Annotated in this window: 96 protein-coding genes and 5 pseudogenes (1 of these 101 running past the window's edge); 43 read left to right on the forward strand and 58 right to left on the reverse strand. The window is 66.8% G+C overall.

Annotation, left to right across the window (positions count from 1 at the left end):
* The coding region (locus QMO14_RS04845) for an ATP-binding cassette domain-containing protein (protein ID WP_301505033.1) at positions 1-355 on the forward strand (355 nt) is incomplete at its 5' end.
* 212 nt (positions 356-567) lie between these two features.
* Here the strand turns inward: QMO14_RS04845 and QMO14_RS04850 are convergent.
* The 5 genes and pseudogenes from QMO14_RS04850 to QMO14_RS04870 all read right to left on the reverse strand — a co-directional run.
* The gene (locus tag QMO14_RS04850) at positions 568-1,530 is read right to left on the reverse strand and encodes a PD-(D/E)XK motif protein (protein ID WP_301505035.1); all 963 of its coding nucleotides are present in this window, start codon (positions 1,528-1,530) and stop codon (positions 568-570) included.
* Positions 1,530-3,785, reverse strand: a complete 2,256-nt coding sequence (locus QMO14_RS04855; protein WP_301505036.1) for a Z1 domain-containing protein — start codon at positions 3,783-3,785, stop codon at positions 1,530-1,532. The genes QMO14_RS04850 and QMO14_RS04855 overlap by 1 nt, the downstream gene beginning before the upstream one ends.
* A complete protein-coding gene (locus tag QMO14_RS04860) occupies positions 3,760-5,355 on the reverse strand; it encodes an ATP-binding protein (RefSeq protein WP_301505037.1) in 1,596 nt (531 codons plus the stop codon). The genes QMO14_RS04855 and QMO14_RS04860 overlap by 26 nt, the downstream gene beginning before the upstream one ends.
* Positions 5,356-5,379: 24 nt before the next feature.
* Positions 5,380-6,726 (reverse strand): DNA (cytosine-5-)-methyltransferase, encoded by a 1,347-nt coding sequence (gene dcm / locus QMO14_RS04865; RefSeq protein ID WP_301505039.1) that lies wholly within the window; start codon positions 6,724-6,726, stop codon positions 5,380-5,382.
* A 940-nt stretch (positions 6,727-7,666) separates the two neighbouring features.
* Positions 7,667-8,236, reverse strand: a pseudogene (locus tag QMO14_RS04870) (NAD(P)-dependent oxidoreductase); the annotation flags it as partial.
* 152 nt (positions 8,237-8,388) lie between these two features.
* Here QMO14_RS04870 and QMO14_RS04875 point away from each other — a divergent pair.
* On the forward strand, positions 8,389-9,207 hold the full coding sequence (locus QMO14_RS04875) for a class I SAM-dependent methyltransferase (RefSeq protein WP_301505041.1): 819 nt from the start codon (positions 8,389-8,391) through the stop codon (positions 9,205-9,207).
* 50 nt (positions 9,208-9,257) lie between these two features.
* Here the strand turns inward: QMO14_RS04875 and QMO14_RS04880 are convergent.
* A pseudogene (locus tag QMO14_RS04880) lies at positions 9,258-9,725 on the reverse strand (M24 family metallopeptidase); the annotation flags it as partial.
* An 87-nt stretch (positions 9,726-9,812) separates the two neighbouring features.
* On the opposite strand from QMO14_RS04880, the gene QMO14_RS04885 reads away from it, so the two are divergent.
* From QMO14_RS04885 to QMO14_RS04905, 5 genes are all read left to right on the forward strand, one after another.
* Complete coding sequence (locus tag QMO14_RS04885) at positions 9,813-10,439, forward strand: DUF938 domain-containing protein (protein ID WP_301505043.1); 627 nt, start codon at positions 9,813-9,815, stop codon at positions 10,437-10,439.
* A 151-nt stretch (positions 10,440-10,590) separates the two neighbouring features.
* A complete protein-coding gene (locus QMO14_RS04890; RefSeq protein ID WP_301505045.1) occupies positions 10,591-11,070 on the forward strand; it encodes a type VI secretion system amidase effector protein Tae4 in 480 nt (159 codons plus the stop codon).
* Positions 11,067-11,309 (forward strand): hypothetical protein, encoded by a 243-nt coding sequence (locus tag QMO14_RS04895; protein WP_301505047.1) that lies wholly within the window; start codon positions 11,067-11,069, stop codon positions 11,307-11,309. Before QMO14_RS04890 ends, QMO14_RS04895 begins: the two co-directional genes overlap by 4 nt.
* 218 nt (positions 11,310-11,527) lie before the next feature.
* Positions 11,528-11,815: an HU family DNA-binding protein gene (locus tag QMO14_RS04900; RefSeq protein ID WP_125946996.1), complete on the forward strand. Its 288-nt coding sequence runs from the start codon at positions 11,528-11,530 to the stop codon at positions 11,813-11,815.
* 142 nt (positions 11,816-11,957) lie between these two features.
* On the forward strand, positions 11,958-12,509 hold the full coding sequence (locus tag QMO14_RS04905) for a C40 family peptidase (protein ID WP_301505052.1): 552 nt from the start codon (positions 11,958-11,960) through the stop codon (positions 12,507-12,509).
* Here QMO14_RS04905 and QMO14_RS04910 read toward each other — a convergent pair.
* The 6 genes from QMO14_RS04910 to QMO14_RS04935 form a co-directional block, all read right to left on the reverse strand.
* A complete protein-coding gene (locus QMO14_RS04910; RefSeq protein WP_301505054.1) occupies positions 12,506-13,207 on the reverse strand; it encodes a DUF2894 domain-containing protein in 702 nt (233 codons plus the stop codon). The two genes, QMO14_RS04905 and QMO14_RS04910, sit on opposite strands and share 4 nt — an antisense overlap.
* A complete protein-coding gene (locus QMO14_RS04915) occupies positions 13,200-13,853 on the reverse strand; it encodes an OmpA family protein (protein WP_301505378.1) in 654 nt (217 codons plus the stop codon). Before QMO14_RS04915 ends, QMO14_RS04910 begins: the two co-directional genes overlap by 8 nt.
* Positions 13,853-16,483: a DUF802 domain-containing protein gene (locus QMO14_RS04920; RefSeq protein WP_301505056.1), complete on the reverse strand. Its 2,631-nt coding sequence runs from the start codon at positions 16,481-16,483 to the stop codon at positions 13,853-13,855. The genes QMO14_RS04915 and QMO14_RS04920 overlap by 1 nt, the downstream gene beginning before the upstream one ends.
* The gene (locus tag QMO14_RS04925) at positions 16,480-17,199 is read right to left on the reverse strand and encodes a DUF3348 domain-containing protein (RefSeq protein WP_301505057.1); all 720 of its coding nucleotides are present in this window, start codon (positions 17,197-17,199) and stop codon (positions 16,480-16,482) included. Before QMO14_RS04925 ends, QMO14_RS04920 begins: the two co-directional genes overlap by 4 nt.
* Positions 17,200-17,346: 147 nt before the next feature.
* Positions 17,347-18,627 (reverse strand): FAD-dependent oxidoreductase, encoded by a 1,281-nt coding sequence (locus tag QMO14_RS04930; RefSeq protein ID WP_301505059.1) that lies wholly within the window; start codon positions 18,625-18,627, stop codon positions 17,347-17,349.
* Between the two features lie 183 nt (positions 18,628-18,810).
* Positions 18,811-19,641 carry a DUF6502 family protein gene (locus QMO14_RS04935; protein ID WP_301505060.1) on the reverse strand — a complete coding sequence of 277 codons (831 nt, stop codon included), beginning with the start codon at positions 19,639-19,641 and terminating at the stop codon, positions 18,811-18,813.
* 375 nt (positions 19,642-20,016) lie between these two features.
* On the opposite strand from QMO14_RS04935, the gene QMO14_RS04940 reads away from it, so the two are divergent.
* From QMO14_RS04940 to QMO14_RS04955, 4 genes are all read left to right on the forward strand, one after another.
* Positions 20,017-22,092 carry a carbon starvation CstA family protein gene (locus tag QMO14_RS04940; RefSeq protein WP_301505062.1) on the forward strand — a complete coding sequence of 692 codons (2,076 nt, stop codon included), beginning with the start codon at positions 20,017-20,019 and terminating at the stop codon, positions 22,090-22,092.
* 4 nt (positions 22,093-22,096) lie between these two features.
* The gene (locus tag QMO14_RS04945; RefSeq protein WP_013542989.1) at positions 22,097-22,303 is read left to right on the forward strand and encodes a YbdD/YjiX family protein; all 207 of its coding nucleotides are present in this window, start codon (positions 22,097-22,099) and stop codon (positions 22,301-22,303) included.
* Between the two features lie 135 nt (positions 22,304-22,438).
* A complete protein-coding gene (locus QMO14_RS04950) occupies positions 22,439-22,867 on the forward strand; it encodes a sel1 repeat family protein (RefSeq protein WP_301505066.1) in 429 nt (142 codons plus the stop codon).
* A gap of 97 nt (positions 22,868-22,964) precedes the next feature.
* Complete coding sequence (locus tag QMO14_RS04955) at positions 22,965-23,549, forward strand: lipocalin family protein (RefSeq protein ID WP_367618146.1); 585 nt, start codon at positions 22,965-22,967, stop codon at positions 23,547-23,549.
* Between the two features lie 25 nt (positions 23,550-23,574).
* On the opposite strand, the gene metC is transcribed toward QMO14_RS04955, so the two are convergent.
* The 4 genes from metC to QMO14_RS04975 all read right to left on the reverse strand — a co-directional run bounded on the left by metC (position 23,575) and on the right by QMO14_RS04975 (position 28,196).
* On the reverse strand, positions 23,575-24,777 hold the full coding sequence (gene metC, locus QMO14_RS04960) for a cystathionine beta-lyase (RefSeq protein ID WP_301505068.1): 1,203 nt from the start codon (positions 24,775-24,777) through the stop codon (positions 23,575-23,577).
* A 54-nt stretch (positions 24,778-24,831) separates the two neighbouring features.
* Positions 24,832-25,842, reverse strand: coding sequence for a tripartite tricarboxylate transporter substrate binding protein (locus tag QMO14_RS04965; protein ID WP_301505070.1), 1,011 nt, complete (start codon positions 25,840-25,842; stop codon positions 24,832-24,834).
* A 67-nt stretch (positions 25,843-25,909) separates the two neighbouring features.
* On the reverse strand, positions 25,910-27,517 hold the full coding sequence (locus tag QMO14_RS04970; protein ID WP_301505072.1) for a rhodanese-like domain-containing protein: 1,608 nt from the start codon (positions 27,515-27,517) through the stop codon (positions 25,910-25,912).
* A gap of 85 nt (positions 27,518-27,602) precedes the next feature.
* Entirely contained in the window at positions 27,603-28,196 is a 594-nt protein-coding gene (locus QMO14_RS04975; RefSeq protein ID WP_301505074.1) for a cysteine dioxygenase family protein, read from the reverse strand.
* A 108-nt stretch (positions 28,197-28,304) separates the two neighbouring features.
* Here QMO14_RS04975 and QMO14_RS04980 point away from each other — a divergent pair, with 108 nt between their 5' ends.
* Entirely contained in the window at positions 28,305-29,222 is a 918-nt protein-coding gene (locus tag QMO14_RS04980; protein ID WP_301505076.1) for a LysR substrate-binding domain-containing protein, read from the forward strand.
* Here the strand turns inward: QMO14_RS04980 and QMO14_RS04985 are convergent.
* The 8 genes from QMO14_RS04985 to QMO14_RS05020 all read right to left on the reverse strand — a co-directional run bounded on the left by QMO14_RS04985 (position 29,189) and on the right by QMO14_RS05020 (position 37,295).
* Positions 29,189-30,781, reverse strand: coding sequence for a GGDEF domain-containing protein (locus QMO14_RS04985; protein ID WP_301505078.1), 1,593 nt, complete (start codon positions 30,779-30,781; stop codon positions 29,189-29,191). The two genes, QMO14_RS04980 and QMO14_RS04985, sit on opposite strands and share 34 nt — an antisense overlap.
* An 88-nt stretch (positions 30,782-30,869) precedes the next feature.
* Positions 30,870-31,688 carry a GNAT family N-acetyltransferase gene (locus QMO14_RS04990; protein ID WP_301505080.1) on the reverse strand — a complete coding sequence of 273 codons (819 nt, stop codon included), beginning with the start codon at positions 31,686-31,688 and terminating at the stop codon, positions 30,870-30,872.
* 14 nt (positions 31,689-31,702) lie between these two features.
* Entirely contained in the window at positions 31,703-32,800 is a 1,098-nt protein-coding gene (locus tag QMO14_RS04995) for a hypothetical protein (protein ID WP_301505081.1), read from the reverse strand.
* Complete coding sequence (locus QMO14_RS05000) at positions 32,800-33,747, reverse strand: class I SAM-dependent methyltransferase (RefSeq protein WP_301505083.1); 948 nt, start codon at positions 33,745-33,747, stop codon at positions 32,800-32,802. The genes QMO14_RS04995 and QMO14_RS05000 overlap by 1 nt, the downstream gene beginning before the upstream one ends.
* Positions 33,744-34,646, reverse strand: coding sequence for an iron-containing redox enzyme family protein (locus tag QMO14_RS05005; protein ID WP_301505085.1), 903 nt, complete (start codon positions 34,644-34,646; stop codon positions 33,744-33,746). Before QMO14_RS05005 ends, QMO14_RS05000 begins: the two co-directional genes overlap by 4 nt.
* A gap of 117 nt (positions 34,647-34,763) precedes the next feature.
* Positions 34,764-35,594 (reverse strand): urease accessory protein UreD, encoded by an 831-nt coding sequence (locus QMO14_RS05010; protein ID WP_301505087.1) that lies wholly within the window; start codon positions 35,592-35,594, stop codon positions 34,764-34,766.
* A 136-nt stretch (positions 35,595-35,730) separates the two neighbouring features.
* Positions 35,731-36,258, reverse strand: coding sequence for a nucleoside deaminase (locus QMO14_RS05015; RefSeq protein WP_301505088.1), 528 nt, complete (start codon positions 36,256-36,258; stop codon positions 35,731-35,733).
* Positions 36,255-37,295 carry an ABC transporter substrate-binding protein gene (locus QMO14_RS05020; RefSeq protein WP_301505091.1) on the reverse strand — a complete coding sequence of 347 codons (1,041 nt, stop codon included), beginning with the start codon at positions 37,293-37,295 and terminating at the stop codon, positions 36,255-36,257. Before QMO14_RS05020 ends, QMO14_RS05015 begins: the two co-directional genes overlap by 4 nt.
* A gap of 351 nt (positions 37,296-37,646) precedes the next feature.
* Here QMO14_RS05020 and QMO14_RS05025 point away from each other — a divergent pair, with 351 nt between their 5' ends.
* Positions 37,647-38,732, forward strand: a complete 1,086-nt coding sequence (locus QMO14_RS05025; protein WP_301505093.1) for an aromatic ring-hydroxylating dioxygenase subunit alpha — start codon at positions 37,647-37,649, stop codon at positions 38,730-38,732.
* Positions 38,733-38,757: 25 nt separating this feature from the next.
* Here QMO14_RS05025 and QMO14_RS05030 read toward each other — a convergent pair whose 3' ends face one another.
* Positions 38,758-40,062, reverse strand: a complete 1,305-nt coding sequence (locus QMO14_RS05030; protein WP_301505095.1) for a D-amino acid dehydrogenase — start codon at positions 40,060-40,062, stop codon at positions 38,758-38,760.
* Between the two features lie 128 nt (positions 40,063-40,190).
* Between QMO14_RS05030 and QMO14_RS05035 the strand changes: the two genes are divergently transcribed.
* From QMO14_RS05035 to QMO14_RS05045, 3 genes are read left to right on the forward strand one after another with little or no spacing between them, the layout of a single operon-like run.
* Complete coding sequence (locus tag QMO14_RS05035; protein ID WP_019656974.1) at positions 40,191-40,658, forward strand: winged helix-turn-helix transcriptional regulator; 468 nt, start codon at positions 40,191-40,193, stop codon at positions 40,656-40,658.
* Positions 40,659-40,667: 9 nt separating this feature from the next.
* Positions 40,668-41,195 carry a GNAT family N-acetyltransferase gene (locus QMO14_RS05040; protein ID WP_301505101.1) on the forward strand — a complete coding sequence of 176 codons (528 nt, stop codon included), beginning with the start codon at positions 40,668-40,670 and terminating at the stop codon, positions 41,193-41,195.
* Entirely contained in the window at positions 41,192-41,593 is a 402-nt protein-coding gene (locus QMO14_RS05045) for an OsmC family protein (RefSeq protein WP_301505103.1), read from the forward strand. Before QMO14_RS05040 ends, QMO14_RS05045 begins: the two co-directional genes overlap by 4 nt.
* A 15-nt stretch (positions 41,594-41,608) precedes the next feature.
* Here the strand turns inward: QMO14_RS05045 and QMO14_RS05050 are convergent, their stop codons facing one another.
* The 3 genes from QMO14_RS05050 to QMO14_RS05060 form a co-directional block, all read right to left on the reverse strand.
* Positions 41,609-42,796, reverse strand: a complete 1,188-nt coding sequence (locus tag QMO14_RS05050) for a serine hydrolase (protein ID WP_301505104.1) — start codon at positions 42,794-42,796, stop codon at positions 41,609-41,611.
* Positions 42,793-43,146, reverse strand: a complete 354-nt coding sequence (locus tag QMO14_RS05055) for a helix-turn-helix domain-containing protein (protein WP_301505106.1) — start codon at positions 43,144-43,146, stop codon at positions 42,793-42,795. The genes QMO14_RS05050 and QMO14_RS05055 overlap by 4 nt, the downstream gene beginning before the upstream one ends.
* Before the next feature lie 68 nt (positions 43,147-43,214).
* Complete coding sequence (locus QMO14_RS05060; protein WP_301505108.1) at positions 43,215-44,465, reverse strand: alpha/beta fold hydrolase; 1,251 nt, start codon at positions 44,463-44,465, stop codon at positions 43,215-43,217.
* 165 nt (positions 44,466-44,630) lie between these two features.
* Here QMO14_RS05060 and QMO14_RS05065 point away from each other — a divergent pair, with 165 nt between their 5' ends.
* The 3 genes from QMO14_RS05065 (at position 44,631) to lpxO (ending at position 47,737) form a co-directional block, all read left to right on the forward strand.
* Entirely contained in the window at positions 44,631-45,314 is a 684-nt protein-coding gene (locus QMO14_RS05065; RefSeq protein ID WP_301505110.1) for a response regulator, read from the forward strand.
* Positions 45,311-46,738, forward strand: coding sequence for a HAMP domain-containing sensor histidine kinase (locus QMO14_RS05070; RefSeq protein WP_301505112.1), 1,428 nt, complete (start codon positions 45,311-45,313; stop codon positions 46,736-46,738). Before QMO14_RS05065 ends, QMO14_RS05070 begins: the two co-directional genes overlap by 4 nt.
* A 102-nt stretch (positions 46,739-46,840) precedes the next feature.
* Positions 46,841-47,737, forward strand: a complete 897-nt coding sequence (gene lpxO / locus QMO14_RS05075; protein WP_301505114.1) for a lipid A hydroxylase LpxO — start codon at positions 46,841-46,843, stop codon at positions 47,735-47,737.
* A 4-nt stretch (positions 47,738-47,741) separates the two neighbouring features.
* Here lpxO and QMO14_RS05080 read toward each other — a convergent pair whose 3' ends face one another.
* Positions 47,742-48,374 carry a phosphatase PAP2 family protein gene (locus tag QMO14_RS05080; protein WP_301505116.1) on the reverse strand — a complete coding sequence of 211 codons (633 nt, stop codon included), beginning with the start codon at positions 48,372-48,374 and terminating at the stop codon, positions 47,742-47,744.
* A gap of 182 nt (positions 48,375-48,556) precedes the next feature.
* Here QMO14_RS05080 and QMO14_RS05085 point away from each other — a divergent pair, with 182 nt between their 5' ends.
* Genes QMO14_RS05085 through QMO14_RS05095 form a run of 3 tightly spaced genes read left to right on the forward strand, consistent with a single transcriptional unit; the run spans position 48,557 to position 50,835 of the window.
* Positions 48,557-49,240, forward strand: a complete 684-nt coding sequence (locus QMO14_RS05085; protein WP_301505118.1) for a response regulator transcription factor — start codon at positions 48,557-48,559, stop codon at positions 49,238-49,240.
* A 7-nt stretch (positions 49,241-49,247) separates the two neighbouring features.
* Positions 49,248-50,600, forward strand: a complete 1,353-nt coding sequence (locus QMO14_RS05090; protein ID WP_301505120.1) for a HAMP domain-containing sensor histidine kinase — start codon at positions 49,248-49,250, stop codon at positions 50,598-50,600.
* A 13-nt stretch (positions 50,601-50,613) separates the two neighbouring features.
* Positions 50,614-50,835, forward strand: a complete 222-nt coding sequence (locus QMO14_RS05095; protein ID WP_301505122.1) for an oxidoreductase-like domain-containing protein — start codon at positions 50,614-50,616, stop codon at positions 50,833-50,835.
* Between the two features lie 130 nt (positions 50,836-50,965).
* Here the strand turns inward: QMO14_RS05095 and QMO14_RS05100 are convergent, their stop codons facing one another.
* The 4 genes from QMO14_RS05100 to QMO14_RS05115 all read right to left on the reverse strand — a co-directional run bounded on the left by QMO14_RS05100 (position 50,966) and on the right by QMO14_RS05115 (position 56,172).
* On the reverse strand, positions 50,966-51,736 hold the full coding sequence (locus QMO14_RS05100; protein ID WP_301505123.1) for an ABC transporter permease: 771 nt from the start codon (positions 51,734-51,736) through the stop codon (positions 50,966-50,968).
* A gap of 13 nt (positions 51,737-51,749) precedes the next feature.
* Positions 51,750-52,622, reverse strand: coding sequence for an ABC transporter ATP-binding protein (locus tag QMO14_RS05105; RefSeq protein ID WP_301505125.1), 873 nt, complete (start codon positions 52,620-52,622; stop codon positions 51,750-51,752).
* On the reverse strand, positions 52,622-53,653 hold the full coding sequence (locus QMO14_RS05110; protein ID WP_301505127.1) for an ABC transporter substrate-binding protein: 1,032 nt from the start codon (positions 53,651-53,653) through the stop codon (positions 52,622-52,624). The genes QMO14_RS05105 and QMO14_RS05110 overlap by 1 nt, the downstream gene beginning before the upstream one ends.
* 218 nt (positions 53,654-53,871) lie before the next feature.
* Entirely contained in the window at positions 53,872-56,172 is a 2,301-nt protein-coding gene (locus tag QMO14_RS05115) for an NADP-dependent malic enzyme (protein WP_301505129.1), read from the reverse strand.
* A gap of 252 nt (positions 56,173-56,424) precedes the next feature.
* Here QMO14_RS05115 and QMO14_RS05120 point away from each other — a divergent pair, with 252 nt between their 5' ends.
* A complete protein-coding gene (locus QMO14_RS05120) occupies positions 56,425-57,762 on the forward strand; it encodes an NAD(P)/FAD-dependent oxidoreductase (protein ID WP_301505131.1) in 1,338 nt (445 codons plus the stop codon).
* 109 nt (positions 57,763-57,871) lie between these two features.
* Here the strand turns inward: QMO14_RS05120 and QMO14_RS05125 are convergent, their stop codons facing one another.
* Genes QMO14_RS05125 through gcl form a run of 3 tightly spaced genes read right to left on the reverse strand, consistent with a single transcriptional unit; the run spans position 57,872 to position 61,419 of the window.
* Positions 57,872-58,783 (reverse strand): 2-hydroxy-3-oxopropionate reductase, encoded by a 912-nt coding sequence (locus tag QMO14_RS05125; RefSeq protein WP_301505133.1) that lies wholly within the window; start codon positions 58,781-58,783, stop codon positions 57,872-57,874.
* A 39-nt stretch (positions 58,784-58,822) separates the two neighbouring features.
* A complete protein-coding gene (gene hyi / locus QMO14_RS05130) occupies positions 58,823-59,608 on the reverse strand; it encodes a hydroxypyruvate isomerase (protein WP_301505135.1) in 786 nt (261 codons plus the stop codon).
* Between the two features lie 20 nt (positions 59,609-59,628).
* Positions 59,629-61,419, reverse strand: a complete 1,791-nt coding sequence (gene gcl / locus QMO14_RS05135) for a glyoxylate carboligase (RefSeq protein WP_301505136.1) — start codon at positions 61,417-61,419, stop codon at positions 59,629-59,631.
* 113 nt (positions 61,420-61,532) lie between these two features.
* Between gcl and QMO14_RS05140 the strand changes: the two genes are divergently transcribed.
* Positions 61,533-62,435 (forward strand): LysR family transcriptional regulator, encoded by a 903-nt coding sequence (locus QMO14_RS05140; RefSeq protein WP_301505138.1) that lies wholly within the window; start codon positions 61,533-61,535, stop codon positions 62,433-62,435.
* A 19-nt stretch (positions 62,436-62,454) separates the two neighbouring features.
* Here QMO14_RS05140 and QMO14_RS05145 read toward each other — a convergent pair whose 3' ends face one another.
* From QMO14_RS05145 to QMO14_RS05155, 3 genes are all read right to left on the reverse strand, one after another.
* Positions 62,455-63,954 (reverse strand): carotenoid oxygenase family protein, encoded by a 1,500-nt coding sequence (locus QMO14_RS05145; protein WP_301505140.1) that lies wholly within the window; start codon positions 63,952-63,954, stop codon positions 62,455-62,457.
* Between the two features lie 18 nt (positions 63,955-63,972).
* Positions 63,973-64,410 carry a DUF2141 domain-containing protein gene (locus QMO14_RS05150; RefSeq protein ID WP_301505142.1) on the reverse strand — a complete coding sequence of 146 codons (438 nt, stop codon included), beginning with the start codon at positions 64,408-64,410 and terminating at the stop codon, positions 63,973-63,975.
* Positions 64,411-64,535: 125 nt separating this feature from the next.
* Positions 64,536-65,651, reverse strand: a complete 1,116-nt coding sequence (locus QMO14_RS05155) for an AI-2E family transporter (protein WP_301505144.1) — start codon at positions 65,649-65,651, stop codon at positions 64,536-64,538.
* Positions 65,652-66,137: 486 nt separating this feature from the next.
* On the opposite strand from QMO14_RS05155, the gene QMO14_RS05160 reads away from it, so the two are divergent.
* The 3 genes from QMO14_RS05160 (at position 66,138) to QMO14_RS05170 (ending at position 72,231) form a co-directional block, all read left to right on the forward strand.
* Complete coding sequence (locus QMO14_RS05160; RefSeq protein ID WP_301505146.1) at positions 66,138-70,958, forward strand: RHS repeat-associated core domain-containing protein; 4,821 nt, start codon at positions 66,138-66,140, stop codon at positions 70,956-70,958.
* Positions 70,955-71,461 (forward strand): hypothetical protein, encoded by a 507-nt coding sequence (locus tag QMO14_RS05165; protein WP_301505148.1) that lies wholly within the window; start codon positions 70,955-70,957, stop codon positions 71,459-71,461. Before QMO14_RS05160 ends, QMO14_RS05165 begins: the two co-directional genes overlap by 4 nt.
* A gap of 446 nt (positions 71,462-71,907) precedes the next feature.
* Positions 71,908-72,231 carry a hypothetical protein gene (locus tag QMO14_RS05170; RefSeq protein ID WP_301505150.1) on the forward strand — a complete coding sequence of 108 codons (324 nt, stop codon included), beginning with the start codon at positions 71,908-71,910 and terminating at the stop codon, positions 72,229-72,231.
* A gap of 311 nt (positions 72,232-72,542) precedes the next feature.
* Here the strand turns inward: QMO14_RS05170 and QMO14_RS05175 are convergent, their stop codons facing one another.
* The 4 genes from QMO14_RS05175 to QMO14_RS05190 form a co-directional block, all read right to left on the reverse strand.
* Complete coding sequence (locus QMO14_RS05175) at positions 72,543-73,250, reverse strand: GntR family transcriptional regulator (RefSeq protein ID WP_019657009.1); 708 nt, start codon at positions 73,248-73,250, stop codon at positions 72,543-72,545.
* 32 nt (positions 73,251-73,282) lie between these two features.
* On the reverse strand, positions 73,283-74,608 hold the full coding sequence (locus tag QMO14_RS05180; RefSeq protein WP_301505153.1) for a C4-dicarboxylate transporter DctA: 1,326 nt from the start codon (positions 74,606-74,608) through the stop codon (positions 73,283-73,285).
* Positions 74,609-74,900: 292 nt separating this feature from the next.
* Positions 74,901-75,782 carry an OmpA family protein gene (locus QMO14_RS05185; protein ID WP_301505155.1) on the reverse strand — a complete coding sequence of 294 codons (882 nt, stop codon included), beginning with the start codon at positions 75,780-75,782 and terminating at the stop codon, positions 74,901-74,903.
* Positions 75,783-75,819: 37 nt separating this feature from the next.
* Complete coding sequence (locus tag QMO14_RS05190) at positions 75,820-80,076, reverse strand: ESPR-type extended signal peptide-containing protein (protein WP_367618147.1); 4,257 nt, start codon at positions 80,074-80,076, stop codon at positions 75,820-75,822.
* 459 nt (positions 80,077-80,535) lie between these two features.
* Between QMO14_RS05190 and QMO14_RS05195 the strand changes: the two genes are divergently transcribed.
* The 7 genes and pseudogenes from QMO14_RS05195 to QMO14_RS05225 all read left to right on the forward strand — a co-directional run bounded on the left by QMO14_RS05195 (position 80,536) and on the right by QMO14_RS05225 (position 86,413).
* Positions 80,536-81,381: a Stk1 family PASTA domain-containing Ser/Thr kinase gene (locus QMO14_RS05195; RefSeq protein WP_301505158.1), complete on the forward strand. Its 846-nt coding sequence runs from the start codon at positions 80,536-80,538 to the stop codon at positions 81,379-81,381.
* 217 nt (positions 81,382-81,598) lie between these two features.
* Positions 81,599-81,736, forward strand: a pseudogene (locus QMO14_RS05200) (DUF72 domain-containing protein); the annotation flags it as partial.
* 230 nt (positions 81,737-81,966) lie between these two features.
* Entirely contained in the window at positions 81,967-82,461 is a 495-nt protein-coding gene (locus QMO14_RS05205; protein ID WP_301505160.1) for a hypothetical protein, read from the forward strand.
* Positions 82,440-82,925, forward strand: coding sequence for a hypothetical protein (locus tag QMO14_RS05210; protein ID WP_301505162.1), 486 nt, complete (start codon positions 82,440-82,442; stop codon positions 82,923-82,925). The genes QMO14_RS05205 and QMO14_RS05210 overlap by 22 nt, the downstream gene beginning before the upstream one ends.
* Positions 82,897-84,201: pseudogene (locus QMO14_RS05215) on the forward strand (TCR/Tet family MFS transporter); the annotation flags it as partial. The gene QMO14_RS05210 and the pseudogene QMO14_RS05215, both read left to right, overlap by 29 nt.
* Positions 84,202-84,447: 246 nt before the next feature.
* Entirely contained in the window at positions 84,448-84,870 is a 423-nt protein-coding gene (locus QMO14_RS05220) for a tripartite tricarboxylate transporter TctB family protein (RefSeq protein ID WP_367618148.1), read from the forward strand.
* A gap of 16 nt (positions 84,871-84,886) precedes the next feature.
* On the forward strand, positions 84,887-86,413 hold the full coding sequence (locus QMO14_RS05225) for a tripartite tricarboxylate transporter permease (protein ID WP_301505164.1): 1,527 nt from the start codon (positions 84,887-84,889) through the stop codon (positions 86,411-86,413).
* 121 nt (positions 86,414-86,534) lie between these two features.
* Here QMO14_RS05225 and QMO14_RS05230 read toward each other — a convergent pair whose 3' ends face one another.
* Complete coding sequence (locus QMO14_RS05230; protein ID WP_301505166.1) at positions 86,535-87,440, reverse strand: AraC family transcriptional regulator; 906 nt, start codon at positions 87,438-87,440, stop codon at positions 86,535-86,537.
* 115 nt (positions 87,441-87,555) lie between these two features.
* On the opposite strand from QMO14_RS05230, the gene QMO14_RS05235 reads away from it, so the two are divergent.
* Together QMO14_RS05235 and QMO14_RS05240 are read left to right on the forward strand one after the other, a co-directional pair.
* Positions 87,556-88,305, forward strand: coding sequence for an SDR family oxidoreductase (locus QMO14_RS05235; protein WP_301505168.1), 750 nt, complete (start codon positions 87,556-87,558; stop codon positions 88,303-88,305).
* 121 nt (positions 88,306-88,426) lie between these two features.
* Complete coding sequence (locus tag QMO14_RS05240; protein WP_301505170.1) at positions 88,427-90,556, forward strand: DNA/RNA non-specific endonuclease; 2,130 nt, start codon at positions 88,427-88,429, stop codon at positions 90,554-90,556.
* 9 nt (positions 90,557-90,565) lie between these two features.
* Here the strand turns inward: QMO14_RS05240 and QMO14_RS05245 are convergent, their stop codons facing one another.
* From QMO14_RS05245 to QMO14_RS05265, 5 genes and pseudogenes are all read right to left on the reverse strand, one after another.
* Positions 90,566-90,709 carry a hypothetical protein gene (locus QMO14_RS05245; RefSeq protein ID WP_301505172.1) on the reverse strand — a complete coding sequence of 48 codons (144 nt, stop codon included), beginning with the start codon at positions 90,707-90,709 and terminating at the stop codon, positions 90,566-90,568.
* Between the two features lie 167 nt (positions 90,710-90,876).
* Positions 90,877-92,229: an MFS family transporter gene (locus QMO14_RS05250; protein ID WP_301505174.1), complete on the reverse strand. Its 1,353-nt coding sequence runs from the start codon at positions 92,227-92,229 to the stop codon at positions 90,877-90,879.
* A gap of 49 nt (positions 92,230-92,278) precedes the next feature.
* Positions 92,279-93,379 (reverse strand): annotated as a pseudogene (locus tag QMO14_RS05255) (ABC transporter substrate-binding protein); the annotation flags it as partial.
* A 52-nt stretch (positions 93,380-93,431) separates the two neighbouring features.
* Positions 93,432-94,883, reverse strand: a complete 1,452-nt coding sequence (locus tag QMO14_RS05260) for a M81 family metallopeptidase (RefSeq protein WP_301505176.1) — start codon at positions 94,881-94,883, stop codon at positions 93,432-93,434.
* 51 nt (positions 94,884-94,934) lie between these two features.
* A complete protein-coding gene (locus QMO14_RS05265) occupies positions 94,935-96,092 on the reverse strand; it encodes an FAD-binding oxidoreductase (protein ID WP_301505178.1) in 1,158 nt (385 codons plus the stop codon).
* Positions 96,093-96,294: 202 nt separating this feature from the next.
* Between QMO14_RS05265 and QMO14_RS05270 the strand changes: the two genes are divergently transcribed.
* The 3 genes from QMO14_RS05270 (at position 96,295) to QMO14_RS05280 (ending at position 99,004) form a co-directional block, all read left to right on the forward strand.
* Positions 96,295-97,002: a helix-turn-helix domain-containing protein gene (locus tag QMO14_RS05270; protein ID WP_301505180.1), complete on the forward strand. Its 708-nt coding sequence runs from the start codon at positions 96,295-96,297 to the stop codon at positions 97,000-97,002.
* Positions 96,999-97,643 carry a bifunctional 2-polyprenyl-6-hydroxyphenol methylase/3-demethylubiquinol 3-O-methyltransferase UbiG gene (locus QMO14_RS05275; RefSeq protein WP_301505182.1) on the forward strand — a complete coding sequence of 215 codons (645 nt, stop codon included), beginning with the start codon at positions 96,999-97,001 and terminating at the stop codon, positions 97,641-97,643. The genes QMO14_RS05270 and QMO14_RS05275 overlap by 4 nt, the downstream gene beginning before the upstream one ends.
* Positions 97,644-97,729: 86 nt before the next feature.
* Positions 97,730-99,004: a glutamate carboxypeptidase gene (locus QMO14_RS05280; RefSeq protein ID WP_301505184.1), complete on the forward strand. Its 1,275-nt coding sequence runs from the start codon at positions 97,730-97,732 to the stop codon at positions 99,002-99,004.
* Between the two features lie 42 nt (positions 99,005-99,046).
* Here the strand turns inward: QMO14_RS05280 and QMO14_RS05285 are convergent, their stop codons facing one another.
* The 8 genes from QMO14_RS05285 to QMO14_RS05320 form a co-directional block, all read right to left on the reverse strand.
* Entirely contained in the window at positions 99,047-101,047 is a 2,001-nt protein-coding gene (locus tag QMO14_RS05285; RefSeq protein ID WP_301505185.1) for a DUF3300 domain-containing protein, read from the reverse strand.
* A gap of 187 nt (positions 101,048-101,234) precedes the next feature.
* On the reverse strand, positions 101,235-101,876 hold the full coding sequence (locus QMO14_RS05290) for a DUF3299 domain-containing protein (protein WP_301505186.1): 642 nt from the start codon (positions 101,874-101,876) through the stop codon (positions 101,235-101,237).
* Positions 101,877-101,879: 3 nt separating this feature from the next.
* Positions 101,880-103,142 carry an ABC transporter permease gene (locus QMO14_RS05295; RefSeq protein ID WP_301505188.1) on the reverse strand — a complete coding sequence of 421 codons (1,263 nt, stop codon included), beginning with the start codon at positions 103,140-103,142 and terminating at the stop codon, positions 101,880-101,882.
* A complete protein-coding gene (locus QMO14_RS05300; protein ID WP_301505190.1) occupies positions 103,139-103,888 on the reverse strand; it encodes an ABC transporter ATP-binding protein in 750 nt (249 codons plus the stop codon). The genes QMO14_RS05295 and QMO14_RS05300 overlap by 4 nt, the downstream gene beginning before the upstream one ends.
* Before the next feature lie 4 nt (positions 103,889-103,892).
* The gene (locus tag QMO14_RS05305; RefSeq protein WP_301505192.1) at positions 103,893-104,471 is read right to left on the reverse strand and encodes a DUF2796 domain-containing protein; all 579 of its coding nucleotides are present in this window, start codon (positions 104,469-104,471) and stop codon (positions 103,893-103,895) included.
* Positions 104,468-105,376 (reverse strand): sulfurtransferase, encoded by a 909-nt coding sequence (locus QMO14_RS05310; RefSeq protein ID WP_301505194.1) that lies wholly within the window; start codon positions 105,374-105,376, stop codon positions 104,468-104,470. The genes QMO14_RS05305 and QMO14_RS05310 overlap by 4 nt, the downstream gene beginning before the upstream one ends.
* Positions 105,377-105,429: 53 nt before the next feature.
* Positions 105,430-106,347, reverse strand: coding sequence for a DMT family transporter (locus QMO14_RS05315; protein ID WP_301505384.1), 918 nt, complete (start codon positions 106,345-106,347; stop codon positions 105,430-105,432).
* Positions 106,348-106,497: 150 nt separating this feature from the next.
* The gene (locus QMO14_RS05320; protein WP_301505195.1) at positions 106,498-107,637 is read right to left on the reverse strand and encodes an aromatic ring-hydroxylating dioxygenase subunit alpha; all 1,140 of its coding nucleotides are present in this window, start codon (positions 107,635-107,637) and stop codon (positions 106,498-106,500) included.
* A 306-nt stretch (positions 107,638-107,943) separates the two neighbouring features.
* On the opposite strand from QMO14_RS05320, the gene xseB reads away from it, so the two are divergent.
* The 4 genes from xseB to QMO14_RS05340 all read left to right on the forward strand — a co-directional run bounded on the left by xseB (position 107,944) and on the right by QMO14_RS05340 (position 112,378).
* Positions 107,944-108,210 (forward strand): exodeoxyribonuclease VII small subunit, encoded by a 267-nt coding sequence (gene xseB, locus QMO14_RS05325; protein WP_007829283.1) that lies wholly within the window; start codon positions 107,944-107,946, stop codon positions 108,208-108,210.
* Positions 108,207-109,139: a polyprenyl synthetase family protein gene (locus QMO14_RS05330; RefSeq protein ID WP_301505210.1), complete on the forward strand. Its 933-nt coding sequence runs from the start codon at positions 108,207-108,209 to the stop codon at positions 109,137-109,139. The genes xseB and QMO14_RS05330 overlap by 4 nt, the downstream gene beginning before the upstream one ends.
* 171 nt (positions 109,140-109,310) lie before the next feature.
* The gene (gene dxs, locus QMO14_RS05335) at positions 109,311-111,182 is read left to right on the forward strand and encodes a 1-deoxy-D-xylulose-5-phosphate synthase (protein ID WP_301505386.1); all 1,872 of its coding nucleotides are present in this window, start codon (positions 109,311-109,313) and stop codon (positions 111,180-111,182) included.
* A gap of 113 nt (positions 111,183-111,295) precedes the next feature.
* Complete coding sequence (locus tag QMO14_RS05340; protein ID WP_301505212.1) at positions 111,296-112,378, forward strand: TRAP transporter substrate-binding protein; 1,083 nt, start codon at positions 111,296-111,298, stop codon at positions 112,376-112,378.
* Between the two features lie 91 nt (positions 112,379-112,469).
* Here QMO14_RS05340 and QMO14_RS05345 read toward each other — a convergent pair whose 3' ends face one another.
* Positions 112,470-113,903: the 3' portion of a TRAP transporter large permease subunit gene (locus tag QMO14_RS05345; RefSeq protein WP_301505214.1), read on the reverse strand. The gene runs 417 nt beyond the window's last position; 1,434 of the gene's 1,851 nt are visible here — the last part of the coding sequence; its start codon lies off the right edge, out of view; its stop codon occupies positions 112,470-112,472.

Here is a 113,903-nt window from a genome sequence, read left to right on the forward strand (position 1 = left end):
CGGCAACTACGGCAACCAGCTCTCGGGCGGCGAGCAGCAGATCGGCAACTACGGCAACCAGCTCTCGGGCGGCGAGCAGCAGATGCTCGCCATCGGCCGCGCGCTCATGACCAACCCGAAGCTTCTGCTGCTCGACGAGCCCATGGAAGGCCTGGCGCCGATCATCGTGGAGGAGCTGGCATTGGCGATCCACCCGATCGAATGTGCAGCCACTGCTGCCGACGGCCACAACTGCGTGGCCATGCTCGTTCGTCGGGAAGGTGAAACGCTCAAAGCGCTACTCAAGCGGCTTGATCAAGCCATCGCACAGTTCTATGCCGATGGGGAAACCATCGACGAGATCAACGGCGCCTGACTCGATAGCTGTGGGTGTCAAGATGACATGCCCGAACGCTTACGCGTCAATGAGAGAACTTGACCCACCTCGTACTCGGTGAGCCTTGGCCGAAGAGCACAACTTGCCCAGCCCTTGGCACCGCTAGGGGAGCGTACGAAGATCGGTCGTCGCGGCGCCCGAGTTCAATATTCGGCACCCTATCAACCATTTGGTTCGACGCTGCATCGGCCTTAGAACAGTTTGCGCAAGGCAGTCATGCCGTACCCTCCGAGTGAGGACTGCACTGATGAAAGGTCCGTTCTAAATCTGACGGATGACACGCGAGCGTCGAGAGGGGGTGGCACGCTGGGCACGTCTTCCATCCTATACAGCAACAGTTGCTTAGCTGCCAATTCGGTGTCGAACCGTCGGTCCAATGCTTCCGAGAAATCGGCTCCAAGTGACTGGACCAACTGTGCCCAAAGCTTCGCTTGAAGCTGAAGGTCTCCGTTCAGCTGACCTTCGACCTTCTTGGCTAGGTCGAGGACCCCGTCACCACCGTTGGCAGCCCTGAGTACTAACGAGGCCACATAGCCAGAGCCACCGCTCGGCGGCCGTAGTTGGTCCAACGAAAAGTCGTGGATGCGGAAGGCTCCGACCGTGGATTTGACTTCGAGCCGTCCCTGGCCCCACGAGAAGTCGAAAGCCTCAGTGTTGTCGGTGTGCCAGCGGTCCACTGCGACGGGCACGTTGCCGCTCGCGGTAATGCAGAACAATTCCGCCCACACACCAGAAATCTCGCGCCCGGCAGGGCGAGCCAGTGCACGAAACAACCCGAGCAGTCGGTTGACGCGTGTCTCGATGGCCTGCGTCTCCGATGACGCGGGGAGGTCGGCGATTGCTGCCCGGACACATCGGATAAAGAGTTCGTGAAGTTCCGACGCGCTGCCCTCGAATCTGATAAGCGCGAACTTGCCGACAATTTCAGCCCCATCGACGTTGAGGCGGCACAACATGCAGAACGCGGCGCTCAGATGTCGATGCTGTACTACTGGCCGATATACCGACTCGCCTTCATCGGCGACAAGGAAGACGGGCGCGCCATGCAGGTCCTTGCCCAAGTAGTCCTGCCGAATGCCTGGCAACCGAATTGCGTTGAACGAACTAGCGCTCGTCGCCGGCTCAAGTTGGGCGAAGTTTGCGAGGATGTGCACTACTTACGCTTCTCGATGAGGAGTGGCTGTCTTAAGTTCTTCGGTACGTGCAAAGCGAACCACGGCACGTCGGTGATGTCCGCTCGACTGTTGTCGCGCTTGACCGAGCCCACCGAAAGGTTCCGAACATGAAGTGTGATGCGCTCGCGGGAGAAGTGGCTCTTGTCGTTCACCGACCCAGCTGTATTACTGAAATACTGGTTAATGGGGGCCCGCAAGTCAGACTCTGGAAATCCCCGTCCAGCCACGCGTGACCGGTAGGTCTTTGGCATCACGAACACATCGGCAACGAGGCTAGGGTCCTTTGCAAGCATCGATGCCAACGCGATCAGCATGGCGCTGTGCTCCTCGGCGTCCACAAGGTCCTTCACCTCCACCTTGAGCAGAAGGTCCTGCAGTACCGCCTTCAGCGACACGCCTTCAATAACAGGCACGGGCGACGTTAGGCCAGCCTTGACGAACTGGGGCAAGTCTGATGCGGATATCACCGGGCCATGTGCCCGCTTCCACCCGTCAGTGGCAGTCTCGAATGTGCTGCGGTTCGCCCTGACAGCGTCAAGGTCGCAGTGAAGTGCGCTAGGCACGATCCATCCATCCACTGGTATACGCCGGATGTCCAAGCCCACGACGTTGGGACGCGTGGGGCTCAGCAAGTCAGTCAGGATGAAGTCTCTGCGCCACTCCGAAAGAGGTCTCCCTCGGTGAGAATTGAGCGCACCTCGGATGAACTCTTCGTGCTCGACATAGTCGCGGAACGCGTCTTCGACATCGCTCTGCACATAGACGCGACAAAGGCCCAGGTAGTCCTTCTTGTAGCCGAAGAAGCGAGCACGCTGTTGGAGGTTGTCTGCGGCAGCGGAGGTGCCGAGCGGGCGAGGCATGTAAGTAACGCAGAGACCCTCGACGGTATACCCACGGTCAAGCTTCGCAGCGCCCACGAGTACCCAATACTTTGTCTCCTTCCACTTCACTCTTTTCTCAGCCTGCTGGGTCCCGTTAATTTCGACCACGCGGAAATCGTCGAAGACCTCGTCGACCATCGCATCAATGAGAGCAGGAAGAGTGCGGATGTTCGGAAACGTCGCCTTCAAAGCCGCATACTCGTCGGCGAACAGCTTGGCGGCAGCTGTCGGGTCTGCCTTTTGAAGGCGTTTGACCGCAGCAAACGTCGTTCGCTGGGCCGTCTCCACCCAACTCTTGTACATCGTGTGCGAAGTGGTCAAGACAGCCGGATGTACCATCATCGTCCGGTTCCGGTCCTTGCCTGCCGTTCGCGTTAACTGATGATGAGCGGCAGCAAGGAGAAACGTCCTAAAGGCTTGAAGGAGTGTCTTTGGCGCGCCTGCCAGCCGAACAGTAGCCGACGGTACTTGAGCCGTCGGGATGACCTTTACTAGGTCAGCGTTCTGTTTGAAGAACGCCTTGCCTCCCGTGTACGCATCGCCCGGCGTCACAAGCTCTGAGAACTCCGGGTTCAGCAGGTCGGCTTGTGCAAGCAGCAGATTGGCTTGGGGCGTTGCCGTGTACTGAAGGTACGAGTGATGCGGTAGCGCGTTGCGAACCTGCAAGATGGATGAATAGGTCTGGCTGGCGGTGCTAGTCCCCGCCCGTGACCGGCGCACAGCTGCAGCGCGTGTGTTCAGGCCGGCCTGGTCGCTCTCGTCGTCGATGACTAGAGCGGGGACCTCAGCGAGCGGCAACTTTTGGAGCAGGGCGGCAAGGTTCGCCAGATGCCCGCTGTGTTTCAGGACGGTAATCAGGACTGCTCGCTTGCGAGTCGGGTTGCCTCGCCACGAGGCCAACCGGTCACTGAGATGGCTCTTCCTCGCTATGGTCGGGTTGTTCTCGTGAAACCATCCACCGTCGCCGTCGTCGATGCCAAGGTCCTTGATCAATCGGTCTTCTGACTGGTCAAGAAGGATGTTCTTCGTACCGGCCAACAGGATGACCAGTCCATAACCGTTGTCCCGAGCCAAAGCGATGACCGTCTCGAACGACATGGTCTTGCCGCTCTGCACATAGCCAACCACCAAGCCTGTGCGCTTACCAGCAGGGCTGGCGGGCGGATGGCACCGACCAAGAATCCGCTGCGCAATGAGCAGGACGGAATCTTCTCCTTCGGTAAGTTCTTGGTAGGTTGGCCCGTTGGGGTCTCGGGACTTCAATGTCAGGAATGCGGTGGTGAACTCCTTCTCCATTGGATACCAAAGGAGTTTCGGTCTCACGCCCTCAAGCACGGTCACTGATGTTGCCATGGGTGGTCACGGGGGCGCTGGTCAGCGCGCCTCGAAGTAGGTAGTTGAGGTGGTGGAGGACGCTGTCGGGGCTCTCGCCCGTCATGTCTTGAGATAGCAGCAGCGACACGCACACCGCCGTAGCCATCTTGAGCAGCAACTCCACGTTCTCATTGTTCGCACCGAGGTACTCGGAAGAGAACGGGTGGGCCAGCGATAACTCGATTTCTACGTTCCGGACGTTGTCGCCGCCGTCGACGTGCTCGTGGTTGCTAATGGACAGCCATCGCTCGCGACTAGGGTCCACAGAAGTGCGGATGGTGACGATCCATTCCCAGTCGCCGTCGTTGATGGTGACCTGCTTCTCGGACGACAGAAGCTGGTCCACAGGCAGCTGCTGCGGTATGGCAGTGGGTTTGCTGGGCGAACTCTTGGCCGCTTCGATGAGCGGCGCGACCTCGGTCTGGAAGTGCTTGGCAACGGCGTTGGTTGCAACCTGGGCGCGCTCAGCGATGCTCTTACGGGTGGGGAGCGCGCGGTAGTTTTCGGCCTGCGAGATCAAGTCCAGCGGCTCAGCCTCGATGGCTTCTTTCAGGTGCTCGAGGAAAATGTCTTCGTACTCTTCCCAGCGGAAGCCGTCCTTGGTGTGACTGACGGCGAAGCCTTCGATGTGCAACTCGCCAAACAAGCGCTGGTAGGTGAAGCTGTTCGCCTTCTTAAAAATGAATGTCGGCCGGTAGGTCTCATCGCAACTGCCTTCAATCAGGCGCCCGCGCCTGAATAGCGAAAAGCCTGCTGAGGTCGTTGAGCCAACTTCCCGCAGAGCGGCGAAGCCCGTGACCCGTTGACCGCCGCCGAAGTCGAAGTCGATGTTCTTGATCCAGTTGACAGGCGTCTTCTCGATCGGCGAGGGCACACCGGGTGCGGTGTACGGCACTGAGGACAGGACCATCGGCGCCTCGTACTTCAAAACGTCGCCGTTGAACTTTAGCTCCAGCGTCCCGCCTGCGATGAAGACGCGATAGATGCTCGCGAGATGCTCCCTAATCTTCGTTACCGTGCGGCTCGCTGGAGGATGGTGAAGACCTCGGAGCTTGACGACGGTGTAGTGCCTCTCGGCCTTCTCGGAGCGGCTGCTAGGGGCTAGGCTTTCGATTCGGTTGTCTACAATTTTCTGCACGTCGAATGCGACCGTGCGCTCGACGTGTTCTCCCAAGGCCTTCGTCCGAACCGACCAGTTCTCGCAAAACCAGCATGCCGCGCTCTTCATGCCCATACCGAACTCGGAAAGTCCAGAGCGGTCGGTAGGTACTTGAGCAGCTCGGAAGGCACGGGGAAAGTCCGCGGCGGAGATGCCTGCGGCGTTGTCCGTTACGGTGATCTCGCCACTACCGGCCGCGCTCAGTTCAATCTCCACCTTTAGACGAAAGTCGGTGCCTTCGACGGACTGCAGCGCCTCCATATGCGAAAGGTAGCTCTGCAGCGAGTTGTCAACGAACTCTGCGATGGCAAACCACGGCTTGTAGTTGAGGTGCCGCAAAACCCCGAGCATCGTGACCTCGGGACGAATCTCTATTTTGTCGCTATCCATGCAGCCTACCCCCCTCTCTATTTACTAGGCCGACGCGTAATACTTTTTCTGTGAAGCAGCCTTTTTAACATTCGGGACCGACTGTAAAAGCGCGGAAGCAACTCTTTCCACGACCTCAGTGTTGACAGCATTCCCAAGTGCCTGAAATGCCTGGACCTGGCTGCTTGGCAGTTGCTTAAGCGACTGCATGCTTTGAAGCCTTGCGCACTCTCTCGGGGTCATGTAGCGCTCTTCCCACGCAATGATAGGAACTTGGGTGTCGGTCATTGCGATCAGGCTCGGAGCGGTATTCCGGCGCTTGACTCGCACCCCTGATGCACGGAACTGAATCACATAGTCCCACAGGTCCTGATGACCACCTTGAATGTTCCATTCCAACTTCTGCAAGCTTGAAGGGAACTTAAGGATTTTTGGTCGCCAGGGCGCGATCCAGTCGCGGTTCTTCGCGTAAAACTCTCTGTTCTGTCGAATGAAGTCTTGCTTCCACTTGGGAAACACGAACTGCTCTGTTCGAGCATGACTGGGGAGCGCAGCCCAGCGCTCCTCCAGCGTTGGCTTCTGTCCAAGCTTGACCCCATGACTCCCGGAGAACCCAGCCAACCCGTCAGCCCCGCGAAGAAGCTTGCGTGCAAACGGCGTCTCGGTTTCATACGGATAGGTCGCGCCCCACTCCATTGACCAAAGTGGAAACGACGGGAGATTGAGCCCCTCAGGGCAAGCCTCCAAGAACTCGCTCCAAACGTCCAAGCACTCCCGTACCTGCGGGGACAGTTTTTTCGCGTCTACAGGGTTTTTGTCGAGGACTGTTTCAATAGAGGTCTCACTATCGGAGCGCTCCGGCCACTTGAATGCGGTCAGTGGATTCAACGAGCCAACGATGTAAACGCGCTCGCGAATCTGCGGTACGCCAAAATTGTGAGGCGAGTACTTTTGAGCGTCAATGTGATATCCGAGTCCTTCCGCCCCAAGAATCTTCTGAATCTTCGTCCAGGTCTTTCCGTCGTCATGCTTGAGCAGGTTGGGTACGTTCTCGAGAATAAATAGGGACGGCTTTCGAGCAGCAAGAATTTTGGCCACGTCAAAGAACAAACCACCTTGCTTGGTGCACTCGAATCCGAGTTGTTCGCCTGCCTTTGAGAAGGGTTGGCAGGGGAATCCTGCTGTGAGCACATCGTGCTCGGGCACTTCATTCAGGTCCACCTTAGTGATGTCGCCTGCTGGACGAATGCCGTGATTGAACTCGTAGAGGTCGCGCAGGTGCTCCTTCCACTCCGCAGCGAAGACGCATGTCCCGCCCAGTCGCCCCAGCGCAATGTGGAAGCCTCCGAGACCGGCAAACAGGTCGATAAATCTAAAATCTGACTTCTTCATTTTTGATATAGACCGTCCAACATCCCACTCGGGCACCACCGAGCGAACAAAAAGCCCGGCACCTTTACCGGCGTCCAGGTCCTTGCCGCCTGTGAGAGTACGCAGCGCCCCGATCCCTTCCCAGGAGGCCTCGGGGAACTACAAAGTGACACGATGTTGCTATTGAACCCTAAAGCTGGGTTTAGGTACAGCATTTTAGGGTTTCAGGCGAGCTGATTGGACCATGAGGGCGGCATTAAGGATCCGTTGTCGAGGCGTGACGCGGAGCCTTTGAGTTCCAAATGACGAAGACCGAGGGCAAACCCTCGGTTTGGTCAATCAGCTATCGGTTTTGTCGGACCAAGAGCGGGCTCCGATGCCATACACCTCGACCTAGTTGCCGGCCACATCGATTCAGATGGCCCCCAAAACGTGCCCCTGCACGTCCTCGGGAAGTCCCCTGTATAGCAGCACGATGGCGTCGCGTTTCAAGTCGTAGCTCCGGGCCGGCATCTCAGTACAGAATTGCTGGGCAGTCTCGAACGTTTGGCCACTCGGATGCGGCGACGACCATGATCTACGCCAGCGTGTTGCGGGTGGGCGGCGGCTCGATGCGCTTCCCTTTGGGACTCGTTGTCCAGCAATGGGGTGCCGAAAATCACTCGTTGCTGAGCTTCAGCAATTAGTCTGAAGCAGCTATTCGGTCAAAAGCCTCGGAGGTCTCCACCACGACCGAAACCTCCACCAGCCAGGCATCGAGATCATCGAAATGTCCGGCCGCAGGTATGTATTCCCGACGGACTTGCGCGTGCTGCACACCCCATCAGTCAATTTGACGAAGAACGTGCGAATGATAGCCACAACGCGCTTCTTCTTCTTCGATGGGCCTTCGCGCTAGGCTCTTCCAAGTCACGACGCTGCACAGGGCACGCCAACTGCGCCTGCCCCCTCAACCCAAATCTCAATACCCCCGCCCCGGATCAACCACATCCCTCGGCTCTTCCCCCTCCGCCACACGCAAGATATTCGCCGCAATCTGCCGCGCAGACGAGGAGGGAATGGCAACCGAAGCCAGATGCGGCGTGATCAGCACCTGCGGCATGCCCCACAGCGGATCATCGGAAGGCAGCGGCTCACGCTCGAACACATCAAGCGTCGCGCTGACGATATGCCCACTCTGCAGCAGCGCAGTCAGCGCCGCCTGATCGACCAGCGCCCCACGAGCCACGTTCACGAAGGCGGCGCCGGGCCGCAGGCGCTCCAGCTGCGCGCGATCGAAAAGGCCTTTGGTCGGCGGAGTGAGCGGCAGCATCAGCACGACGATGTCGGCCTGGCCGAGCACGGTGTCCAGCGTCCCCATGCCACAGAAGCATTCCACCCCTTCGATCAGCCGCTGGCTGCGCGACCAGCCCAGCGTTCTGAAGCCCTGGCGCTGCACTTCGGTCGCAGCCATGGCGCCGAGATGGCCCAGGCCGAGCACGGCCGCCGTGATTTCCTCGGGCGAACTCGGGTGGCGGTATGCCCATTCGCCGCGCCGTTGACGAGGCCTTCAGAGAGGGCCACCATCGCACAACGCAGCCGATGCTCGATCAGGCGGTGCACCAGTCGAGGCCGCCTGCCCCGCACTGGAGCTGGGTAACTCGAACAGGGCGCCCGCAGTCCCACTTTCCAAGGAGCCACGCCATGACCGAAAGCGACAAGCTCTTCGCAGGCTCGATCCCCAGGCTCTACGACACGCTCATGGTCCCGTTGATCTTCGAGGCCTATGCCGCCGATACGGCCGAGCTGGTCGCCGGGTTCGCCCCCGGCGCGGTGCTCGAAACAGCTGCCGGCAGCGGCGTGGTCACGCGGGCGCTTGCGCCCAGGCTACGCGCTGGCACGCGCTACGTGGTGACCGACCTCAACCAGCCCATGCTCGACTACGCCGCCACCCGTCAGGGCAGCAGCAGCGGCATCAACATCGAATGGCAGCAGGCCGACGCGCTCAAGCTGCCGTTCGAAGACGCCTCGTTCGATGTCGTCTTCTGCCAGTTCGGCGCGATGTTCTTCCCCGACCGCACAGCCGGCCATGCCGAGGCGCGCCGGGTGCTGAGGCCGGGCGGGCGTTTCGTGTTCACCGTGTGGGACCGCATCGAGGACAACGCCTTTGCCGACGAGGTCACTAGCGCCGTCGCGGAGATCTTTCCGCAAGACCCTCCGCGCTTCCTGGCCCGCACGCCGCACGGCTATCACGACATCGCGCTGATCCGCAGCGACCTGAGCCGCGCGGGCTTCACCAGCATCGAGATCGAGACGCGCGAGAAGACGAGCCGCTCACCCTCGGCGCGCGACGTTGCCACCGCCTATTGCCAGGGAACGCCGCTGCGCAACGAGATCGAGGCGCGCGATGCCGATGCGCTCCAGGCGGCGACGGACCGGGCGGCGCAGGTCATTGCGAGCCGCCATGGCGAAGGCCCTGTGGCCGGCAAGATCCAGGCGCATGTGATCGTGGCGGCGGGGTAGCGAGGCCAGGCGGAGGGTGGGGGCGCTGTCTTCGGCGCCCGGCACAGGCGGGTGTTCTGCGGGGTGGTCGGCGGCACCACGGTGGTTACGCCGGTGTCGGCGAAGTAGCCGCCGAGTTCGGCAGACACGTCGACGTTCAGCACGTCGCCAGCGCGAATGATGCGGTCACCGGGAATGCCGTGCGTGGCCCCTTCGTTAATGCCGATGCAGGTCGAGCCCGGAAAGTTGTACGTGAGCTTCGGCGCAGACCGCGCACCGTGCTCCTCCAGCAGCCGCTGGCCGATCAGGTCGAGCTCGCGCGTGGTCATGCCGGGTTCCGCTGCATCGAGCATCCGCTGCAGCGTCAGCGAAACGATGCGGCCGATTCGCTTGAGTGCCACGACGTCGTCTTGTGTTTCGATGGTCATGTCTGTCGGGTCCTTGTGAAAGATGGGCGCGGGCTGGTGGATGGCCCGCCGGGCAGGGGCCCGTCGATGCGATGGAGCGGGGCGGCCGGAGTGCATTGTTATATGCCGCATCGAATTTCCGGGCACCTTCGCCAGTCATTCGAATATTCTTGCTGTGGCGTACTCGCTCCCATCCACCCCGTTCAGGTGCCTTCCCAAATGCCCGACCTTCCCCACAGCCCCGCCGCCGAACGCAACAAGCAGCCCATCCTCGATGCACTGAGCGGCATCCTCGGCGAGCAGGGCGCCATGCTGGAGATTGCATCCGGCACGGGCCAGCATGCTGTCTGGTTCGCCACGGCGTTGAGTGGATGGACATGGCAGCCTACGGATGCCGATGCGCGCGCGCTGCCTGGGATTGCCGCTCGAGTCGAACAAGCCGCGCTGCCCAACCTTCGCGCGCCGCTTCTGCTCGATGTGACGGCATCCCGATGGCCATCGCAGGGTTTCGCCTTCGCTGAAGGAGAGGAGAAGTTCGATGCGATCTACTGCGCCAACATGATCCACATTGCGCCCTGGGCCGCGTGCGTCGGCCTGATGCAAGGGGCTGCGCGGCATCTGCGTCCTGGTGGGGTGCTTGTCACGTATGGGCCCTACTTCGAGGATGGAGTGGCGACGGCGCCGAGCAATCTGGCGTTCGATGAGGACTTGCGTGAGCGGAATCCTGCGTGGGGGATACGGCGTATCGAGGACGTGGCTGCACAGGCGCAGCGGGTGGGGCTTGTGTTGCGGGAGAGGTATGTGATGCCTGCGAACAATCTATTGCTGGTCTTTGGCTCGCCCTGATTTTTCACTGCATGTAGCCGATGCTTGCAAGCTGGATTTAGGTTTTCTGATGTCCCTGATTTCACTGGATGTTCTTTGAGATCAGGTACCCTGCCCCGCTCACTCTTCAATATCGGAGGGTGAGACCAAGAAGAACCAACAGGGGGAATCAATGCCGACGTTTGCAACGCTTTGGGCCAATCATCCAAAAATCAGGGGCGACGATACGTTGCTGGATGAAAAGGTCTATACGGATCAGTGCGCGATCGATGTGGGAGCAGCCTTCATTCGGTCTGCCATGGATATGCGGTCTTTCAAGGGAGTCTATTCATGGCAGAAGGACAAGCCCAGATACCCGATCCGCGCGCAGGAACTTGCAAGCTGGCTCGACTCGCCAGCAGCGGGGCTGTTGTATCGAACCGAAAAATACTCAGGTAAGGAAGGATTCGAGAAGATCGCAGGCCGCACCGGAATCATCTTCATCCAGAACTACTGGGGTGAAGGGCGGCAAGGAGACCACATCGATCTGTGGAACGGCTCGCGCTTGACCAAGTTTTCTTCCTGGTTTCGTATCCATTGGCATTTGTCGATTGAAGGATGGGCAACTGACATGAGAAAGGCAGAAGCCATCTGGTTCTGGTACATCCCATGAGTCTCGTCGTTCGAATTCTTTTCATCGCTGCAGGCGCATTGCTGCTCGGCCTCGTCTCCAACTTCATCCTGGTCGCCATCGGCCATTGGTACGAGATGAACATGGCGCGCAGCGAGTACGACCTCTCCGATTCCTTCATGATCGCCTTGCTGGTGCAGGCTCTTTGTGTCGTCGCCGGCGGAGTCTTCGGCAACTGGCTGTATCGGCGCTCGCGCACCAAGAAGGGTGCGCAGCGCTGAAGGGCATTTGGCGCGATGCGCGCGGCGGGCAATGTCTTCGCGTTGCTCGCCCTGATGCCCGATTCCTTGGCACCCCCGTGCATCGATCACGATGTTTCACTTTTGAAACGCATCGGTGCCCCGCCGCTTCGGGCGAGCGCGATTACATTCAAGCCCGGTGCGCATTCGCGCCACCGTTTTTTTCCACCGTTTGATCCAAGCAAGAAAGAACATTCGTTTTGAACAAGACCGACCTCATCGCCGCCATCGCCACGGACACCAACCTCAGCAAGGCCGATGCCGCTCGCGCGCTCGACTCCGCCATCGACAACCTGTCGCGTGCCCTGGCAAAGGGCGACACGGTGCAACTGATCGGCTTCGGCACCTTCGCCGTGGCCAGCCGCCCCGAACGTGAAGGGCGCAACCCCTCGACGGGCGAGAAGATGACCATCAAGGCCAGCAAGGCTCCCAAGTTCACCGCCGGCAAGGCGCTGAAGGACGCGGTCAACGCGCCCGCGGCCGAGTAAGCCTTCCGTCTTCTTTCCCTCTTTCCCTATTCCCCTCCGTGGCGCCCGCGCAGCAGTGCGGGCCGCGGAGGGCCGGCATCTTCAGGAAACCGCGGCATTCCGCGCTAGAGTTTGTGCACGTTCACAAGCCCAGCCCTCCGACATGCACGACCACGCGCCTGCTGTGCCGACAACGCCGACCTCTTCTTCTTCCCCCGCATTGCAGCGCTGGCTGCTGCGTCTTCTCTCTTCCATCGGGTTCTGTCTTCTGATCGTGGGCTGCGCTGGCCCATCGGGGCCACGGCAGGGTGGCACGACAGGGCCCGCCGTCAGCAGCTCGCTGACGCCCGAGCAATCGAACAGCATCGCGATCCACGCGCTGGGCCTCGTCGGCACGCCGTACCGCTATGGCGGCAACACGCCCGACGGCGGCTTCGACTGCAGCGGCCTCATCGGCTACGTGTATCTCAACAGCGTGGGCGAATCGCCGCCCAGGACGGTGGCGCGCATGACGGGCTTCGGCAGCCCGGTGCCGGTGTCGGAGCTTCGCACTGGCGACCTCGTGCTCTTCGGCTCGTCCATGCCCTCGCATGCGGGCATCTATGTGGGCGGCGGCCGCTTCGTGCATGCGCCTTCGACGGGCGGCGTGGTGCGGCTGGACCGGCTCGACGGTGTGTACTGGTCGCGCCAGACGGTGCAGGCGCGCAGGCCCTAGCTCGATTTGCTTCTGCTGCTCTTCTTCGCAGGCTCGGCGCGTGAGCCTGCCGCGCTCGACGGTGCGGCCGCAGCAGCGCCACCACCAGCGTTCAGCTGATCGACCCACGACAGCGCATCGACATACGCCATGAACCGGTTGAGGTACTCCGGCGACAGGTTGTGCATCAGCGTGAGCGACCGGTGCACGAGGTGGTGCGAGTTGAGCGGGCCCGCGTTCTCGGGCACCTTCGACAGCGATTGCGTCAGGCGCCGGTCGGCGCTGAGCCTGGACCAGGTGCTCTGGAAGTAGCGGATCGATTTGAGTTCGGGCGCGGGAGGCGCAGCAGAGGCCTTGGTGGCGGCTCCGGCCTTTGCTGCTGCTGCCGGTGCAGCCGAGGCATTGCCGAGCATCGGTGCATGGCGCGCGATGTGCTCGGCGAGTTCCGCGAGCGGACTTGGCCCTGCTGCGGTCTCCTGCTCCACCGTGCTTGTGGGCTGCGCCTTCGCACGATCCTCGTCGTATGCCGCAAGAAGCGTCGCAACCTTGTCGTCCAGCATGCGCCGCGCCTCGCCGCCATGCGCGGTGGCACGCTTTGCCATTGCTTCGATGAAGCGGAAGCGCACGGGGTCGAAGCGCTGCTCGCCGCGCGAGAGGGCGGCGGCGACCATCGCGCCGATGTCGCGTGCGGCTTCGCTGCCTTCGGCCTTTTCAGTCACGGGGCTTCGCGTTCGCGCTGCTGGAAGGGCGCGGCGTGGGCGCCATCTCCACGCGCCGGTTCTTCGACCGGCCGTCGGCATCGGCATTCGACGCGACGGGCTGCTCGGAGCCGAACGCAGCCGCGAAGATCGACGACGACGGCACGCCGGATTCGATCAGCGCGCGCGTCACGGTCAGCGCGCGTTGTGCGGAGAGCTCCCAGTTGTCGGCGAACTGGCGCGCGTTGTCGCGCATCTGCCGGTCGTCGGTGAAGCCGCTCACCATCAGGATCTCGTCGCGCGACTTGAGGTAGCTGATCAGCGGGGCGGCAAGGCTCTTCAGCAGTTGCCGGCCTTCGGGCTGCAGCTCGGCGGAGTTGAAGGCGAAGAGCACGTTGCCGCTGATGCCGATGCGGCCGTTGGTCAGCGTCACTCGGCCGGCCGCGAGCGGCGCAGCCAGGGCCTGTTCGAGCGTCTGCAGTCGCTTGGCTTCGGCCTGCCGTTGCTTGACCTCGGTTTCCAGCTTCGACGCGAGTTCGAGCTGCATGCCGATCGCGCACACGAGGATCAGCACGAAGGCGCCGAGCAGGCCGGCCATGAGGTCGCCGAACACGGCCCATACGGGCACGCCCGGTTCGTCGAAGCCGGCCTCGATGTCGTCGCGGATCATGCTTCGCTGTCCGCGGGCGCCTGCTGCGGCAGCTGCCGCTGCCGCTCGGCGATCTGCTGCATGTCTTCGACGATCTGCTTCTGCGACATGATGCTCAGGTCGATCACCTCGCGCGCCTGCGCGACGTAGTAGGCCAGCTGCTCGTCGCTGCGCGCGATGGATTTGCCCAGCGCGCCTTCGATGCGCTGCAGGTGGCCCGCGAGCTTGTCGTTCGACTGGCTGAAGAGCTGCACCGCAAGGCCGAAGGCCTCGCCCAGGCTGGCCACTTCGACGGCGCTGCCGGTGATCTGCGCGGCGACCGAGGCCATCTTTTCGGACTCGGCGTCGGCCCGCTCGGTGAAGCGGTTGCCCACGCGCTCCAGCATCTCGGCCGACGCCGACACCAGCGTGTCGATGGCGGTGCGCTGTTCGGTGGAAGCGTGGTTCACCGCGTCGAGCAGGGTGGAGAGCGTTTCGAGGATGCGGCTGCGCTCTTCCAGCATCGTGTTGTCACGCGCCATGCCGTCGGCGAGCTTCTGGCGCAGCTCGGTGATCACTTCGGCTGCGGCGCGTGGTGCTTCCGCCGCTGCCTGCAGCAGCTGGGCGATTTCGGCAACGGTGCTCTTCGCGTGCGCCTCGGTCTGCGCTGACATGTCGCGCGCGGTCTGCGCCATGGTGTCGAGCAGCTGCTTCTGCTGGCTGGCGCTGTGCTCGCCGGCCTGCTGCCATTCCTCGCGCAGCGATGCGGCCATGTCGGTGAGCGACTGCGTCCATGCCGAGAGGCGTTGTTCGTCGCGCGAGGTCATCTGCGACACGATCTCGGCTGCGGCGCGCGGTGCTTCCGACGCGGCCTGCAGCAGTTTCGCGATCTCGGCGATGGTGTTCTTCGCGTGCGCTTCGTGCTGGGTCGACATGTCGCGCGCGGTCTGCGCCATGGTGTCGAGCAGCTGCTTCTGCTGGCTGGTGTTGTGCTCGCCGGTCTGCTGCCATTCCTGGCGCAGCGAGGTTGCCATGTCGGTGAGCGACTGCGTCCAGGCCGAGAGGCGTTGTTCGTCGCGCGAGGTCATCTGCGACACGATCTCGGCTGCGGCGCGCGGCGCTTCCGACGCGGCCTGCAGCAGCTTCTCGATCTCGGCGATGGTGTTTGTTGCGTGCGCCTCGGTCTGGGCCAGCATTTCGCGCGCGGTCTGCGCCATGGTGTCGAGCAGCTGTTGCTGCTGGCTCGCGTTGTGCGTGCCGGCCTGTTGCCATTCCTGCTGCAGCGATGCGGCCATGGCGGTGAGCGATTGCGTCCAGGCCGAGAGGCGCTGTTCGTCGCGCGATGCCAGCTCGGTCTGCAACTTCGCGTGCGATTGGTCGACGGATTGGAGCAGCGATGCGGAGTGTTGCTCGAAGGCTGCCGCAGCGGTCGACAGGGCCTGATGCGCATCGCCGGAGAGCTTTTCGCTCACGCGCTGGTGCTGCGCGAGTGCGCTGCTCCAGCTCTCCGACACGTTGCCGACGGCGCTTTCGAGGCGGGTGGAGACACTGTCCACCAGCGCGGCGGAGCGTTGCTCGAAGGTCTGGGCGAACTGGTCGTGCGAGCCGCGCATGTCGCCGGCCAGCGTTTCGCTGGTGCGCTGATGCTCCGCGAGCGCGCTCTTCCATGTGTCGGCCACGCGAGTGGTGGTGGCCTCGAAGCGGCCCGAGAGGCCGTCGAGCTGCTGCTGGACCGTCTTCGAAATGGTGTCGTGCAGAGCGACGGTTTCGCGTGCGATGCCGGCCATGGTGGCTTCGACCACGGGCTGGATCGCCGCGCCCGCGACGCGCGCGCTTTCGGTCAGACTGTGCTTCAGCGACTGGTCGACGGAAGCGGCGAGGTTGCCGTAGACGGTTTCGGCCTTGCTGTGGAAGCTGTCCTGGCTGGCGACGAGGCGTTCGTTCAGCGCCTGGCTCTGCCGTTCCATCGTGAGCATCATGGCCTGCAACTGGCCGACCAGCTCGGGCATGGCGTGGGCCTGCTGCTGCAGCAGCTTGAAGGATTCGTCGCGCTGGTGCGTCTGCGAGAAAACGCGCAGCACGGTGGCGATCTTCGTGTCGAGCAGTTGCGCGGCCTGAAGCCTCTCGCGGCGGCTCAGGGCAGAGGCCAGGCCCAGCATGGCGGAAGCGGCCACGCCGGCCACCGAGGTGCCGAAGGCCAGTCCGAGGCCCTTGACGGGGGCCGAGAGCGAATCGCGGATGGTCTGCAGGTCGGTCGAGCTTTCGAGCGCGACGCCGGTGCCCCTGAGGGTGACCACCATGCCGACGAAGGTGCCCAGCATGCCCAGCAGCACCAGGAAGCCGGCGAGGTAGGGCGTCAGCGCCGGGCCGGGCAGGCCCACGCGCTCGCCCTCGATGCGCAGGCGCACGGCGTTGCGCAGCGAAGGATGAAGGCGGTCGAGCCATGCGCCGAGGTTTTCCGGCGGGGCGGACAGGTCGGACACGGCCTGGGTCAGCGTGGCGGTCGCCTGCTGGAAGCGGTGCAGTTCCAGCGCGCCCATGATGTAGAAGGCGCCGACGATCAGGGTGACGGCCAGCGCCAGCGAGTTGGTGCCGACGTAGCCGGCGCCCACCCAGCCGACGACGGCCAGGCCGGCGGCAAAGACAGCGTATTGAAGGAATCGGGTCATGGGGTCCTGGTGGCCTGGGTGCGAAGGGCATCGAGCAGCCCTTCGACCGGTTGAAATCGAAAATCAAGTTCGGCGAGCAGCACGTCCTGCGCGTCCTTGCGGAACACGTCCAGCCATGCGTCGGAGGGCGGGGCGGCAGGCTGCGCTTCGTCTTCCTCGGGCGCTGCCTCGGCGGCCGCCGCCTTGCGCAGTCGCTCGAAATGCCGCTCCAGCAGCCCCGGCACGGCCGACAGCAGGCTGTGCTCGCGTGCTTCCAGCACCTGCGCCATCACCACGTCGACCGATGCCAGCCGCGCCATTGCGGGCGACCGGCCGGCCATGGCGGAGCGCAGCCTGCTGCGCAGCGAGCCAACGCCGGCTTCCATGGCCTGCTGCCGGGCGAGGTAGCGGCGGCGGTAAGGGGCGAAGTCCGAAGTTGCGTCCTTGCCGGCGCCGAAGGTGTTGTCTTCGACGATGGCATTGGCCAGTGCGGTGCGCACGCGGCTGCATTCGCTTTCTTCGGTGTTGCGGGGAGCTCGGATGCCTGCCTGCTGCGCCACCGCGGGCGCGCCGTCGAGCGCGGCCGACAGCGAGATCGCGTCGGTCCAGCCGAACCATTGGCTCAGCCTGTCGGCGGTGGGGTTCGTGGGTTCGCGGACATCAGCCTCGGCCAGTCGGGAAAGCAAGCGAATGAGCGCCGAGCCGTTGAAACTTGTGCGCCTGAAAACTTGCCCCATAACCTCCTGGACGCGTCTGACAGCGCCTGCCCGAAAAACCCGGCAGTCTACAACAGCACCCTCAGTCCGAGGCTCTCCGGGTGCCTGCGCGGGACGCCGGCTGTGTAACGAAATGCCTGTTTTCCATCGCCGACGTCATCGCCGGCCTCATTGCCGGACATCCGGCGACCGGACGTGCTCCGGCCGCGCGCCCAGTCCCACGGCGCGGGCGGGCAGCCTGCGCAGCAGCGGCCAGCGCGCCAGCATCCTCAGGGCCAAGGGCAGGGGCGCCTGGCGGGCCGGCTGCTCGCGGTCGAGCACCGCCATGAGCACGTTGTCCTGGATGAAGCGCTGAACGGCCTGGGTGACCTGCACGGGCCACTCGCGGCGGCGCTGCAGCTGGGGCAGCAGGGCGTCGATCTCCTTGTCGCCTGCGTTGCCGGCCAGCGCGGCTGACAGCAGGTTGGCGGCGGCCACCGCGYCCTGCACCGCGAGGTTGATGCCGACACCGCCCACCGGCGACATCGCATGCGCGGCATCGCCGATGCACAGCAGGCCGCGGCACGACCAGCTCTCGAGCCGGTCGACCGTCACCTCGAGCAGCTTGACCGAGTCCCAGTCGGGCAGCGCCGCGGGCAGCCTGTCGGCCAGGAAGGGCGCGATGCGGCCGATTTCGCGGTGGAAGGCTCCGATGCCCCGCGCCTTCAGCGCATCGTGGCCGCCCTTGGGTATGACGAAGGCGCACTGCCAGTAGTCGCCCCGGTTCAGCGTCACCAGGATGCGGCCTCCCGCGATGTGGCCGCCGGTGGCCGACGGGTCTTCCTTGCGGCGCGGAATGGCCATCCACAGCACGTCGATGGGCGCGCCGTAGCTGATGTGCGGCAGCGCCGCGGCGTCGCGCAGCGCCGAGTGCCGGCCGTCGGCGGCCACCACCAGCGAGGCGTGCAGCTCGACCTCGCGCGGCTGGCCGGCACGGCCGTCGCGCCGCACCCTCACGCCATTGACGCGGCCTTTTTCCTGCAGCAGGCCGATGGCTTCGGCGTCGGTCCAGAGCTCGAAGCCCGGATAGCGCCGGGCCTCGTCGCACATGAAGTCCAGGAACTCCCACTGCGGCATCAGCACGAGGAACCTGCTGTGCGAGGGCAGGTGGGTGAAGTCGGCCACCGGCACGGTGCGGCCTTCGAAGGTGGCGCGCAGCTCGTCGACGCGGTCGTGCGGGCGCTGAAGGAAGGCGTCGAGCAGGCCCAGCTCGTACAGGATTTCGAGCGTGGACGGGTGCACCGTGTCGCCGCGGAAGTCGCGCAGGAAATCGAGGTGTTTCTCCAGCACGACCACCGGCACGCCGGCGCGGGCCAGCAGCAGGCCCAGCACCATGCCGGCAGGGCCGCCGCCTGCGATGCAGCAGCGCGGCGTCGGGGATTCGCTCGCTTGGGCGGTTGGCGTTTCCATGGCTCCGATCGATCGATCCGGTCGCGCCGCGGACGACGTGGCCTGTGTGGGGTTCGGGCCCCAATGGCGGTCAGCTGCCATTTGTCTGCTGGTCGCGGCCGCTCGGTTCGGGAAGATGGTATCGGAGCCGGCTGCATCATGCGTTGCCCGTGCACGATGAACCCGGGCCTCCGAGCGGTTCCCCTATGGCTGGGGCGGCCCGCTCCCGCTCTTCTTCGGCGCGGCTTCGTCGTCTTCGTAGTAGGCGTAGATGCCGACGCGTATGCGGGCCTTGCTGTCGGCGGGCGCGCGATCGACGGCCTCGGTCATCTCGCGGGCCAGTTCGTGGTGCAGGCCGGCCCAGCGCTCGCGCGCAAGAAGCTGGATCTTCTCGCAGTCTTCCAGCGTGAGGCCGCGCGCGTACACCGAGCGCTCCAGCATGCGGGGCGTTTCGCCCAGGGTGTTGGAGACGGCGGCCAGCAGGTGGTCGCGGCCGTTGTCGCCCAGGAAGGCGAGCATCGACTGGAGGTCTTCGACCGGCACGAAGCCGTCTGCCATGAGTTCGGCCGTGCCGTTGTCCTCGGCGACCATGTTCAGGCGCACCAGCTCATCCAGGATGGTGCGATGGTGGATGTTGCCGCGGCTGGCCAGCTTTGCCACGCGCTCGAAGGAGGGCTCCTCGTCCTCGGTGGTGACCGGAATGCGGCGCAGGTCTTCGTTCTCGACCGTCATCTGCAGCCAGAGCGTGAAGGTCTTGGCGGCGGCCGACAGCTCGGTGTGCGGCAGCGGGTCGACGGTGGCGCGGACTTTGGCGGTGACGGCCTTGCGGTTCAGGCCGGTGGTGACCGAGATCTGGCTGAGGTTGGGCCGCTTCACGCCCTGCTGGCGCCAGGAGCGCTGCGCCTCCTCGATGAGCAGGTCGCGCAGCAGCTCCTCGAGGTGCGGGTGCTTCACGCCCATGGCGAGCGCCAGCCGGACCACCGGACGGAGGATGCGAGCGCAGGCGGCGAGGGCCCAATCCAGCCGTTGTTCCATGGGTGCGGTCGTTGCTCCTGGTTCTTTGCGTGCGAGGCGGGAAGGAAAAGGGGACAAGCTTGCAGCCGGTCCACTGCGAAGCAAAGCATTGTCGTCCGTCGGCGGGGCGGGCCTGCCGATGTGCCCGCCCACGCCGTCCTTTCCCTTGGCGGAAATGTCGCCAGTGGACTCGTCAATCCGAGGTGCGGCAACGCGCCCGAGCTTGCAGGCCCGGACCGCACGGGACCGGCACGCGGCAGCCATCGTGGATGCGGCAACGCCTCAGTCCAGGGTTTTCCATTACGCAAAGCCACGCGCTTGCCCCGCGCGGTCCGACGGATGCGCCCGCGCCCCGGCCCGGCAAAACTCCCGGGTTCAATCTGAGGAGACATCCGCATGCACAGCATCCGCCGCCATCTGGTGTGGCTGGTCGTGGCCGTGGTCGGCGCGTTCGCGCTCGCCACCGTGGCACTGACCCGCGGCGAAAGCGTCAACGCCCTCTGGGTGGTGGCCGCCGCGATCTGCACCTACCTGATCGCCTACCGCTACTACAGCCTCTTCATCGCCGACAAGGTGCTGGGCCTGGACGGCAACCGCAAGACGCCGGCGCACCGCCACAACGACGGCCTGGACTACGTGCCGACCGACAAGAACGTGCTGTTCGGCCACCACTTCGCGGCCATCGCGGGCGCGGGCCCGCTGGTGGGGCCGGTGCTGGCGGCGCAGATGGGCTACCTGCCCGGCCTGCTGTGGATCCTGGCCGGCGTGGTGTTCGCCGGTGCGGTGCAGGACTTCATCGTGCTGTTCATCTCCACGCGGCGCGACGGCCGCTCGCTGGGCGACCTCGTCAAGCAGGAGATGGGGCCGGTGCCCGGCATGATCGCGCTGTTCGGCACCTTCATGATCATGATCATCATCCTGGCGGTGCTGGCGCTGATCGTGGTGAAGGCGCTGGCCGAATCGCCCTGGGGCACCTTCACGGTGGCCGCGACGATTCCGGTGGCGCTCTTCATGGGGGTGTACCTGCGCTACATCCGCCCGGGACGCATCGGCGAGGTCTCGCTGATCGGCTTCGTGCTGCTGATGCTCGCCATCTTCGGCGGCCAGGCCGTGAGCCAGAGCGCCGAATGGGCGCCGCTCTTCACCTTCGACGGCAAGGCGCTCACCTGGATGCTGGTGGGCTACGGCTTCGTCGCCGCCAGCCTGCCGGTGTGGCTGCTGCTCGCGCCGCGCGACTACCTTTCCACCTTCCTGAAGATCGGCACCATCATCGCGCTGGCCATCGGCATCGTGTTCGTGATGCCGACGCTGCAGATGCCGGCCATCACGCAGTTCGCGCAGGGCAACGGCCCGGTGTGGTCGGGCAGCCTGTTCCCGTTCCTGTTCATCACCATCGCCTGCGGTGCCGTCTCGGGCTTCCACGCGCTCATCTCCTCGGGCACCACACCCAAGATGCTCGACAACGAACGCCATGCGCGCTTCATCGGCTACGGCGGAATGCTGGCCGAGTCCTTCGTCGCGGTGATGGCGCTGGTGGCGGCCTCGTGCATCGAGCCCGGCATCTACTTCGCGATGAACAGCCCCGGCGCGCTGGTCGGCACCACCGCGCAGCAGGTGGCGGCCACGGTGTCGGGCTGGGGCTTCGTGATCACGCCCGAGATGCTGGTGCAGACCGCCAGGGACGTGGGCGAGACCACCATCCTCGGCCGCGCAGGCGGCGCGCCGACCCTGGCCGTGGGCATGGCGCACATCCTGCACCAGGTGATCGGCGGGCAGGCCATGATGGCCTTCTGGTACCACTTCGCGATCCTGTTCGAGGCGCTCTTCATCCTCACGGCGGTCGACGCCGGCACCCGCGCGGGCCGCTTCATGCTGCAGGACCTGCTGGGCAGCTTCGTGCCCGCGCTCAAGCGCACCGATTCGCTGCCGGCCAACCTCGTCGCCACCGCGCTGTGCGTCGCGGCCTGGGGCTACTTCCTGTACCAGGGCGTGGTCGATCCGCTGGGCGGCATCAACACGCTGTGGCCGCTGTTCGGCATCTCCAACCAGATGCTCGCCGCGGTGGCGCTGATGCTGGGCGTGGTCGTGCTCTTCCGCATGAAGCGCGAGCGCTACGCCTGGGTAGCCATTGCGCCCGCCGCGTGGCTGCTGGCCTGCACGCTCACGGCGGGCTGGCAGAAGATATTCTCGGCCGACCCGAAGATCGGTTTCCTCTCGCACGCGGCCAAGTACACCGAAGGCATCGCCAACGGCGTGCTGGTGGCGCCGGCCAAGACGCCCGAGGCCATGTTGCGCATCGTCTTCAACGACCGCCTCGACGCCGCGCTGTGCGCGCTCTTCATCTTCGTGGTGCTGAGCGTGCTGGTGTACAGCATCAAGGCCTGCATCGCGGCGCGCGCGGCCAACCGCCCGACCACGCAGGAAACGCCCTTTGAGCCGGTCGGCGCCGCCACCGCGACGGCGGCCCACTGACGCCATGGCCCTCGCATTGCCGGAAGCCGGGCGCTACTTCGCGCGCTCGCTCAAGCAGTCGCTGCGGCTCATGGTCGGGCTGCCCGACTACGACGCCTACCTGACGCACATGGCGGCCACCCATCCCGACCGGCCGCCCATGAGTTACGAGGCCTTCTTCCGCGAGCGGCTGGAGGCTCGCTACGGGGCGGGCAAGGGGCGCTGCTGCTGAAGACGGCCCCCGACTCCTTGCGCGGGGGAGCCGGCTCAGCCTGCGCCTGAGGCCGCCTGCGCGAATTCCAGCTTTTCCGATCGGCACGGCAGCGCGACGATGCCTCCACGACAACAACATCCGTGGAGCGCATCGATGCCATCCGAACAACTCGACCTCGGCCGGATGACCGGCCTTTCGCTTCGCCTGCGTGTGGTGCTCTCGGGCGTGCTGATGCTGGCGGCCGCGGTCAGCGCTGCGCGTCCCTCGGGCGCGGACATCGACCTGCAGGCCGAGCAGCGCTTCCAACTCGCGCTGGAGGCCCAGGCCGCGCGCGACTACCGTGCCATGCTCCAGCACCTGCGCGACGCCGCGACCGACGGCCACGCCGAGGCGCAGGAGATGCTGGGCATGGTGCTGATGACCGGCCCGGCGCTCTACGGCAGCGCGGTGAGGGCCGATCGCTGCGAGGCCGGCGAATGGATGCGCCGCGCGGCGGTGCGGGGCAGCGAGACGGCGAAAGTGCAACTGACCTTCCTGAACCGCCTGCGCAGTTCGCCCGACGGGCGGCGCGCCTGCGGCTGAAGGGCCGTGCGCCCGATCACGGGCAAAGGCGCCGTCCGACGCCGGCCTGCCGGGGAGGCCGTTAGGCTGGGGCTCTTCCATCGGAGGCACGAGCAAGATGAAGCGACACCAGAAATATCCACTGGCCGGCCCGGCCCTTCTCATCGCGGCAGGCGTGGCGGCGATGTTCCTCGTCGCCGGGTGCGCGGTGTCGCCGCCCACCATTCCCACGGCGAAGCAGGTCGACCTGCAGCGCTTCATGGGCGACTGGTACGTGATCGGCAACATCCCGACGCGGCCCGAGCGCGATGCCTACAACGCGGTGGAGTCGTACACGCTGCAGCCCGACGGCCGCATCGACACGCGCTTCCGCTACCGCGAGGGCGGCTTCGACGGCCCCCTGAAGACGATGAACCCTGTTGGCCGCGTGGTCCCCGGCAGCGGCAACGCGGTATGGGGCATGCAGTTCGTGTGGCCGGTGAAGGCGGAGTACGTGATCGTCGACGTTGACAAGGACTACGGCCTGACGATCATCGGCCGCAGCAAGCGCGACTACGCCTGGATCATGGCGCGCACCCCGAGCATTCCCGAGCCGGCCTACGAGGCGGCGGTCTCACGCCTGAAGGCGCTGGGCTACTCGGTCGAGAACCTGCGCCGCGTGCCGCAGCGCTGGCCGGAAGAACAGGCCGGCGCGGCGAAGTAGCCGCCGGCAGGCCTCAAGCTGCGGCTCAGGGCGAGGCCATCGCCTCGAAGCCGCGCGCCAGGTCCGCCGTCAGGTCCTGAGGCGACTCCAGCCCGACGTGCAGCCGCACCACCGCGCCGCGCCGGCTCCAGTCCGTCACGCTGCGCGCGGCACGCATGTTGGTCCACGCGACGAGGCTTTCGTAGCCGCCCCAGGAAGAGCCGCGTCCGAAGAGGCCGAGGGCGTCGACGAAGCGCTCGACCGCCGGGTTCGCGGTGCCGGGTTTCAGTTCGATGGAGATCAGCCCGTTCGTGCCCCTGCAGTCGCGCTTCCAGAGCTCATGGCCCGGATGCTGCGGGAGCGCGGGGCAGAACACGGTCTCGACCTCCGGACGCTGCTGGAGCCATCGCGCCACTTCGAGCGCATGCCGCTCGTGCACCTGCAGCCTTGCCGACAGGGTACGCATGCCGCGCAGCACCAGCCATGCGTCGTCGGGGCTCACCGTCATGCCGAAGGCGTCGCAGCGCTCGTTGAGCGGGCGCCATGCGGCTTCGGTGGTGGCTACGGTGCCCATCATCACGTCGGAGTGGCCCGAGAGGTACTTGGTCGCGGCCATGGTCGAGATGTCGGCGCCCAGCGCGAGCGGGCGGTACTGCACGCCGGAGCCCCAGGTGTTGTCGGCCGCGAGCAGTGCGCCGCGCGAGTGAGCCAGCGCGGCGAGCTTCGGCAGGTCGCACATCTCGTAGACCAGCGAGCCGGGGCATTCGGCGTACACCAGCCGCGTGTTCGGCTCGAACAGTTCCTCGATGCCGCTGCCGTCCGCCGCGAAGAAGCTGCTGCAGATGCCGTACGGCTCCAGGAAGGAATGCACGAGGTTGCGCGTGGGCTCGTACACGCTGTCGGACATCAGCACGTGGTCGCCCGGCTTCAGGTACGACAGCAGCACCATGCCGATGGCCGCGAGGCCGGTCGGGAAGAGCCGCGTGCGCCAGGCGCCTTCGAGCTCGCTCACCGCGTCTTCCAGCGCGAAGGTGGTGGGCGTGCCGCGCGCGCCGTAGCTGAAGATGCGCTCCTCGTCGCGGCGCATGCGTGCGTCGCGCATCGCGCCCACGCTGTCGAAGAGCACGGTGCTGGCGCGCACCAGCGGCGTGTTGACGGGCACGCCTCCGGCGTGGGACGGGGCCTTGCCGGTGCGAGTCAGCCGGGTGTCCAGCGTCAGGCCGGAGGAAGCGTGGTGCGAGTCGGGCATCGTGTTCTGCTGGAGAGGGGAGGCGAGGGAGCCGGGGCCGCCATGTTGCTTCAATCAGTCGGCGCGCGCACCCGAAAGCTTGACGATGCGCGACCAGCGCTCGATGTCCTGCTTCAGCTGCGCCGCGAAGGCCTCGGGGGTGCTGGCCACCACTTCGCTGCCGCCGTCGGTGACGAGCTTGGTCACTTCGGGCAGGCGCAGGGTTCGCACGATGGCTTCGTTCAGGAAGGCCACGCGCTCGGGCGGGGTGCCGGCCGGTGCGAAGAAGCCGTACCAGTCCTCGAAGCGCGCGCCGGAGTAGCCCAGCTCTTCCAGCGTCGGCACCTTGGCGAACACGCCGATGCGGCGCGGACTGGTCACGGCCAGCACCCGCAGCTTGCCGTTCTGCACGAAGCCGGCCACGGATGCGGTGGAGGTGACCATCACGTCGACCTGGCCGCCGATCAGGTCGGTCAGGGCCGGGCCGGCGCCCTTGTAGGGCACGTGCGTCATCTCCACGCCGTTGTCCTTGGCGAGCACCACGCCGACGAGGTGCGAGAGCGTGCCGTTGCCCGGTGTCGCGTAGGTCACCTTGCCGGGGTTGGCCTTGGCCTTGGCGGCGAGGTCGGCGAAGCTCTTGATGGGCGAATTCGCTTCCACCACCAGCGCGAGCGGCGCGGCGTTGATCTGCGTGATGGGCACGAAGTTCTTGACCGGGTCGAAGCCCGGCGAGGCGTACAGCGAGGGGTTCACGGCCATGATCGACACCTGCGAGGTGAGCACGGTGTAGCCGTCGGGCTTGGCGTCGGCCACGGCCTTGGCGCCGATGTTGCCGCCCGCGCCGCCGCGGTTGTCGACCAGCGCGGGCTGTCCCATGATCTCCGGCAGCTTGGTGGTGACCAGGCGCGCGGTCCCGTCGTTGCCACCCCCCGGCGGGAAGGGCGAGATGAACTTCACCGTCTGCGACGGAAAGCCGTTGCGCGGCGCGAGCGGCTCGGCGGTGGCTGGCTGCAGTGCGAGGGCCGCGAGCCATGTGGCGGCGACGGCAAGACGGGCGATGTGCGGGATGCGGCTGGCGAACGGCATGACGGAACTCCTGGGGCTGGGAACTGACAAGGACGAACGGAAAGCGGGGTCGGGGGCTGACGGCGGCTCAGGCGTGAGACGCCGCAGCCGGCAGGCGGAAGGCGGCGCGCTCCTGCGCGTCGAGCTGCGCGACGAGGCCGGTCTCCCATGCGAGGTAGCGGCGCGCGGCCTCCTTGTTGCCGTCGTGCCGGTCGTGCACGAAGAACAGGTAGTCGATGCAGTCCGCGTCGGCGGGCAGCGCGGGCGTGGCCTCCACGGGCAGGCCCGCGGCGCTCCATGCGGCCATGCCGCCGGACAGCAGCAGCGCAGCGGGCGAGGCGCCCGCGAGTTCGGAGGCGGCGTTCCATGCGGCGAGCGCGGCGTCGTCCGCCACCAGCACGATCTGGCGTGTCTCGCCCTTCAGGTCGGCGGCCAGGCGCGGGCGGATCGACCAGCGCGCCTGCGCGATGTGGCCGGCGCGAAACTGCATGCTGCCGCGCAGGTCGATCACCGCCACGTCGTTGCGCTCGATGCGCGCGGCGAGCGCCTGCGCTTCGATGGTGCCGAGCGCAGGTACGACGGGCGCTGCTTCCGGCGCGAGCGAAAGCCCGCTCGCCAGCCCGCCCGCCAGCCCGCCCTCCAGCCCGTCTTCGAGCACGCAAGCGTCGTGCCCCATCTGCCGCAGCCAGCTCCCGATGGTGGGCGCGCGCACGCCATCGCTGTCGAACAGCACCAGCCGGGCACCTCGCACGCCGAAATACTGGTCGCCGGCCTGCATCAGCTGGCCGCCCGGCGTGTGCTGCGCGCCGGGCAGGCTGCCGGCGGCGAATTCCTCCGGCGTGCGCACGTCGCACAGGAAGAGGCTGCGGCCTGCGTCGTCGGCCCACTGGCGCACCGTCTGCGCGTCGACGCTCGGCACGTCGAAGCGCGCCGCGAGCGCCTTGGCGGCGGGGCGCAGGTCGGTGTTGCCGCTGTCGTCGGCATAGCGCTGCGTGCCGCCGTGCTCCAGCGTGTGGTCGTTGAGATACCAGCCCTGCGTGCCGTTCTCCAGCGCATACACCGGGTTGGGCAGCCCGAGGTTGATGAGCGTCTGCGCGCCGATGATGCTGCGCGTGCGGCCCGCGCAGTTGATGACGATGGGCGTGGTGGTGTCGGGCACCAGGCGGCGCACGCGGTAGGCCAGCTCGCCGTTGGGGCAGCAGGTGGCGCCGGGAATGTTCATCTTGCGGAACTCGCCGGTGGGGCGGCCGTCGAGCACCACCACCTTGTCCTTGCGCGCCAGCATGTCGGCCAGCTGGTCGGCGCTGACGCGGGGCGTGTGATAGACCTCCTCGACCAGCTCGCCGAAGGTCTTCGAGGGCAGGTTGACGCCCGCGAAGAGCACGTAGCCCGCGGCCTTCCATGCGCGGGCGCCGCCCCGCAGCACGTGCACGTCGGTGTAGCCCAGCGCGGCGAGCCGCGCGGCCGCGCGTTCGGCGACCTCGCCGCCGTCGCCCCCGTCGTACACCACCGTGCGCGCGCCGCGTCGCGGCACGAGGCGCGGCGCGTCGATCTCCAGCCGGCTGAAGGGCAGGGGAATGCCGTAGAACAGATGGGCCTCGCCGTACTGGCCGTGCTCGCGCACGTCGAGCAGCGCGATCTCGCCGCCGTCATGCAGCCAGGATTTGAGGGTCTTCGGGTCGATGGTGGTGGTCATGGAGGCAGGTGTCGGGACGAGTGAGGTCCTGCGAGGCCGCCGGGGCGGCCCGCATGAAGAACGGGGGAGGGGTGGAAGGAGAGGGCTAGCGGCGCGTCTGTACGCCGATGCCCATGGTCTGGTACGTGCCGGCCGCCAGGTCGTAGGCGGTGCGGCTGTTCAGTGTTTCGAGGGCGCGGCCGTACATGTGAAGGTGACGGATGACCTGCTCGCCCTGGATCTCCACCGAGTGGATGTCCTCGGGCATCAGCGCGATGCCCTTGCCCGGCGCCACGACGACCAGCTCGGTCTGCTTGAGCTTGCCCACGCCCGGTACGCTGCCGTCGTCGGTGCGCTCGTACACGCGGTTGTGCTCGGTGCCTTCCACCGCCGCGATGCAGGCCCAGGTGGTGTGGTTGTGCGGAACGATCTTCTTGCCAGGGCGCATGACGTTCAGGTACAGCGCGTAGCTCTGGTCCGGGTCTTCGGCGATCAGGTAGCGGGCCTGGTGCTCGCCCGCCTCGGGCGGCGGGAAGTCGGCGGCGCCCCAGTATTCGGTGTGCGCGGCCAGGCCCTGCAGTGAATCGAGCACCACGTCGAGTTTTTCCCGGGTGGGTTCAGCGCCGCCCATGGCCTTCTTCATGGCGGCGATGGACGCCTCGACGGCCTGGCTGCGTTGCTCGGACGGGGTGCTGCTCATTCGGTCTTTCTCCAGTGGGGTTGCCTGTTCGATGTGCGTCCACTGTATTGACGCAGGCATGACGCAACAATCCAGCTCGCGCAGGAAACACTTCAATAAAATTAATACATGCCCACGCTCGATCTCGAACTGCTGCGCTCCTTCGCGGCCGTCGTCAGCCATCACAGCTTCGCGGCGGCGGCGGTGCACCTGGGGCGCACGCAGTCGGCGATCACGCAGCAGATGCAGCGGCTGGAGGAGCAGATCGGCCACCCGCTCTTCGCCAAGCAGGGCCGGCAGAAGCGGCTGACGGAGCACGGCGAGAAGCTGCTGACCTACGCGCACCACATGCTGGCGCTCAACGACGAGGCGCTGCGCAGCCTGCGGCAGGGGCAGCTCGAAGGCAACCTGCGCATCGGCGCGCCGCACGACGTGGCCGAGACCATGCTGCCGCTGCTGCTGGCCGAGGTGGCGCGCACTTCGCCGCTGCTTCAGCTCGACATCCACATCGGCCGCAGCCCCTACCTGATGACCTCGCTCAAGAGCGGCGAGGTCGACATGATCATCTCCAACCGCGCCGACGCGCAGTCGCAGTTCGAAGGCGTGGTGCTGCGCAACTCGCCCACCGTGTGGCTGTGCGCCGCGAGCTACGTGCACGACCCGGCCAAGCCGGTGCCGCTCATCATGGCCGACGGGCCCAGCATCTTCCGCCGCATCGGCCACGAGGCGCTCGACACCGCGGGCGTGGCCTGGACGCCGCGCTACACCTCGTCGAGCCTGATCGGCATCAAGGCCGCGCTGCGCGCCGGGCTGGGTGTGACGGCGCGCGGCGTGGAGCAACTGGACGCCGGCCTGCGCGTGCTCGGCGCGGGCGATGGCATGCCGAGGCTGCCCGACCTGGCCTACTACCTCTACGTGCGCAGCCACGTGGTGAACCCGGTCACGCGCCAGGTGTTCGAGACGCTGAAGAAGCACCTGCGGCTGCCGCGCCCGGACATGCCGGCGCAGCTCGTTCAGCTCGCGGAAGCCGGCCCCGTCATCGAATAGCTGCCGCGCCCGCCCTGCTTGGCCCGGTACATGGCCTTGTCCGCCGCGGCGAGCAGGTCGCGCGGCGTCTCGCTGCCATCGCCCAGGGCGATGCCGATCGACACGCCGATCGCCTTGCTTGCCCGCTCCAGCGGCTGCGGCTCGGCGATCGCCTCGATGCACCGCTGCGCCAGCACCTGAGCACCCTCGTCGGCGGGCTCCTTCAGGCCCGTGGCGAGCAGCACGAATTCGTCGCCGCCGATGCGCGCCACCGTGTCCGTCTGCCGCACCAGCGCCTGCAGGCGGCGCGCGATTTCCTGCAGGGCCTTGTCGCCGGCCTCGTGGCCGAAGCTGTCGTTGAGGCTCTTGAATCCGTCGAGGTCGAGGTACAGCACCGCCACCCTGTGGCCCTGCCGGCTGGCGTGGGCCAGCGCCAGCTGCAGCCGGTCGTCCAGCAGCTTGCGGTTGGGCAGGCCGGTGAGCGTGTCGTGGTGGGCGAGGCGTTCCAGCGCCTCCTGGTTGTCGACCAGCTTGGCCAGCAGCCGGTTGAAGGCCTGCGTGAGGTGGCCGATCTCGTCGTCGCGCACCACCTTCAGCGGGGCGAGCGGGAGTTCGCCGCGGGTCATGCGGTCGGCCTGGTCGGCGGCGCGGAACAGCGGCCGCAGCAGCCATGTCATCACCAGGCCGAGGGCGATGAGAACCGCCGACACCGCGGGCCCGCGCTGCCGCAGGATGAAGGACTGCATGCGCCCCACCGGCGCCAGCGCCTCCGCGACGGGCAGCCGCGCCACCACGAACCAGCCGCTCGTCGGCACCGAGGCGATGGCGGAGATCTCGTCGACGCCCTTGGCGTTGCGCGTGGTCCCGCTGCCGCGAAAGCCCGCCATGGCGCGGTCGTGCAGCGGGTTCACGCCGTCGCGCGGCGTCGGCGTGAGGGACATCGCGACGTCCGTGGAGGCAACGAACAGCCGGTCGCGCGGCGAGATCACCAGGATGCCGCCTGACTGGCCCACCCGGCCGTCCTGCAGATGGTTGAGCAGGCCGTCGGCCGTGAGGTCTGCGGTGCCCATCAGCACCGCGGCCACCTGCCCGGCGCGGTTGCGCAGGGGCACGGCCATGGGCAGGGCCGAATGACCCGAGGGCGTGGCGTGGGGACGGCCCACCGCGCGCTGCCCGGCGAGCGCGGCGGTGAATTCCGGACTGTCCGTGACCGGCTCTCCGGCATCGTCGAGCCGGTTGCCGCCGGTGTCGGCAACGCTCAGGCCCAGCGGAAACAGGTCGCTGAGCGCGCCTCGCTCGGCGAGCCAGGCCCGCAACTGCCGGGGCTGTGCCAGCAACTCCGGCGGCACGGCGCCCGCCAGGCGTTCCAGGAAGGACAGCCGCTCGCCCAGGTAGTTGTCGACGTCGCGGGCCACGTAGGCGGCCAGGGCCGTCTGTTGCGTCGCCACCGACCTGGTGAGGTCCTCGCGCAGGAAGCGCGTGAGCTGGATGTAGCTGGCGGCGGTGCCGACGACCGCCATGACCAGACCCATGAAGAGCAGACGGAAAACCAGGCTGCTTGCGGATTTTCGGAGGGTCACTCTGGCGTCGGGTCTGGAGGCGGTAGGTGCGGGACTTTATCCGATGCCTTCCCACGGCCCTTCTTCGGGCCCCGTCCGCCGCCCGGCTTCAGCCCGCGGCCCCGAAGAAATGCTGCCTGTAGCGCGGCGCCACGTCGTCCACCCGCAGCATCATCGGCAGGTCGGCCGTGTTGAATGCGGCATCGAGCGCGGGCGGGCCGAGCAGCCGCGCGCCGCAGCGCAGATAGCCCTTGATGAGCGGCGGGGCGGCTGGCGGCGGTGTGTCGCTGTAGGCATCGGTGTCGGGCTCGGCGTCCAGCGGCAGCGCGATGTGCGGCTCCACGCGCCAGCGCTTTTCCACCAGGTGGGTGCGGCACAGCCGGTGCCACAGCCGCGCGGCCGTCGCGCCCTGGTCGTCCAGGCCGATGCTGGCGCAGCCGATCATGGTGTCGAGCGCATGGTCGACCATGTACTGCCCCAGCGCCGTCCACAGCGCCATGACGACGCTGCCCGAGCGCCAGTCGGCGTCCACGCAGGATCGGCCCAGCTCCAGCGCGTTGCCGCGCAGCGGGGCCAGCGGGGAGAGGTCGAACTCGGTGTCGGTGTAGAAGCCGCCCGCCCTGCGCGCCGCTTCCGGCGTGAGCACGCGGTAGGTGCCGATCAGCGGGCCGGGGCCGTTCACCGGGTCGACCGCGCGCACCAGCAGGTGGTCGCAGTAGCTGTCGAAGCGGTCGGCATCCAGGCCGGGCGGGGTGCCTTCAGGCGGCGTGAGGTGCGCGCCCATCTCCAGTGCGAACACGCGAAAGCGCAGGCGCTGGGCGTCGCGCAGGTCTTCCTCGCAATCGGCCCAGCGGGTTTCCAGCGCGGGCGTGGCGCTGCAAGAGGTGAACGGACGATGGGGCAGGGCTTGCGAAGAGGCGATGTCCATGTGCGCGCGGCCACTCAGTTGGAGGGTGGATAGCGGCCGACCAGGCGGTTCTGCCGCCGGTTGAGCCGTGCGAGCGCGAGCAGGCCGATGGGCCGCACGCCGGCCCTGCGCTGCGCCGCGCCGATGGCGAACAGCAGGCGCTGCTTGGCGAAGACCATGCGGAAGCCCTGGATCACGCCGATGTCCGGGTCCCAGGCCTCGATGGCCTCGGAGCCCGCGCCGTTGACTTCCATGATCGTGAAGTCGCGCCCGGCGGCGAGCTCGCGCAGGCTCTCGTAGCGCACGTCGAAGCGCCCGAAGCGGAAGTCGGGCATGTCGCGCGCGACGGCGTCGACGGCGCGCACCAGCTCGGCCGTGACGAGCGACGCGCCATCGCGGTAGAGCCCGCCCACGCGGGTGGAGCCGATGATGGCCAGCCGCACCTGTTGCCCGGGCGCCGGCACGCTGTCGGGCGGCACGCTGCATTCATGGCGCGGCGAGCGCGCGATGCGGCGCGCCCGTACGTCCGCAGCCACGAGCTGGGCCACCGTGCTGCGGCCGTCGCCCGTCACGCGCGGGAAATAGCGCAGCGCAAGCCCGACGATGCGGCCCTCGCCGCTGACCGGATCGCGCGCGTAGAAGATGCCGGCCTCGCCTTCCTGCGGCAGGTAGCGTTGCAGCACGACTGTCTCGCCTTGGGGAAAGACAGCCAGGTAGGCCCGCAGCGCCGCCATGTCGGGCAGCAGGCGCACGCCGTAGCCGCACAGGCCGAGGTCGGGCTTGGCGACCAGCGGGAAGTCGAGGCCCGCCGCGGCGATGGTTTGCCGCAGCGATTCCTCGGTCGCCGTGCCGTCGTTGAACACCGCGCAGTAGTCGGCCGTGACCGAGCGCGCCAGCGGCCCCATGCCCCGGAAGTATTCGAGCTTGCCTTCGCCTACCAGCCCACCCGAGGTGATGTACGGATTGGCGGCGCAGGGCACGGTGGCGCCGCCGTGGCGCAGCGAGAGCCACAGCCACTGCACCACCAGCGGCACGCAGATGAGCCACTTGGGCATGCGCTCCAGCACGCTGCATTCGCGCACCACGGCCAGCCGCGAGGTGTCGGCGCCGCCGAGCTCCAGTTCCGCGGCCATCACCCGGCCTCCGGCCTGCGCGTGGCGACGAGGCCCACGGCGGCGATGCGGTCGATGTGCGCGTACACCGGCCGCTCCAGCTCCTCGCCGAACACGTCGGGGTCGATCTCGGCGTAAGACCATTCGAAGGCGGGCGCCGCCAGCAGCGGCCGCATCTCGGCGAGGAAGGGATCTTCGCCGTCGACCATCGCCACGCCCGTGTAGAGCAGCAACTGCCCGCCCGGTGCCAGCCGCTTCAGCGACTCGGCCGCGATTCGTGCGCTCAGCGCCCGCCCGAGCCGGGCGCCGCCGTGGCGGTAGGCGCGCTGGGCGGCGTCGTCGAGGTAGGGCGGGTTCGACACGATGAGGTCGAAATCGCCCTCGACGGCCGACAGCGCATCGCCCTGCGCGAGCGTGACTGCGACGCCGGCGACCTCCGCGTTGACGGCCGTGTACTGCAGCGCGAGCGGGTTGATGTCGTTCATCACGACCGTCGCGGGCGTGCCCGTGGCGGCCAGAGCGCGCGCCACCGCGATGCCGCCCGCGCCGCTGCCGCAGCCCACGTCGAGCACGCGCATCGGCTTGCGTCGCTCCTGATGCTGGTCCAGCGCATGCCGGATGAAGCGTGCGAAGCGGCTGGTGTCGGGGCCGAAGAACACGGCGTTCTCCTCGACCGTGGGGTAGGCCGAGTGAAGGAACAGGTCGTCCTCCAGGCTGGAGATGCGCACCGTGCTGCGCAGCAGCGACCCGGTGCGGCGCACGATGCCGGCATGCTCCATGGCGGCCAGCAGTTCCGGCGGCACCGCGCGGGGCTCGAACGACAGGTTCCAGCCGAAGATGTCGCGCAGCGTGGTGCCCGGTTCGCGCCCGCGCCGCGCGAGCACGCGCTGGTGGGTGAGCGGCGTGACGGTGGTGAAGCGATAGCCCGCGCCAGCCACCCGCCGCAGCACATCGGCCGCGTCCATCATGCGGCCAGCTCCTCGGCCTCGCGCAGTTCGGCGGTGTAGCGTTCGAAGCAGCGCTCTCCGCAGGCCAGCCGCATCAGCGCGCCTTCGGCTATGAACTGCCCGCAGGCCGGGTTGGCATCGACCAGCGGCCGGATCACTTCGCGCAGCCACGCGCGCGAGTGCGACACGTCGAGCGCCGCATGCAGGTCGAAGTAGGCGCGCGCGCGGCCGCTCAGCCCCAGGCGGCGCATGCCGGCCGCCACATGCTTCACGCGCCCGGGGGCGGTGAGCTCGATGACGCCGAGCGCTCCTATCGAGTGGTAGGCATAGCGCCGCGTGGTCGCCAACGCGACCATGGTGTTGGCGAGCGCGAGCGATTCCCACACGGTGGTGTCGATGGCAGGGTGCAGGTCGAGTTCGCGCACCATCTGCTCCAGCATCTGGCCGTGCATGGCGCTCTGCTTGCCGTGCCCCATCTCGTCCCAGAAATTGCGCGCGCATTCCAGCTTGGGCTGCGGCGGCAGCCTGACCTGGGTGCAGGCCAGCAGGTCCTCGAAGCCCGCTTCGCCCGCGGCTTCCTGCGTGAGGAACCAGCGCATCTGAGGCAGCGTGGCTTCGCTGGCCAGCCAGTCGAAGAGCGCATGGTGCTGGCCCGGCCCGATCTGCTCCAGCGACTCGAACCAGGCGACGAAGTGGGCCGCGTTGCCGGTGGAAGCCGATGCCGCCGCCTGCACGGCGGCGCGCAGCGCTTCGAGATGCTCGCCCTCCAGCAGGCGGCAGGCGTGCTCGTCGGCGAGTTCGTCCTTCCACCACGGCGAAGGGATGCCGGGCCTCAGCCGCACGGCGTTGAACCGCGCCAGCCGGCGGTGAAGCTGCGTGCTGGTGTCTGCGCTGGCGTCCGGGGTGTCGTCAGTGGACATGGCCGATCCTCGTCATCCGCTGGGCAAAGGGGCAGAGTGCGCCTTTGCGCGGCGGCTGTCCGTCAGACGGCGCCTACAGATTCGGCCCCGATGCCTGGGGCGCGTGGAGAAACTGCTTCAGGTCGACCAGATGCGCGGCGTGGCCGCAGGCAGCTGCCACAGCTCGCCACGCCAGGCCTGCCAGACCTGCCGCAGMAGCTGCATCGCGGGCTCGACCACGGGGGCCAGCACGCGAAGCACCACCACCTCGGCATGCGGGCTGGTGGCGCCGGCGCTTTCGGCCAGGGGGCTTGCCTCGAGCAGCATGCGTGCATGCGCGAGCAGGGCATCGCGCCGGGCGCGCGCCACCGGCGAGCCCGCCACGAAGAAGAGCGATGCCATGCAGCGGTGGCCGCCGAGGCCGATGGGGCTCTGCAGAAGCCGGTGGTCGGCCGCGTCGATGCGCCCGCGCTCCAGCCAGGTGCCGGGCACTTCGATGTGCTGCAGGAAAGAGCCTCGCTCGAAGGGCTGGCCGGCGTTGGGCAGGCCCAGCGCGGTCACGTCCCAGCCGATCAGCTCGGCGCCGGGCTCGGCCTCGATGCTCAGCCGGTTCTCGGCCTGGCAGCCGCTGTAGCAGATGGCTTCGAGCGGCAGCCATTCGAGCCGCGCGCCGGCCGCGAGCCGGATGCGGGTGCGCTGCAGTGCCAGCTCGCCCTCGCTGCGGTAGAAGCGCGAGGCGCCGGGCGTGGTGATGAGCCCGTGGCTGCCGTCGGCGCCCTCGATGTCGATGTCGAGCGTGTCGCCGCCCACCAGCCCGCCGGGCGGATGCACCAGCACGTTGTGGCAGACGGCATCGCCCTCGGGATAAAGGCTCTGCAGGATGCGCAGCGGGCCGTCATGGCGGAAGCGGGCGACGGTGCGGGCGGATTCCTGCTGGTAGGAGAGATGGAGACGGGCGTGCCAGGGCATTGAGAGAGTCTAGAGCGTGCCAGCCGAGCGGATTTTTCGTGGAACACCGCGGAACCGGCTTTGCCGGGCCGCAGGTGTTGCCCCCGGTAGGGGGTTGGCGAAGCGACACGAAGTGCGCGCAGCCTGGGGGCGAGTCCTATTTCCAGGCACCGTCGTGCGCGGCGCTGGCCTCGTCGATGAGAGCCGGGCCGATGCACTCGATGGGATGCGGCGAGGCGCGGAACACGTCGCGGCACGACAGCTCCGCATCGCGCTGGTCCTGCCGCTCGCCACGGAACACGCGCAGCCGTTCGGCGTCGATGCCGAACACCACGCGGCCGATGTTCGACCAGAAGATCGCGCCCGCGCACATCACGCAGGGCTCGCCCGAGGCGTAGAGCGTGGCGCTGGCGAGTTCCTCGCGCGAGAGCCCGCGCCCGGCCAGCGCGCGCAGCGCGTTGACCTCGGCGTGGGCGGTGCAGTCGCCGGTCTCGGTGTTGCTGTTGCCGGCCTCGGAGAGCACTTCTCCGGCGGCAGACACGATGACGCAGCCGAAGGGCCGGTTGCCCCTGCGCCGCGCCGCGTGCGACCACACGATGGCCTTGCGCAGGTAGCGGCCGTCGCGCTCGTCGAGGGCTGTCTCCTGTGGATAGAGGGGGCTGTTGTTTTCGCTGTTGTCGTTCATGCCTTGGAGAGCTTTGGAAGGGTGCGTTCGCTGCGCGATGGAAGCATCGAAGTGTTGAATATGGCGTCGGCCGCGGGCTTGACCTTCAGGCCGAAGACCTCGGCCACCTCGTCGACCTGCTGCTCCAGCGTGAGCTTCTTGATGTCGCCGAGGCCATGGCCCTGCGTATCGGCCGCGCCTACGTACTGCGCGGTGATGCCCCAGCGCTCGAGCTCGATTTTCTCATCGAGGATGGGCTCGCGCTGCCGCATGGCCGCGATGCTCGGCGCCGGGTTGGCGAAGGTCTCGACGATGGCGCGGTTGCTCGCGCGCAGGAAGGCGGCCACCACCTTCGGGTTCTGCGCGATGAGGTTGCTGCTCGCGAGGATGGCGTTGCCGTACAGGTTCACGCCCGCGTCGGCGTACTTGAGTACCGAGAGCTCCTCGGGCTTCATGCGCGCGAAGAGCGACACGGCCGAGTCGTGGAAGTAGGTGGCCGCATCGACGTCGCCGCGCACCATCACGTTGTCGCGCGCGCTGAAGTCTGTGGTCTGCCACTGGAAGGCGTCGGCGCGCATGCCCTGCTTGCGCGCCACCATGGGCCACGCGCGGCGGGTCGATTCGACGGCGGCGGCCGCGACCTTCTTGCCCGCGAGGCTCTTGAAGTCGCCGGTCACGCCGCGGTCCTTGCGGCCGATGATCGCGAACGGTGCGCGGTTGTAGTACTGGTAGACGGCCTGCACCACCGGCGTGCCGGGGTTCTGCGCATTGAACTCGACCAGCGAGCTGATGTCGCCCAGCCCCAGCTGGTAGACGCCGCTGGCGATGCGCGTGATGGAGGCGACCGAGCCGGCGCCGGTGTCGATGCTCACGTCCAGGCCCTCGTCCTTGTAGTAGCCCTTGGCCAGCGCGAGGAAGAAGGGCGCGGTCTGCCCGTTGATGCGGAAGTCGAGGGTGAACTTCAGCGGAGTGAGCTTGCCGCCCTGCGCAAGCACGGCGGGAGCGGCGATGGCGGCAATGGTTGCGGTAGTGGCCGCGAGAAAGGATCGACGTTGCATGTGGGGCCTCGGAAGCTTCGTTTCTTGAATCCGTTCGCCCCTCCTGACGAAGATCGGGAAGAGGGCGGCGGTCGGTTCAAGAGCAATTTCCGGGCGGGCGCACAGTCGTGGTGCGTGCGCTGCTGAACGCTTCTACTCTTGCGGGCGGTGATGCACGAGGCATGCCAAGGGCTTTTGCTCGGGATTGGGCCTGGGGCTTGGAGACATGGCCGGCCACGCGCACAATCCGGGCGCGCAACTTGCAAGGCAGCTTGCGCAGAGTAGAAGCGTTCAGCCTGCGGCACTCGCCGGGTCCAGGCAGGAAATTGCTCTTTCAGTTCGTCCCCCCACGACCACAGAAGGAGTCCGCGCATGCTCGTCACCCGTCAACCCGTCTTCCGCAAGTTCTGGCATGCCGTCATGCCGCTCACCGAACTGGCCAACGGCCCCAAGCCCTTCAGGCTGCTGGGCGAAGACATCGTCCTCTTCATCGATGCCGACGGCCAGCCCGCCGCCTTGCGCGACCGCTGCTGCCACCGCACCGCGAAGCTCTCCAAGGGCTGGTGCGTGGACAGCGAAGGCCAGGCCTGCGGCACCGGAGCGATCCAGTGCGGCTACCACGGCTGGACTTACGACCGCAGCGGCCAGGTCATCCGCATCCCGCAGTACGAAGCCGACCGCAAGATCTCGCCCGAATACCGCACCACCGCCTACCGCTGCGCCGCGCGCTACGGCTATGCATGGGTGGCGCTGGAGGAGCCCATCGCCGACATTCCGGCGATTCCGGAGTTCGACGACCCGGGCTACCGCACCATCTTCCAGTTCTACGAGGAGTGGCAGACCAGCCCTATGCGCGCGCTGGAGAACTCCTTCGACAACTCGCACTTCAGCTTCGTGCACCGCGCCACCTTCGGCGTGGCCGCGAGCCCGAAGCCGAGCAAGTACGAGCTGGTGGAGAACGACTCAGGCTTCTACGCCGAGACGGTCATCGAGGCGACGAACCCGGTGAAGTTCCACGCGATCAGCGGAGTGACCGACCCCATCACCACGCGCCACATGCGCAACGCGTACTTCCTGCCGTTCTCGCGCCGGCTCGACATCGAGTATCCGAGCGGCGTGCGCCACATCATCATCAACTGCTTCACGCCCATCGACGACGGGCGCATGCAGCTGTGCCAGTGGCTGTTCCGCAACGACACCGAGGCAGACTGCACCGCGCAGATGCTGATCGACTTCGACGAAGCGGTGACGCGCGAGGACAAGGACATCCTCGAATCGACCGACCCCGACGCGCTGGTCGACACGCGTCGGCGCGGGGTGGAGTATTCGATGGAGTCGGACCGGCCCGGCATGCTGATCCGCAAGCACCTGATGCAGCTGCTGGCGAAGCATGGCGAGGCGGAGGTCTATCGCGGGATGGACGAGAACGCCGTGATTCCCATCGCAAAGGCCGCCTGAGCGGCGGCCTCTGGATCTCCGACTGTCAGGCCGGCGAGGCCGCGGGCGTCGGGCGCGATGCGCCGCGCGAGGAACCTTGCTCGTAGCGGTCCATCGCCAGGCCATCGGTGCGGATCTCGGGGCGCTGGCCCATCACCATGTCGGAGATGAGCTTGCCCGAGCCGCAGGCCATGGTCCAGCCCAGGGTGCCGTGGCCGGTGTTGAGGAACAGGTTCGCATAGCGCGTGCCGCCGACGATGGGGGTGCTGTCGGGAGTCATCGGGCGCAGGCCGGTCCAGAAGGTGGCGCTCGGAACGTCGCCGCCGGGGAACAGGTCGGTGACGACCTTCTCGAGCGTGGCCCGGCGGGCCGGGTTCAGGCGCAGGTCGAAGCCGCCGAGTTCGGCCATGCCGCCCACGCGGATGCGGTTGTCGAAGCGCGTGACGGCGACCTTGTAGGTCTCGTCGAGCACGGTGGATTGGGGCGCGAGCGACTCGTCGAGCAGCGGCACGGTCAGCGAGTAGCCCTTGACCGGGTAGACCGGAATGTCCAGGCCCAGCGAGGCGATGGCGGCGCGCGAGTAGCTGCCGAAGGCCATCACGTAGCGGTCGGCCGTGAGGATCTTGCCGGTGCTGGTGCGCACGCCGGTGATGCGGCCGCCATCGGTCTCGAGTGCGGCGATGGTCTGGCCGAAGCGGAAGTCCACGCCCAGGCCGCGCGCGATCTCGGCGAGGCCGCGGGTGAAGAGGTGGCAGTCGCCGGTTTCGTCGTTGGGCAGCCGCAGGCCGCCGGTGAGCCGGTCGCGCGCGCCGGCCAGCGCGGGCTCGACGCGGGCGAGGCCATCGCGGTCGAGCAGTTCATAGGGCACGCCGCATTCCTCGAGAACGGCGATGTCGCGCTGCACCGCGTCGAGCTGGGCCTGGGTGCGGAACAGCTGCAGCGTGCCGCCGGTGCGCTGCTCGTACTGCAGGCCTGTGTCGGCGCGCAGCTGCTGCAGGCAGCCGCGGCTGTATTCGGCGACGCGCATCATGCGCTCCTTGTTCACCGCGTAGGCCTCGGGCGAGCAGTTGCGCAGCATGGCGGCCATCCAGCGCAACTGGAACAGCGTGCCGTCGGGACGGATCGACAGCGGCGCGTGCTTCTTGAACATCCACTTGATCGCCTTCAGCGGAATGCCCGGCGCGGCCCACGGCGTGGAGTAGCCGGGAGACACCTGGCCGGCGTTGCCGAAGCTGGTTTCCTCGGCGGGACCGGCCTGCCGGTCGAGCAGGGTGACTTCGGCACCCGAGCGGGCGAGATAGTAGGCCGTGGTGGTGCCGATCACGCCGCCGCCGAGAACGATGACTTTCATGGTGTATTCGCCGATTCAGATGGAATGAATGGAATCTAAAGTCCTTGAGGCAGTGGATTCCACTGATTTGGCAGATTTGGCAGTGGAATACACTGCGGCAAACCTTCCAAGGCCACCTCCGAAGTGAAATGCCCGAACTCGACCGCATAGACCGCAAGATCCTCGACGTCCTGCAGCGCCAGGGGCGCATGTCGATGACCGAACTGGCCGAGCACATCGGCCTGTCGGCCTCGCCCTGCGCCGAGCGCGTGAAGCGCATGGAGCGCGACGGCGTCATCACCGGCTACCACGCCCATGTCTCGCCCGAGGCGCTGGGGCGCACGCTGCTGGTGTTCGTGGAAATCAAGCTCTCGGCCAAGTCGGGCGACGTGTTCGACAAGGTGCGCAAGGAGCTGCTGCACATGCCCGAGGTGCTCGAATGCCACCTGGTGTCGGGCAGCTTCGACTACCTCGTGAAGGCGCGGCTGAGCGGCATGAGCGAATACCGGCACCTGCTGGGCGACATCCTCAAGAAGCTGCCGGTGGCGGCCGAGTCGCACAGCTACGTGGTGATGGAAGAAATCAAGGAAACGCTGATGCTGGCGGTGGACCGCTGAGCTGAACCCATGAGCACGAACAACGACGTACCCGACATCACCATCCGGCCCTGGCGCCTCGACGACTTCGACGCGGTGAAGGCCATCCTCGACGACACCTTCGCCGGTACCTGGCTGCCGCAGCTCACGCCCGATGCGGCCAGGGCCTACCGCGAGAGCGGCGAGCCCGTGGGCTACATCGACGAGAAGGGGCCGGACTTCTTCGTGGCCGAGATCGACGCGGAGGTGGTCGGCATGGTGCACTGGGAGCACGACTTCGTGCATGCCCTGCACGTGCCGGCCGTGCACCAGCGCAAGGGCATCGCTCGCGCCCTGATGGCCTTCGCCGAAGACGGCATGCGCGCCGATGGCGTGGTGCTGGCGCGGCTGGAAACCGACACCTTCAACACGCAGAGCCAGGGCTTCTATCTCGCGCTCGGCTATCGCGAGGCCGACCGCTACCCCGATCTCGAATGGCACAGCGGCTTCACCACCATCCTTTACGTGAAGACGCTTTCTCCCCGAACCGCAACCCCTTCCCCGAGGACACACGCATGAGCATCTCGATCCGCCGCGACGGCATCAACGGCACGCGCCATATCCTGAAGATCCGCAACCACGAGATTCCGGTCGATGCATCGCCCGCCGGCGGCGGCAGCGACGCGGGCCCGGAGCCGCACGACCTGTACGACGCGTCGCTCGCGGCCTGCAAGGCGCTCACCGTGCTGATCTATGCGCGCCGAAAAGGCATTCCGGTGGAAGACATCGAGGTCGTGGTCGACCGCGATGACAGCGAGGAGCGCAAGGGCGTCTACCGCCTCAAGTCGGGCCTGCGCGTGAGCGGCAACCTCAGCGAGGCGCAGCGTGACGAGCTGCTGCGCGTGGCCGGCAAGTGCCCGGTGCACAAGCTCATGACCGAGGTGAAGACCGAGATCGAGACCGGCTGGGCGGACTGATCCTGCTCCCTGCGGTCACCGCAGCGCGCGATAGGTGCGCACCGCGCGCAGCAGCGCCCACAGGCCGGCCTCCGCCGGCACCTTCTGCTCGTTGAAGGCGACGGCGATGTACACGTCGTCGGCCGGCACGTAGGCGACGATGCTCGTGAAGCCCTCGATGCCGCCGCTGTGCCCGAGCATCAGCCCGGGGCCGTCGGGTACGTCGTAGAGCTGCACGCCCATGCCGTAGAACGAGTTGCTGCCGGCGTACGGGCCCGTCATTGCCGGCATGCCGGTGAACATGCGGTGTACCGATTGGCCCGGCAGCACCTTGCCCGCGAGCAGGGCGTGCCAGAACACCGCGAGATCGCCGGCCGTCGATGCCAGCGCGCCGGCTGCAAAAGGGGTGGCGTACTGGTCGGGTGGCTCGACCGGCCGTCCGGCCGCGTGACCGGTGGCAACGGGCAGCTCGACGCCCGGCATGCGCATGACCGTGTGGCTCAATGCCAGCGGCTTGATGAGGCGTTTCGAAAGGACCTCCGCGAACGGCGCGCCCTCCACCTTTTCGACGATCACGCCGAGCATCGCGTAGCCGGTGTTGGTGTAGCTCCAGTTCGCGCCGGGGCAGAACTGCGGCTTCCGCGACGTACCGAGCGCGATGATTTCGGCGGGCGTGCGGTAGGCCGTGCCCAGCGAGGGCAGCGCGTTGAAGCTCACGAGGCCGCTGGTGTGGCGCAGCAGCTGCTCGATGGTGGTGAGCTTCGCGTTCGGCGCGTCGGGAAACCAGCGGTCGATGGTGTCGTCGAGCCTCAGCCTGCCCTCCTCGACCAGTTGCAGCACGACGGCGGCCGTCAGCGTCTTGACTGTGCTCGCGACCTGGAAGGGCTGGTCGGGCACCACGGACCGCGGCGGTTCCTTGCGTGCCAGTCCGCGCGTGTCGGACCAGGTGCCTTCGCCGGGAATCGCGACCGCGACGCTGGCGGCGGGCACGTGCTGGAGCATCCTGTCGAGCGCATCGCCGAGCGCCTTCTGGAGCGCGACGGGCAGTTCGCCGTCGATGGAGCGCTTGAAGTCCTTCTGCCAGACCGCCTCCGGGGCGGTGCGCATCGGCGGGCCGGCCCACGCCGGAGAGGGCGTGCACGCCGTCTGCGCATGTCCCGGCGGGGCAAGCAGCGCCGCGCACAGTGCGAAGAGTGCGGCAGCGGCGTTCGCCAGTTTCGTCACCTGGCTGCTCCTGCTCGCGCTCGGGCGGCCTCCACGCGCCGGGCATGGCGGTCGCCCCATTCGGCCAGCGCGGCGAGCGCCGCATCGAGCGTGGCCCCCAGCCTGGTCTGCGAATACTCGACGCGCGGCGGCACCTCGTGGAACACCTCGCGATGGACGATGCCGTCGGTTTCCATCTCGCGCAGCTGCTGGATCAGCATCTTCTCGCTGATGCCGGGCAGCGCCCGCTTCAGCTCGCCGAAGCGCAGTGCCTGTTCCCGCAGCTCTCGAAGGATGACTGCCTTCCACTTGCCGCCGATCACGTCGAAGGCACAGCCGATGCCGCTGCTGGAGGTTTTCCTGGATTTCATCTCGATCGGTCAATGAATGCCTGCGCTCGCGTCAGGCGGGAGGACACGCGTTTGCCACCGATCATGGCTCAGGCCCATGTCATGAACTGTATGGCGCGCAGTACTTCGGCTTCGCGCTCCACGATGAAGTCGCCGTGATTGGCGTTGTCCAGCGTCAGGCGGTTCGGCGTGTCGAGCGCCGCCACGAGCTGGTTCGAGTTCGTGATGGCCGCCCGGCGGACGATGCGCACGTAAGCTGCGGCATCCTTCTGCGTCTTGGCGTCGAGCGGCAGTTCCAGCCACGGAAACATGTCGCGAGGCTCCGCGGGCAAGGCTGTCACGACCAGCGAAGGCGCGCGCACGGTCTTGTAGTCGGGCGAATAGGAATGGGCGGCTGTTTCCATTGCATCGTTCACTTCGGAAGGGGTGTTGGGACTCACGCTGCCATCCGCGTGAACGTCGAGGCTGTCGCGCAGGCTCGCGTCCTGCACCGGCCCCCAAGACTTCGAACTGCGGCGGAAGAATGCGACGGCTGCCTGCAGCGACCTCGCGTCCTCCGGTGTCGGCTTGGGTTCTTCGAGCAGAGGATTCGTCGGGGGCTCTTCGCCGCCGCTGTCCGGGGTAGCCGTGTAGTCGAAGGTCGTGTCCAGGTAGATCAGGCCCTGCGTCCGCTCGGGATACAGGCCCGCGAAGCGGGTGAGTTCGTTGCCCGCGATCGAATGGCCGCCGAGCACCGCCCGCTGTACGCCAAGCGCATCGAGCACAGCCTTCAGGTCGGCGACGAGCGTATCGACGTCGTAGTACTGCGTGGCGGTCTTCAACGGCAGCGGCTTGTCCGAGAGGCCATAGCCACGGCGGCTGATCGCGATCACGCGCGACTTGGCCGCCAGCCCGGCCGCCAGGCCGTCGAAGCTGCGTGCGTTGGCGCCCAGGCCGGGCAGAAACACGAACACCAGGCCGCTGCTGCGCGGTGGCTGCCAGTCGCGCACCTGCAGCGAGACTTCGGGAGAGTCCGATACCTTGAGGCGGCGGTCGACGACCGGCGCCTTGATTTCGCCGCCATCGCTCTGCGGGCTCGTGCCGGCAGCGGTCGCAGGGGCAGCCGGGGCAGCGTTCGGCTGGGTGCCGGGGGTGCCGGGGGTGCCGGGCTGGGGCGAGGCAGTGCCCTCGTCGAAGCCGGCCCCGATCCCGGGGCCGATACCGCCGCCGTGGCCGCCGCCTCCACAGGCCGAAAGACCGGCAGCGCCGCCCAGCGCGATGAGATGAAGAATTTCCCTTCGACGCGGACGGCTGCGATCCTGGCAGTCGCGAGGGAGGGGGAGAGCGTGCGGTGGATTCACTTCGGTACTCCGTTCCGTAGGTGTGTGGGTGATCGCCGCAGTGTCCCGGCCGCACCTGAAGACCAGCTTCGGTGTTCATGAAGATTTCCTGAAGTGCGGCTGCATCGCTTGGCAGATACTTCCGCCACATTCCGGAGACGGAGTGGTCAGTTCACGTGGAGGCTCATGAATCTCTTGCTTGTTGAGGACGACCTTGACCTCGGCAACGGCGTGCGCATCGCGCTGGCCAATCAAGGCATGGACGTGGTGTGGGTGCGCAGGCTCGAGGATGCGCTGCGTACGCTCGAAGGCGGTACCTTCGACATGGTGCTGCTCGACCTCGGCCTGCCGGACGGCGACGGGCTCGACCTGCTGTTCCGCCTGCGCCGCGACCGCCACATGCTGCCGGTGCTGGTGCTCAGCGCGCGCGATGCGCTCAACGACCGACTGCGCAGCCTGGACGACGGTGCCGACGACTACCTGGTCAAGCCCTTCGCGCTGGCAGAACTGCTGTCGCGCGTTCGCGCGCTCGCACGCCGCAGCTATGGCTTCAACGACGAAACCATCCGCATGCGCGGGCTGGCGCTGCATGAGCCCACGCGCGGCGTGATCGTCGACGGCGAGCCGGTCGAGCTGTCGCGCTGCGAGTTCGACCTGCTGGCGCTGCTGCTCAAGCGCACCGGCCGCGTGGTCACGCGCAGGGTGATGGAAGAACAGGTGCTGCCTGGCGGACAGGCCAACGGCAGCAACTCGCTCGAAGTGCACATCTCCAACCTGCGCAAGAAGATCGGCCAGGGCTACATCCGCACGGTGCGCGGCATCGGCTACGTGATCGACGTGCAATCGCTGGCGCGGAGCACACAGAAATGATGCGGGCGCTGGCGAGGCGCTGGAAGAACTGGACGCGACCTTCCCTGATGCGGCGCCTGCTGCTTGCGCAGATGGGCGTGGTCGCATTGCTGTGGACCATGGCCACCGGGCTGCTGCTCTACGACTCCTACGAAGACCCCGAGCTGCTGAAGTTCGACAAGATTTTCCAGACGGTGATGGCGATCGCGCAGAACACGGCCGACCAGCCCGGAAAGCAGCAGCAGACCCTGGCGGCCTTCGATGCCGCGCTGCTTGAGGCCATGGGCGACGGCGACGCTTCCTCGGACGCCTCGGCGGTCATGCAGGTGTGGCAGGGCGACAGGCTCATCTATCGCTCGACGGCGGCCGTGCCCGTGATACTCAACAACGCGCTCAATCGCATCGAGACCGTGAAGGCGGGGGGGCGCGAGTGGCGCGCGCGCACGCTGGCCTCGACCACCTCGGACGTGCGCGTGATGCTGGCCGAACCCAGCGTCTGGCGGCTGACCGTCACCATCATGAATCGCGGCTACTACCTGCTGCCGCTGGTCATCAGCCTGCCTTTCCTGGTGTTTCCCGCGTGGCTTTCGGTGCGCCTCGCGCTGCGGCCGTGGCGGCGGGTGAGCCAGGAGACCGCGGAGCGCGGGCCGGCCGACCTCACGCCCCTGTCGTACATGCCGCCGCACAAGGAACTGAAGCCGCTGGTGCAGAGTATCAACAGCCTGCTGCAGCGGGTGCGCGACAGCACTTCGCGCGAGCGCAGCCTGATCGCCGACGCCGCGCACGAGTTGCGCACGCCGCTGGCCGCCATGCGCGTGAACGTGGAGGCGCTGAAGGAGCAGAGCACCGACGAGCGCCAGCGCGAGCTCATGGGCAACCTGTTGCGCAGCAACGACCGCGCGGCGCGTCTCGTGGGGCAGCTGCTGCAGCTGATGCGCAGCGACGCGGTCCCGGACAACACCCTGCCCGTGATGCTGTCGCTCGACGCCCTGGTGCAGGACCGCCTGGCCATGATCGAAAGCCTGGCGAGTTCACACCGCATCGAACTGGAACTGGTCTGCGAAGACCTTGTGCCTGTGCTCGGCGAGCGTGAGAGCCTGGTCTCGATGATCGACAACCTCATCAACAACGCCATCAAGTACAGCCCGCCTGGCGGCGCGGTGGTCGTGCACGTGTCGCGCGACGGCGCGCAGGCCCTGCTGACGGTGGCGGACCAGGGCCCCGGCGTGCCGTCCGCGCTGCGCGAGCGGGTGTTCGACCGCTTCTTCCGCAACCCCGACCAGAGCCAGAGCGGCAGCGGGCTCGGGCTGGCCATCGTCAAGTCGGTGGTCGACCGGCATGGCGGCGAGGTGACGCTGGGCGCAACCGCGAGCGGCGGCCTGCTGGCCACCGTGCGGCTGCCGCTGGCCATGGCCGACGCGCCGCAGCCCCTGCTGTGCAGCTGAAACCTTCCCCGGTGCACGGCCAAAGGGCACAAAAGGGCCTGGTCAGGCCCAAATTGGGGCGAGGAATTACACTATCCGGCGCTGTTTACAGGACACTTTCCCATGAAGTGGGTCATTCTTGCCATCTTCGCGCTCAGCGCGCTCTACGTTCATTTCCGCGGCCAGGTGCGGCATCGTTTCTTCAGGCAGCTCTCTGATCACTCGACCTTCCTCGCCCCGCTGAACGTCTTCATGTACCTTTTCTCGAAGGTGCCGGGCACGCCCTACCTGTCGCCTGCCGAGTTCCCCGAGATGCGCGTGCTCGAGGAAAACTGGGAAGTGATCCGCGAGGAAGCGCTGGCCATGCGCAACGGCGGCAGCATCAAGGCCTCGAGCCAGTTCAACGACGTGGGCTTCAACTCCTTCTTCAAGAGCGGCTGGAAGCGCTTCTACCTGAAGTGGTACGACGATGCGCACCCCTCGGCCGCCGTGCTGTGCCCGCGCACCACCGAACTGCTCAAGGGCATCGGCACCATCAAGGCCGCCATGTTCGCCGAACTGCCGCCTGGCAGCCGCCTCGTGCGCCACCGCGACCCCTTCGCGGGTTCGCTGCGCTACCACCTCGGCCTGTGGACGCCGGGCGTCGAGGGCTGCTACATCGACGTCGACGGCCAGCGCTACCACTGGCGCGACGGCGAGGCCGTGGTGTTCGACGAGACCTACATCCACTATGCCGAGAACACGACCGACCACGACCGCGTGATCCTGTTCTGCGACATCGAGCGCCCGCTGAAGTACCGCTGGGCCAGCGCGGTGAACCGCTGGTTCGCGAAGAATCTGCTGGCCGCCGCGGCGTCGCCCAACGATGCCAGTGACAAGACCGGCGGCCTCAACCGCGCGTTCAAGTACATCTATCAGATCCGCGTGGTCGGCAAGCGCCTCAAGGCCTGGGACAAGCGGGTGTACTACCTCGTGAAGTGGGCCATCTTCGGCGGCCTGGCGCTCTGGATCTTCTGGTAAGGATTCAGGCCTCGTTCCAGGCCAGCCGGGCGCGAGCGGTGCCCGCCCCGCTCACGACGGCGGCGAGCAGCGTGCCGCCGATCACGTCGAGCAGCACATGCTGGCGCGTAGCCAGCGTCGAATAGACGATGCCCAACGCCCACAGCACGTTGAACACGCGCAGCCACGCCGGAGCCCGCACCTCGCGAAGCTGGCGCTCCAGCAGCATGGCGGCGAACACCGCAAAGGCCACGTGCAGCGACGGAAAGGCATTGCCGCCGGCGTCGGCGTTCTTGAGGAACATCAGCGACGGGTATTGCGCCCAGTCGACCGCGAATGCCGGCACCGTCGTCGGGAAGAGCCAGAACACCGCGAGGCCCATGCCCGCCATCACCGCGGCGTCGCGCGCACAGGCCCGGAGTTCGGCCTTGTCTTTCGCGAAGGCGGGCGCCAGCGAGATGTAGAACCACAGCGAACCATAGAGAACCATGGCGTCGTTGCTCAGGCCGACCCAGCGGTCGAGTGCGGTGAGCGGCATCACCGTGGGTTCGGCTGGCGGGTTGTGCATCACCCAGAAGTACAGGACGAAGAAACCGGCGATGCCGACAGTGGTGCCGATCATCTTCACCACCCAGAGCGTGGCGAACCGTCGTCCCAATTCCGCGTACCAGGGAGTGAAACAGGCAGGGGAGGAGGGCGCGGGGCGGGAGGTCATCGGCATCGCAGCTTATGCAACTGCATTGCGTGAACATTGCGCGAGCCGCCTGAGGGCCTCTCCTAGAATGGCCGGCCTCGGGCTCCCCGTGGCCTTTCGCTGGCCTCTCTTTCCTCCGTACCTCCATGAGAATCCTGCTCGTCGAAGACGAAGTCGACCTCGCCCAGGCCCTGGCTTCTGCATTGCGGCAGAACCAGGCAGTGGTCGATGTGGCCGGCTCGCTGCGCGAGGCCGAAGATGCGGCTCTGTCCGCGCAGCACGACGTGATCGTGCTCGACCGCGGCCTGCCCGACGGCGACGGCCTTTCGCTGGTGGCCTTCCTGCGCCAGAACGGGATTCCCGCAGCCGTGCTGGTGCTCACCGCCATGACCGACGTGGCCGAGCGCGTGCTGAGCCTCGATGGCGGCGCCGACGACTATCTCGCCAAGCCCTTCTCGATGGACGAACTCATGGCGCGCGTGCGCGCGCTGGCACGGCGACCTGCGGTTCGAGCGAACCTCGTCATGACGCTCGGACAGCTTCGCTTCGACCATCACACGCGGCAGGTTCACGTGGGCGACGAGTGCCTCACGCTGCCACGGCGCGAACTGCTCGTGCTGGAGGCGCTGCTGGAGCACCGCGGCCGTACCGTGCTGCGCGAGGCCATGCAGGACCGCGTGTACGGCCACGCCGACGACATCCAGTCGAACGCGCTCGACACGCACATCTCGCGGCTGCGCTCCAAGCTCGACAAGGCCGGGGCGCAAGTCGAGATCCATGCCATCCGCGGTGTGGGCTACCTGATCTGCGCGGCGCGTCCGGCGGCATGACCGGCGCATGAGACAAGGCCTGCTCTCGCTGCGCTGGCGGCTCATCTGGAGCCTGATCCTGCTGCAGGTGGTGGTTGGCGTGCTCGTGATGGGCGGCTTTCTCGGCCTCGCCTGGGCGCTGGGGCGCGTGGTCGACGAGACCGGGCAGGAAACCATCAAGGCCATCCAGCGCGCGCTGGTGAAGGCGCCCGACGGCAAGCTGGCGATAGAGCCCACGCCCGATGTGCAGCGCCTGCGCGAGGCCGATCCGCCCTTCTGGTTCATCGCGCGCGACAGCCGCGGATCGGAACTGCGCAACGGCGAGGTGCCGCCCGTCTACGCCAGGCTCTTCGATTCGCTCGACGGCATGGAGCGCATGGCCATCGATCCCGAGGGCGACAACACGCGCCCCAAGGCCCGCTTCGAGCGCGTGGAGACGCGCGCGGGCCCGGTGGCCGTGATGACGCAGACCGGCAGTCCGCTGACGGTGAGGAACACGCTCAAGGGCACCGCCATTGCCTTCCTGTTCCTGGTGGCGCCGATGGCGCTGGTGACCTGTCTGGGTGTGATCCTGGCCACGCCCTTCGTCGTGAAGCGCGGCCTCAAGGGGGTGGTGGCCACGGCCGAGCATGCCGAGGGCATCGACGTTCACGAGCGCACCACGCGGCTGCCGCTGGCCGGCGTGGCGAGCGAGATCCGGCCGTTGGTCAACGCGGTGAACCGCGCCTTCGACCGGCTCAACGAAGGCTATGACAGGCAGGAGCGCTTCCTGGCCGATGCCGCGCACGAGCTGCGCACGCCCATCACCACGCTGCAGATCCATCTCGAAGGCTTGCAGGACGGGCCGCTCAAGGTCAAGCTCCTGCAGGCCTCGGCGCGCCTCGCAACGCTGGCCGAGCAACTGCTCGACCTGCAGCGGCTGGACCATGTCGCGGCGCACGACCGGCAGCAGGTCGACCTCAAGGCACTGTGCGAGCGCGTGGCGGGCGACATCGCGCCGCTGGCCATCATGAACCGCTGCACGCTGTCGGTCGATGCGCCCGGGTCGCTGTGGGTGCGCGGCGATGCGCCTTCGCTGGAGCGTGCGCTGAGCAACCTCATTCAGAACGCCATCGAGCACGGCGGGCAGGGCTGCGACATCCAGGTGCGGCTGTGGGAGCCCTCGGGCTTCGAGGTGCTCGACTCCGGGCCCGGCATTCCCGAGGCCGACCGCGAGCGCGTGGTGGCGCCTTTCCACCGGCTGGTGCCACGCGGACGCGGCGCGGGGCTTGGCCTGCATCTGGTGGCCGAAGTGGCGCGCCTGCACGGCGGCCAGCTCACGATCGGGTCGAGCGAATCGGGCGGAGCGAAGATGCGGCTGGAGCTGAACCTGCTGGCCTGAGGACCTTTGCGCCATGAACCCCATCGACCAGCTTCCGGAACCCACCAACCTCGCGGGCGCGCAGGCGCTGATCGCACGCGTGCAGGCGCTGCTCGACGCCCAGGGTCTCACGCTGCGCCCGCCGCCGCCCGAGCCCACCACCTGCTGCGGCCGCGGCTGCAATGGCTGTGTGTGGGAAGGGTGGCTGGCCGCGGTGAACTACTGGCGGGACGAGGCTTCGCTGTTGCTTGGTTGAGGTGCCGCGCGGGCACCTCCCGGAGGAGGGTTCGGCGATCCGCCGGACCGATCCGGGGGCTCGAAGTTCGCGAACGTCTTCGAGGGCAGGGTTCGTGGGGTGCCCCCGGATTCCTTCTTCGCGGTGCAGCCTACTGGTTCTGCGACCCCCGGTGCGCCCACCCCGTGGTGTGCTTCTCGACCACGCTGAAGAGCTCGTACATCAGCATCGCCATGGCCCCCACCACCATCAGCCCCGCGAAGGCCAGGCCCATCTGCATGGCCGAGCCGGCCGAGATCAGCAGGTAGCCGATGCCTTCGTTCGCCGCCGTCATCTCGCTGACGGTGGTGCCCACGAAGGCCAGCGTAATGGCCACCTTGAGCGAGCCGAAGAAGTAGGGCATGGAGCGCGGCAGGCCGATCTTCATGAGCACGTCCCAGCGCTTGGCACCGAGCACGCGCAGCACGTCTTCCAGCTCGGGCTCCAGCGTGGCGAGGCCGGTCGCGATGTTGACCATGATCGGGAAGAAGCTGATCAGGAATGCCGTGAGGATCGCCGGCCCGATGCCGATGCCGAACCACACGACCAGGATCGGCACGAAGGCCGCCTTGGGCAGCGCGTTGAAGGCCGTCATCAGCGGGTAGATCGCCGCGTACGCGATGCGCGAGCTGCCGATGACGAAGCCCAGCAGCACGCCCACCACGATCGCAAGGCCGAAGCCTGCCATCGTGACCCAGAAGGTGCGCCAGGCATGGCCGGCGATGACTTCCTTGAATTCCCAGAACTGCGTCCAGATGCGCCACGGGCTCGGGAAGATGAAGTCCGAGACCTCGAAGGCCGAGCAGATCACCTGCCACAGCAGGAGCACCGCCACGAGCAGCAGCCAGGGCGACCAGCGTTCGATCTGTTTTGTGTTCTTCATGTGCGCGCCGCCCTCAGTGAGACACCGCCGCGGCGGACTGGGCGGCGCTCGCGCCGGTGTTGCGGATGGCGCCGATGTGGCCGCGCAGCTCCAGCACGATGTCGGTGAACTCCTTGGTGTAGGTGAGTTCGAGCTCGCGCGGGCGCGGCAGGTCGATCTCGCGCTTCACCACGAAGCGGCCCGGGCTCTTGCTCATCACGTACACCGTGTCGGCGAGGAACACCGACTCGCGCAGGTCGTGCGTCACCAGGATCACGTTGAACTGCTGCTCGGTCCAGAGGTCGCGCAGGATGCACCACAGCTCCTCGCGCGTGAACGCGTCGAGCGCGCCGAAGGGCTCGTCGAGCAGCAGCATCTTGGGCTCGTGGATGAGCGCGCGGCAGATGCTCGCGCGCTGCTGCATGCCGCCCGAGAGCTGCCAGGGGAACTTGTCCTCGTAGCCGCCCAGGCCCACCTTCTGCAGAAGGCGGCGGGCGCGCTCCTCGTACTCCTTGCGCTTCGCCTTGAAGCTGGAGCGGTAGGGCTCGACGATCTCCAGCGGCAGCAGCACGTTGTCGACCGTGGTGCGCCATGGCAGCAGCGAGGGCGCCTGGAAGGCCATGCCCGAGATCTTCAGCGGGCCGGTCACCGGCTGGCCGTCGATGCGGATCCTGCCCATCGACGGCATCTTCAGCCCGGTGGTGAGCTTCATGAAGGTCGACTTGCCGCAGCCCGAGGGCCCGACGATGGCGATGAACTCGCCGCGCTTCACCTTCAGGTCGATGGCCTCGACCGCGAAGTGGTTGGCGCGCAGCAGCTCCTCGTTGTAGGCGAGCCAGACGTCCTGGAAATCGACGAAGGGAGCGACGAAGGGGGCTGCGGCCGCGTCCTGCGATGCGGCTGCCATCACTTCTTCAGGATGTTCAGTTCGGCCGCGGGCGGCAGCAGCGCGGCGGTCCACACCGCGTCGGGGCTCACGCGCGTCTTGGTGTTGAAGGCGTCCGACACCTGCGAGGCCATGAGCGACAGGCGGCCCGCATTGACCGCGCCGAAGCCTTCGGCGCGCGCGTCAGGGCTGTTGATGACGGTGTCGATGGCCAGCTGCAGGCGGCGCGTCTCGAGCTTGCTGTCGATGATGCCGTCGCGCGCCTTCACCGACTCGATGGCCACGGCCGGGTTGGCGATGACTTCCTTGGCGCCCTTGGCGAAGGCCGAGAGGAATTTCTTCACCGCCGCCGGGTTCTCCTTGATGAGCTTGGGCGAGGCGATGATGACGTTGCCATACAGCTTCACGCCGTAGTCGGGGTAGGGCAGGATCACCACGTCGGCGGCCTTTGCGCCGCGCGCCTCGAGGTTGAGCAGCGAGGTGAAGGTGAAGCCGGTGATGGCGTCGATGTCGCCGCGCATCAGCATGGTCTCGCGCAGCGTCGGGTCCATCGCGGTCCAGTTGACGGCGCCGATGTTGTTGGCCTTGGCGAAGATCGGGAAGGCGCGGCGGCCCGCGTCGAACACCGGCGCGCCGAGTTTCTTGCCCGTGAGGTCCGACGGCTTGGTGATGCCGCTCTTCTTGAGCGCCATGACCGAGGCCGGCGTGTTGTTGTAGACCATCATCACCGCGACAGGCTTGTTGGGGCTGTCGGGGTTGTTGGCGTGGAACTCCATCAGCGCCGCGAGGTCGGCGAAGCCCATGTCGTAGGCACCCGAGGCCACGCGCGTGACGGTGCCGCCCGAGCCGTTGCCCGCGTCGATCGTCACGTCGAGGCCGGCGGCCTTGAAGTAGCCCTTGGCGGCGGGGTGCAGGAACAGCGCCGCCGGTCCCTCGAAGCGCCAGTCGAGCTGGAACTTGATCGGCGTCGGGCTCTGTGCAAAGGCCGGTGCGAGGCCGAAGCTGATGGCCGAGGCGGCGAGGAAGGACTGGAGCAGTTGGCGCTTGTTCATGCGGAGATCGATCCGTTGGATGAAAGGGGATTGAATGCTTCTGCATTCAAGCAAAAACGGTGCCCGCACGTGATTGGTGCGAACCCTTCCTCGTGGATCGAAGCGGTGCGCCGAAGACGCCATCCGCACCGCGCCAATGCAAAAACGCGGCCGAAGCCGCGTTTCGAGCACTAAAAGCGGGCGCCAAGCCCACTTCTTTCCTGCTTCTTTCCCGCTTCTTACTTGTCGACCGTGACCTTCGCCACAGCCAGCGCCGTCATGTTGATGATGCGGCGCACCGTCGACGAGGGCGTGAGCACGTGCGCCGAGCTCGCGGCGCCCAGCAGCACCGGGCCCACCGTGATGCCGTTGGCGCCGGTCATCTTCAGCACGTTGTAGAGGATGTGGGCCGAGTCGAGGTTCGGGCACACCAGCAGGTTGGCTTCGCCGCTCAGCGTGGTCTCGGGCAGGGCGGTGCGGCGCACTTCTTCCGACAGCGCCGCGTCGCCGTGCATCTCGCCGTCGCATTCGATGTCGGGCGCCATCTGCGCGAACAGGTCGCGCGCCAGCCGCATCTTGCGGGCCGAAGAGCGGCTGGAGGTGCCGTAGTTCGAGTGCGAGAGGAAGGCAACCTTCGGCGGCAGGCCGAAGCGGCGCACTTCCTCGGCGGCCATCACCGCGATGCTGGCGAGCAGCTCGGCGCTGGGGTCTTCGTTCACGTTGGTGTCGGTGATGAACACCGTGCGCTTGTCGAGCGTGAGCGCGTTCAGCGTGGCGAAGCCCGGCGCGCCGCGCTTCAGGCCGATCAGGTTGCGGATGTGCTCCAGGTGCACGTCGAAACGCCCGACCAGGCCGCAGATCATGGCGTCGGCGTCGCCCAGGTGCATCATCAGCGCGGCGATGGTGGTGTTGGAGCGGCGCACCATGGTCTTGGCGGCTTCGGGCGTCACGCCGCGGCGACCCATGATCTTGTGGAAGCTCTCCCAGTAGGTGCGGAAGCGCGGGTCGTCCTCGGGGTTGACGATCTCGAAGTCGACGTCGGCGCGGATGTGCAGCCCGGCCTTCTTGATGCGCGCGTCGATCACGGCGGGGCGGCCCACCAGGATCGGCTTGGCCAGGCCCTCGTCGACGGCCCACTGGGCGGCGCGCAGCACGCGCTCGTCCTCGCCTTCGGCGTAGGCCACGCGCTTGGCGGTGGCGATCTTGGCGGCGCTGAACACAGGGCGCATGAACATGCCCGTCTGGTAGACGAAGCGCGTCAGGTGCTGGCGGTAGGCGTCCATGTCCTCGATCGGGCGCGTGGCCACGCCCGAGGCGGCCGCGGCCTTGGCCACGGCCGGCGCGATGCGCAGGATCAGGCGCGAGTCGAAGGGCTTGGGAATGATGTAGTCGGGCCCGAAGGACAGCTCCTGGCCGGCGTAGGCGGTGGCCACCTCTTCGCTGATGTCGGCCTTGGTGAGCTCGGCGATCTCGCGCACGCAGGCCAGCTTCATCTCTTCCGTGATCTTGCTGGCGCCGCAGTCCAGCGCGCCGCGGAAGATGTAGGGGAAGCACAGCACGTTGTTGACCTGGTTCGGGTAGTCCGAACGGCCGGTGGCGATGATGCAGTCCGGCCGCACGGCCTTGGCCAGTTCGGGGCGGATCTCGGGCTCGGGGTTGGCCAGCGCCAGGATGATGGGCTGCGTGCCCATCGTCTTGACCATCTCGGCCGTCATCACGCCCGGGGCCGAGCAGCCCAGGAACACATCGGCGTCCTTCACCACGTCGGCCAGGGTGCGGGCGCCGGTGTCTTTCTGGGCGTAGCGTGCCTTGGACTCGTCGAAGCCGCCTGCGCGGCCCATGTAGATCAGGCCCTTGGAGTCGCACGCGTGGATGTTGGCGGGCTTGGCGCCCAGGCCGACCATCACGTCCAGGCAGGCGATGGCCGCGGCGCCGGCACCCGAGACGGCGATCTTCACGTCCTCGATCTTCTTGCCGACCAGTTCCAGCCCGTTGATGAGCGCGGCGGCCGAGATGATGGCCGTGCCGTGCTGGTCGTCATGGAACACCGGGATGTTCATGCGCTCGCGCAGCTTCTTTTCGATGTAGAAGCACTCGGGCGCCTTGATGTCTTCCAGGTTGATGCCGCCCAGCGTGGGCTCCAGCGCCGCGATGATGTCGACCAGCTTGTCGGGGTCGCGCTCGGCCAGCTCGATGTCGAACACGTCGATGCCGGCGAATTTCTTGAACAGGCAGCCCTTGCCTTCCATCACGGGCTTGGCGGCCAGGGGGCCGATGTCGCCCAGGCCGAGCACGGCGGTGCCGTTGGTGATGACGCCCACCAGATTGCCGCGCGCGGTGTATTCGGAGGCCGTGGCCGGGTCGGCGGCGATGTCGAGACAGGGATAGGCCACGCCCGGCGAGTACGCCAGCGACAGGTCGCGCTGGTTCAGCAGAGGCTTGGTCGGGGTGATCGAGATCTTGCCCTTGACGGGCGAGCGGTGGTATTCGCGCGCTGCCTCGCGAAGTGCTTCTTCTGCGGGGGAAAGGGGTGCAGCCATGAAAGTCTCCTTGTTTCTGACGGGCAATGAGGCTACCGCAAAAGCGGGGCCTCTTATTACTGGGGAAATGCCGAAAACGCCTGGATCCATAGCTTCCTTCTGATCAGGCGGGTTCCAGCGGATCGAGGCGGTCTCGCGGGTTCGCTAAACTGCAGATCGTTACCAACTGGTTAACAGACCGGCTCTCCAGCCGGGGATCGAGCCGGGGTATCGCCGAGAACGACAACACCACGACAAGAGGGGCAACAACGCATGGCATCCGGACCTTTCACCAGCAACGATCCCGACGTCGTCGTCGTCGGAGGCGGCCCTTCGGGCTCCACGGTGGCCGCGCTGCTCGCGGACAAGGGGCACGACGTGGTGCTCATCGAGAAGGCGCAGCACCCGCGCTTTCACATCGGCGAGTCGCTGCTGCCGATGAACATGCCGCTGTTCGACCGCCTGGGCGTGCGCACCGAGGTCGAGGCCATCGGCATCCGCAAGCACGGGGCCGAGTTCGTCTCGCCCTGGCACGACCACTCCAGCCATTTCCACTTCGCGGAGGCGATGGACAAGAGCTTTCCCTATGCGGTGCACGTGCGCCGCTCGGAGTTCGACGAACTGCTGTTCCGCCACGCCGGCAAGCGCGGCGCGCGCACTTTCGAGGGCCAGCGCGTCACCGGCGTGGACATGGAGGCCGGCAAGGGCACGCCCGACAACAGGCCGGCGGTGAAGGTCAAGGGCGACGATGGCACCGAGACCACCTGGCGCCCGCGCTTCGTGATCGATGCCAGCGGGCGAGACACCCTGCTGTCGAACCAGTTCGACGCCAAGCGCCGCAACCGCAAGCACGCCAGCGCGGCGCTGTTCGGCCACTTCGCCAACGCCGAGCGGCGGCCGGGCCGCTTCGAGGGCAACATCACGCTGTTCTGGTTCGACCATGGCTGGTTCTGGTACATCCCGCTGAAAGACGGCACCGTGAGCGTCGGCGCGGTGGCTTCGCCCGCGTACTTCAAGAACCGCAAGGGCACGCTCGAAGAGTTCCTGATGGAAACCATCGCGCTCGCGCCCAAGCTCGCCGACCGGCTGAAGAACGMCACGCTGATGGAAGGCGCCACCTCCACCGGCAACTACGCCTACGACTCGGCCTTCTGCCGCGGCGACCGCTTCATGATGGTGGGCGACGCCTACGCCTTCGTCGATCCGATGTTCTCCTCGGGCGTGTACCTGGCGATGAACAGCGGCTTCGAGGCCGCGACCTGCGCCGACCATTGGCTCAAGGGCGAGATGAAGGAGGCCGAAAAGGCCTTCCGCCACTACGAGAAGGTGATGAAGCACGGACCGAAGATGTTCTCGTGGTTCATCTACCGCATCACATCGCCGGCCATCCGGCGCCTGTTCATGAACCCGCGCAACATCTGGCGCATGCAGGAAGCGCTGCTGTCCATCCTGGCCGGCGACCTGTTCCGCAACACGCCCATCGGCCCGCGCTTCTGGGGCTTCAAGGTGACGTACTACGCCTCTTGCCTGGGCATCTTGCCGCAGGCCATCAAGACCTGGGCCTGGCGCCGGCGCAACCTCAAGGAGTCGCTGGAAGCCGCAAAAACCTGATTCTTTCCAGGAACACCGCGGACCCGGCTTTGCCGGGCCGCAGGTGTTGCCCCCGGCGAGGGGGTTGGCGAAGCGACACGAAGTGCGCGAAGCCTGGGGGAGTGCCTGTTCAGTCAGGAGTGACGGTGTGCTGGGCGAGCGCCTCGAGCGCGCGCACCAGCGCCGAGTGGTCGAGCTGGCCGTAGCCCAGTGCCGCGCAGGCGTTCATGAGCTGCGCCGCGCCGGCCGTCTGCGGCAGCGACACGCCCAGCGAACGGGCGCTCTGCATCGCGAGGTTCAGGTCCTTCTGGTGCAGTGCGATGCGAAAGCCCGGCGCGAAGGTGCGCTTGATCATGCGCTCGCCGTGCACTTCGAGGATGCGCGAGCTGGCGAAGCCGCCCATCAGCGCCTGGCGCACCTTGGCCGGGTCGGCGCCCGCCTTCGAGGCGAACACCAGCGCCTCGCCCACCGCCGCGATGTTCAGCGCCACGATGATCTGGTTGGCCACCTTGCAGACCTGGCCGTCGCCGGCGCCGCCCACGAGCGTGACGTTCTTGCCCATCCTGTCGAGCAGCGGCTTCACGCGGCCGAAGGTGCCTTCGTCGCCGCCGCACATGATCGTGAGGCTGGCGGCCTTGGCGCCCACTTCGCCGCCGGAGACCGGCGCGTCGATGTAGCCGGCGCCCAGCGCGGTGATGCGTCGCGCGAAGTCCTTGGTGGCGATCGGGTCGATGGAGCTGCAGTCCACCACGATCTTGCCGCTGGAGCCCTTCAGGCCGTCGGCCACGCCTTCGGTACCGGGCGCGCCGAACAGCACCTTCTCCACGTCGGGCGTGTCCGGCACCATGATGAAGACCACGTCGGCCTGGCGCGTCACTTCGGCCGCCGAGGCGCAGATGGTCGCCTTCGACACGAAGGGCTCGGGCGTGTTGCCGTGCGTGTTCACGAACAGCTGGTAGCCCGCCTCGAGCAGGTGGCCCGCCATGGGCGCGCCCATGATGCCGAGGCCGATGAATCCGATCTTCTGTTGCTGGGTCGTCATGTCTCTTTTTCCTTGTCCGATGTCATTCATTCATTCATTTCATTGCTGCTGCGTGAGCGCATGCCGCCATCCGAGGCCCTCGACCGTGGTGGCGCGCGGCTTGTATTCGCAGCCGATCCAGCCGTCGTAGCCCAGCGAGTCGATGTGCCTGAAGAGCCACGGGTAGTTGATCTCGCCCGTGCCCGGCTCGCCGCGCCCAGGGTTGTCGGCCAGCTGGATGTGGCCGATCCGTGCGAGGTGCTTCGAGAGCGTGTTCCCCAGCTCGCCTTCCATGCGCTGCGCGTGGTAGATGTCGTACTGCACACGCAGGTTGGACGAGCCGACTTCGTCGACAAGCGCCAGCGCCTGGTCGGTGCGCGTGAGGAAGAAGCCCGGAATGTCGAAGGTGTTGATGGGCTCGATCAGCAGGCGCAGGCCCGCCGCTTCGAGCTCGCGCGCGGCGAGGCGCAGGTTGGCTACCACCGTCTTGTGCGCCGCGTCCCTGTCGACGCCCGCGGGCACCTTGCCCACGAGGCAGTTGACCTGCGGGCAACCCAGCGCGGTCGCGTAGTCGATCGCCACGCCGATGCCTTCGGCGAACTCGCCGGTGCGGTCGGGATGGCAGGCGATGCCGCGCTCGCCCTTGTCCCAGTCGCCGGCCGGCAGGTTGTGCAGCACCTGCTCCAGGCCGTTGGCGCGCAGGGCGGCGGCGAGTTCCTTCTTCTCGAAGGGGTAGGGGAAGAGGTACTCCACCCCCTTGAAGCCGGCCTTGGCGGCGGCCTCGAAGCGCTGCATGAAGGGCAGCTCGGTGAAGAGCATCGTGAGGTTGGCTGCGAACTTGGGCATGTCTTTTCTCTTCCTTCTTTTCAATCGAGCAGCGCGGCAACCGCGGTCGGCGCGTCGGCCGGCGTCTCGGCCAGCGGCTCGAACTCGGTGATGTTGTCGATCTCGGTGCCCATCGCGATGTTGGTCACGCGCTCCAGCATCACCTCGATCACCACCGGCACGCTGAACTCGGCCATCAGCGCCTCCGCGCGGCGGATGGCCGGCGCGATCTCTTCCTGGCGGTTCACGCGGATCGCCTTGCAGCCCAGGCCCTCGACCACCTTCATGTGGTCCACGCCGTAGCTGCTCTCGATGCCCGCGTCGGGCGCCGCGTTGATGTTGTCGAACGCGAGCTGCACGCAGTAGTCCATCTCGAAGCCGCGCTGCGCCTGGCGGATCAGGCCGAGGTAGGAGTTGTTGACCACGATGTGGATGTACGGCAGCTTGAACTGCGCGCCCACGGCCAGCTCCTCGATCATGAACTGGAAGTCGTAGTCGCCCGACAGCGCGACGATCTTGCGCGCGGGGTCGGCGGCGCGCACGCCCAGCGCGGCGGGAATGGTCCAGCCCAGCGGGCCGGCCTGGCCGCAGTTGATCCAGTGGCGCGGGTTGTACACGTGCAGGAACTGCGCGGCCGCGATCTGCGAGAGCCCGATGGTGCTCACGTAGCAGGTGTCGTTGCCGAAGTTGTTGTTCATGCACTGGTACACGCGCTGCGGCTTCATCGGCACTTCGTCGAAGTTGGTCTTGCGCAGCATCGTCTTCTTGCGCTCGATGCACGCCCTGGCCCAGTCGCGGCGATCAGTCAGGCGGCCCGCAGCCTTCATTTCCTCGGCCACTTCGACGAAGAGTTCGAGCGCGGCCTTGGCGTCGGACACGATGCCGAAATCGGGCGTGAAGACGCGGCCGATCTGCGTGGGTTCGATGTCCACGTGCACGAAGGTCCGGCCCTTGGTGTAGACGTCGACCGAGCCCGTGTGGCGGTTGGCCCAGCGGTTGCCGATGCCCAGCACGAAGTCGCTGGCCAGCATCGTGGCGTTGCCGTAGCGGTGGCTGGTCTGCAGGCCGCACATGCCGGCCATCAGCGGATGGTCGTCGGGAATGGCGCCCCAGCCCATGAGCGTGGGAATCACCGGCACGCCGGTCGCTTCGGCAAAGCGCACCAGCAGGTCGGATGCATCGGCGTTGATGACGCCGCCGCCGGCCACGATCAGCGGGCGTTCGGCCGCGTTGAGCATGCCGATGGCCTTCTCGATCTGGGCACGCGTGGCGGCCGGCTTGTAGGGCTTGAGCGGCTCGTAGCTGTCGATGTCGAACTCGATCTGCGCCATCTGCACGTCGAAGGGCAGGTCGATCAGCACCGGGCCCGGGCGGCCCGAGCGCATCAGGTGGAAGGCCTGCTGGAACACCTGCGGCACCTGGCCCGGCTCGCGCACCGTGACCGACCACTTGGTGACGGGCTTGGAGATCGACTCGATGTCCACCGCCTGGAAGTCTTCCTTGTAGAGCCGCGCGCGCGGCGCCTGGCCGGTGATGCAGAGGATCGGAATCGAATCAGCCCAGGCCGAGTACAGGCCCGTGATCATGTCCGTGCCCGCCGGGCCCGAGGTGCCGATGCACACGCCGATGTTGCCGGCCACCGCGCGGGTGTAGCCCTCGGCCATGTGCGAGGCGCCTTCGACGTGGCGCGCCAGGATGTGCGCGATGCTGCCGCGCTGGCGCAGCGCCGAGTACATCGGGTTGATCGCCGCGCCCGGCACGCCGAAGGCCTGCGTCACGCCTTCCTTTTCCATCACCAGAACCGCGGCCTGGACCGCTGTCATCTTTGCCATTGTGAAGTCTCCTTTGGGATGGGCTCACTGTAGGAATCCGGGCGGATTCCAAGAAGACGGCTGCGGACCATAAAACCTATTCCAGGCTGGAATAAGTGACTACCATCCGGCCCATGGACAGATTGCTTGCAATGGAAATGTTCGTTCGAGTGGTCGAGACGGGCAGCTTCTCGAAGGCCGCGCGCGAGTTCAACACCACGCAGCCCACGGTGACCAAGCAGATCGCCGCCACCGAGGAGCGGCTGAAGGTGCGGCTGCTCAACCGCAACACGCGCGGCGTGAGCCTCACCGAACCGGGCGCGCTCTACTACGAGAAGTGCAAGACCATCGTGCGCGAGGCAGAGGAGGCCGACAGCATCGTGCAGCTGCGGCAGAACCAGGCGCAGGGGCTGTTGCGCGTGGGCACCTCGGTGGCCTTCGGGCGGCGCGTGGTGGTGCCGCTGGCGCTCGAATACATGAGCCGGCATCCGCAGGTGCAGCTCGACCTGAGCTTCGAGGACCGCTACGTGGACCTCATCGCGCAGGGCATCGACGTGGCCATCCGCATGGGCAAGCTGGCCGATTCGTCACTGGGCGCGCGCTACCTGGGCGTCAACCCGTGGGTGATGGTCGCTTCGCCCGCCTACCTGAAGAAGCACGGCACGCCGAAGCGCGCGCAGGACCTGAGCGCGCACGTGGCGCTGATCTACAGCAGCGTGGTGGGCGACGAGTTCTGGCGCATGCACACGCCCAAGGGCGAGCCGGTCACGGTGCCCGTGTCGGGCCGCTTCCGCTCGAACAACCTCTCGGCCGTGCTGGCGGCGGCGCGCGACGGCCTCGGCATTGCGCTCATGCCGCGCTACGTGGCCAGCGATTCGCTGGCAGCCGGCAAGGTGCGCGAGGTGCTGGGCGACCATGCGCTGCCCGAGCAGGAGATCCACGCCGTCTTCCCTTCGCCCAAGCTGGTGCCGGGCAAGGTGTCGGGCTTCGTCGCCTTCCTGCAGGGGCGTTTCGCCGAAGGCTGGTGGGAGGCCTGAGCGCCTCCTCGCCACGGCTTCAGGCCGGCACGAAGGCGCCGTGAAGGCCCAGCGGCAGGGCGTAGGGCAGCGTGGCCCGCGCCACCGGACCCGCCGCGAGATTGTCGGCCGCGAAGCATGAGAGCACCGTCTTCTGCCGCCCGAAGTCGAACGCCGTGCCCAGCACCCAGCCGGGCCTGGAGCCGTCGGGCACGAAGACATGTTCTTCCACCATGGTCTGCTGGCCGTAGACGAAGCGCTGGCTGCGGCCGGTCTCGACGTCGGTGCGCGCGATCGCGCCGAAGCCGGGCAGGTCGCGCCGGATCTGCGTGGCGTGCACCACCTGGCGATGCCGCAGGCCGACTCTGCGCGGATCGATGCGCGGGAATTCGGCCTCCTGTGCCAGCGCCGTCTGCGTGGCCCGGCCGGTGGCCAGGTTCAGCGTGGCGACAGTCAGGTGCGGCTCGGTGGTCTTCACGCGGCGGGCGCGCATCACTTCGCGGTTGCTGATGAACACTGAATCGGCGTTCTCCGAGCGGACGTAGTCGACGTGGATCCGCGTGCCGCGCGGCGTGTCTTCCTCCCAGGCATTGCCGACGTGGAACAGGAAGCCGGCCGGCAGCGCGAGCATCTGGCGGCGCTCCCAGTTCTGCTTGTCGACCACCAGCGCGCGCATGCCGAGCTCGGGCCGCCATACGTGAGCGTCGAGAAAACTCGTGCCGTCCGTCTTGCGCTTGCCGTCGTAGACCAGCGGCGGCAGCAGGAAAACCAGGTGCCGCGCGGTCACGGCGAAGTCGTGGACCATCGGCATGTCGGCCACCGGCACCACGGCCGCGCGCCGCAGCGTGCCTTCGGGTGCTATCTCGTACAGCGCCAGCAGGCCCTGGCCGGAACTGACGCCGAAGTTCCACACCGTGCCGTCCGGGTCGATCTTGGGGTGGGCCGAGAACGGCATGCCCGCGAGGTCGGTGCGCCAGGTCTTCACGCCCAGCGTGTCCAGCGTGTCCGCGTCGACGCGCGTGGCCGAGCCGCCTTCCCACAGGGCCAGCACCTCGCCACGCATCGGCAGCACGCTGGTGTTGGCGACGTTGATGCTGTCTGCCGAGGTCGGGGGCTCCACACCCGGCGGCATGGTGCCGAAGGCCTCGAACAGGCGGTGGCCGGCCTTCACTTCGGCTACTCGCTTGGGCGTGGCGACATAGCGGCCCTGGTGCCGCACGTCGGTGCCCTCGATCACGAAGCGGTGCACCATGCCGTCGCCGTCGAACCAGTGGTGGTAGCGTTGGCCGCCCATGTCGTGGCCGGCCGGGCCGATGCGAAACAGCGTGCCCGCCACCGCATCGGGAAAGCGCCCGCGCACCGTGGCGCGGGTCAGCGGGAAGTCGCCGGGCGGCGTGGCGAAGCCCGTCTTCCAGGGGGCGGTGGAAGCCTCGAATTGGGCCTGCCAGTCGTCCGCCGTGCCGGCTGCGCGCGCCAGCGGTGCCAGCAGGGGGAGGGCGCCGGCCGAAGCCAGCAGGCGAAGGAGTTCGCGTCGTTCCATGGCAGTCTTCCTTCGTCTTCAGTGCAGGTGGATGACGGTCTGCATATCGGCTTCGACGCTGATCGCCGCCGCATCGAAGCCGGGCGCGGCGCGGTTGCCCTTGGCGTCGTTCGAGAAGCCGTAGCGCTCGGTGGGCATGCCCATGAGGTTGGTGTCGAGCTTGCCGTTGCCGTTCTCGTCGGCGAACACGCGCAGCGCGTAGCGGCCGGGTGCCAGCCCCGTGAACACCAGGCGGGCCTTGCCCTCGCGCATCGGCGCGGTCTGCGAGGCCACCGGCTTGCCGTCGGCGTAGCTGGCGGCGTCGCCATACACGGCGACGTAGAGGGTGGCGTCGGCGGCCGGGCCGTCGGCGACGCTCAGGCTCAGGTCGGCGGCGAGGGCGCCCAGGGGGGCCAGGATCGCGGCCGCGCACAGGGCGCGCGCGGCGGGGCGGAAGCGGAGAAAGCTGGGGTGCATGACGGGCCTCGTTGTTGGTTGGAGGCCCGACGATCCCGCAGGCCGGGCGCGGCGCCCAGCCTCATGCGACGGAATGCGGAATTGCGCGCGCGAAATGCGCGCGTGGGGGGTGGACGGCGCCGGTTTCAGGCCTTGTCTTCAGGGGCGCCCTGCTTGCCCGGCTGTGCGCCATCGGGCAGCTCGTGCCCGGGGCCCACGTGGCCGGAATCGGCAAAGAGACTCCAGGCCGCCATGAACAGCGCCGCGATCACCGGCCCGATCACGAAGCCGTTGATGCCGAAGATCGCCATGCCGCCGATGGTCGACATCAGCACGATGTAGTCGGGCATCTGCGTGTCCTTGCCCACCAGCACGGGGCGCAGGATGTTGTCGACCAGGCCGATCACGAACACGCCCACGAAGATCAGCACGCCGCCCTGCCAGAAATGCCCCGTGGCCAGGAAGTAGATGGCCACAGGCCCCCAGATCAACGCCGCGCCCACGGCAGGCAGCAGCGACAGGAAGGCCATCAGCACCGCCCACAGCAGCGCGCCCTGCACGCCGAGGAACCAGAACGCCAGCCCGCCGATCGAGCCCTGCGCGACCGCCACGGCCACGTTGCCCTTGACGGTGGCGCGGATCACGGTGGTGAACTTGTTCAGCAGGTAGTGGGCGTGCGGCTTGGCCAGCGGCACTGCGTCGCGCATCGTCTTCGACAGCGTCGAGCCGTCGCGCACCAGGAAGTAAAGCAGGTACAGCATCACGAAGAAGCTGACGATGAAGTCGAAGGTGTTCTGCCCGATGGTCAGCGCCTGGCTCGCGATGACCTGGCTGGCCTGCCCGGCGGCCGCCGAGATGCGCGCCTGCCAGGCCGCCATGTCGCCGAGGTTGAAGCGCTCGACCAGGTTCAGCAGCCACTGCGGCGAGGCGTCGAGGATCTGCTGGAAGTAGGCCGCGAAGTTGATCTGCCCCGAACGGATGTTCTGCGTGACCAGTGCGACCTCCTGCACCAGCGACACCCCCACCATGGCCAGCGGCAGGATCACGATGAACAGGCAGATCGCCAGCGTCGACAGCGCAGCCGCGTTGGGCTTGCCGCGCATTCTCCTCAGCAGCTTCTTGTAGAGCGGCGTGAACAGGATCGCCAGCGCCACGCCCCAGAGCACCGCGCCGAAGAACGGCATCAGCACCCAGAGGAAGGCGACGGTCACGGCGGCGAGAAGGGCGAGGAACACGCCGCGCTGGAGTTGGGGTGAGTTCATAAGTGTCTCGGACTGTAGCCGAGCGCAGCGACGGTGGAAGCCGTCCGCCGGACGCGGCTCGTTCGATCGATCGATGACCGGCCGTCCTGGGTTGGGAATATCGAGATAAATCGCACCAAAGCTTGCTCGTTTATTTCGGATGACCGAATTCGCGTCGGCCTGCGTCCTAGGATTTGCTGCAAGAAATAAAAGAGGGAGGTGAGCGTGAGCTCAATTTGCAATTGTTATTCGTGCGTAGCGATCTGCTCGTGGATTTCCTCGTGGATCCGCCCTCGGGCATGCCCGCGGGCTTCTCACCGCATCTGCATTTGTTTGCCCCCTGATGGTCCGCCACGCCGGACTCGAATCCCGTCGGCAGAGGCGCCGTAATTCCGCAAGCCGGAAGCCCGGCATCGCAACCGGTTGCGCGCGCATGCGCGACCGGGCCTCTTTTCTTTTCCGATCGATTTTCAAGACGCGAACAAACGCAGTCAGGGAGACTGGACAATGCAATCAGGCACGCCCCAGCGGCCACCATCGGGCACACATCAAGCCAAGCCCGCACCGACACCGATCGCCGAGCGCGAGCCCCAGACGGCAGTCGCGCCGCTGAACACCATCGCTAAAGAAGACATCGCCGCCGCGAGCAAGGTGGTGGACGAATGGCTGCGGTCCTTCACCGGCGGCTACGTCACGCTCGACCGGCTGACCACGGTGCTGGGCAGCATCCCCATCGTGGGCAACATCATGGCGCTGGTGGACGTGTTTCTCGACATCGTCACCATCCTCGAGAAGAAGTCGAACGATGCCGTCACCAGGTTCCTGAACTGGGCCAGCCTCGGCATCAATCTCATCGGCCTGATTCCCGCGCCGCCCACCATGGCCGCAGCGCGCATGAGCCTGCGGCCCACGCTGCATCTGGTCAAGCAGGAGCTCATTCATGGAGCAAGGAATCTCGGCGGGACCATCGTCACCATGCTGGTGGGGCACCTGAATGCATCCATCGTCGGTGAACTGGAGACCTTCATCGAGGGCGCCATCGCAAGGCTCTCGGGCATTCTGGAAGATTGCGCGAGGCTCTCCGACAGCATCCTGGACAACCTGATCGGCATCCTGCAGCGCGTGCTCGGCGGGCAGGACCTCTTCACCGTCGCCAGGCCGGGTGCCGCGGAGGCCAACGACTACGACCCCAAGACCCAAAGCACATGGAGCGGCATGTGGCGCCGGGCGCTGAAGTACTCCGCGGGCACTGCCAAACGGGCCGCCAACTACGCTGCCAGAAAGGCCGCCGCCTACCTGCCCGAAAGCGTACGGGCCAGGGTCAGCGAGGTGATCGAGAGCCTGATCGCCTTGAAGTCGGACTTCCGCCACCAACTGAGCGACCTCGCCAATCAGGAACTGCAGGGCAGCATCATGTGGCTGCTGCGCCAACTGCTGTTGGCCATGGCACAGAAGAAGAGCCCGCGCGCGGCCATGGTGCAGCCCGGCGCGGGGGGCGAAGCAAGAAGAAGCAGGCCCGACACCCAGGTCGAGCACCTCCGCGTACAGGCGCCGGCCAAGGGGGATCCCGGTTGCAAGAACTGTCCGCTTTCCGGCGCACAGGTTCCCTCCTCAAGCAAGTTCGCCATCAGCCTGGCGACCGGCTGCGAAAGCTTCACCCACGTCGACTTCACGCTGGTTGCGCCGCTGCCCATCACCTGGGCGCGCACATATCGCAGCAATCTCGGCGCTTTCGACGAGGGCAGCCTCGGCGCGAGATGGCTCACGCCCTACAGCACGCGCGTGGACATCGCCGCGCCGGCCCAGGGTCCGCGCTCCGGCGAGCCCAGTCTGATCTATCACGGTGCGGACGGCCGCAGCCATGCCTACCCGCTGCTGGCCGTGGGCCAGAGCTACCGCGATGCCATCGAAGAAGCGACGCTCACACGGCTGAGCGAGACCCTTCTGGCCGTGGATTTCGGCAAGGCCATGGCGGTGGGCGAGGCCGGCGACTGGCGCGAGGTCTACGAGCTGGTGGACACCGCTGCCAGCAAGGTCTCGACGCAGGGCAGGCAGCACTTCCGGCTCGTCGCGCTGCATGCCGGCAAGGAAGCCAGCGTCGGCCTGCGCTACGACCATGTGATCGCAGCCACCGGCGAACAGGTCTTGAGCGACATCATCAGCAAGCAAGGCGACGTCACGATCGCCCATGTGGGCACCCGCCCCGATGCGCGAAGCGGACTGATCACCAGCCTGTGGGAGATCAAGGGCGGCCAGGTGGTGCGCCAGCTCGCCGCCTATGTCCACGATGCCGAGGGCGACCTCGTCTCGGCGCAGGACGAAAACGGCGAAGCCTGGAACTACAGCTACAGCCACCACCTCGTGACCCGGTACACCGACCGCACGAGCCGCGGCATCAACCTTGAATACGACGGCACCGGCGTCGATGCCAGGGCGGTTCGCGAGTGGAGCGATGACGGGAGCTTCGCCCTCAGGCTCGAGTGGGACAGGAACATCCGCCTGACCTATGTGACCGACGCGCTCGGTGGAGAGACCTGGTACTACTACGACATCCTCGGCTACACCTACCGGATCATCCATCCCGACAAGCGCCAGGAGTGGTTCTTTCGCGATGAGGCGAAGAACATCACCCGCCATGTCCACACCGACGGCAGCACCGACGACTTCAACTACGACGCCGACGGCAACCTGCGGACCCGCACGCGGGCCGATGGCACTCAGGTGCACTTTGCGCACGACAAGCGCGGACGCATGACGGGCCTGCGCGACGCCGAGGGCGGTGTCTGGAAGCGCGACTACGACGCCGACGGCAATCTCGTCGAAGAGATCGACCCCCTGGGGCACAAGACCGAATACGCCTACGACAAGGCCGGCCGGCCCGTGCGCATCACCGATGCGAAGGGTGGAATCAAGTTGCTGACTTACACGCGCGCTGGTCAACTTGCCAGCCACACCGATTGCTCGGGCAAGACCACGCGGTGGGAATACGACGAGCAGGGACGCCTGGTCAAGGCGACCGATGCCATGGGCCAGAGCACGCGGTATCGCTACACGACGGCGGACGAACCCGGGAAGGCCTCCGCCGCAGCGAACGCCAACCGACCGGGCCGGCTCGAGGAAATCACCCTGCCGGACAACACCAGCGAGCATTTCGTGCACGACGGCGAGGGACGCCTGCTTGCGCACACCGATGCGCTGGGGCGCAGGACGAGCTACGACTACACGCGCTGCGGCCTCGTGTCCCGGCGCACCGACGCGGCGGGCCACACGCTCAAATACCGCTGGGACTTGCTGGGACGCTTGAGCGAACTGCACAACGAGAACGGCAGCCGTTACGACTTCCGCTATGACCCGGTAGGCCGATTGCTGGAAGAAGTCGGCTTCGACCGGAAGGCCACTCGGTATTGCTATGAAGACTCCACCGGTGTGCTTTCGGAAGTGGTCGAGGGCGGTCACGTCATGCAGCTGCAGTTCGACCCCAACGGGCGCTTGATCGAGCGCACGGCCGGCGGCGTTGCCGAGAGCTTCGCCTACGACCGCAACGGCCGGCTGGTCGAAGCCGGCAACAGCGACGCCAAGCTGCAATGGTTCTACGACCCCGCGGGCAACCTCACGCGCGAGCATCAGCACTACCTGCAAGGCGCCCGCACGGCAGTCTGGCAGCACTGCTACGACGAACTCAACCAGCGCGTCGCGACCATCCGCCCAGACGGTCACGTCACTCGATGGCTCACCTATGGCTCTGGCCATGTGCACGGATTGCTCGTCGACGGGCAGGACATCCTGGGCTTCGAGCGCGACGACCTGCATCGCGAGATTGCGCGCGCGCAGGGCAACGGACTCACACAGGAGCAGCACTACGATCCGGCCGGCCGATTGCTGGAGCAGCAGATCTCCCAGACCAGGCGCGGCGCCCTCGGAGCCACCGGCATTCGCCGCAGCTACCAATACGACAAGGCTGGCCAGTTGATCGCCATCGGCGACAGCCGGCGCGGCAACCTGAGCTACCGCTACGACCCTGTAGGGAGGCTGCTCGAAGCCAACAGCCGACTGGGACGGGAGACGTTCGCGTTCGATCCAGCGGGCAACATCGCCAACCCCGGCGATGCCGGCCCGAACGCCAAAGCACCGACGGACGGCAGCAGCATGGTCGGCAAGCTGATGGACAACCTGCTGAAGGACTACGCCGGCACCCGCTACAAGTGGGATGAGCGCGGCAACCTGATCGAGCGCGTCCGCAACGGCGAAAAGACGGCGTTCACCTGGGACGGCTACAACCGCATGCGCAGCGCCGAGACCTTCGGCGAAACCACGACCTTCAGCTACGACCCGCTGGGCCGGCGCATCGCCAAGCGCACGCGGCATGCGTGCACCTTGTTCGGCTGGGACGGGGACGCGCTGGCGTTCGAGAGCACGCAAAGCATCGAGGGCCAGCAGGAACAGGCATGGCGCGGCGACAGCGTCCACTACATCCACGAACCCGGCTCGTTCGTGCCGCTGGTCCAGATCCGGCAGGCCCAGGCAGTCGTGTTGAGCCAGACGACAGATGTGAAGGCACTGATGGCCGACAACGGCGGTCGCTACGACATCGAACTTGATCCGCTATGGAACGGTGAACAAAGTCGAACGCCTGCGTCATTCGGCAAGGAAGAAATCGCCTTCTACCAGTGCGACCATCTGGGCACACCGCAGGAGCTGACGGATCATGAGGGGCGTGTGGCGTGGTCGGCGAGCTACAAGGCTTGGGGGGAGGCTAGGCAGGCGATCAGTGAGGCGGGGAGGAAAGCGGGGTTTCGGAATCCGATTCGTTTCCAGGGGCAGTATTGGGATGAAGAGACGGGGCTGCACTACAACCGGTATCGGTACTTTGATCCGCAAAGCGGCCGCTACATCAGCCATGACCCCATCCGTTTGGCTGGTGGGATCAATCTGCAAGAGTATGCATTTAATCCGCTGGAATGGATCGACCCACTGGGTTTGGCAAAAACCGGAAAGGCCGGGCGCTATCACGGACCAACGCCTACATATACGAATCCGGGACACCATGACACGACGTCGCCAGATTTTCGTGGAGGCAGAAAAACATCTCGACTTCCTTGCCACCATGAAGCTTTGGCGTCCCGTGCTGTGCCCGATGCTGAGGGACGGCACTGGTATGCAGTCGATAACGAAGGAGTTTTTCATCGATTTGGCAATGGCAACGATGGAACCATGCATTGGAATGGCGACTCGACTCAAAATGGTGGTTTTCCTGTGCCTCCTGGCGTAAAAAAGAGGTTGGACAGCATCTTCAAAGATGGAAAAGCGGTTGAATCAAATTGCCCATGATCATGAAAAGCGTTATTGATATCTGTACTCGAAAATCCAGTGACGGGCGGCGAATTTTCGTGGATCGAATGCTGATATCCATAGATGATGTGATTTTGGGAAGCGAAGATGCGACTTGCCTTTCAGATTTGTTGGTGGGTGAAATAGATCGTCTGATGTTAAATATCGAAAAACAAAAAGATAATATTAATTTTGCAAGAAGCATCTTTGATCAAAGAATGCCCCCCGAATATTTTTTTCAACTTCTGCACAATGCGTGCTGGGTGGAAGGTGATTGGCCAGGAAGTTTAGGCGCAAGTGCGGTCGAGCCTTCTGTATACATCGGCCTCCCAGGTGGCAATGAAATATTTGATGCGGATGAGGTCTATTTTGTTGTTGTCGATTCGATGGACGGTATTTTGCTATGCCGCAAAAGAGGCGGCGGAGAGCTGGTCATGTTGAAAGTTAATGTGCATGACTATGTCGATATTTGGAGGCGTGCGAAATCTGAAATCATTTCCTGAAATCTGGACAAAACACCGCGCAAACGATCGTATGTCGAAGCCGGAATTGCCGATAGCATGACTCCGCGGCCAGCAGTTGATGATGTTGGAAAGGGAGGGCGATTGCCTGGCCTTTGTGCCGCTACAACAATCGATGGGTGGGAGCTGGGTAAGTAAAGACGCCGAGCTGGGCGTAGTGCATGATAAGCCTGATGGGCCCGTCACTGTACAGTCAGCAAAGGATCAAAATGATGAAAAGCTCAAATCTTGGTCCGCCACTCGCAGTGTCGGAAAGCCGAACCTATATACCGACGGTCTGCTTGGGAGTATTCGATTAAGGACAAAAAATAATCTTTTGTGAAGAAGTTCTTGAGAGAAATATTTTGAAGAAACTAGGGCTTTCCTCGTTGGCGTTGGTGCCGTAGTTGGAGGCGGAATCTGATTGTTCGCGGGAGGGCGCATGGCTCATGAGCTATGAATATAGATTGGTTTTTGATGATCCATCGCTGATGCAGAATGTGGTGCGTACGTTGAAATCAAGCGACTCTTTAGTTGAAGATGAAGAGCGGGAGATTTTCCTAAAAGATCAGTTGCTGCAATCGAGCGCTAAATATGATGCTAGACTGATTTTGGAAAACAATTCTTCCATATGGTTGGAAGTGAAATCCAAAGCGGTTGGTCTGTATAGATTAATGATGAGTGCCCTCGAAGGTGGCGTTGTAAGATGCTATGAAGATGGAGATTTGCATGATGAGGTGAGTTTGAGGGAGGTTTTTCGCATTAAGGCATGAAGACTGGCGATCATTGCGATCGGGCTCTGCGCTTTTAAAAGTCGATCCCGGGTAGGCGCGAGATTAAAAAATTGATTCCAGTAAGTTGACTGGCGACCTGCTGCATGAAATCAAAGGAAACGGTGTGTCGTTTATTTAGCGAAATTAGCGGCGCTAGGCAATATACGAGTCGCGAATTGAGTTCCTGGGTGACCTCTGGGTGGTCCGCTCACGGGGAACCGACGAATCGCTCCGGGCGCATTGCTCGGTCGATCCCAGAACAGTCAGGATGCCGGCCGCACTCGCGGTCCAAGTGCACGTTCCCTATGCACTCACCGCCGCGCCCGCGGCAACGCCACCGGCGCCAACGTAGCCCTCAGCCTGCTCGTCGCATCCGGCTCCGCCGCAGCATCCACCTCCAGCGCCCGCTCGACATTGCCGATGTGCTCCAGCATCAGTCGCCGCGCCCCGGCCGTATCCCCGGCCTCCAGCGCCGCGACGATCGCCCCGTGCTCTGCACAGGACTGCCCGGCCTCGTGCTTCGACTGGTAGAGCGTGGCCGCCAGGGTGGTGCGCGCCGTAAGGTCGCGCAACACGTCGACCAGCAGCTGGTGCCCCATCTGCTCGGCGAGGCAGACGTGGAAATCGGCCAGCAGGAAGGCGCGGGTGGCCGCGTCGGCGCCTTCGATGGCGCGCTGCTCGTCGGCGATGTGGTCGCGCAGCTTGCGGATAACCTTCGCGAGCGGCCGGCCTTCGCTGGCCTCCAGGATGCCGGCCTCGACGATCCGCCGGGCCGAGAAGGCGTCTCGTGCCTCTTCGGCCGAAGGCTCCACCACGTACCAGCCGCGGCGCGACTGCACTTCGACAAAACCGCGCGCCTGCAGCTGCATCAGCGCCTCGCGCACCATGGTGCGGCTCACCGAGAAGTTCTCGGCCAGCGCCTGCTCGCCCAGCCGTTCACCCGGCGCGAGCTTCTGCGCGAGGATGGCCTCGACGACGCGTTCGGCGATGACGGTGGGGCTGACGTCGGGGGCGGGCATGTCGGTGGTCCTGGTCTTTCTCGTTTTCTCTTTCAGTGGCTCGCGGTGTGTACCACGGGCGCCGGCTCTGCTTCGGCCAGCGGCTCGTCGTCGGGCGAATAGTTGCCGTCGAGCACCGCATGGGCGCGTTCGCGGTCGATGTCGCCTTCCCAGGCTGCAATGGCCACGGTCGCCACGCAGTTGCCGATCAGGTTGCCGAGCGCGCGGGCAATGCCCATGAACCAGTCGACCGACAGCACCAGCACCAGGCCGATGGCGGGAATCGCCGGAATCGCGTGCAGCGTGGCCGCCAGCACCACGATGGCCGAGCCCGGCACGCCGTGCGCGCCCTTGGAGGTGACCAGCGCGATCGCCAGAATGGTCAGCAGGTCTGCCATCGAGATCGGCGTGTTGGTGGCCTGCGCGATGAACACGGCCGCCAGCGTGATGTAGATCGAGAAGGCGTCGAGGTTGAACGAGTAGCCGGTGGGAATCACCAGGCCCACCGTCGAATCGCGGATGCCCATGCGGCGCAGCTTGGCCATGACCTGCGGCAGCACGCTGTCCGACGAGGTGGTCGCAAAGACGATGGTGAGCTCCTCGCGCAGGTAGCGCAGCAGCTTGATCAGGCTGAAGCCCGACATGCGCATCACCAGCCCCAGCACCACGAACACGAAGATCAGCACCGCGCCGTAGAAGAGGGCCACCAGCATGCCCAGCTGCTTGAGCGAGCCGATGCCGTACTGCCCCACCGTGAACGCGATGGCGCCCAGCACGCCCAGCGGCGCCAGCTTGATGATGATGCCCATGATCTTGAAGAGCACCAGCGAGGTTGCGTCGATCACCGCCGCCACCGGCTTGCCGCGCTCGCCCAGCAGCGTGAGCGCGCAGCCGAAGAGGACCGCGAACAGCAGCACCTGCAGCACGTCGCCGGTGGCGAATGCGTTCACCACCGTGGTCGGGATGAGCTTCATGAGGAACTCGACGGTGCCGCCGCTCGTGAGCTTGTCGGCGTTCGAGGCATAGGCGCTCATCGCGGCCGGGTCGAGCTTGGACGGATCGACGTTCATGCCCGTGCCCGGGTGGAACACGAAGGCCAGCACCAGGCCCATGGCCAGCGCGATGGTCGTCAGCACCTCGAAGTAGATGAGCGACTTCACGCCCACCCGGCCCACGCGCCGGAGATCTCCCGCGCCGGCGATGCCGTGCACCACCACGCAGAACACCAGCACCGGGATGATCATCTTGATCAGCTTGATGAAACCGTCACCGAGCGGCTTGAGCTTGACGGCGTACTCGGGAGCCAGAAGCCCCGCGAGCACGCCGAGCACCAGCGCGATGACCACCTGACCGAAAAGCGACTTGGCGAAGCGGGGCATGAGGTCTCCTGTCTGTCTTGCCTGGGTTTTGCATGCAAGCAATGACACTTCTTGCATGCAAGAAATGTAGGCAAGAAGACTCGGAGGGCGTCAGAGGGTATTCCCGGGCACAGGCCGGCCGGGCGGAGGTCCTGGCGTTCGCCCCTCGGTCCCGCGTCCTGCCGGGTCGTTCTCACGCGAACGCGCCGCGTTTCCCAAGCGGACGCGGCTGTGCAGTTCCTTCCGTCACAGCCGAGGGTGCGGGGGGCGATTCCGGGGCAGCGATGTCACCCCCGCCCGCTCCGCGCGCCCGTCATCGCCGCACGAACACCTCGATCTCCACGCGGCGGTTCGGAGCAAGGCAGCCGATCAGCTCGGCCCGCTTCGCCGTCTGCGCGCACTGCACCTTCGGCTCCGACTCGCCCTTGCCCTGCACGTGGATGGCCTGCGCAGGCACGCCCGCCTGCGCCAGGTAGTCGCGAACGGTCTCGGCGCGCGCCAGCGAGAGCGCCTGGTTGTAGGCGGTGGTGCCGAGCCGGTCGGTGTGGCCCGTGATCCGGATCGACTCCACCGCTGCGCTGCTGCTCCTGATGTCGCTCGCCAGCGCTTCCAGCCTGCGTCGTCCTTCGGGCAGCAGGTCGGAGAGCGAGCGTCCGTCGAAGCGGAAGAGGCCATCGGCGCCGAGGGTGGTCCTCGCGGCAGGAGCCGCCGGCTGGGCGGTGGCGACGGGCGTGGCCGCCGTGCGCGGCGGGCGCAGCAGGTCGGCGCAGCCCGGGCCCTTCCAGTACATGCCGTTGGTCAGCACGTCCGCGTTGAAGCGCACCATGTATTGGCAGGTGAGGTACTCGGGACCCGCGCCGGTGCGGAAATGGAAGATGTAGTTCCACTCGCGCACGCCGCCGAGTCCTTCGCTGAAGTGCGGAAAGCCCAGCAGCTCGCGCACCTGGTCCTTGCCCATGCCGGTGCGCATGGTGCGCAGGGCGTCGAGGCTGGGGAAGGCGCCTTGCTGCCACTTGGCCGAGCCCGGGGCGGGGAAGTCGTCGTCCTTTGGTGGCGCCGGGTTTTCCGATGCGGCGCGGGCCTGCATTTCCGGCGTGACGGTGTAGCTCGGGCTGGCGCAGCCGCCGGCCAGCAGTGCAGCGAAGCAGAGCGCGGAAACAACGGAAGGGGTCCTGGAGGGAAGGAGCTTGTTCATGATGGGGTTCGTCCGGTTCATCTGTATCGCCTTCCCTTCAGTTGAAGACCCATTCCGCGCCGACGGTGGCGCCCACGCCGGCGCGGCTGGTGGCCACGCCGCCGGTGATGCTCCAGGCGTTGTTCTCCGAGGTGCGGCGGAAGCTCACGCCCACCGCGCTCTGGCCCTTGAAGGAACCCGCGCCGATGCGCATGACCGTCTTGCCCGGCACGTAGCTGCCGGGCATCTGCAGCGCCATGGCGGCGGCGACGCCGGCGTACGCGTTTTTCTCGACGCCGTCGAGGCGGTCGCCCAGGGCGTTGATGCGGTTGTTCAGGCCGGCGCTGGTCGCGTTGAGCTGGTTGACGTTGACGGCGTCGGTGCCCGCCACGCCCGGCGCCACGTTGTGCACCGTGACCGGCGCAGTGGCGTTGCTGCCGCCCATGGTCACGCTGTTGTAGTTGGTCGTGCCGTCCGCGTTGGTGTCGTACTTGACCGTCGACTGATCGATCACCGCCACCTGGCCCTGCACGCCCCGAAGCTGCGACACGTTGACTGCGTCGCTGTCGGCCGTGCCCGCCGCCACGCCGGTGATCTGGCGGAACTGGCCGCTGGCGGCATTGCCCACCGACACGGCCGCCAGCGTGCTGGTGGTCGCGCCGATGGCGATGCGCTGCGCGTCGGTCGCGGTGGGCGGCACGTAGCCGGCCACGCCCGCTGCGGTGGACGCCACCGAGCCCGCGCCCAGCGCCACGCCGCCCGCCTGCGTCACGCTTGTGCCCGCGCCCAGCGCCACGCCCTGCACCGCGGCGGCGGAAGACTGCGTGCCCAGCGCGATCGAGTCGGCCAGGTGCGAGGTCGAGCCCTGGCCGATCGCGATGCCGCCGGGCGCGCTCTGCTGCACCACGGCGCCGTTGCCGATGCCCACGCCGTTGTCGCCGTTGACCACCGTCTGCGGGCCGACCGCGACGGATTCCGCGCCGATGGCCAGCGAGTCGGCCGCCGTGGAGTTGGCGTGGAAGTACTGGATCGGCGTGACAGCGAAGGACTGCAGCGCGCCGCTGAGCTGGCGCACCGTCACGGCATCCTGCGCCTGCGTGCCGTCGGCGACGTTGGTGATCTGGCGGTAAGTGGTGGCGCTGCCGACGGAGAGGGCGCCCAGCAGCGTGCGGTCGGTCGTGTTGAATGGGATCAGCGAACTGCCCGCGGGGATGTTGCCGGTGCCGGCGGCGATGGCGCGGTCGGACACGGAGCCCGAGCCGATGGCGACGGAGCCGTCGATCGTCGCGCTGGCATCCTTGCCCGAGGCGATGGCGTCGGCACCTGTCGCGCCATTGTTGTCTTCGTTGCCGCCCCCTGTGGAGTTGACGCTGTAGTACCTGATCTTGTTCGCGGTGACCGTGCTGCTCAGGTTCTCGATCGACTGATTGGTGGCGAACAGCTGCGAGCCGTTGATCGCATCGGTCGAGTTGCCGGAGATCCGGCCGGCCGCCACGTTGGTGATCGTGCGTTCGCCGTTGAACGTGCCGACACTGACCGTGCCCACCGGTGCGATGCCCTGGAAGTTGTAGACCGTGCCGTTGATCGTCGTGCTCGGCGTCGCCACTGCCGTCGCCGTGACCGAGCCCGCGCCCAGCGCCACGCTGTTGGCGGTGCCGGCCGTGGCGCCCAAACCCATGGCCACGCTCGATGCACCCGCGGCCGTTGCGTTCTTGCCCGATGCGATGGCGTCGGCACCGGTCGCGCCGTCGTTGGCTTCATTGCCCCCGCCGGTGGAGTTGACGTGGTAGTACCTGGTCTTGCTGCCGGCCACCGTGGAGGTCAACTGGTCGATGTTTACGGCATCGGTGCCTGCCACGCCGGGCGCCACATTGGTGATCACCTTGCTGCCGGCGTTGATGCCGGTCAGCGTCACGCTCGGACCGCCCACGATGGTCAGGCCGTTGTTGTCGATCTTCGTGTTGCCGGTGGTCACGGAATTGAAGGTCGGATCCGCCACCACATCGACCCTGATCTGGTTGCCCGTGCGCGTGACGGTCGTGTTGCTGCCGTTGGCGAAATCCGCGGTCCCGCCCGGCGCGATATTTTGCGGCGCCCCGCCGTTGGCGCTCAGGTTCCACCCCTTGCCCGCCGTCGTTGCCACGTCGGCGATCGCCGAGTTGGTGGCGGACAACTGCGAGCCATTGATCGCATCGGTCGACGTGCCGGAAATCCTGCCGGCCGCCACGTTGGTGATCGTGCGTTCGGAGCCCACCGCGCCGACACTGACCGTGCTCGTTGGCGTAGTGCCCTGGAAGACATACGGCGTGCCGTTGATCGTTATGCCTGGTGTTCCCACCGCAGTCGCCGTTACCGAGCCCGAGCCCAGCGCCACGTCGCCGGCATTGTTCGCCACCGCCGTGTCGCCGAACGCGACCGCGCCCGCTGCCAGCGCCTTGCTGGTGCTGCCGATGGCCACGCTGCCCTGGCCGACTACGGTGTTCTGGTAGCCGATGCCGACCGCGCCCTGTGCCGGCGTGCCAGGCACGCTCACATCCTGGCCGCCGCCGCCGACTTTGTTGGTATTACCCATCGCCACGGAGCCGTTGCCGGTGGCGGTGTTGTCCAGGCCGTTCGCGATCGCGCCGTTGCCGGTGGCGGTGTTCGGGTCGCCGATTGCAACGGCGCCATTGCCGCTGGCAACATTGCCGGAGCCGATGGCCACCGCCTTGCCGCCGGTGGCCCTGGAACTGTTGCCGATCGCGACTGCATCGGCCGAATCGGCGACGGTGCTGTTGCCCATCGCGATTGCGTTGATTGCCGAGGCCTTGGCGCTGTTACCGATTGCGACTGCCTGGTCGGCGGACGCAGCGGCGAGTGCGCCCAGAGCGGTGGCGTTCTGGCCGCTTGCCGCCGAGCCAAATCCGATGGAAGTTGCACGGGTTAGGGTTGCGGCGGCGTTGTTGCCCATCGCCACGGCACCATCGGCGGCGGCGCTGGCTCCCGACCCCGCCGCAACCGAGCCGATTCCGGCCGACACGGCCTGATTGCCCATGGCCAGCGAGAAGTCCGCCGAAGCGTTGGCGAGATTGCCGAGCGCCGCCGAGCTGGTTCCTGCCGCGTTGGCGAGCGTGCCTACGGCGACGGCATTCTCGGCTGCCGCGTGGGCCTGATAGCCGCCGGCGAACGCGAAGTTCGCGCTGGAGTTGGCGCCGACACCGACCGCGGTGGCATTCCCTCCCGTAACCGTGGCGAAAGTACCGAGTGCGGTGGCTCCGGCCGCAGTGGCCTGGGAGGCAGCGCCAAGCGCAACTGCATTGACATTGCTTGCGATCGTGCCGGACCCCAGTGCCATCGCGCCGCCGGCGCCCGAGGTCGCTGCATTGGGGCCGAGCGCCACCGAGGTTGCCGCATCTGCCTTGCTCTGGAAGCCGATCGCGGTCGCGTTGTCCTTGGATGCCGTCACGTCCGTGCCGATGGCAATGGCCCCCACCGCTGTGGCCCCTGTTCCCGCAGCGGTGCGCGAGCCGATGTAGACCGAATTCAATTGGGTCGCGACCGACTGGAAGCCAACGGCGATGGCATTCTGGGCCGTCGCGGTGGCAGTGGTACCTTGAGCGACGGCATCCAATGCGGCCGCATTCGCTTGGTATCCCTGGGCGACGCTGCGCAGTCCGGTCGCTTTTGAGCTGGCGCCCAAAGAGATGGCGTTGTCCCCGCTGGCAATGGCGAGCAAGCCCGTTGCAACGGCATTGGCGCCGCTGGCAATGGCAACCGAGCCCGTTGCAATGGCATTGGCGCCGCTGGCGGTGACGTCCGTGCCGATCCCGATGGCACCGCCTGCCGTAGCGCCTGTCGTGGGGGCGGTACGAGCGCCCAGATAGATAGAGTTGATGGCCGAGGAATAGGCTTGGAAGCCCAGGGAGATGGAATTCTGTCCGGCGCTCAGGGAGGCATATCCCACTGAGAGTCCGCCGAGCAATTGGGCTTGTGCGCTAGCCCCGAGCGCGGTGGCCCCGATGCCTGACGCTGCGGAGCCAAGGCCCATGCAGGAGGCTGTGCTGTCGTAAGCGTTGTAGGGCGCCGGAGCACAAGTTACTGACTGTGCTTGCGCCAGCGAAGACCACCCGAGTCCACTCATCGCCAACAGTGCGGTCACGATCCCGTTGCGCAGATGCCCCGACGGAGGCGGGATGAGCGCGCTCCCTGCAGCTGCCACCCGGGTTCCGCTGCGTTTTCCTCCGGCGGAAGTGATTTCGGACGCCGCGACCCACGCGCCGAGGGATTCGTTCCACAACGAACGATAAGTCTTGTTCATGAGCCCCGTCCCATCCATTCAAAGGCCATTGAATAGCCAAAAACCATTCAGGCTCCCTGTGCAATTTTTGAAATATTTTTTTGCAAACAAATCTTATGAAACGGGATGGAGGTTGCAGCCTTTGTTGTCTCATTTTGGAGTCATTTTGTTGAATTTATTTGAAATTTAAATCAAGCCAAATGTCCAAATAGTAATGCAAAGATACTCGGTGAATTGAAATTTACAATATTAATTATTTTGATTTACTAGATATAAGTTGTAATCAGTTTCCCAATATGGGTGATTTTTTGGGAGAACATTGATTTTTCATTGAAAAGACGATATCCCGGGCTGCGGCGGCCCGTCACGGGTACGAGCGGGTACCGGAAAAAGACAAAACTCGGTGGACGCCGCGGCTCGTCGCGATAATCCCGGCCGATTCGAAACGGCGATGCCGTGCCAGGCCCTTTTCACCCATTCCTTTCCCGATCGCCCGTCATGTCTTCCCTCCTTTGCCTTCCTGCATTCAGCGCATATGCCGCTCTCTCGTTCAGCCTGGCGCTGGCCTTGCCCGCCACGGCTCAAATCGGTGCATCGGCGCCGCGCGTGCAGTCCGACCTGAAAGACATCCGCATGAAAGCGATCGCCAGCCTGCCCAAGGCCGGCGGAAGCGCCAGCGACCGCGACGGCTGCCCCTGGCGGGTGGCAAAGCCGAAGTCGGCGACGGCGAAACTGGTGGCCGCGCAGGGCTGGGCGGTGATGGCCGACGTGCCGCTGGGCGCCTATCGCGCCGTCGGCTTCGCTGGCCGGATGGAGCCCGGCACCAGCGGCACCTGCAACATCACCCAGGGCAACGTGGCGCTGTTCGACGGCGACAGGCTCTTCGCGCTGGCCTACGGCAAGTCGGCCGAAGACACCTCCATCGGCAACCTGAGCCTGCTGGAAGGCGGCACCGTGCGCGTATGGGACGGCGATATCGTCGGCGCTCCGGTGGGCGATCTGCGCATCGACGCCGACGGCACCGTACGGCTGGGCAAGCTGGCCGACGAGGAGTCGGTATGCAATGGCCGCGCCAAGGTGCCGAACATCTACGGCATGCCTATCGACAAGGCGCGCCAAGCTCTGGCCGGAAAGGGCTGGAAACCCGTGCGCATCAAGCCGGACGGCGAATCGCGCCAGGCCGGGCTCATCAGGCGCGGCATCGTCGAGGCCGAGTCCTGCGCGGGAACGGGCCTTGCCTATTGCAGCTTCAGCTACACAGGGGTGGCGGGAACACTTTCGCTGATCACGGCGGGCGAAAAGGGCCTTCCCGACGCCGTCGGCTACGACGTGAAGTGCCGTTGATCAAAATGAAAACAGCCGCCATGCATGCCGCCTGCATTGGCCTGCGCGTGGCCATCGCGGGCTCAGCCCATGCGATCGACCGCAGCGCCGCGAAGCCGGGCGCGGTGCGCTGAAGTCGGGTGGAGCAGGGCGCTTCACGGCAGGCAATGCCGGCGCGCCCACACGGGCTGTTTTGCCCTTCGCACATCCGCCGGCGCCGCAGCGCAAAAGCATCGGCTCCGGATCGGATTTCGTCTACATCCGGCTGCACGGAGACAAGGAACTCCACGCAAGCGGATATGGCGACGCGGCACTCGAGCGCCGGGCTGAGCGCATCCAAGCATGGAGCCAGGGCCGGCAGGTGGGCGATGCGCGACCGGCTTCGGGCGTCGGTGCGCGGCGGGGCGGGCCGGGGCTGCCCGCGGGCTTGAAGGCCGACTGGAACGCAGCCACCAATGCGGACTAGAACTTTCGCAGTGCCGCTCGCGTTGTTCTTTCGCAATACCCGTATTTCGCCGTGCCGGATGGCGGATCGGCACGCATTCCGATACCTAGAATCGCGCCGTTCCGGGCATCCGCCCGGCTCCATCAACCGGAGAAACCGCGATGTCCTTTTCGTTCGGTGCCGTCGTCGTCACGTACTTCCCCACCGACGGGCAACTGACGAATCTCCATGCGCTTTCGAACTCGTGCCCGCGCCTGTGCGTGGTCGACAACACGCCGGAGCCGGGCGACTGGCACGGCGCGCTCGTCGATGCGGGAATCACCGTGCTGCACAACGGCAACCGCGGCGGCATCGCGGGCGCCTTCAACTGCGGCATCACCGAACTCGAAGCGCAAGGCGCTGAGCTCTTCTTCCTGCTCGATCAGGATTCGGTGCTGCCCGCAGGTTACTTCGACGCAATGCGCCAAGCGGCGGAGACGGCACAGGGAAAGGCTTCCGGTGAAGGCAAGCAAGACGCCGCCTTCCTTATCGGCCCGCTCGTCCACGACACCAACCTCGACGCGCTGATCCCCCAATTCGGCCTGCAGGGCAGCGCGTCTACCAGTTCGACCTGCGCAAGCAATTCCCCGAGCCATTGGCGCGCTGCGCCTTCATGATCTCGTCGGGTTCGCTGATCTCGCGTGGGGCCAGGATCGGCCGCTTCGACGAGCGCTACGTGATCGACCACGTCGACACCGACTACTGCATGCGCGCCCTGCGCAGCGAGGTGCCGCTCTATCTCAACACGCAGGTGGTGCTGCGGCACCAGATCGGCGACCTCGAGGCGAAGTCGCTGTTCGGCTGGAAGATCCACGTCATCAACTATCCGGCCGTGCGGCGCTACTACATCTCGCGCAATGCGCTCGACCTCTCGCTGGCGCACATGCGTGCCTTTCCGGCGATCCTGTTCATCAACGTCTACACGCTCAAGCAGATCCTGCCCATGCTGATCTTCGAGCGCGACCGGCTCAGGAAGAGCATCGCGCTGCTGGTCGGCTGCTTCGACGGCCTGCTCGGCCGGCTCGGCGGCATCCGCGAGGCGCGTCCGCGCGTGGGCAAGTACCTTAGCCGCAGCGGTTGAGGTTGCCGCGATGAGTCCGACCCTCCAGGCACCGCGCGTGCGCCGCGCAGCGCTCGCCTTCATCTTCGTCACGGTGCTGATCGACTTCCTCGCGTTCGGCCTGATCCTTCCGGGTCTGCCGCATCTGGTGGAGCGGCTGGCCGGCGGCAGCACCGCGACGGCGGCGTACTGGATCGCGGTGTTCGGCACCGCGTTCGCGGCCATTCAGTTCGTCTGCTCGCCGGTCCTGGGGGCCCTGTCCGATCGCTTCGGACGGCGGCCTGTGATCCTGCTGTCGTGCCTCGGGCTGGCCATCGACTTCGTGTTCATGGCCCTGGCCGACAGCCTGCCGTGGCTCTTCATCGGCCGCGTGGTGTCGGGCGTGTTCTCCGCCAGCCTCACCACCGCCAATGCCTACATCGCCGACGTGACGGCACCCGAAGACAGAGCCAGGAGCTACGGCATCGTGGGAGCGGCCTTCGGCGTCGGGCTGGTGCTCGGGCCGGTGCTCGGCGGGCAGCTGAGCCACATCGATGCGCGCCTGCCGTTCTGGTTCGCGGCCGGCCTGACGATGCTCAACTTCTGCTACGGGTGCTTCGTGCTGCCCGAATCGCTGCCGCCCGAGCGGCGCAGCCGGAAGCTCGACTGGTCGCATGCCAATCCGGTCGGATCGCTGATGCTGCTCAAGCGCTATCCGCAGGTGTTCGGCCTGGCGGCGGTGATCTTCCTTGTCAACCTCGCGCAGTACGTCTACCCCAGCGTGTTCGTGCTGTTCGCCGACTACCAGTTCCAGTGGAAGGAAGACACCGTGGGCTGGGTGCTCGGCCTGGTGGGCGTGCTCAGCGTGGTGGTCAACGCGCTGCTCATCGGGCCGGGCGTGAAGCGTTTCGGCGAGCGCGTGGCCCTGCTGTTCGGGCTGGGCTGCGGCGCACTCGGCTTCGCCATCTACGGTGTGGCCGAAGCCGCCTGGATCTTCATGCTCGCGCTGCCTTTCGGCACCTTGCTCGCTTTCGCCGGACCGGCCGCGCAGGCGCTGGTCACCCGGCAGGTCGATGCAGCGGAGCAGGGGCGCATCCAGGGTGCGCTGACGAGCCTGGTGTCGGTGGCCGGCATCGTCGGCCCCGCGATGTTCGCCGGCAGCTTCGGCTACTTCATCGGCGCGGACGCGCCGGTGCGTCTGCCGGGTGCGCCGTTCTTCATTGCCGCGCTGTGCCTGTGCATCGGCGCGCTTGTCGCCTGGCGCTGCACGCGGCCGGCGGTGGCGGCCGCAGGCGAAGCGGTGGCCGAGCCAACCTGACCAACCGACGGCGCGCCGGCTGCCGTCTCTTCGGGTCGGGGACCGGTGCAGGCGGCCGCTCCCTCTTACGACTGTGCGATCAAGGTGTACTCGCCGGCCTGCCCGTACGTAATTCCCCTTACGGCTGCGTCAGATTGCAATCAGTTTGGCGCCAGAGCATCGATGGGTCCGGATTCCGTCCGGATGGAGACGATCAGCCCCGGTTTGCCGGTGCCGGTGATTTCGAAACCCATCGCACAAGAAGAGATGAAAAACAGAACCCTTGTCAGAGGCTTGTTCCTCATGGCGATAGCGCTGGCCTTCGGCCTGACCTCGCTTCGCTACCCCATCGGAGACTTGAGCCGCGCAGGCCCCGGTTTGTTCCCCGCCATGATCAGCGCGATGCTGCTGGTGATCGCGGTGTCGACCGTGATCCGGTCGTTCTTCGTGGAGCGCTTGGCACTGGAGTTCAACTTCAGGAACATCTCGCTGATCCTCGGCAGCCTCTGCGGCCTGGCGGTGATCTCCATGTACGTGAACATGATCGCCGGGATCATCTTCATGGTCTTCTGCTCGGGCTTCGCCGCGTCGTCCTATTCCGTGGTGCGCAACGTGAAGATCTCCGCCGGGCTGATCCTCATGGCGCTGGCCCTGCAGAAGCTGCTCGGCCTGAACCTGCCGCTGTATTGAGGAAAGACACGAGATCATGGAAGTCCTCAACAACCTCGCGTTCGGGTTCTCGCATGCCCTGACCATGCAGAACCTGCTGTTCTGCGCCATCGGCTGCACGGTGGGCACGCTCGTCGGCCTGTTGCCCGGCCTCGGCCCGCTGGCCACCATCAGCCTGCTGCTGCCGCTGACCTATTCAATTCCCACCACCGGCGCGCTCATCATGCTGGCCGGCATCTACTACGGCGCGCAGTACGGCGACAGCGTCAGCGCCATCACGATGAAGATCCCGCATGCGAGCAGCATCGTGGCCTGCATCGACGGCTATGCGATGACGCTCAAGGGCCAGACCGGCCTTGCGCTTTTCACCGCGGGCTTCTCCAGCTTCATAGGCGGCACGGTCGCCATCCTGGTGCTGTCGTTCCTCGCGCCCGTGCTCGGCGAAGTGGCCTTCCTGTTCGGCCCCGCCGACTACGTCGCGATGATGCTCGTGGGCTTCGTGTGCGTGAGCTTCGTGACCACCGGCAGCCTGCTCAACGGCCTGGCGATGTGCATGATCGGCGTGCTGCTCGGCACCATCGGCACCGACGTGAACAGCGGCATGCAGCGCTTCACGCTCGACCTGCCGTTCCTGGTCGACGGCGTGGGCATCGTGAGCATCGCGCTGGGCTGCTTCGGCATTGCAGAGATCACCAAGAACCTCGACTCGCGCGAGGAGCGCTCGCCCTTCAACGGCAAGATCAACCTGATCCCGACCTGGGCCGAGTTCAAGCGGATCATTCCTAGCGCCCTGCGCGGCAGCGTTGTCGGCTCCTTCCTGGGCATCCTGCCCGGCGGCGGCCCGACCATCGCCCAGTTCGCCGCCTACGCGATCGACAAGAAGGTCAGCAAGTACAAGCACGAGATCGGCACCGGCTGCATCGAAGGCGTGGCCGGCCAGGCCGCGGCCGACGAGGCCGCCGCGCGCACCAGCTTCATTCCGCTGATGAGCATCGGCATTCCCGAGAACGCCGTCATGGCGCTGATGCTGGCCGCCTTCATCATCAAGGGCATCCAGCCCGGCCCGAACATGATCGCCAGCCACCCCGAACTCTTCTGGGGCCTGGTGGCCAGCATGTGGATCGGCAACGTGTTCCTGCTGGTGCTGAACGTGCCGCTGGTGCGCTACTGGCTGTCGGTGTTCAAGATCCCGTATGCGGTGCTGTTCCCATCGATCCTGTTCTTCTGCTGCATCGGCACCTACAGCGTGAACAACAGCATGGAAGACATCTTCATCACCGCTGCCTTCGGCTTCATGGGCTACATGTTCATGCGGCTGGAGCTCGACGCGGCGCCGTTGATGCTGGGCTTCATCCTCGGCCCGATGCTGGAGGAGAACTTCCGCCGCGCGATGCTGCTGAGCCGCGGCAGCTTCGGCATCTTCGCCACCCGCCCGATCAGCGCCACGCTGCTGAGCCTGGTCGGCGTGTTCATCGTGTGGCAGGTGGCTTCGTTCCTGATCAAGGTGCGCAAGAGCAAGGGCGTGGCCCTGCCGCCGCAGCCCGTGGCGGCGATGGAGGAATAAACAAGCCGAGCCAAGCCTGGTTGCCGCTTCGGCGGCAAGCAATGAGAGACCGTGTTCGCCGCGTTGCCCACCCAGGGTCACGCGGCGAACTGCTTTTGGACGGCCTCGCTGGCGCGCGCCGTCAGTGCATGCGAGCGAACTTCCCCGGCGGCTGCCCCACATGACGGCTGAACGCCGTGCTGAAGGTGCTGGCCGAGCCGTAGCCCACCCGCTCGGCCACTTCCGCGATCGCCAGCTCGTCGCCGCGCAGAAGCTGCTTGGCCAGGGCCATGCGCCACGAGAGCAGGTATTCCATCGGAGGCATGCCGACGGCGCGGTTGAAGCGATCGAAGAAGGCCGAGCGCGACAGCGCGCTCTTGCGCGCCAGTTGTTCCACCGTCCAGCCGCGCGCGGGGTCGCCATGCATGTGGCGGAACGCGGCAGCGAGCCGCTTGTCCGCCAGGCCGCGCAGCAGACCGGGCGGCGCCTCTTCGCCGGAGGTGGTGCGCAGGGCTTCCACCAGCAGCACTTCCACGAGCCGGGTGAGCACTAGCCCGCGACCCGGCTTGCGTTCCAGCGATTCCTCGCGCACCAGCTGGGTCAGCAGCGGCAGCTTCTGCGAACCCCGCACGTGCAGCACGGCGGGAAGCAGCGACACCAGCATCGCCGAATCGGGCGAGTCGAACTCGAAGTAGCCGCCCAGCATCCGCACCTCGGGCCGCCCGCCGCGCGTGCCGTGGCGTATCTCGCTGCCGCTCGTGTCAAGGGCCGCCTCGCGCGCGTCGATGGGCACCGGCGTGCCCGGCTCCAGGCTCGTCATCGTGAAGCCGGGCGTGGTGGGCAGCAGCACGAAGTCTCCCGCGGCGAGCGTCAGCGTTTCCTCTCCATCGACCGACAGCAGGCAGCTGCCTTCGAGCAGCGCGCAGAAGCTCGGCAGGCCGAACTGCGTGTAGCGCACGCCCCAGCGTCCGGCCCCGCTGATCACCTTGGAGAACACCGCCCGGGGCTTGAGCAGCGCGATTACCTGCGACAGCGGGTCGATGGCCATGGCTGGACTTTCGCAAACAAATGATGGACTGATGATTGTAGTTAGTCCGGCAGATCGAGCCTATCGTACGGGCTCCTTCCAACCGTTCATTCACTCATCCACGCAGAGGACCCCCATGAAGACTGTTCTGATCACCGGCTGCTCGTCCGGCTACGGCCTTGCCACCGCGCGCCATTTCCATGCCCAGGGCTGGAACGTCATCGCGACCATGCGCAAGCCGCAAGACGGGCTGTTCGAAGACTCCTCGCGCATGCGCGTGCTGGCGCTCGACGTGACCCGGCCCGAGAGCATCGCGGCCACGCTCGACGCGGCAGGCCCTGTCGACGTGCTGGTCAACAACGCCGGCATCGGCCTGTTCGGCGCCTTCGAGGCCACGCCGATGGCAACCACGCGCGAACTCTTCGAGACCAACACCTTCGGCGTGATGGCCATGACGCAGGCCGTGCTACCCAGCTTCCGCGAGCGCCGCAAGGGCGTGATCGTCAACGTGACCTCGAGCGCGACCCTCGCGCCCATGCCGCTGGTTGCCGTCTACACGGCCAGCAAGACCGCAATCGAAGGTTTCACCGCCTCGCTGGCTCACGAACTCGAGGCATTCGATGTCGCCGTGAAACTCGTCGAACCCGGCTACGCCCCCACGACGCGATTCACCGAAAACGGTGGCGAGCGCATGCAAGGCCTCATCACCGAGCCGTATGCGCCCCTTGCGCAGTCGATCTTCGGCATGTTGACCCAGACCACCCAGCTGACGAAGGAATCCGATGTCGCCGAGGCAGTCTGGCGCGCGGCCAACGATACGACGGGGCAACTGCGCTTCCCGGCGGGCGCCGATGCGGTCGCGCTGGCCAGGCAGGCTGCGGGCTGAAGTAGCCATTCATCGCGGCCAGGCTGTCATCCGGCTGACGCTGTCCGCCGGTTCAATGGCCCGCAGCCGCGCGCTTCGTCCGGACCGCGCATCCTGCTTTTCCACAGCAAGGGGGACCGCCGTGAACGAAGATGCGATCGACGCCTTCAAGGCCAGCCTGGAGCGCACCGCCGCCGAGCGCGAACAGGTGAGGAAACTGGTGGCCGAAGGCCGCTGGCGCGATGCGGAGCCCGACATCGACCGCTCGCGCGCCTATGCGGCGCGGCATCGCACGCTCATGTCGCGCAGCGGCGCGGAGTCCATCACCGGCGACACCGAGGACTTCCAGCGCGCCAGTTTCCTGTCGCAGGGCGCGATCACAGCCCGGGCCGTCGGCTACGTCGAGGTCAACTACGGCACCAAGGCGGAAGTCGGTACGGGCTTCATGGTCAGCCCCGGTCTCTTCATCACCAACCGCCACGTCATCGAAGACGAAGCTGCGGCGCGCGGCGCACAGGTGACCTTCTTCCGCGAGCTCGACGAGCGCGGCGTGCCCCGGCCCACCACGACCTTCCTGCTCGACCCCGACCGCTTCGCGCTGTTCTCGCCCGACGACCAGCTCGACTACGCGCTCGTCGCGCTGGGCCGCCGGCAGTCGGGGCTGGCCGAGGCGGCAGATCTCGGCTTCTGCGCGCTCTCGGACCAGCCCGACAAGCATGTGCTCGGGATGAACACGAACATCGTCCAGCACCCTTCCGGCTGGCCCAAGATGATCTCGGTGCGCAACAACATCCTGACGGCGCGTACCGACCGCACCTTGCTGTACGAGACCGACACGGAGCAGGGCTCCTCGGGCTCCCCGGTGTTCAACGACGACTGGCAGCTGGTGGCCCTGCATCACTGGGGAGAGCCCTTCATCGACCGCAGCGCGCTCGGCGACAAGGTGCCGCAGAACGTGAACGAGGGCGTGCGCATCAGCGCCATCTACAGGGACCTTGCCAGCCGCATGGGCGCGCTGCCAGCCGAATGGCAGGCCTTGCTGCGCCAGGCGCTCGCGGCGGCGGCCAACGCCCCGGCCACGGGGAGCGACCGCCGGCTCTCGCCGCCCCGGCCCTCGGCACGGGAAGCCAGGGCCATAGCCATCACGAACCCAACCACGGAGCAACAGACCATGGCCACCTCGAGCAGCGCTTTGCCTTCCAACTCCATCCGGCTTACCGTGCCCATCGAGCTGACGATCAGCATCGGGCAGGCGGTGCAGGCGCAGCCGGTGGTCGTCGTCGCGCAGTCTTCCGCGCTCGACACCGATGCCGGGCAGCCGAAGGTGCTGGCCCGCGGCGCCGAGGCCGTGCAGGTCGACCAGGACTACGCCAACCGCAACGGCTACGACTCGGGCTTCATTCCCGGGCTGGAGTTGCCGCTGCCCGAGCCTTCCCGCACGCTGGCTCGGCAGATCGCCCCGCTGCGGGCGGAAGAGCCCGACGCCGCCGCCGGCGAGCTGAAATACGAGCACTTCAGCCTGAAGATCAACAAGTCCAGGCGCATCGCCGTCTTCACCGCGACCAACATCGATGGCGAAACCTACCTGGAAATCGACCGCAAGACCGGCCAGCCCAATGCCTCCGAAGGCGAGGTGTGGTTCAAGGACCCGCGCGTGAGCGCGAGCTTCGTGCTCGACCAGACCTTCTACTCGGCATGGTCGACCTACTTCGACCGTGGCCATCTGACGCGGCGTACCGACCCGACCTGGGGCCCCGTCGAAGACGCCTCGCGCGCCAATGCAGACACCTTCCACTTCACCAACTGCTCGCCGCAGCATTTCAGGTTCAACCAGAGCGCGCGCTACTGGCAGGGGCTGGAGCGCTACGTGCTGGAAAACGGCACGCTTGCCGGCGACGTGAGGCGCAGGCTGGCCGTGTTCCAGGGGCCGATCTTCGACGACAAGATCGACCTGTGGGCCGACGACGTGCAGATCCCGTCGTCGTTCTTCAAGATCGTGGTGTGGATGGGGCAGGCTGGCCCCAAGGCCGTGGGGCTGGTGGCCGATCAGTCGAAGCTGCTGTCGGAACCCCGGCGCAGCCTCGGCACGCCGCAGGCGTTGGCTTCGGTGGACGTGAACCAGTGGCGCGTGCCCGTCACCAGGATCGAGGCGCAGACGGGGCTGGACTTCGGCGAGCTGATCCGCTCGGCCGACACCATCGCCAGCGCCGATCAGCCGCGCGTGGGCGAGGGGCTGGTGCTCGTCACGAGCTTCGAGAGCATCAAGCTCTGACGGCCGGCTTCAGCCCGCCGCAGCCGCAGTGGCGGGCGAGGTCTTGTAGCCGTCACCCGAGCGCACGAACAGAAAACCCTGCCGTGCGTTGCCCTCCGCGTCGACCGGAACACCGGCGGCTCGCAGGGCCGAAACTCTCGCGCCGGTTTCCATGTCTCACGGCAGCTTCAAGGCAATGGTTGCGTTGTGGACCATCCGCCTCGCCAAGTTCGTACCCTCATGCTCTCTTGCGGCTCGCTGACCCGAAAAGCTTTCCAGGGGCCCGCGTTTTTATTAATGAGGGAGGCGCGGGCCTCCCGGAAACGTCGTTGCGCTGCTTCCTACTTGTCGTGATGCAGGTAGCTCGCCTGCTTCGGCAGCAGCAGGCTCACGCTGAAGGCCACGACCATCATGGCCGTCACGTACCAGTAGAAGTACGACTCGTGCCCGATCGACTTCAGGCCCAGCGCCACGTACTCGGCGCTGCCGCCGAAGATCGCGTTGCCCACCGCGTAGGACAGGCCCACGCCCAGCGCGCGGATCTCGGGCGGGAACATCTCCGCCTTCACGATGCCGCTGATCGAGGTGTAGAAGCTCACCACCGCCAGCGCGAGGGTGATCAGCGCTCCGGCCACCAGCGGGCTGCCGACGTTCTGCAGGTTGCTCAGCACCGGCACTGTCATCAGCGCACCCAGCGCGCCGAACAGCAGCATGTTGCTGCGGCGGCCGATGCGGTCCGACAGGGCGCCGAACAGCGGCTGCATGCACATGTAGATGAACAGGCAGGCCGTCATCACGTTGCTGGCGGTCTTGATCGACATGCCGGCCGAGTTCACCAGGTACTTCTGCATGTACGTGGTGAAGGTGTAGAAGATCAGCGAGCCGCCGGCCGTGTAGCCCAGCACCACGAAGAAGGCGCGCTTGTGGTGGGTGAACAGCTCGCGCATCGAGCCCGCGCCCTTGGCGGCGCGGGTCTTGTTGCTGGCGGTCTCGGTCAGCGTGCGGCGCAGCATGAGTGCCACCACGGCCGCCACGGCGCCGAGCACGAAGGGAATGCGCCAGCCCCAGGCCTTGAGCTCGGCTTCGTCGAGCACCTGCTGCAGCACCACCACGACCACCACCGCGAGCAGCTGGCCGCCGATCAGCGTGACGTACTGGAACGACGAGAAGAAGCCGCGCTGGCCGCGCATGGCGACTTCGCTCATGTAGGTGGCGGTGGTGCCGTATTCACCACCCACCGACAGGCCCTGCAGCAGCCGCGCGGCCAGCAGCAGCGCCGGAGCTGCCGCGCCGATCTGCGCATAGGTGGGCAGGCAGGCGATGACCAGCGAGCCCACGCACATCATGACCACCGAGGTGACCATCGAGGTCTTGCGGCCCTTGCGGTCGGCGATGCGGCCGAACAGCCAGCCGCCGATCGGGCGCATCAGGAAGCCGGCGGCGAATACGCCGGCCGTGTTCAGCAGCTGCACCGTCGGGTCAGACTTCGGGAAGAAGGCCGGCGCGAAGTAGATGGCGCAGAAGGCATAGACGTAGAAGTCGAACCACTCCACCAGGTTGCCGGACGAGGCGGCGAAGATGGCGAAGATGCGCTTGCGCTTTTCCTCGAAGGTATAGGGCGTGTTGTTGTTGGCGGTGGCGGTTGCCGCGTCGGGGCTGGAAGCGCCGGCGGCCGCGCTTGCGGTGGCGGTCATGAAAGGGATCCTTGTCTCTGGCTGCGGCCCGCGGCGTCAGGAAGAAAATGCCCTTGTAGCCGGCGTCGGCGAGCATCTTCTTGGCCTTGGCGACGTCGGCCTTGCGGTAGGGCTCGGCGCCGGCCGCGGTGTCGTTGGGGCTGCCGCAGATGAAGTAAGTGGCGCAGTAGGCCATGCGCATGTCGAGCGGGAAGCCCATGGCCGCCATGAAGCGCTCCTGGCTCACGGCCTGCAGCAGCGCCTGTCGCACCTTCGGGTTGTTGAAGGGCGGATGCAGCTGGTTCATCACCAGGAAGCCCTGGTAGGCGCCGCCCGAACCGATCTTCACGCCAGGGTCGGTGCGCAACGGCGCGATGTAGTCGGGCGGAAGCTGCTCGATGATGTCGACCTCGCCGCGCTTGAGGGCAGCCACCGCGCTGTTGGCGTCGGGCAGGTAGAGCCATTCGACGCGGTCGAAGCTGCTCTTCTTGCTGCCGGCCAGGCCGCTCGGCGGTTCGCTGCGCGCCACGTAGTTGGGGTTGCGCACGAACACCGCCTTGTTGCCCGGCACCCATTCGTCGCGCTTGAAGACGTAGGGGCCGGAGCCCAGCACTTCGGTCAGCGGCGCGGTGGCGGGCATCTTCGCCAGCCGCTCGGGCAAGACCACCGGCGGAAAGCCCGAGGGCTTGGCCAGCGCGTCGAGCACCATGCCGAAGGGTTCTTTGAGCGTGAGCGTGAAGCTGCGCGCGTCGGTGGCCTTCCACTCGGCGCCGCTGGCCGTCATGGCGCGGCCCAGGCTGTCGCGCGCGGCCCAGCGCTGCAGCGATGCGACCGCGTCGGCCGAGGTGACGGCGCTGCCGTCGGAGAACTTGAGGTTGGGGCGCAGCGTGAAGCTCCACTGCTTGCCGTCCTTCGAGGTGGTGTACTTCTCCACCATCTGCGGCTGCGGCTTGCCGTTCGCGTCCTGCGCGAAGAGCGTGTCGTACACCATGTAGCCGAAGTTGCGCGAGATGTAGGCGGTGGTGAAGGTCGGGTCGAGAATCTTCAGGTCGGCATGCGCCACCACCTTCAGCGTCTTGGGCTGCGGCGTCTGGGCATGCGCGGGAAGGCTCGCCGCGAAGGCGGTGGAAAGGGCCAGGGCGGCGAGAGCGCCAAGCGTCCGTCGTTTCATCGTCGGTTCTCCAGTGTGTGCAGGCAGCAAAAAGAAGGAAGGAAAGAAAGGCTCAGGCCGCGACGCCGATCGGCCATTTGGGCAGGCGGGCCTTGCGATAGGGCAGCGTGTTCAGGTCGAGCGTGACGGCGCCCGGCGCGCCCGCGTAGATGACGTGCTTCGCCACCTTGGAGTACGACGCGTAGAAGTGCTGCGACGACTTCACGACGACGATCTTCTTCGCCGCGAGGTCGCAGCCCAGCTGCGTGAAGAGGTCGGTGCCCATCGCCTGGTTGCGCAGCGTGATCAGCACGATCTCGATGCCGTTGGCTTCGACCAGCGCGCTGTCGCCCATCAGCGTGGGCGTGCCGGCCAGACCGGTCATCACCAGGTCGTGCTTCAGCGCCTTCACGGTGCATTCGACATCGAGCGGGTCGCCCGACAGCGGACTGATCTTGCCGCCGAGGCGCATCGGCAGCTTCGCGCCCACGCCCGCGTCGAAGGCGATGCGCACCGCGATCGGGTCCCACAGCGGGCCCAGCGCCGCATTGGTGATGCCGCGCTCGACCATGCGGCGCAGGATGAAGGTGGAGTCGCTTGCCGCGCCGCCGCCGGGGTTGTCGGCGCCGTCGGAGATCACCACGGGGCCGCCGTCGAAGGCCAGTGCCTCGTCCAGCGATGCATCGATGCCTGGGTAGTTCACCGTGAGGCCGTCGCGCATGGCGATGACCTCGTCGGCGAGCTGGCGCGCCAGCCGGTCGGCCTTGGCCTTGTCGCCGTCGGTGTAGACCAGCACCTTGGTGCCCATCTCGGGAACGTCGCCCCACGAGAAGCCGTGCGTGAGCGAGATCGATAGCACGCCGTCCTTGCCCTCGAGCGACTGCATGCGCTCGACGAAGCCGCGCGCCGGCTGGCGCGAGGTGTGCACCGTGACGATCATGTCGCAGTCGACCACCGCCGCCACCGGCCGCACCTTGCCCTCGACCGTGGCGGCGCAGATGTCGACCAGCTCCAGGCCGCGTTCGAGCACGTCGGTGTGCGGGTATTCCTTGAAGGAGATCATCACGTTCGCGTTGGAGATCATCTCCGGCGTGAGGTGGTTGTGCGGATCGAGCTCCGCGCCGATCACCACGTCGGGTCCGACGATCTGCCGCACGCGCGCCAGCAGGTCGCCTTCGCAGTCGTCGTAGCCGTCGGCCACCATCGCGCCATGCAGGCCGAGCAGCACCATGTCGACCGGCAGCACCGCGCGCAGGTCGGCCAGCAGCTCGTCGCGCAGCGTCTCGTAGGCGTGGCGCGTGGTCGTGCCGCTGGGTTGCGCGCCGGCCACCATGCCTTCGAACAGCGTCCAGCCCTTGTCTGCGCCACGCATGCGCGCGGCCCACAGCGGGCCCGAGAACAGCGTCATCGCCTCGGGGTGCTTGCCGGCGGGGAAGTAGCCGCGGTCCTTGAAGGAGGCGAGGCCCGTCGGCATCGGGCCGAAGGTGTTGGTTTCGGTGGCAAGGGAAGCACTGAAGACGCGCATGGTCGGACCTCGTGGGGTGGGTTTGTGTTTGTTGTCGAGGGTGGGCCGGGCTCAGCCTGCAGCCGTGCGCAGCCGCTGCGGGCCCAGCATTTCGGCCGTGAGCCCGAAGGAGGCGATGCGCTCTGGCAGCGGCAGCCCGCGCGCCAGCGCGGCGCAGGCCTCGCCCATGGCGGCCGATGTCTGGATGCCGTAGCCGCCCTGCGCGGCCACCCAGAAGAAGCCGGGCACGCCGGGCTCGAAGCCGCCGACCAGGTCGCCGTCGGCCACGAAGGAACGCAGGCCGGCCCAGGTGCGCGTGGGGCGGCGGATGGCGAGGGTGGTCGCTTCCTCGATGCGATGCATGGCGATGGCGATGTCCATCTCTTCGGGCTGCACGTCCTGCGGCTCGACCGGATCGGCATTGGCCGGCGAGCCGAGCAGCATGCCGGCGTCGGGCTTGATGTACCAGCCCTCGTCGGCGCCGAACACCATGGGCCAGTGCGCCACGCTCTGGCCATCGGGCGGCGCGAAGATGAACGCCGAGCGCCGGCGCGGCTCGATGCCCAGCGGCGGCACGCCGGCCATGCGGGCGATGGTGTCGACCCATGCACCGGCCGCGTTGAGCACCACGGGCGCTTCGTACACCGCGCCGCCGGCTTCCACGCGCCAGCGGTCGCCCACGCGTTGAATGGCCGTCACGCCCGCATCGCACACCAGCTTGCCGCCCGCGCGCCGCATGCCGCGCAGATAGCCCTGGTGGATGGCGTGCACGTCCATGTCGGACGCATCAGGCTCGTAGACGGCGCCCTGCACCTGCTCGGGGCGCAAGGCCGGCACCATCTCGCGCGCCTCTTCGCCGCTCAGGCGCGAGGCGCCGGTGTTCATGTCGCGCAGCACCTGCCAGTGGGCTTCGAGCTCGGCCATGTGGTCGGCGCCCGCGACCATCATCGCGCCGCGCGGCGTGAGCAGCGGGTGCTCGCTGAAGCCTTCTGGCGGATGTTCGAGGAAGGCGCGGCTCGCCATGGTGAGGGCACGCACCTGCGCGGTGCCGTAGCTTTCCATGAAGAGGGCGGCGGAGCGGCCGGTGGAGTGGTAGCCGGGTTGCGATTCGCGTTCGAGAAGGATCACGCGGGCGTGCGGCGCGAGCCAGTGGGCCACCGAGGCCCCGGCGATGCCGCCGCCGATCACGAGGAAGTCAGCCACGACGGGCTCTGCAGTGCTGGAAGTCATCGACGAAAAGTGTAGGAAGAAATTTGCGGATACGCAAATTTATTCAGGGGTGACAAGGGGAAACCATGATGCACCGTGCCGGTGAAATTTGCGTTCACGCAATTTGCGTATACGCAACTTCCGCGCCTGCGTCACGCGGGTCGGCATGGATGGCGCGCCCCCCGGCTGGCAGAATCTCCGGCACCACAAGAGAAAGCCAAGCGTGAATCCACACACAGGGACCAAGACGGGCACGAAGCCCAGGGACGAGCCGCCCACGCTGGACCGCGCCACCTTCGGCAACCGCCTGCGCGCCGCGCGCAAGCGCTTCGGCTGGACGCTGGCGCAACTGGCCGAGCGCTCGGGCGTGTCGATCACCACCATCTCGCGCGCCGAGCGCGGCCAGCTCGCGCTGGGCTACGAGAACTTCACGGCGCTGGGCCGCGCGCTGGACATGGACATGAACGCCATGTTCGCGGGCGCCGGCATCAAGCCCGCGCAGCTCGACGGGCCGGTGGTCACGCGCGCGGGCAAGGGCGTGGTCTACAAGGGACTTTCCATCGCCTACGAGTTCCTCGGCACCACCGCGGCGGGCAAGCAGATGAGCCCCATCGTCGGCACGGTGCACGCTCGCAAGATCCACGGCCCGGAAGACTTCGTGCGGCACGGCGGCGAGGAGTTCGCCTACGTGCTGTCGGGCGAGATCGAGGTGCACTTCGACAACGGCGAGGTGGTGCGCATGGCCAAGGGCGACTCGCTGTACTTCGACAGCCGCCTGGGCCACGCGTACATCAGCGTGAGCCGCCAGCTCGCGCGCATCGTGGGCATGACCATCGGCGAGAGCGGGCACATGCAGTCGGCGCGCGAGGCGCCTGCGCTGAAGCCCGCGCGAAAGCCGGCCGCCGTGGCAAAGAAGGCCGCACGGCGATGAGCCTGGCGAGCGACGCCGCATTCTGGAACCGGATCTCGCGAAGGTATGCGAAGGGCGCCGTGGCCGACCAGGCCGGGTATGAGCGCACGCTGGAGCGGACCCGCGCCCTGTTGAGCCCGGACGCGAGGGTGCTTGAGCTGGGCTGCGGAACAGGCTCGACCGCGCTGCGCCTGGCGGGCCATGTGGGCGAATACCTTGCGACTGATATCTCCAGCGGGATGATCGCGATCGCCGAAGAGAAGCTCGCCGCCGCACCCGTTCCTTCGCTTGCATTCCGCGCCGCGACCGTGGAGGAGCTGATGCCGGAGGCCGCGCGTTTCGATGCCGTGCTCGGTTTCAACTATCTGCATCTGGTCCATGACCTGCCTGGCACGCTGCGCTGCATCCACGCATTGCTCGCGCCGCAGGGCGTGTTCGTCTCCAAGACACCCTGCATCGGCGACATGAATCCGCTCATCGGGCGCGTCTTGCTGCCAGCCATGCATGCGATCCGCGTGGCGCCCCATGCAGTTGTCTTCTGTGCGACAGAACTGGGCCGGCATATCCACGACGCGGGCTTCGGAATTCTTGCCACCGAGAGCCATTCTTCCAGGGGAAAGGACAAGGACAGGCGGCCCTTCATCGTGGCCCGCAAGCGTTGAGCGGGTCTGGGTTTTCCGGAGTGCGCCGGAGCGTGCCGCGCCGCTATGCTGGCGCTCGCGACTCACTACATGAAAAGAGAAAACTCATGACCATGCGCTCCCTGTCTTCGTCCTTCCTTCCCCTGCGCTCGGTTGCGCTGGCCTGTGGCCTCGTGCTCGGCGCCGCCGCAGTCCAGGCCGCGCCCGATGCGAAGCTGCTCGCCGCCGCCGAGAAGGCACAGCCCGCGGTGATCGACAACCTCAAGGAGATGGTGCTGATCGAATCGGGCAGCCTCAACGTCGATGGCCTGCTCAAGATGGCCGACGTGGTGGAAGGGCGCCTGAAGGCGGCCGGCTTCAAGACCGAACGCCGCAAGGCGACGGCCGGCGCGGGCGCCGACATCGTGATCGGCACGCTCAAGGGCACGGGCAAGCGCAAGATCATGCTGCAGGGCCACATGGACACGGTGTACGCGCCGGGCATCCTCGGCAGCCAGCCCTACAAGGTCGACGGCAACCGCATCTACGGTCCCGGCATCGCCGACGACAAGGGTGGCCTCGCGGTCATGCTGGCATCGCTGAAGATCCTGGCCGACGCCGGCTGGCGCGACTACGACACGCTCACCGTGCTGATGAACCCCGACGAGGAAGTGGGCTCGCTCGGCTCCGGCGAGCTGATCGCGACCATGGCCGACCAGCACGACACGGTGTTGTCCTTCGAGCCGACGGTGGCGAAGTCGGTGGTCAAGGGCGAGTCGCTGCTGCTCGGCGCGGCCGGCATCGCCACCGCCACGCTCGAGGTGAAGGGCCGCGCGTCGCACGCGGGCGCCGCGCCAGAGCTCGGCCGCAATGCGCTGTACGAGCTCTCGTACCAGATGCTGCAGACCAAGGACCTCGCCAAGGACATCCCTGGCGCCACGCTCAACTGGACCGTGGCGCGCGCCACCGGGCCGCTCAACCAGATCACCGAGAAGGCGCAGGCGCAGGGCGACATCCGCATCACGCAGCCCGGCGCCGAGAAGAAGCTCGCCGAGGCGCTGCAAGCGAAGATCGCGTCGGGCAAGCTGATTCCCGACACCGAGACCACGGTGAAGGTGGCAGTGGGCCGCCCGGCCTTCATCGCGGGCGACAAGGGCCGCGCGCTGGCCGAGAAGGCGCAGGCCATCTACAAGGAAATCGACCGCGACCTCGCGCTGACGCCGATGACCGGTGGCGGCACCGACGCGGGCTACGCTGGCCGCTCGGGCAAGGCCACGGTGGTCGAGAGCTTCGGCCTCGCGGGCTTCGGCTATCACGCGCGAGACGAGTACATCGAGGTCGATTCGATCGTGCCGCGCGTCTATCTCGTGACGCGGCTGCTGACCGAGATCGGCAAGAACTGAGGTTGAGGGAAAGCGCCGCCGTCATGCGGCGGCGCGGGCGCGCTACTGCGGCCGGTCGGGTTCGCCGGGGCGGCGTGGCTGGTGCTGCCGCGCGGCGGCCGCCGCTGCAGCCATGCGCTGCTGTTGCTGTTGGGCCTGTTGTTGCTGCTGCGCCTGTTGCTGCGCGCGGGCTTGCTGTTGCTGCATCTGCTGCTGGCGCTGCTGTTGCATGGCCTGCAGTTGTTGTTGCTGCTGTTGCTGCACGCGCGCGGCCTGTTGCTGCTGAGCCTGTTGCTGACGGTGCATCTGCTCCTGCTGCGCCATCTGCTGTTGGCGGGCCTGGTTCCGAGCCTGCTGTTGCTGCATTGCCTGCTGGCGCTGGATCTGATCCTGTTGCCGCTGCGCCTGCTGCTGCGCGCGTGCTTGCTGATCGGGCTGCTGTTGGCGGCGCATCTGTTCCTGCTGGTTCTGCTGGCTGCGTGATTGTTCCAGCTGGGCCTGCTGCTGGCGCCGTTGCTCCTGCGCGGCCTGCTGTTGCTGGCGCTGCTGCGCGAGCTGTGCCTGTTGCTGGGCTTGTTGTTGCTGTTGAGGCTGTATCAGGCCGCGAGCCTGACGTGCCTGTTGCTCGCGCGCCTGCTGCTGCTGGGCTTGCTGTTGAGCCTGTTGTTGGCGCCGCATCTGTTCCTGCTGCGCCGTCTGTTGTTGCTGGCGGGCCTGGTTCTGGGCCTGGTTCTGGGCCTGCTGTTGCCGCATGACCTGCTGGCGCCGCACCTGCTCCTGTTGCCGTTGCTGTGCTTGCTGTTGGGCGCGTGCCTGTTGCTGCTGTTGCGCGAGCGCGGCCTGCTGCTGAAGGCGTTGCTGTTGCTGCTGTTGTTGCGCCTGTTGCTGGGCGAAGAGGGCCCGCTGCTGTTGTTGCTGCAACTGCTGCGCGGCGGCCGGGCCCGCCGCGAAGTTGGGCGGCGCTCCCGGCGGCAGCACGCCGCGTGGCCCTGCATTGTTGTTGTAGACGTTGACGTTGCGCACGTTGTTGACCACCGTGGTCGAACGCGAGATGTAGGTGCTGTTGTTGTAGACCACGGCGGGCCGCGCGAAGGCCGGCCGCGGAGCGGGGCCCCGGTCGCGCCAGCGCGGTGCGCCCCAGTTCATGTTCCACGAATGCCAGCCCCAGTCGTGGCGCTCGAGCGCGGCGCCCACGATCACGCCCGCGCCGAAGGCGAGCGCACCGGCGGCCAGCACCTGGCCGCCGCTGTAGCCCGGCGACGACACCACCTGGACTGGCGGTGCGTAGGCATAGCCCGGATACACCGGCTGTGGCTCGCCGTAGATCACCTGAGGATCGTAGGCGGGCACGTACACCACGTCGGGCTGCACGGGCTCGATGGTGATGAACTCCTGCGGCGCCTCGATCACGGCCGGGCCGGCGTACACGGGCTGCAGGTCGGGCGAAGGTGCGTAGTTCGGCGGCGGCGCGGCGGTGACCACGCGCATCTTGTCGTTGTTCTTGAGGCGGCCGGCCTTCGCGGCGCGCTGGCGCATGACCTGGATCGCGTTCATCACGTCGGTCGGGTCGTTGTAGTAGGCCTGGCCAAGCGCCTGCGTCCAGGGAATGTTGCCGGCCATCTGGTCGACCACGGGGCGGAAGGCAGTGAGCGACTTCACGCTCGGGTCCCAGGGCTGCTGGTTGGCCGCATCGGCCAGCGGGCCGGCCTTGAGGTTGCGGTTCTGCGCGAGCCAGTCGTGCGCGGCTGTGATCTGGTCGGGATAGGTGGCGCCGGCCAGTATCTGCGCGACCAGCTTGTCGGGGTACAGCGCGATGGGCGCGACCAACTCGTAGAGTTTGTCGGCAGTGGGCGGCGTATAGGCTGCCTGTACGGGCGTGGCGGCTGGAGGCTGCTGCTGCGTCTGCGGCACCGACGGCGGTGGCACGGAGGCAGCCGGGTCCTGCGTCGATGCGAGGGGAGCGGGGGTATTGGTAGCAGCCTTGTCGCAGCCTGCGAGGACGAGGGCGCTGATGCACAGCGAGAGCGTCAACAGCCGCGGGGCGTTAGAGAAGTTTTTTGTCATCTGGATTTCCATGAAGACGCCCGGGGGCATACCCGGACTTCTTCAACGGAACTCGGCATCAAGCGATGACAAAGCTTGCGCCGCGGATGCAACGGTCTGTGTCGGTTCCGTGCCGTCAAGCCTGTCGGCGCAGAACCACAGGGCGCGGAGGCTGCGGCCTCTTCTCGGCCGCCTTATCCGCCGCCTTCTACTTGGCGCCGCCGGTGTACTTCGTGACGGTGGCCGCGCTCACGTGATAGCCGCTCACGCCCATCATCGAATCGTTGCGCAGCGTCTGCAGCTTGCCCGTCACCCACACCGTGTCCATCGCGCGGAACTTGGCGCCCTTCTGCGGCACCACGTGCAGGATCTGGTTGGCCGGCGGTGGCGGCGTGTGGATGCAGGCGCCGAAGTAGGGCACCAGCAGGAACTCGGTGACTTCGCCCTTTGCTTCTTCGAGCGGCACGATGAAGCCCGGGATCTTGATCTCGGCGCCGTTCATCGCAGGATTGGTCGGTGCGTTGTTCGACACCTCCTGCATTTTCATGAGCAGTTCGTTGGCGCGCGGGTCGCCGTCGTCGAGCGCGCTCAGGTCCATGCCCTTGAACTCCTTGGCCGGGTCCCAGTCCTTGGGCACCAGCTCTTCCCAGGTGATCTGGCGCGGCTGACCAGGCGTGGCCTTGGCGGCTGCCGGCGCCGCCGCCTTGCCGCCCAGCGGGTTGGTGGCGGTAGTGTCCTTGGGCGCGGGCTCGGCGGCCCATGCGGCTGCTGCGAGGCCGGCACCGGCGATCAGGATTGAAAGCCGGGTGAAAGCTCTGCTCGTGGACGTCGTGGTTCGTACGAAGGGCATGGTTCAAATCCTCGGCGAGAGGCCGTCTGCAAGGGAGAGGCGATAGGCGCGAATGCCGGGCAGGAGGCTTGCCAGCCATCCGGCGACCAGCAGGCTTGCCATCAGCAGCCATTCGTTCAGTGTAGGTTCTGAGAGGCTCAGTGTCAGCCCGAACTGCGACTGCAGCCATGGCGAGAGCAGGGCGATGCCAAGCACCGCCATCACCACGCCCAGCGCCACGCCGAGCACGGTGACCAGCGCGCCTTCGAGCGCGAGCAGCGCCAGCACGTGGCGCAGACCTGCACCGACTGCGCGCAGCACCGCAAGCTCGCGGCGGCGTTCATTGAGACCGGCCATCACCACCGAAACCAGCCCCGCGAGGCTCACCAACGCGACCAGTGCCGACATCAGCAGCAGTGCGTTCTCACCGATGCCGATCACGCTCCAGAGTTCGTCGAGCGCCACGCCGGGCAGGATGGCCATCAGCGGTTCGCCGGTGTAGGTCGAGATCCAGCGCTGCACGCCGAACACGGCCGCACGGTTCTTCAGGCCCACCAGCACGGCCGTCACGTTCTTGGGCGTGAGGTCGAACTTGCGCACCTGCTCGGGCGAGATGTGCACGCCCGGCATCGGCGCGCCGCCCACCCATTCGAGGTGGATCGCTTCCATGGCCGCGAGGCCGATGTGCACCGTGCGGTCAACCGGCGTGCCGGTGCGCGCGAGCACACCCACCACGGTGAAGGGCTTGTCCGCATGCTCGGCTACGTTGAGCTCGCCGCTGCCATGCGAAAGCGTGATCTTCTGGCCCACGTGGTAGCCCAGCTTGTCGGCCACTTCGGCGCCCACCACCGCATCGAACAGCTCGCTGAAGGGCTTGCCCTCGCGCAGCTTCAGCGTCTGTTTGTCGCCATAGCGGAAGTGCGTGAAGTAGTCGGGGGAGGTGGCCAGTACCGCGAAGCCGCGATGCGAATCGCCCAGCGACAGCGGCACCACCCAGTCGACGCCCGGATGCGCCGCGAGCGCCTGCACGCTCTTCCAAGAAATGTTGTTGGTGGCTGCGCCGATGCGGAACACCGAGTACAGCAGCAGCTGCGTCGAGCCGGTGCGCGCGCCCACGATCAGGTCGGTGCCCGAGACGGAGGATGCGAAGTTCTCGCGCAGTTCTGTGCGGATGCGTTCCACGCCCAGCAGCAGGAAAGTCGACAGCGCGATGGAGAACATCGTCAGCGCGAGCGTGAAGCGCCGGTTCCAGGCGCTGCGCCATGCAATGGAGAAAAGTGCCTTCATGCGTCCACTGCCATCGCGCTGGTGGCCGCGCGGTTGATCTCGGGCAGCAGCACATGCCGCGCGAAGCGTTGTGCGATGCGCTGGTCGTGGCTCACGAACACCAGCGCACTGTGGTGCTCGGCGCAGGCCGTCAGCAGCACGTCGAGGAAAGCTTCGCGCCGGTCCTCGTCGAGGGCGGATGTGGGCTCGTCGGCGATCACCACCTCGGGCTGGCCGATGAGCGCGCGCGCGGCGGCCACGCGCTGCTGCTGGCCCACGGAGAGCTGCAGCGCCTGTCGCTTCCACAGGTTGCGGTCCAGGCCCATCTGGTCGAGCAGGTGCTCGGCCTCGCCGCGCGAGCTGCCGTTGCGCGATGCATTGGCCTCGCGCCGCTGCGAGAAGCGGCAGGGCAGCAGGACGTTGTCGATCACGCTCAGGTAAGGCAGCAGGTTGAACTGCTGGAAGATGTAGCCCACGTGCGCCACCCGGCAGCGGTCGCGCTGCGTGCCCGAGAGCTTGGACCAGTCGTGGCCCAGCAGCGTGACGCGGCCTTCGTCGGCCACCAGCACGCCGGCCAGCAGCGATAGCAGCGTGCTCTTGCCGCAGCCGCTCGGGCCATGCAGGAACACCGATTCGCCGGCCGTGATGCGGAAGGCCTCGATGTCGATGCAGGGGGCCTTGGCCGAGGACCATGTGAAGCGCAGCGCCTCGGCCGCGAGCACGACGCGCAGGGCAGACGGGGTCTCCGCCTGTGGATGGGCGCTCACGGCGTCACTTGCCCCAGCTCAGGCGCGCGGGCTGCGAGGCCTGGGCGCCGGCGGGGCGCTTGAGCTGGCGCTTGAACTGGCCCTGCGCGCTGGCGATCTGCGAGTCGATCTGGCGCAGGCCCTTGAACGCACCGAACAGGTTCAGGTCGATGAACTTCGCGGCGGCCGCGTTGGTGCAGTTGAAGGAGAAGGTGGCGTCGAGGTCGGCATGGCCGACGGGCTCGTTCGGGTCGGGGTTGCCGAGGCCCAATGCGCCGGAGCGCAGGTCGACCGGGCCCAGCTTGCAGTTGGCGGCGGGGTCGACGATGAAGAGCTTGTCGGCCGCGCGCAGCTGGGCGACGGCCTCTTCGACGGTCTTTTTCTCGGCGTCGGTCTTGGGTGCGCGCTCGAAGCCCACGATGTTGTCGAGCGGGGATTCCATGTCGATCACCACCGTGGGGCCGTCGACGGCCACATCGAGCTTGATCTGGCCGTGCACGTGGGCGTGCTGCTGCTGGGCCTGTGCGGTGAGGAACGGGGCCGCCGCGAAGAGCGCGGCTGCGATTGCGAGACCGGCGGTGCGTCGGAGTCGGATGTGCTTCATGGTTCAGCGCCTTGCCGGGTCGGCAGCCCCGGCGTGTTGCTCCATTCGCTCCAGCTGCCGGCATAGAGCGCGGTCGTCCCGAATCCCGCGATCTGCATGGCGAGCAGGTTGGGCACGGCGCTCACGCCGCTGCCACACTGGTGGACGACGGTCGCCGCATCGCGTCCCGCGAGCAGCGCTTCGAACTCGGCACGCAATTGCGATGCCGGCTTGAACTTGCCGTCCGGGCCGAGGTTGTCGGCGAAAGGCCGGTTGAGGGCCCCGGGGATGTGACCGGCGATCGGGTCCAGAGGTTCCACCTCGCCGCGGTAACGTGCACCGGCGCGTGCGTCGATCAGGTTCTGGTCAGGCTGGCCGAGCCGGCGCAACACTGTTTCAGTGGTCACGAGCTTCGCGACGGGCTCGCCCGCGACGAAGTTCGACTGGAAGCGCGCGGGCTCCTCGCGGCCGGTGACCTCGCCACCAGCGGCCTGCCAGGCCTGCAACCCGCCGTCGAGCACGGCCACGGCGTCGTGGCCCATCCACTTGAGCATCCACCACAGGCGGCCGCAGTAGTTGGCGCCGTTGCGGTCGTACACCACGGCCTGCATATCGTTGGAGAAGCCGACGCTGGAGAGCCACGCCGCGAACTTCTCGCGGCTGGGCAGCGGATGGCGTCCGCCCGAGGCGGGCACGCCGTCTTCCTGCGCCACGACCACCTCGCCGTGCGCGCCGGGGGCACCGTGCTTCGCGCTGAGGTCGGTGTCGAGGTTGGCGTAGAGCGCGCCCGGAATGTGCGCGGCCGCGTAGAGCTGCGCTCCGGCTTCGGGCTTCATGAGCTCGAAGCTGCAGTCGAACACCATGAAGGGCTGGCCGCCGGCCTGCAGCCGCTGGAGCTGTTCGACGGAGATGAGGGTGGTGTACATGGCGTCTGCTCCTTCGAAATCTGAAAATCCGGCGATGCCGTTGCGTGGTTCGCTCAGTGTTCCTCGGCGGGTGCCTTGGGCACCGCCCGTTGTCGCAACACGGTTGCAGCAATGCCGCTGGCGATGATAAGGGCCATGCCCGCCCAGCCGGCCGCGTCGATGCGGTCGTCGAACAGCACCACGCTGTAGAACGCCGCGAAGACGATGCCCGAATACTGCAGGTTGGCGACGACCAGCGTGCCGGCCTGCGTCTTGGCGGTGGCGTATGCGCGGGTCATGCACAGTTGTCCGAGGGCGGCCAGGAATCCGATCGGCAGCAGCCACAGCGCATGCTGCCACGTCCATGAGGTGTCGCCCGAGAAGCCAGTGAATGCCGTAGCGATGCCGCCCGCCACTGCCGAGCCCACCGCGAAGTAGAAGACCGTGCGCAGTTCGGGCTCGCCGATGCGCGACAGCGCCACCACCTGCATGTAGGCAAAGGCGGCCGTCAGCCCCGACAGCAGGCCCAGCAGGCCGGCGAAGCCTTCGTTGCCGTTCACGCTGGGCTTGAGCATGAGCACCACGCCCACGAAGCCCGCGAGCACCGTCATGGCCAGCGCGCCCTGCAGCGGCGGGCGCTCCACGCGGCCGTCGCGCCCGGGCACCGGCACCCAGGCCAGCAGCGCGCCGCCGACCAGGAAGGCCGCGACCCACACGCTGCTCATGTAGTTGAGCGTGACGGCGGTGGCCAGCGGCATGTGGGCGATGGCATAGAACCACGCGCCCAGCGACACCACGCCGATGGTGCTGCGCCAGGCGTGCATGCCGGGGTAGCGGGTGGCCAGCGACACGCCGCGGTTGCGCGCCAGCAGCCAGAGGAACACGATGCCGATCAGGCCGCGCCCGAGCACCATCTCGCCGCTGTTGAACCACGCCGAGGCGACTTTCACGGCCACGCTCATCGTGGCGAACAGGAAAGCTCCCAGCACCATCCACAGGGCTTGCACTATTGGCTCTCCCCCAGGCTTCGCGCACTTCGTGTCGCTTCTCCTGCCCCCTCACCGGGGGCAACACCAGAGGCCCGGCAAAGCCGGTTCCTCGGTGTTCCCTGAACACCTGCGGGTGTCACTGCGTTCATCGACTCAGGCGTTCTGCATTGCGGTGCGGTACCACTCGTGGAACTGCTGCATGCCGTCTTCCATCGGGCTCTGGTAGGGACCGGTCTCGTTGTCGCCACGCAGCATCAGCGCGCGGCGGCCGGCGTCCATGCGCTCGGCGATCTCGTCGTCTTCCACGCAGGTCTCCATGTAGGCGGCCTGCTGGGCCTCGACGAACTCGCGCTCGAAGGCGACGATTTCCTCGGGGTAGAAGAACTCGACCATGTTGAGCGTCTTCGTCGGGCTCACGGGGTGCAGGGTCGACACCGTGAGCACGTGCGGATACCACTCGACCATCACGTGCGGGTAGTAGGTCAGCCAGATGGCGCCGTACTTCGGCGGCTTGCCCTCGCGGTACTTGAGCAGCTGCTCCTGCCACTTCTGGTAGACCGGGCTGCCCGCGCGGCCCAGGCGGTTGGCCACGCCCACCGTCTGCACCGAATAGCGCGGCTTGAACTCCCAGCGCAGGTCGTCGCAGGTGACGAAGCTGCCCAGCCCGGGGTGGAAGGGGCCGACGTGGTAGTCCTCGAGGTAGACCTCGATGAAGGTCTTCCAGTTGTAGTTGCACTCGTGCAGTTCGACGCGGTCGAGCGCGTAGCCGCTGAAGTCCAGGTCGGCCTGCGGGCCGAGGCCGGCCATGTCGGCCGCCACGTCGGGGCCCGAGCCGTCGGGGTTCTTCTCGAACAGCAGGCCGTTCCACTCGGTGAGCGGGTAGTTGTGCAGGTTCAGGCAGGGGTCCTGCTCGAAGTGGGGGGCGCCGATCAGCGTGCCGGTGGTGCGCGGGTCGCTCGCGGCGTAGGTCCAGCGGTGCAGCGGGCAGACGATGTTGCCGCCCGACTGGCTCTCGAGCTGGCCCCGGCCCTGCAGGATCAGGGCCTGGCGATGGCGGCAGACGTTGGAAATCAGTTCCACGCCCTTGGGCGTGTGGACGAGTGCACGGCCCTGGTGTTCCTGGGGCAGGGTGTGGAAGTCGCCCATCTCGGGCACGGCCAGGCGATGGCCGACATAGCGGGGCCCTCGCGAGAAAAGGTTCTGCATCTCGCGGGCGAAGAGCGCCTCGTCGAAATACGCGGAAACTGGAAGTTGGCTCGCGGCCTGCTGCAGTTGAAGACTTAAATCAGACATGGAGGACCTGACCAAGCTCCCCACAGGGAGAAAAGGAAGAAAAAGAACGGAAGGCGCCGCCGGAAGAATTGGCTGGGCGGCCCGGAGCAGTGTTGAACGTCGTCAACGAGAGAAGTTCGCATTGTACCCGGGGCCGTTTTTTCGTCCCCGGGGCTTTCTATGCCATTTCGCGATGTGCGATGGGGCTTGCGCCACGGGAAACGCGCCACGCGCTCCGGCCAGCCCCCGGGGGAGGTGGGGCGAGCGGGCCGCCACTTGTCCCGGTCACGGTCCTAAAATGCCCCGTTTCACCCACGTTTCGCTTGCATGCCCAAGGTGCCCCCCCCTTCCTCGTCCAGTCCGGCGGCAACGCCCGACACGGGTCCGCTGCCTGCCAGTTACGAAGCCGGGCTCCAGGAACTGGAGCAACTGGTCGCGGAACTCGAATCGGGCCAGCTGCCGCTGGATCAACTGCTCGTCAGTTATCAGCGCGGCGCGGCGCTGCTCGCCTTCTGCCGCGACAAGCTGCAGGCGGTCGAAGACCAGATCAAGGTGCTCGATTCGGGCAGCCTGAAGGTCTGGACGCCTGAATGAGCGCCGCCACGCTGAATTCCGCCCACTGGGACGCCCGCACGCTCGCCGGCTGGAGCGAACCCCATCTGGCGAATGTCGAATCTGCGCTGTCGCGTTGGGTCGGCGTCGATGCCCCGGTGTTGCTGGGCGACGCCATGCGCTACGCCGTGCTCGACGGGGGCAAGCGCCTGCGGCCGCTGCTGGTGCTGGCCGCCAGCGAGGCCGTCGGCGGCAATGCGGCTGCCGCGCTGCGCGCGGCCTGTGCCACCGAACTGATCCACGCCTATTCGCTGGTTCACGACGACCTTCCGTGCATGGACAACGACGTGCTGCGCCGTGGCAAGCCCACGGTGCACGTCAAGTTCGGCGAAGCCGACGCTCTGCTGGCCGGCGACGCCCTGCAGGCTCTGGCCTTCGAACTGCTCACGCCTGAAAGTGACGAAGAAGGCGACGAGATTCCCGCGGCCACCCAGGCCCTGTTGTGCCGATTGCTCGCCCGCGCCGCGGGCAGCCAGGGCATGGCCGGCGGCCAGGCCATCGACCTGGCCAGCGTCGGCATCGCGCTCAATGAGGCGCAGCTGCGCGAAATGCACCGCCTGAAGACCGGCGCGCTGCTGCAGGGCAGCGTCGAGATGGGCGCCGCTTGTGGCTACGTCGGCCCGATCGCCCTGGCTGCGCTGCGCGACTACGGCGCGGCCATCGGCCTCGCGTTCCAGGTGGTCGATGACATCCTCGACGTCACGGCCGATTCGCAGACCCTGGGCAAGACCGCCGGCAAGGACGCCGCCGCCGACAAGCCTACCTACGTGTCGCTGCTCGGCCTCGACGGCGCCCGCACCCAGGCCCGCCAGCTGCTGGCCGATGCGCTCGCCGCGCTGGAGCGCAGCGGCCTCGCCGACACCGCGGCATTGCGCGCGCTCGCCCACATGGTGGTCGACCGCGACCGCTAGGATGAAACTGCCCCCCAGTCTTCGCGCACTTCTTGCCGCTTCGCCAACCCCCTTCCAGGGGGCGATACCAGCGGCCCGGCAAAGCCGGTTGCGCGGTGTCTCCCGACTGAATCGCGGCAGTTTCGTGCGTTGCGGGCCGCACGAAGCGTGATCGAACACTGAGAAAAGAAAATACCTCCCATGGCTGCTCCGCTGCTTCCCACATTCCACGACCCCTCGCCCATCCGCAAATACGACCGGGCCCAGCTGCGCCAGCTGTCCGACGAGGTGCGCGCCTGCGTGCTCGACAACGTCTCCCGCACCGGCGGCCACCTGAGTTCCAACCTGGGCACCGTCGAGTTGACGGTCGCGCTGCACCACGTGTTCAACACGCCGCACGATCGGCTGGTGTGGGACGTGGGCCACCAGACCTATCCGCACAAGATCCTCACGGGCCGGCGCGAGCGCATGCCCACGCTGCGGCAGATCGGCGGCATCTCGGGCTTTCCGCAGCGCACCGAGAGCGAGTACGACACCTTCGGCACCGCCCACTCGTCGACCAGCATCTCGGCCGCACTCGGCATGGCCATGGCCGCCAAGCAGAAGGGCGAGGACCGCTACACCGTCGCCATCATCGGCGACGGCGCGCTGACCGCCGGCATGGCCTTCGAGGCGCTGAACAACGCGGGCGTGTGCGACTGCAAGCTGCTGGTGATCCTGAACGACAACGACATGTCGATCAGCCCGCCGGTGGGCGCGCTCAACCGCTATCTCGCGCAGCTGATGAGCGGCAACTTCTATGCCGCCGCCAAGAATGTCGGCAAGAGCGTGCTGCGCAACGCGCCGCCGTTGTTCGAGCTGGCCAAGCGGCTGGAGCAGCATGCCAAGGGCATGGTCGTGCCGGCCACGCTGTTCGAGCAGTTCGGCTTCAACTACGTGGGCCCCATCGATGGCCACGACCTCGATTCGCTGGTGCCCACGCTCGAGAACCTCAAGCACCTCGATGGCCCGCAGTTCCTGCACGTGGTCACGAAGAAGGGGCAGGGCTACAAGCTGGCCGAGGCCGATCCGGTGGCCTACCACGGCCCGGGCAAGTTCGATCCGCAGGTGGGGCTGGTCAAGTCCACCGCCGTCGCCAAGCAGACCTTCACGCAGGTTTTCGGCCAGTGGCTGTGCGACACGGCGGCCGCCGACGGCCGGCTCGTGGGCATCACGCCCGCGATGCGCGAGGGCTCGGGGCTCGTGGAGTTCGAGAAGCGCTTCCCCGACCGCTACTACGACGTGGGCATCGCCGAGCAGCATGCCGTGACCTTCGCCGCCGGCCTGGCCTGCGAGGGCCTGAAGCCAGTGGTCGCGATCTATTCGACCTTCCTGCAGCGCGCCTACGACCAACTGATCCACGACGTTGCCATTCAGAACCTGCCGGTGGTGTTCGCGCTCGACCGCGCGGGCCTGGTGGGCGCCGACGGCGCGACGCACGCGGGCGCATACGACATCCCGTTCCTGCGCTGCATCCCGAACATGAGCATCGCCTGCCCGGCCGACGAGTGCGAGTGCCGCCAATTGCTCACCAGCGCCTATGAGCAGAACCATCCGGTGGCCGTACGTTATCCGCGCGGCTCGGGTGCCGGCGTGGCGCCGCATCTCACGCTCGATGCGCTGCCCTTCGGCAAGGGCGAGGTCCGCCGCGAGGGCAAGGGCATCGCCATCCTGGCCTTCGGCACGCTGCTGTATCCGGCGCTCACGGCGGCGGAGTCGCTCGACGCCACGGTGGTCAACATGCGCTGGGCCAAGCCGCTGGACGTCGAGTTGCTGCTGAAGGTCGCGGACACGCACGATGCCATCGTCACGCTGGAAGAGGGCGCGGTCATGGGCGGCGCGGGCAGCGCGGTGCTCGAGGCGCTGCAGCATGCCGGCGTGCAGAAGCCGGTGCTGCAGCTGGGCCTGCCCGACCAGTTCATCGAGCATGGCGATCCGGCAAAGCTGCTGGCGGGCATCGGCCTCGATGCCGCGGGCATCGAGGCCTCGATCCGCGAGCGCTTCGCTATCCGGAGCGCAGGGTAAACCCCGGCCGGACACCTGTAAGCGCTTTTTACAATCAAGGAGACTTACCCGAAAGTCCCCAGCGCGGTCACAAGCCGCGTTTCGTTTTTCTAAAAGAACCCGGAGTGAATTCAATGGATCGTCGTTCCCTCATAAAAAACGCCGGCATCGCCGGCGTTTTGGCCGCCGGCATCGCACCCGCCGTCCATGCGCAGACCGCAGTGCGCTGGCGCCTGGCGTCGAGCTTCCCCCGTTCGCTCGACACGATTTTCGGTAGCGCCGAAATGCTGTCCAAGACCGTCAAGGCCTTGTCCGGCGGCAAGTTCGAAATCTCCGTGCACCCCGCCGGTGAACTGATGCCCGCCTTCGGCGTGGTCGACGCTCTGCAGGGCGACACCCTCGAAATGGCGCAGACCGCCGCCTACTACTTCACCGGCAAGGACCCGATCTTCGCGTTCAGCTGCGCAGTGCCCTTCGGCCTGACCGCGCGCCAGACCGACTCCTGGAAGGAATACGGCAACGGCCGCAAGCTGCTCGACGCCTTCTTCGCGCAATACAACTTCCGCACCGCCAGCGCCGGCAACACCGGCACGCAGATGGGCGGCTGGTACCGCAAGGAAATCAAGACGGTCGCCGACCTGAAGGGCCTGAAGATGCGCATGGGCGGCGGCGTGTTCGGCGAGGCGATGGCCAAGCTGGGCGTGGTGTCGCAGAACATGCCCGCCGGCGACGTGTACCAGGCGCTCGAGAAGGGCACGCTGGACGCGGCCGAGTTCGTCGGCCCCTACGACGACGAGAAGCTGGGCTTCAACAAGGTTGCCCCGTACTACTACTACCCCGGCTGGTGGGAAGGCGGCGCCGACCTCGAGTTCTTCATCAACAACAAGGCCTACGCCAAGCTGTCGGACGAGAACAAGGCCATCCTCGACGCGGCCACCAAGGTTGCCGCACGCGACATGATCGCCAAGTACGACGCCTACAACCCGGTGGCGCTCAAGCGCCTCGTGGCCGCCAAGACGCAGCTCAAGCCGTTCCCCAAGGCGGTGATGGACGCTGGCTTCAAGGCTTCGATGGAAGTCTTCGCCGAGCACGAGGCCAAGTCGCCCGAGTTCAAGAAGATCCACCAGGACATGCGTACGTTCCAGCGCGACCAGATCCTGTGGAACCGCTTCTCGGAGTACCCGTTCAACCAGTACATGAACACCGTCAAGATCTGATCCTGCCGCGGTTCACATGAAAAAGGCCGGCCCGTGCGAACGGGCCGGCCTTTTTTTCATGTACGCCCCGGAAGGCTCCGGGGCGCGACGCTCAAGGCTTGGCCTGCTGCTTGAGCGCGTCCTGCATCGCCTTCATCGGGTCGTCGCTGGCACCGCTGTCCGCCGGGGTGGGCTCGGGCGCGGGCGCGGGCGCCGCCGTGCCTTCCGCAGCCGGTGCCGCGGGTTCAGCATCCGGCGCCGGCGCAGGCTCGGGAGGGGCGCCGTAGGGGTCGGCGGGCGTAGCGTCGTTCTCGGGCTGCAGGCTTTCGCGCATCTGGGCACCGATGTCGTCGAGGTTGACCTTGACCTCCTTGTCCAGGCTGCCCGTCACGATCTGCGGGAACGCGATCAGCACGCTCACCATCGTGAGCTGGATCAGCACGAAGGGGATCGCGCCCTTGTAGATCTGCATCGTCGTCACGGGCTCCATGACCTTCTGCGTCACCCGGTCGACGTACTGCTTGTCGGGCGCCACGGAGCGCAGGAAGAAGAGGGCGAAGCCGAAGGGTGGGTGCATGAACGAGGTCTGCATGTTCACCGCGAGCAGCACGCCGAACCAGATCAGGTCGATGCCCAGCTTGTGCGCCACCGGCGCCAGCAGCGGCACCACGATGAACGACAGCTCGAAGTAGTCCAGGAAGAACGCCAGGAAGAACACCAGCACGTTCACCGCGATCAGGAAGCCCACCGGGCCGCCGGGCAGGCCCGACAGCAGATGCTCGACCCAGATCGGGCCGTCGGCGGCCTGGAACACCAGGCTGAACACCGTGGCACCGATCAGGATGAACATCACGAAGCTCGACAGCCTGGTGGTCGAGGCCAGGGCCTGCTTGAGCAGCGGCAGGCTCATGCGACGGCGGATCCAGGCCATGACCAGCGCGCCGACCGCCCCCATCGCGCCGCCCTCGGTGGGTGTCGCGACGCCCAGGAAGATGGTGCCCAGCACCAGGAAGATGAGCAGCAGCGGCGGGATCAGCACGAAGGTCACGCGCTCGGCCAGCCGGGACAGCAGGTTGAGCTTCAGGCCTTTGTTGATCAGCGCGATCACCAGCGCCACGAACACGCCGCCGCACATGGCGACCACGACCTTCTCGTCGGTGGCCACGAAGGTGACGGGTTCGCCCTGGAACCAGGTGTGCACGGCCTCCATGTTGCGTGCCAGCACGACGGCCACGACGGCCGACAGGGCGGTGATGCCGACCAGCGAGGGATAGCCGCCGCTGCCGTTGGGCTCGCGGAAGGTGCGCGCCTCGGACGGCAGCGCAGGCACCTGAGCGGGCTTGAAGATCGCGAGGAACACGACGTAGAGCACGTACAGGCCCATCAGCATGAAGCCGGGCAGGAAGGCGCCCTTGTACATGTCGCCGACGCTGCGCCCGAGCTGGTCGGCCATGATGATCAGCACCAGCGAGGGCGGGATGATCTGCGCCAGCGTACCCGAGGCGGCGATGACGCCGCTGGCCAGCCGCCGGTCGTAGCCGTAGCG

This window comes from Variovorax sp. CAN15, assembly GCF_030462475.1.
Lineage (GTDB): Bacteria > Pseudomonadota > Gammaproteobacteria > Burkholderiales > Burkholderiaceae_C > Variovorax.

Excerpts from the sequence above, each read along its gene's own strand:
- QMO14_RS04855 (WP_301505036.1), bottom strand. The coding sequence starts at position 3,785 with ATGGCAACATCAGTGACCGTGCTTGAGGGCGTGAGACCGAAACTCCTT.
- QMO14_RS04860 (WP_301505037.1), bottom strand. The coding sequence starts at position 5,355 with ATGGATAGCGACAAAATAGAGATTCGTCCCGAGGTCACGATGCTCGGG.
- dcm (WP_301505039.1), bottom strand. The coding sequence starts at position 6,726 with ATGAAGAAGTCAGATTTTAGATTTATCGACCTGTTTGCCGGTCTCGGA.
- QMO14_RS04875 (WP_301505041.1), top strand. The coding sequence starts at position 8,389 with ATGACCGAAAGCGACAAGCTCTTCGCAGGCTCGATCCCCAGGCTCTAC.
- QMO14_RS04885 (WP_301505043.1), top strand. The coding sequence starts at position 9,813 with ATGCCCGACCTTCCCCACAGCCCCGCCGCCGAACGCAACAAGCAGCCC.
- QMO14_RS04890 (WP_301505045.1), top strand. The coding sequence starts at position 10,591 with ATGCCGACGTTTGCAACGCTTTGGGCCAATCATCCAAAAATCAGGGGC.
- QMO14_RS04895 (WP_301505047.1), top strand. The coding sequence starts at position 11,067 with ATGAGTCTCGTCGTTCGAATTCTTTTCATCGCTGCAGGCGCATTGCTG.
- QMO14_RS04905 (WP_301505052.1), top strand. The coding sequence starts at position 11,958 with ATGCACGACCACGCGCCTGCTGTGCCGACAACGCCGACCTCTTCTTCT.
- QMO14_RS04920 (WP_301505056.1), bottom strand. The coding sequence starts at position 16,483 with ATGACCCGATTCCTTCAATACGCTGTCTTTGCCGCCGGCCTGGCCGTC.
- QMO14_RS04925 (WP_301505057.1), bottom strand. The coding sequence starts at position 17,199 with ATGGGGCAAGTTTTCAGGCGCACAAGTTTCAACGGCTCGGCGCTCATT.
- QMO14_RS04935 (WP_301505060.1), bottom strand. The coding sequence starts at position 19,641 with ATGGAACAACGGCTGGATTGGGCCCTCGCCGCCTGCGCTCGCATCCTC.
- QMO14_RS04940 (WP_301505062.1), top strand. The coding sequence starts at position 20,017 with ATGCACAGCATCCGCCGCCATCTGGTGTGGCTGGTCGTGGCCGTGGTC.
- QMO14_RS04945 (WP_013542989.1), top strand. The coding sequence starts at position 22,097 with ATGGCCCTCGCATTGCCGGAAGCCGGGCGCTACTTCGCGCGCTCGCTC.
- QMO14_RS04950 (WP_301505066.1), top strand. The coding sequence starts at position 22,439 with ATGCCATCCGAACAACTCGACCTCGGCCGGATGACCGGCCTTTCGCTT.
- QMO14_RS04955 (WP_367618146.1), top strand. The coding sequence starts at position 22,965 with ATGAAGCGACACCAGAAATATCCACTGGCCGGCCCGGCCCTTCTCATC.
- metC (WP_301505068.1), bottom strand. The coding sequence starts at position 24,777 with ATGCCCGACTCGCACCACGCTTCCTCCGGCCTGACGCTGGACACCCGG.
- QMO14_RS04965 (WP_301505070.1), bottom strand. The coding sequence starts at position 25,842 with ATGCCGTTCGCCAGCCGCATCCCGCACATCGCCCGTCTTGCCGTCGCC.
- QMO14_RS04970 (WP_301505072.1), bottom strand. The coding sequence starts at position 27,517 with ATGACCACCACCATCGACCCGAAGACCCTCAAATCCTGGCTGCATGAC.
- QMO14_RS04975 (WP_301505074.1), bottom strand. The coding sequence starts at position 28,196 with ATGAGCAGCACCCCGTCCGAGCAACGCAGCCAGGCCGTCGAGGCGTCC.
- QMO14_RS04980 (WP_301505076.1), top strand. The coding sequence starts at position 28,305 with ATGCCCACGCTCGATCTCGAACTGCTGCGCTCCTTCGCGGCCGTCGTC.
- QMO14_RS04990 (WP_301505080.1), bottom strand. The coding sequence starts at position 31,688 with ATGGACATCGCCTCTTCGCAAGCCCTGCCCCATCGTCCGTTCACCTCT.
- QMO14_RS04995 (WP_301505081.1), bottom strand. The coding sequence starts at position 32,800 with ATGGCCGCGGAACTGGAGCTCGGCGGCGCCGACACCTCGCGGCTGGCC.
- QMO14_RS05000 (WP_301505083.1), bottom strand. The coding sequence starts at position 33,747 with ATGATGGACGCGGCCGATGTGCTGCGGCGGGTGGCTGGCGCGGGCTAT.
- QMO14_RS05005 (WP_301505085.1), bottom strand. The coding sequence starts at position 34,646 with ATGTCCACTGACGACACCCCGGACGCCAGCGCAGACACCAGCACGCAG.
- QMO14_RS05015 (WP_301505088.1), bottom strand. The coding sequence starts at position 36,258 with ATGAACGACAACAGCGAAAACAACAGCCCCCTCTATCCACAGGAGACA.
- QMO14_RS05020 (WP_301505091.1), bottom strand. The coding sequence starts at position 37,295 with ATGCAACGTCGATCCTTTCTCGCGGCCACTACCGCAACCATTGCCGCC.
- QMO14_RS05025 (WP_301505093.1), top strand. The coding sequence starts at position 37,647 with ATGCTCGTCACCCGTCAACCCGTCTTCCGCAAGTTCTGGCATGCCGTC.
- QMO14_RS05030 (WP_301505095.1), bottom strand. The coding sequence starts at position 40,062 with ATGAAAGTCATCGTTCTCGGCGGCGGCGTGATCGGCACCACCACGGCC.
- QMO14_RS05035 (WP_019656974.1), top strand. The coding sequence starts at position 40,191 with ATGCCCGAACTCGACCGCATAGACCGCAAGATCCTCGACGTCCTGCAG.
- QMO14_RS05040 (WP_301505101.1), top strand. The coding sequence starts at position 40,668 with ATGAGCACGAACAACGACGTACCCGACATCACCATCCGGCCCTGGCGC.
- QMO14_RS05045 (WP_301505103.1), top strand. The coding sequence starts at position 41,192 with ATGAGCATCTCGATCCGCCGCGACGGCATCAACGGCACGCGCCATATC.
- QMO14_RS05055 (WP_301505106.1), bottom strand. The coding sequence starts at position 43,146 with ATGAAATCCAGGAAAACCTCCAGCAGCGGCATCGGCTGTGCCTTCGAC.
- QMO14_RS05065 (WP_301505110.1), top strand. The coding sequence starts at position 44,631 with ATGAATCTCTTGCTTGTTGAGGACGACCTTGACCTCGGCAACGGCGTG.
- QMO14_RS05070 (WP_301505112.1), top strand. The coding sequence starts at position 45,311 with ATGATGCGGGCGCTGGCGAGGCGCTGGAAGAACTGGACGCGACCTTCC.
- lpxO (WP_301505114.1), top strand. The coding sequence starts at position 46,841 with ATGAAGTGGGTCATTCTTGCCATCTTCGCGCTCAGCGCGCTCTACGTT.
- QMO14_RS05085 (WP_301505118.1), top strand. The coding sequence starts at position 48,557 with ATGAGAATCCTGCTCGTCGAAGACGAAGTCGACCTCGCCCAGGCCCTG.
- QMO14_RS05090 (WP_301505120.1), top strand. The coding sequence starts at position 49,248 with ATGAGACAAGGCCTGCTCTCGCTGCGCTGGCGGCTCATCTGGAGCCTG.
- QMO14_RS05095 (WP_301505122.1), top strand. The coding sequence starts at position 50,614 with ATGAACCCCATCGACCAGCTTCCGGAACCCACCAACCTCGCGGGCGCG.
- QMO14_RS05100 (WP_301505123.1), bottom strand. The coding sequence starts at position 51,736 with ATGAAGAACACAAAACAGATCGAACGCTGGTCGCCCTGGCTGCTGCTC.
- QMO14_RS05105 (WP_301505125.1), bottom strand. The coding sequence starts at position 52,622 with ATGGCAGCCGCATCGCAGGACGCGGCCGCAGCCCCCTTCGTCGCTCCC.
- QMO14_RS05110 (WP_301505127.1), bottom strand. The coding sequence starts at position 53,653 with ATGAACAAGCGCCAACTGCTCCAGTCCTTCCTCGCCGCCTCGGCCATC.
- QMO14_RS05115 (WP_301505129.1), bottom strand. The coding sequence starts at position 56,172 with ATGGCTGCACCCCTTTCCCCCGCAGAAGAAGCACTTCGCGAGGCAGCG.
- QMO14_RS05125 (WP_301505133.1), bottom strand. The coding sequence starts at position 58,783 with ATGACGACCCAGCAACAGAAGATCGGATTCATCGGCCTCGGCATCATG.
- hyi (WP_301505135.1), bottom strand. The coding sequence starts at position 59,608 with ATGCCCAAGTTCGCAGCCAACCTCACGATGCTCTTCACCGAGCTGCCC.
- gcl (WP_301505136.1), bottom strand. The coding sequence starts at position 61,419 with ATGGCAAAGATGACAGCGGTCCAGGCCGCGGTTCTGGTGATGGAAAAG.
- QMO14_RS05140 (WP_301505138.1), top strand. The coding sequence starts at position 61,533 with ATGGACAGATTGCTTGCAATGGAAATGTTCGTTCGAGTGGTCGAGACG.
- QMO14_RS05145 (WP_301505140.1), bottom strand. The coding sequence starts at position 63,954 with ATGGAACGACGCGAACTCCTTCGCCTGCTGGCTTCGGCCGGCGCCCTC.
- QMO14_RS05150 (WP_301505142.1), bottom strand. The coding sequence starts at position 64,410 with ATGCACCCCAGCTTTCTCCGCTTCCGCCCCGCCGCGCGCGCCCTGTGC.
- QMO14_RS05155 (WP_301505144.1), bottom strand. The coding sequence starts at position 65,651 with ATGAACTCACCCCAACTCCAGCGCGGCGTGTTCCTCGCCCTTCTCGCC.
- QMO14_RS05160 (WP_301505146.1), top strand. The coding sequence starts at position 66,138 with ATGCAATCAGGCACGCCCCAGCGGCCACCATCGGGCACACATCAAGCC.
- QMO14_RS05165 (WP_301505148.1), top strand. The coding sequence starts at position 70,955 with ATGATCATGAAAAGCGTTATTGATATCTGTACTCGAAAATCCAGTGAC.
- QMO14_RS05170 (WP_301505150.1), top strand. The coding sequence starts at position 71,908 with ATGAGCTATGAATATAGATTGGTTTTTGATGATCCATCGCTGATGCAG.
- QMO14_RS05175 (WP_019657009.1), bottom strand. The coding sequence starts at position 73,250 with ATGCCCGCCCCCGACGTCAGCCCCACCGTCATCGCCGAACGCGTCGTC.
- QMO14_RS05180 (WP_301505153.1), bottom strand. The coding sequence starts at position 74,608 with ATGCCCCGCTTCGCCAAGTCGCTTTTCGGTCAGGTGGTCATCGCGCTG.
- QMO14_RS05185 (WP_301505155.1), bottom strand. The coding sequence starts at position 75,782 with ATGAACAAGCTCCTTCCCTCCAGGACCCCTTCCGTTGTTTCCGCGCTC.
- QMO14_RS05190 (WP_367618147.1), bottom strand. The coding sequence starts at position 80,076 with ATGGATGGGACGGGGCTCATGAACAAGACTTATCGTTCGTTGTGGAAC.
- QMO14_RS05195 (WP_301505158.1), top strand. The coding sequence starts at position 80,536 with ATGTCTTCCCTCCTTTGCCTTCCTGCATTCAGCGCATATGCCGCTCTC.
- QMO14_RS05205 (WP_301505160.1), top strand. The coding sequence starts at position 81,967 with ATGTCCTTTTCGTTCGGTGCCGTCGTCGTCACGTACTTCCCCACCGAC.
- QMO14_RS05220 (WP_367618148.1), top strand. The coding sequence starts at position 84,448 with ATGAAAAACAGAACCCTTGTCAGAGGCTTGTTCCTCATGGCGATAGCG.
- QMO14_RS05225 (WP_301505164.1), top strand. The coding sequence starts at position 84,887 with ATGGAAGTCCTCAACAACCTCGCGTTCGGGTTCTCGCATGCCCTGACC.
- QMO14_RS05230 (WP_301505166.1), bottom strand. The coding sequence starts at position 87,440 with ATGGCCATCGACCCGCTGTCGCAGGTAATCGCGCTGCTCAAGCCCCGG.
- QMO14_RS05235 (WP_301505168.1), top strand. The coding sequence starts at position 87,556 with ATGAAGACTGTTCTGATCACCGGCTGCTCGTCCGGCTACGGCCTTGCC.
- QMO14_RS05245 (WP_301505172.1), bottom strand. The coding sequence starts at position 90,709 with ATGGAAACCGGCGCGAGAGTTTCGGCCCTGCGAGCCGCCGGTGTTCCG.
- QMO14_RS05250 (WP_301505174.1), bottom strand. The coding sequence starts at position 92,229 with ATGACCGCCACCGCAAGCGCGGCCGCCGGCGCTTCCAGCCCCGACGCG.
- QMO14_RS05260 (WP_301505176.1), bottom strand. The coding sequence starts at position 94,883 with ATGCGCGTCTTCAGTGCTTCCCTTGCCACCGAAACCAACACCTTCGGC.
- QMO14_RS05265 (WP_301505178.1), bottom strand. The coding sequence starts at position 96,092 with ATGACTTCCAGCACTGCAGAGCCCGTCGTGGCTGACTTCCTCGTGATC.
- QMO14_RS05275 (WP_301505182.1), top strand. The coding sequence starts at position 96,999 with ATGAGCCTGGCGAGCGACGCCGCATTCTGGAACCGGATCTCGCGAAGG.
- QMO14_RS05280 (WP_301505184.1), top strand. The coding sequence starts at position 97,730 with ATGACCATGCGCTCCCTGTCTTCGTCCTTCCTTCCCCTGCGCTCGGTT.
- QMO14_RS05285 (WP_301505185.1), bottom strand. The coding sequence starts at position 101,047 with ATGACAAAAAACTTCTCTAACGCCCCGCGGCTGTTGACGCTCTCGCTG.
- QMO14_RS05290 (WP_301505186.1), bottom strand. The coding sequence starts at position 101,876 with ATGCCCTTCGTACGAACCACGACGTCCACGAGCAGAGCTTTCACCCGG.
- QMO14_RS05295 (WP_301505188.1), bottom strand. The coding sequence starts at position 103,142 with ATGAAGGCACTTTTCTCCATTGCATGGCGCAGCGCCTGGAACCGGCGC.
- QMO14_RS05305 (WP_301505192.1), bottom strand. The coding sequence starts at position 104,471 with ATGAAGCACATCCGACTCCGACGCACCGCCGGTCTCGCAATCGCAGCC.
- QMO14_RS05310 (WP_301505194.1), bottom strand. The coding sequence starts at position 105,376 with ATGTACACCACCCTCATCTCCGTCGAACAGCTCCAGCGGCTGCAGGCC.
- QMO14_RS05315 (WP_301505384.1), bottom strand. The coding sequence starts at position 106,347 with ATGGTGCTGGGAGCTTTCCTGTTCGCCACGATGAGCGTGGCCGTGAAA.
- QMO14_RS05320 (WP_301505195.1), bottom strand. The coding sequence starts at position 107,637 with ATGTCTGATTTAAGTCTTCAACTGCAGCAGGCCGCGAGCCAACTTCCA.
- xseB (WP_007829283.1), top strand. The coding sequence starts at position 107,944 with ATGCCCAAGGTGCCCCCCCCTTCCTCGTCCAGTCCGGCGGCAACGCCC.
- QMO14_RS05330 (WP_301505210.1), top strand. The coding sequence starts at position 108,207 with ATGAGCGCCGCCACGCTGAATTCCGCCCACTGGGACGCCCGCACGCTC.
- QMO14_RS05340 (WP_301505212.1), top strand. The coding sequence starts at position 111,296 with ATGGATCGTCGTTCCCTCATAAAAAACGCCGGCATCGCCGGCGTTTTG.